87 protein-coding genes and 1 pseudogene (1 of these 88 only partly in view) are annotated in these 106,926 nt (G+C 58.1%); 74 read left to right on the top strand and 14 right to left on the bottom strand.

Annotation, left to right across the window (positions count from 1 at the left end; translation table 11 throughout):
* The first annotated feature begins 1,263 nt into the window (after positions 1-1,263).
* From WX88_RS27535 to WX88_RS11215, 8 genes and pseudogenes are all read left to right on the top strand, one after another.
* Entirely contained in the window at positions 1,264-1,497 is a 234-nt protein-coding gene (locus WX88_RS27535) for a DDE-type integrase/transposase/recombinase (RefSeq protein ID WP_082115979.1), read from the top strand.
* Between the two features lie 19 nt (positions 1,498-1,516).
* Positions 1,517-1,816: an integrase core domain-containing protein gene (locus WX88_RS27530; protein WP_052732587.1), complete on the top strand. Its 300-nt coding sequence runs from the start codon at positions 1,517-1,519 to the stop codon at positions 1,814-1,816.
* Positions 1,817-2,198: 382 nt separating this feature from the next.
* A pseudogene (locus tag WX88_RS27520) lies at positions 2,199-2,765 on the top strand (FkbM family methyltransferase); the annotation flags it as partial.
* Positions 2,766-2,864: 99 nt separating this feature from the next.
* Positions 2,865-3,395: a 3-hydroxyanthranilate 3,4-dioxygenase gene (locus WX88_RS11235; RefSeq protein WP_046244446.1), complete on the top strand. Its 531-nt coding sequence runs from the start codon at positions 2,865-2,867 to the stop codon at positions 3,393-3,395.
* Positions 3,396-3,437: 42 nt separating this feature from the next.
* Positions 3,438-4,496: an amidohydrolase family protein gene (locus tag WX88_RS11230; protein WP_197076750.1), complete on the top strand. Its 1,059-nt coding sequence runs from the start codon at positions 3,438-3,440 to the stop codon at positions 4,494-4,496.
* 45 nt (positions 4,497-4,541) lie between these two features.
* Entirely contained in the window at positions 4,542-5,810 is a 1,269-nt protein-coding gene (gene kynU / locus WX88_RS11225; RefSeq protein ID WP_046244445.1) for a kynureninase, read from the top strand.
* Between the two features lie 96 nt (positions 5,811-5,906).
* Complete coding sequence (locus WX88_RS11220) at positions 5,907-6,596, top strand: hypothetical protein (protein ID WP_046244444.1); 690 nt, start codon at positions 5,907-5,909, stop codon at positions 6,594-6,596.
* Between the two features lie 96 nt (positions 6,597-6,692).
* Complete coding sequence (locus WX88_RS11215) at positions 6,693-7,307, top strand: alpha-ketoglutarate-dependent dioxygenase AlkB family protein (RefSeq protein WP_046244443.1); 615 nt, start codon at positions 6,693-6,695, stop codon at positions 7,305-7,307.
* 56 nt (positions 7,308-7,363) lie between these two features.
* Here WX88_RS11215 and WX88_RS11210 read toward each other — a convergent pair whose 3' ends face one another.
* Positions 7,364-10,075, bottom strand: a complete 2,712-nt coding sequence (locus tag WX88_RS11210; RefSeq protein WP_197076749.1) for a TonB-dependent receptor — start codon at positions 10,073-10,075, stop codon at positions 7,364-7,366.
* A gap of 628 nt (positions 10,076-10,703) precedes the next feature.
* Here WX88_RS11210 and WX88_RS11205 point away from each other — a divergent pair.
* Positions 10,704-12,083: an FAD-dependent oxidoreductase gene (locus tag WX88_RS11205; RefSeq protein WP_046244441.1), complete on the top strand. Its 1,380-nt coding sequence runs from the start codon at positions 10,704-10,706 to the stop codon at positions 12,081-12,083.
* Positions 12,084-12,417: 334 nt separating this feature from the next.
* Positions 12,418-13,122: a LytR/AlgR family response regulator transcription factor gene (locus tag WX88_RS11200; RefSeq protein ID WP_046244440.1), complete on the top strand. Its 705-nt coding sequence runs from the start codon at positions 12,418-12,420 to the stop codon at positions 13,120-13,122.
* A gap of 25 nt (positions 13,123-13,147) precedes the next feature.
* Here the strand turns inward: WX88_RS11200 and WX88_RS11195 are convergent, their stop codons facing one another.
* Positions 13,148-13,747 (bottom strand): 3'-5' exonuclease family protein, encoded by a 600-nt coding sequence (locus WX88_RS11195; protein WP_046244439.1) that lies wholly within the window; start codon positions 13,745-13,747, stop codon positions 13,148-13,150.
* A 170-nt stretch (positions 13,748-13,917) separates the two neighbouring features.
* Between WX88_RS11195 and polA the strand changes: the two genes are divergently transcribed.
* Positions 13,918-16,812: a DNA polymerase I gene (gene polA, locus WX88_RS11190; protein ID WP_046244438.1), complete on the top strand. Its 2,895-nt coding sequence runs from the start codon at positions 13,918-13,920 to the stop codon at positions 16,810-16,812.
* Positions 16,813-16,897: 85 nt separating this feature from the next.
* Here polA and WX88_RS11185 read toward each other — a convergent pair whose 3' ends face one another.
* A complete protein-coding gene (locus tag WX88_RS11185) occupies positions 16,898-17,086 on the bottom strand; it encodes a hypothetical protein (RefSeq protein ID WP_046244437.1) in 189 nt (62 codons plus the stop codon).
* A 599-nt stretch (positions 17,087-17,685) separates the two neighbouring features.
* Between WX88_RS11185 and WX88_RS11180 the strand changes: the two genes are divergently transcribed.
* From WX88_RS11180 to WX88_RS27515, 4 genes are all read left to right on the top strand, one after another.
* Entirely contained in the window at positions 17,686-18,423 is a 738-nt protein-coding gene (locus WX88_RS11180; protein ID WP_046244436.1) for a hypothetical protein, read from the top strand.
* Between the two features lie 87 nt (positions 18,424-18,510).
* Entirely contained in the window at positions 18,511-19,164 is a 654-nt protein-coding gene (locus tag WX88_RS11175) for a hypothetical protein (protein WP_156176069.1), read from the top strand.
* Entirely contained in the window at positions 19,137-19,937 is an 801-nt protein-coding gene (locus WX88_RS11170; protein WP_046244434.1) for a sensor histidine kinase, read from the top strand. Before WX88_RS11175 ends, WX88_RS11170 begins: the two co-directional genes overlap by 28 nt.
* 3 nt (positions 19,938-19,940) lie before the next feature.
* Entirely contained in the window at positions 19,941-20,603 is a 663-nt protein-coding gene (locus WX88_RS27515) for a response regulator (RefSeq protein ID WP_072052991.1), read from the top strand.
* Here the strand turns inward: WX88_RS27515 and WX88_RS11160 are convergent.
* Positions 20,539-22,671 (bottom strand): sigma 54-interacting transcriptional regulator, encoded by a 2,133-nt coding sequence (locus WX88_RS11160; protein ID WP_046244433.1) that lies wholly within the window; start codon positions 22,669-22,671, stop codon positions 20,539-20,541. The genes WX88_RS27515 and WX88_RS11160 overlap by 65 nt on opposite strands.
* A 293-nt stretch (positions 22,672-22,964) precedes the next feature.
* On the opposite strand from WX88_RS11160, the gene WX88_RS11155 reads away from it, so the two are divergent.
* The 7 genes from WX88_RS11155 (at position 22,965) to WX88_RS11125 (ending at position 29,909) form a co-directional block, all read left to right on the top strand.
* On the top strand, positions 22,965-24,299 hold the full coding sequence (locus WX88_RS11155; RefSeq protein ID WP_197076748.1) for a TolC family protein: 1,335 nt from the start codon (positions 22,965-22,967) through the stop codon (positions 24,297-24,299).
* 136 nt (positions 24,300-24,435) lie between these two features.
* Positions 24,436-24,873, top strand: coding sequence for a universal stress protein (locus tag WX88_RS11150; RefSeq protein WP_046244431.1), 438 nt, complete (start codon positions 24,436-24,438; stop codon positions 24,871-24,873).
* A gap of 114 nt (positions 24,874-24,987) precedes the next feature.
* Entirely contained in the window at positions 24,988-26,103 is a 1,116-nt protein-coding gene (locus tag WX88_RS11145) for an HlyD family secretion protein (RefSeq protein ID WP_082115975.1), read from the top strand.
* Between the two features lie 133 nt (positions 26,104-26,236).
* Positions 26,237-27,805 carry a DHA2 family efflux MFS transporter permease subunit gene (locus tag WX88_RS11140; RefSeq protein WP_046244430.1) on the top strand — a complete coding sequence of 523 codons (1,569 nt, stop codon included), beginning with the start codon at positions 26,237-26,239 and terminating at the stop codon, positions 27,803-27,805.
* A gap of 333 nt (positions 27,806-28,138) precedes the next feature.
* On the top strand, positions 28,139-28,567 hold the full coding sequence (locus WX88_RS11135) for a hypothetical protein (RefSeq protein ID WP_231590676.1): 429 nt from the start codon (positions 28,139-28,141) through the stop codon (positions 28,565-28,567).
* A gap of 70 nt (positions 28,568-28,637) precedes the next feature.
* Entirely contained in the window at positions 28,638-29,018 is a 381-nt protein-coding gene (locus WX88_RS11130; protein WP_046244429.1) for a hypothetical protein, read from the top strand.
* A 183-nt stretch (positions 29,019-29,201) separates the two neighbouring features.
* Entirely contained in the window at positions 29,202-29,909 is a 708-nt protein-coding gene (locus tag WX88_RS11125; protein WP_046244428.1) for a carboxypeptidase-like regulatory domain-containing protein, read from the top strand.
* An 87-nt stretch (positions 29,910-29,996) separates the two neighbouring features.
* Here WX88_RS11125 and WX88_RS11120 read toward each other — a convergent pair whose 3' ends face one another.
* On the bottom strand, positions 29,997-31,022 hold the full coding sequence (locus WX88_RS11120; RefSeq protein ID WP_316932322.1) for a hypothetical protein: 1,026 nt from the start codon (positions 31,020-31,022) through the stop codon (positions 29,997-29,999).
* A gap of 464 nt (positions 31,023-31,486) precedes the next feature.
* On the opposite strand from WX88_RS11120, the gene WX88_RS11115 reads away from it, so the two are divergent.
* The 4 genes from WX88_RS11115 to WX88_RS11100 all read left to right on the top strand — a co-directional run bounded on the left by WX88_RS11115 (position 31,487) and on the right by WX88_RS11100 (position 37,947).
* Positions 31,487-32,044 (top strand): RNA polymerase sigma factor, encoded by a 558-nt coding sequence (locus WX88_RS11115; protein WP_046244427.1) that lies wholly within the window; start codon positions 31,487-31,489, stop codon positions 32,042-32,044.
* Positions 32,041-33,846 carry a hypothetical protein gene (locus WX88_RS11110; protein ID WP_156176068.1) on the top strand — a complete coding sequence of 602 codons (1,806 nt, stop codon included), beginning with the start codon at positions 32,041-32,043 and terminating at the stop codon, positions 33,844-33,846. Before WX88_RS11115 ends, WX88_RS11110 begins: the two co-directional genes overlap by 4 nt.
* A 126-nt stretch (positions 33,847-33,972) precedes the next feature.
* Entirely contained in the window at positions 33,973-36,855 is a 2,883-nt protein-coding gene (locus WX88_RS11105) for a T9SS type A sorting domain-containing protein (protein ID WP_046244425.1), read from the top strand.
* A 282-nt stretch (positions 36,856-37,137) separates the two neighbouring features.
* Positions 37,138-37,947 carry a porin family protein gene (locus WX88_RS11100; protein ID WP_052732583.1) on the top strand — a complete coding sequence of 270 codons (810 nt, stop codon included), beginning with the start codon at positions 37,138-37,140 and terminating at the stop codon, positions 37,945-37,947.
* A 153-nt stretch (positions 37,948-38,100) separates the two neighbouring features.
* Here the strand turns inward: WX88_RS11100 and WX88_RS11095 are convergent, their stop codons facing one another.
* Complete coding sequence (locus tag WX88_RS11095; protein WP_072052990.1) at positions 38,101-40,197, bottom strand: vWA domain-containing protein; 2,097 nt, start codon at positions 40,195-40,197, stop codon at positions 38,101-38,103.
* A gap of 372 nt (positions 40,198-40,569) precedes the next feature.
* Between WX88_RS11095 and tssD (WX88_RS11090) the strand changes: the two genes are divergently transcribed.
* The 6 genes from tssD (WX88_RS11090) to WX88_RS27510 all read left to right on the top strand — a co-directional run bounded on the left by tssD (WX88_RS11090) (position 40,570) and on the right by WX88_RS27510 (position 44,990).
* Positions 40,570-40,971: a type VI secretion system tube protein TssD gene (tssD, locus tag WX88_RS11090; RefSeq protein ID WP_046244424.1), complete on the top strand. Its 402-nt coding sequence runs from the start codon at positions 40,570-40,572 to the stop codon at positions 40,969-40,971.
* A gap of 23 nt (positions 40,972-40,994) precedes the next feature.
* Positions 40,995-41,426 (top strand): type VI secretion system tube protein TssD, encoded by a 432-nt coding sequence (gene tssD / locus WX88_RS11085; protein WP_046244423.1) that lies wholly within the window; start codon positions 40,995-40,997, stop codon positions 41,424-41,426.
* Between the two features lie 32 nt (positions 41,427-41,458).
* Complete coding sequence (locus WX88_RS11080) at positions 41,459-42,490, top strand: hypothetical protein (RefSeq protein ID WP_046244422.1); 1,032 nt, start codon at positions 41,459-41,461, stop codon at positions 42,488-42,490.
* The gene (locus WX88_RS11075; RefSeq protein ID WP_046244421.1) at positions 42,487-42,924 is read left to right on the top strand and encodes a hypothetical protein; all 438 of its coding nucleotides are present in this window, start codon (positions 42,487-42,489) and stop codon (positions 42,922-42,924) included. The genes WX88_RS11080 and WX88_RS11075 overlap by 4 nt, the downstream gene beginning before the upstream one ends.
* 187 nt (positions 42,925-43,111) lie before the next feature.
* Complete coding sequence (locus WX88_RS11070) at positions 43,112-43,801, top strand: RNA polymerase sigma factor (RefSeq protein ID WP_052732582.1); 690 nt, start codon at positions 43,112-43,114, stop codon at positions 43,799-43,801.
* Positions 43,788-44,990, top strand: coding sequence for an energy transducer TonB (locus tag WX88_RS27510; RefSeq protein WP_052732581.1), 1,203 nt, complete (start codon positions 43,788-43,790; stop codon positions 44,988-44,990). Before WX88_RS11070 ends, WX88_RS27510 begins: the two co-directional genes overlap by 14 nt.
* A gap of 45 nt (positions 44,991-45,035) precedes the next feature.
* On the opposite strand, the gene WX88_RS31985 is transcribed toward WX88_RS27510, so the two are convergent.
* The 4 genes from WX88_RS31985 to WX88_RS28735 form a co-directional block, all read right to left on the bottom strand.
* Complete coding sequence (locus WX88_RS31985; protein ID WP_316932324.1) at positions 45,036-45,371, bottom strand: alpha/beta hydrolase family protein; 336 nt, start codon at positions 45,369-45,371, stop codon at positions 45,036-45,038.
* Entirely contained in the window at positions 45,313-45,651 is a 339-nt protein-coding gene (locus tag WX88_RS31980; protein WP_316932323.1) for a serine aminopeptidase domain-containing protein, read from the bottom strand. Before WX88_RS31980 ends, WX88_RS31985 begins: the two co-directional genes overlap by 59 nt.
* A 72-nt stretch (positions 45,652-45,723) precedes the next feature.
* Positions 45,724-48,009, bottom strand: coding sequence for a M28 family metallopeptidase (locus tag WX88_RS11055; RefSeq protein ID WP_231590675.1), 2,286 nt, complete (start codon positions 48,007-48,009; stop codon positions 45,724-45,726).
* A gap of 191 nt (positions 48,010-48,200) precedes the next feature.
* Positions 48,201-48,581 carry a dodecin family protein gene (locus tag WX88_RS28735; protein WP_072052989.1) on the bottom strand — a complete coding sequence of 127 codons (381 nt, stop codon included), beginning with the start codon at positions 48,579-48,581 and terminating at the stop codon, positions 48,201-48,203.
* 190 nt (positions 48,582-48,771) lie between these two features.
* Between WX88_RS28735 and fumC the strand changes: the two genes are divergently transcribed.
* The 16 genes from fumC (at position 48,772) to WX88_RS10970 (ending at position 64,823) form a co-directional block, all read left to right on the top strand.
* Positions 48,772-50,172, top strand: coding sequence for a class II fumarate hydratase (gene fumC / locus WX88_RS11045; RefSeq protein WP_046244420.1), 1,401 nt, complete (start codon positions 48,772-48,774; stop codon positions 50,170-50,172).
* Between the two features lie 176 nt (positions 50,173-50,348).
* The gene (locus WX88_RS11040; RefSeq protein ID WP_046244419.1) at positions 50,349-50,999 is read left to right on the top strand and encodes a TetR/AcrR family transcriptional regulator; all 651 of its coding nucleotides are present in this window, start codon (positions 50,349-50,351) and stop codon (positions 50,997-50,999) included.
* Positions 50,996-51,811, top strand: coding sequence for an SDR family oxidoreductase (locus WX88_RS11035; RefSeq protein ID WP_046244418.1), 816 nt, complete (start codon positions 50,996-50,998; stop codon positions 51,809-51,811). Before WX88_RS11040 ends, WX88_RS11035 begins: the two co-directional genes overlap by 4 nt.
* A 113-nt stretch (positions 51,812-51,924) precedes the next feature.
* Positions 51,925-52,320 (top strand): DUF2147 domain-containing protein, encoded by a 396-nt coding sequence (locus WX88_RS11030; RefSeq protein WP_052732589.1) that lies wholly within the window; start codon positions 51,925-51,927, stop codon positions 52,318-52,320.
* A gap of 69 nt (positions 52,321-52,389) precedes the next feature.
* Positions 52,390-52,863, top strand: coding sequence for a DUF1569 domain-containing protein (locus WX88_RS11025; protein ID WP_046244416.1), 474 nt, complete (start codon positions 52,390-52,392; stop codon positions 52,861-52,863).
* A gap of 78 nt (positions 52,864-52,941) precedes the next feature.
* Positions 52,942-53,535, top strand: coding sequence for a GNAT family N-acetyltransferase (locus WX88_RS11020; protein ID WP_046244415.1), 594 nt, complete (start codon positions 52,942-52,944; stop codon positions 53,533-53,535).
* Entirely contained in the window at positions 53,528-53,941 is a 414-nt protein-coding gene (locus WX88_RS11015; protein ID WP_231590674.1) for a diacylglycerol kinase family protein, read from the top strand. The genes WX88_RS11020 and WX88_RS11015 overlap by 8 nt, the downstream gene beginning before the upstream one ends.
* Positions 53,942-54,142: 201 nt before the next feature.
* The gene (locus tag WX88_RS29435) at positions 54,143-54,601 is read left to right on the top strand and encodes a DUF6970 domain-containing protein (protein WP_052732578.1); all 459 of its coding nucleotides are present in this window, start codon (positions 54,143-54,145) and stop codon (positions 54,599-54,601) included.
* 95 nt (positions 54,602-54,696) lie between these two features.
* On the top strand, positions 54,697-55,194 hold the full coding sequence (locus WX88_RS11005) for a DinB family protein (protein ID WP_046244414.1): 498 nt from the start codon (positions 54,697-54,699) through the stop codon (positions 55,192-55,194).
* Positions 55,195-55,381: 187 nt separating this feature from the next.
* On the top strand, positions 55,382-56,059 hold the full coding sequence (locus WX88_RS11000) for a response regulator transcription factor (RefSeq protein WP_046244413.1): 678 nt from the start codon (positions 55,382-55,384) through the stop codon (positions 56,057-56,059).
* A 148-nt stretch (positions 56,060-56,207) separates the two neighbouring features.
* Positions 56,208-57,578 carry a sensor histidine kinase gene (locus tag WX88_RS10995; RefSeq protein WP_046244412.1) on the top strand — a complete coding sequence of 457 codons (1,371 nt, stop codon included), beginning with the start codon at positions 56,208-56,210 and terminating at the stop codon, positions 57,576-57,578.
* Positions 57,579-57,705: 127 nt separating this feature from the next.
* Entirely contained in the window at positions 57,706-58,221 is a 516-nt protein-coding gene (locus WX88_RS10990) for a gluconokinase (protein WP_046244411.1), read from the top strand.
* A gap of 206 nt (positions 58,222-58,427) precedes the next feature.
* The gene (locus tag WX88_RS10985) at positions 58,428-58,697 is read left to right on the top strand and encodes a hypothetical protein (RefSeq protein WP_046244410.1); all 270 of its coding nucleotides are present in this window, start codon (positions 58,428-58,430) and stop codon (positions 58,695-58,697) included.
* A gap of 35 nt (positions 58,698-58,732) precedes the next feature.
* Complete coding sequence (locus WX88_RS10980; RefSeq protein ID WP_046244474.1) at positions 58,733-59,890, top strand: efflux RND transporter periplasmic adaptor subunit; 1,158 nt, start codon at positions 58,733-58,735, stop codon at positions 59,888-59,890.
* 135 nt (positions 59,891-60,025) lie between these two features.
* Positions 60,026-63,187, top strand: a complete 3,162-nt coding sequence (locus WX88_RS10975; protein ID WP_046244409.1) for an efflux RND transporter permease subunit — start codon at positions 60,026-60,028, stop codon at positions 63,185-63,187.
* Positions 63,188-63,383: 196 nt separating this feature from the next.
* Complete coding sequence (locus tag WX88_RS10970) at positions 63,384-64,823, top strand: efflux transporter outer membrane subunit (protein ID WP_046244408.1); 1,440 nt, start codon at positions 63,384-63,386, stop codon at positions 64,821-64,823.
* 178 nt (positions 64,824-65,001) lie between these two features.
* Here WX88_RS10970 and WX88_RS10965 read toward each other — a convergent pair whose 3' ends face one another.
* Together WX88_RS10965 and WX88_RS10960 are read right to left on the bottom strand one after the other, a co-directional pair.
* Positions 65,002-65,841, bottom strand: coding sequence for a DUF4382 domain-containing protein (locus tag WX88_RS10965; protein ID WP_052732577.1), 840 nt, complete (start codon positions 65,839-65,841; stop codon positions 65,002-65,004).
* Positions 65,842-65,967: 126 nt separating this feature from the next.
* Positions 65,968-68,994, bottom strand: coding sequence for an AsmA family protein (locus WX88_RS10960; protein WP_046244407.1), 3,027 nt, complete (start codon positions 68,992-68,994; stop codon positions 65,968-65,970).
* Between the two features lie 669 nt (positions 68,995-69,663).
* On the opposite strand from WX88_RS10960, the gene WX88_RS10955 reads away from it, so the two are divergent.
* From WX88_RS10955 to WX88_RS10940, 4 genes are all read left to right on the top strand, one after another.
* A complete protein-coding gene (locus WX88_RS10955; RefSeq protein ID WP_046244406.1) occupies positions 69,664-70,206 on the top strand; it encodes a carboxypeptidase-like regulatory domain-containing protein in 543 nt (180 codons plus the stop codon).
* Between the two features lie 107 nt (positions 70,207-70,313).
* On the top strand, positions 70,314-70,739 hold the full coding sequence (locus WX88_RS30800; RefSeq protein ID WP_046244405.1) for an OmpA family protein: 426 nt from the start codon (positions 70,314-70,316) through the stop codon (positions 70,737-70,739).
* Between the two features lie 114 nt (positions 70,740-70,853).
* Positions 70,854-71,879 (top strand): PorP/SprF family type IX secretion system membrane protein, encoded by a 1,026-nt coding sequence (locus tag WX88_RS10945; RefSeq protein ID WP_197076747.1) that lies wholly within the window; start codon positions 70,854-70,856, stop codon positions 71,877-71,879.
* A 68-nt stretch (positions 71,880-71,947) separates the two neighbouring features.
* A complete protein-coding gene (locus WX88_RS10940) occupies positions 71,948-73,222 on the top strand; it encodes an SUMF1/EgtB/PvdO family nonheme iron enzyme (protein ID WP_046244404.1) in 1,275 nt (424 codons plus the stop codon).
* A gap of 168 nt (positions 73,223-73,390) precedes the next feature.
* Here WX88_RS10940 and WX88_RS10935 read toward each other — a convergent pair whose 3' ends face one another.
* Positions 73,391-74,092, bottom strand: coding sequence for a ComF family protein (locus WX88_RS10935; RefSeq protein WP_046244403.1), 702 nt, complete (start codon positions 74,090-74,092; stop codon positions 73,391-73,393).
* Between the two features lie 93 nt (positions 74,093-74,185).
* Between WX88_RS10935 and WX88_RS10930 the strand changes: the two genes are divergently transcribed.
* The 13 genes from WX88_RS10930 to WX88_RS10870 all read left to right on the top strand — a co-directional run bounded on the left by WX88_RS10930 (position 74,186) and on the right by WX88_RS10870 (position 88,692).
* Positions 74,186-74,566, top strand: a complete 381-nt coding sequence (locus WX88_RS10930; protein ID WP_046244402.1) for a carboxymuconolactone decarboxylase family protein — start codon at positions 74,186-74,188, stop codon at positions 74,564-74,566.
* Positions 74,563-74,946, top strand: coding sequence for a hypothetical protein (locus tag WX88_RS10925; RefSeq protein WP_046244401.1), 384 nt, complete (start codon positions 74,563-74,565; stop codon positions 74,944-74,946). Before WX88_RS10930 ends, WX88_RS10925 begins: the two co-directional genes overlap by 4 nt.
* A 197-nt stretch (positions 74,947-75,143) precedes the next feature.
* Positions 75,144-75,911, top strand: coding sequence for an exodeoxyribonuclease III (locus tag WX88_RS10920; protein WP_046244400.1), 768 nt, complete (start codon positions 75,144-75,146; stop codon positions 75,909-75,911).
* 117 nt (positions 75,912-76,028) lie between these two features.
* A complete protein-coding gene (locus WX88_RS10915; RefSeq protein ID WP_231590673.1) occupies positions 76,029-79,559 on the top strand; it encodes a DUF4175 family protein in 3,531 nt (1,176 codons plus the stop codon).
* A gap of 157 nt (positions 79,560-79,716) precedes the next feature.
* Positions 79,717-80,163, top strand: a complete 447-nt coding sequence (locus WX88_RS10910; RefSeq protein WP_046244399.1) for an ATP-binding protein — start codon at positions 79,717-79,719, stop codon at positions 80,161-80,163.
* Positions 80,164-80,169: 6 nt separating this feature from the next.
* Positions 80,170-80,667: an rRNA maturation RNase YbeY gene (gene ybeY / locus WX88_RS10905; RefSeq protein WP_082115972.1), complete on the top strand. Its 498-nt coding sequence runs from the start codon at positions 80,170-80,172 to the stop codon at positions 80,665-80,667.
* A gap of 117 nt (positions 80,668-80,784) precedes the next feature.
* Positions 80,785-81,510: an arginine-tRNA-protein transferase gene (locus tag WX88_RS10900; protein WP_231590672.1), complete on the top strand. Its 726-nt coding sequence runs from the start codon at positions 80,785-80,787 to the stop codon at positions 81,508-81,510.
* A 285-nt stretch (positions 81,511-81,795) separates the two neighbouring features.
* Positions 81,796-83,664 (top strand): tRNA uridine-5-carboxymethylaminomethyl(34) synthesis enzyme MnmG, encoded by a 1,869-nt coding sequence (gene mnmG / locus WX88_RS10895; protein WP_046244398.1) that lies wholly within the window; start codon positions 81,796-81,798, stop codon positions 83,662-83,664.
* A gap of 286 nt (positions 83,665-83,950) precedes the next feature.
* Complete coding sequence (locus WX88_RS10890; protein WP_046244397.1) at positions 83,951-84,856, top strand: class I SAM-dependent methyltransferase; 906 nt, start codon at positions 83,951-83,953, stop codon at positions 84,854-84,856.
* A gap of 95 nt (positions 84,857-84,951) precedes the next feature.
* Positions 84,952-85,143 (top strand): hypothetical protein, encoded by a 192-nt coding sequence (locus tag WX88_RS10885; protein ID WP_156176067.1) that lies wholly within the window; start codon positions 84,952-84,954, stop codon positions 85,141-85,143.
* Positions 85,127-86,761, top strand: coding sequence for an Ig-like domain-containing protein (locus WX88_RS10880; RefSeq protein WP_046244395.1), 1,635 nt, complete (start codon positions 85,127-85,129; stop codon positions 86,759-86,761). The genes WX88_RS10885 and WX88_RS10880 overlap by 17 nt, the downstream gene beginning before the upstream one ends.
* Before the next feature lie 808 nt (positions 86,762-87,569).
* The gene (locus tag WX88_RS10875; RefSeq protein WP_046244394.1) at positions 87,570-88,100 is read left to right on the top strand and encodes a DUF4385 domain-containing protein; all 531 of its coding nucleotides are present in this window, start codon (positions 87,570-87,572) and stop codon (positions 88,098-88,100) included.
* A gap of 106 nt (positions 88,101-88,206) precedes the next feature.
* Positions 88,207-88,692, top strand: a complete 486-nt coding sequence (locus WX88_RS10870) for a hypothetical protein (protein ID WP_046244393.1) — start codon at positions 88,207-88,209, stop codon at positions 88,690-88,692.
* 184 nt (positions 88,693-88,876) lie between these two features.
* On the opposite strand, the gene WX88_RS10865 is transcribed toward WX88_RS10870, so the two are convergent.
* Positions 88,877-90,280, bottom strand: coding sequence for an inorganic phosphate transporter (locus WX88_RS10865; RefSeq protein ID WP_046244392.1), 1,404 nt, complete (start codon positions 90,278-90,280; stop codon positions 88,877-88,879).
* 284 nt (positions 90,281-90,564) lie between these two features.
* On the opposite strand from WX88_RS10865, the gene WX88_RS10860 reads away from it, so the two are divergent.
* The 9 genes from WX88_RS10860 to WX88_RS10820 form a co-directional block, all read left to right on the top strand.
* On the top strand, positions 90,565-92,067 hold the full coding sequence (locus tag WX88_RS10860) for a glycine--tRNA ligase (protein WP_046244391.1): 1,503 nt from the start codon (positions 90,565-90,567) through the stop codon (positions 92,065-92,067).
* A 221-nt stretch (positions 92,068-92,288) separates the two neighbouring features.
* Positions 92,289-94,733, top strand: coding sequence for an efflux RND transporter permease subunit (locus WX88_RS10855; protein ID WP_046244390.1), 2,445 nt, complete (start codon positions 92,289-92,291; stop codon positions 94,731-94,733).
* 204 nt (positions 94,734-94,937) lie between these two features.
* The gene (locus WX88_RS10850) at positions 94,938-98,540 is read left to right on the top strand and encodes an isoleucine--tRNA ligase (RefSeq protein WP_046244389.1); all 3,603 of its coding nucleotides are present in this window, start codon (positions 94,938-94,940) and stop codon (positions 98,538-98,540) included.
* A 167-nt stretch (positions 98,541-98,707) separates the two neighbouring features.
* Entirely contained in the window at positions 98,708-99,370 is a 663-nt protein-coding gene (locus WX88_RS10845) for a lipoprotein signal peptidase (protein WP_046244388.1), read from the top strand.
* Positions 99,371-99,440: 70 nt separating this feature from the next.
* Positions 99,441-100,100 carry a lipoprotein signal peptidase gene (locus WX88_RS10840; RefSeq protein ID WP_046244387.1) on the top strand — a complete coding sequence of 220 codons (660 nt, stop codon included), beginning with the start codon at positions 99,441-99,443 and terminating at the stop codon, positions 100,098-100,100.
* Positions 100,101-100,280: 180 nt separating this feature from the next.
* Positions 100,281-100,655 carry a hypothetical protein gene (locus WX88_RS10835; RefSeq protein ID WP_046244386.1) on the top strand — a complete coding sequence of 125 codons (375 nt, stop codon included), beginning with the start codon at positions 100,281-100,283 and terminating at the stop codon, positions 100,653-100,655.
* A gap of 144 nt (positions 100,656-100,799) precedes the next feature.
* Positions 100,800-102,794 carry an ABC transporter ATP-binding protein gene (locus WX88_RS10830; RefSeq protein ID WP_072052994.1) on the top strand — a complete coding sequence of 665 codons (1,995 nt, stop codon included), beginning with the start codon at positions 100,800-100,802 and terminating at the stop codon, positions 102,792-102,794.
* A 218-nt stretch (positions 102,795-103,012) separates the two neighbouring features.
* Positions 103,013-105,502: a ribonuclease R gene (rnr, locus tag WX88_RS10825; protein WP_046244385.1), complete on the top strand. Its 2,490-nt coding sequence runs from the start codon at positions 103,013-103,015 to the stop codon at positions 105,500-105,502.
* A 550-nt stretch (positions 105,503-106,052) separates the two neighbouring features.
* Positions 106,053-106,926, top strand: partial view of a polyprenyl synthetase family protein gene (locus WX88_RS10820; RefSeq protein WP_046244384.1) — the 5' portion only. The gene runs 98 nt beyond the window's last position; 874 of the gene's 972 nt are visible here — the first part of the coding sequence; it begins with the start codon at positions 106,053-106,055; its stop codon lies off the right edge, out of view.

The raw sequence follows: 106,926 nt of genomic DNA, 5'->3' as shown, positions 1-106,926 counted from the left end.
TACCCAAGACCCGACCCACCTCACGCTGGGACGATACAAGCTAGGGCCGGGCAGCAATAGCCATTAGTATGATATTTCCGAAAGTGGGCTTGCTGACGCAAATTGTCTTAATCAACTGATGTTTGCATTATTGTATATACATCCAACTACACGGATACGATGAACTGCAGACGGCGTTTTTTCCGCTTTTCCCTTTCTGTGGCGTTGGATGAACGTTGCACCCGTGGCCATGGGGCTATATGGCCTTGTTCGCGGTGAGCTTTGCCGCGTTGGCCTAGCAGTTTCAATGGCCCTGACGCACACGAACGGCTAGGGTTGCTCAGCTTACCGCTGTTCATGTTTATGACCCTTTACTCTTTAGCAACGCTGTTTCCTTTGCTAACGAGACGGCGTTGCTAAAGGGCTGCGTCGGCAGTTTCTGTGGCTGTATTGTTTGGGCCTGCCACTGAGTTACGTGGGCCGGACGGCCGCGTTTGTGATGCTGCTGGCGGTGGCCGCGACGTTTCTGCTCGCCCATTCGCCCCGCCAACAGCATATTGGCACAGCGCTGGCCGCGACAGCGGCGGCCCTGTTGGGCATAGGTATCAAGCATGCTGGTGCATCATTCCTACACGGGGCAACACGGTATTCAAGGCCCAACGTTTCTGGGACAATAACCTGCAGTGGCCCATATTGCCCCTCTAGAACTGAGGTAGCACATTTCCCGCTCATTTTGAAGCACTCTCGTTTCTGATTCGCGGAGGCTGCACGGTGGGCCTAGCCTGGCGATATTCGCGTTGGCCTACCTATGCGGGGTGATGTTTATCAAGGTAGGGCTACCTGGGGGGTGTGCTGGTAAGCCTGAGCTTCTAACTATATTAATCCATATTCCTTGCTGCTGTTGGCAACGTTCATGAGTCAAGTTCGGCTTTCAAACCAGCGGTTGCTACTGCTATTTGGCTTGATGGAATTGACTTGGGTAACTCTGTTTGGAGCATACGGCTATATTCGCACTTTTCTCGGTTTTACCCTTGTAAGTTTTTACGCAATGCTATGGCTACTTAATGCCCATCAGTACCCACTAGTTCGTCGCTACGCGCTGTTGCCGAAACTGTTCTTTTACTTATGTTATGCTGCTGTTCTGTGTTCTTCGGCATGAGTGGGTTGTTAAATCCTTTTCTATACAGGGTGAGGTGGTCTAGGCAAGGTGGACAGAAGCAGGACGTATCTTTCTTCTGTTATGGCAACCAAAACCAGCGGGGCGTCGCCCGACAAACGGCGTAAATTACGACGACGGCCCCCACCGCCCCGAACCGCGTGTGGGTGGGCGACATTACCTGCCTGCCGCGCCAAGGCGGCGGCTGGTTGTATTTGGCCGTGTGGCTAGACCGCTGCTCGCGCAAAGTCGTCGGCTGGGACGTGCGCGACACGATGCCGGAGGACCTCGTGAGCGAAGCCCTGCGCCGCGCGTTGGCCGTGCGCCAGCCCCGGCGGGCCTCGTCGTGCACTCCGACTTAAGTGACGCCGCGGCGTCACCATGGGCAGCCAATACACGGCTACCCGCTTCAAGCAACTGCTTGCCCGCCACGGGGCCGTGGCGAGCATGAGCCGGCGCGGCAACTGCTACGACAACGCCCACGCTGAGTCCTTTTGGAGCCGTTTCAAAGCCGAACTACTCGACGGCGGCCGCTTCCCCGGCCTGGCCGAAGCCAAGCTCGAAATCAGCCACCACATGGCCTACTACAACGCCGAGCGACACCACTCGGCGCTCGGCTACCAATCGCCCAACCACTTCGAAACCCACTTTCAAACCACGTCCCAATTGTGTCTAGCTTAGCTAGATCACTTCAGGGTTCCCCTTCGTGTTTCTTTTACAGCGAGTTTGCTATCATACCGAGGCCATACTTCCTGTATTAATACGCGAAATTTTTGGAAACTCCTAACCAACAACTTGTGCCTAGATGAAGTGGCACTGTTGGACAGTTTATCAACCCAGTTTTGACTATTCTTACGAGAGCACATTTAGCTACGATGCCTACATTTGACTTCATGAAGGAACTACTAAAAAAAATAATCAAAAGCCTGCCCATTGCTTTTACTAGGAATCAACAATACGACCGGGACACTGAACAGGTGTTGCGCAGGGTACTTCATTCAAAGGCTAATTGCGTAGACGTGGGCTGCCACAAAGGCGAGGTGCTTGACGTAATGCTCCGCAAGGTCAGCATTATGGGTTTGAGCCTATACCTGCTTTATCTCAGAACCTTAAAAAGAAATTCACTAACCGCCCCAACTGTCACTTCTACGAATTGGGCTTGAGCAATGCCTCCGGTGAAACCTCGTTCAACTACGTGGTGAGCAACCCAGCATATAGCGGCTTTTTGAAACGCAAATATGACCGTGACAATGAAGAAGACACCTTAATAAAGGTACGTAAGGAGCGGCTAGATAAGGTGCTACCTGCCGATATTCATATCGACCTAATTAAAATTGACGTAGAAGGGGCCGAGTTACAGGTGTTACAAGGTGCCATGGGCATTATCGAAGCAAGTCGACCCATCATTGTGTTTGAGCATGGTTTGGGAGGCTCCGATTTCTACGGTACGCGCCCCGAGCATCTTTATGACCTGCTCACCCAGCCTAGTCTCAATATGCACATTTCAACCATGGCACACTGGCTAGCTGGTCGCTCGGCCTTCTCCCGCTACGAACTGGTGCAGCAATTTGAGCAGCGGCTGAATTACTACTTTATTGCTTACCCGGCTGAGCAAGGCTCTAAACGCTGAGTAATTATAATGCTGTTTGCTAAACAATAATCATTGTGCGTTCTGCTACGAGGGGTGCTACGATTTTTTCCTTCCATCTATGTTTTAATCACATAAGTCATGATAACCCGGCCTTTTAATGTTCAACAGTGGATTGACGAACACCGTCATTTGCTGAAACCCCCAGTGGGCAATCAGCAAGTTTTCAAGGATAACAAAGATTTTATCGTGATGGTGGTGGGTGGCCCTAATGCCCGTAAAGACTACCACGTGGACGCAGGCGAAGAGCTGTTTTGGCAAATTGAAGGCACCATGACCGTTAAAATCATTGAGGATGGACAGCCAGTAGATATTACCATTGGGCCTGGTGAGATATTTCTGCTGCCACCCCATGTGCCGCACTCGCCCCGCCGCCCCGCTGGCACTGTGGGAATTGTGCTCGAACGCTATCGCGAGGCTGGCGAACAGGACGGCTTTCAGTGGTATTGCGAGCACTGTGGCAATAAACTTCACGAGGAATTTGCTGAAATCACAGATATTGTAGCCCAGCTGCCGCCCATCATGAGCAAGTTCTGGGCCTCGGAGGAGTTGCGTACTTGCCAAAAATGCGGCACGGTAATGCTGCCACCCGCCCCGCCATCAGCAGCTTGAGTTCCGGTTGCCCTATTCCTCCCGCCCTCCTCCGTCCCACCCGTGCTGAGCATTGACATTCACACTCATATTCTGCCGGAGCGCTGGCCCGATCTGGCGGAACGCTACGGCTATGGCGGCTTTATCCGGCTGGAGCACCACAAGCCGTGTTGTGCTCGCATGATGCAGGATGATAAGTTCTTTCGGGAGGTGCAGGATAATTGCTGGGACCCCGCCGTCCGCCTGCGCGAGTACGACCAGTTTGGCGTGCAGGTGCAGGTGTTGAGCACTGTGCCCGTCATGTTCAGCTACTGGGCGCAGCCGCTTGACTGCCTCGATTTAAGCCAATTGCTGAACGACCACATTGCTGATGTGGTGCGCCGCTACCCTACCCGTTACGTCGGTCTGGGCACCCTACCCATGCAGGCGCCTAACTTAGCGGTTCGTGAGTTAGAGCGGTGCATGAAAATCGGTATGGCTGGGGTACAAATCGGTTCTCATATCAACGACTGGAATCTCGACCAGCCGGAGCTTTTCGAAGTTTTTGCTGCCGCAGAGGAATTGGGAGCCTGCGTGTTTGTGCACCCCTGGGACATGATGGCGCAGCAGAAAATGCCCAAATACTGGCTACCGTGGCTAGTAGGCATGCCCGCTGAAAGCACACTGGCACTCTGCTCACTGATATTTGGCGGCGTACTGGAACGGCTGCCCAATCTGCGCGTAGCAGTAGCCCACGGCGGCGGCTCATTTGCCAGTACCATCGGGCGCATCGAGCATGGCTGGCAAGTACGGCCCGACCTCTGCGCGGTAGACAACCCCCACAACCCGCGCACTTACCTGGGCCGGTTTTGGGTCGACTCGCTGGTGCACGACCCGCTGATGCTGGAATATCTGGTGAAAACGCTGGGGGCTGATAAAATCACGCTCGGCACAGATTACCCCTTCCCGTTGGGCGAGTTGGAGCCGGGTCTGCTTATCAAATCCATGCCTTTTTCAGATGAAATCAAAGCCCGGATGCTGGGGCAGAATGCGCTGGATTGGCTGGGGCTGAGCGCTAAGCGGTTTGGTCTTGGCCTGGGAACTGTCTTGCACACGTACGAAGGCGACAAAGCAGGGCTATAACCTTTTGTTAGCATCTGCGTGGGCTTTGCACCGACCTTTGCCTTTATGAGTGCCGTTTCTTCACCCGCTGCCTACCTCGACGCTACTGACCCGCTGGCTCCCTTCCGCCAGGAATTCCATATTCCGGCTGGCCCAGATGGTCGACCCTGCGTCTATTTCTGCGGCAATTCCCTGGGCCTGCAGCCCAAGGCCGCCCGCGCGGCTGTGGAGCAGGAGTTCGAAGCCTGGGAGCGGCTGGGCGTGGAAGGCCATTTCCACGGGACCTCGCCCTGGATGCACTATCACGAAACCCTGACGGAGGCTTCGGCCCGCCTGGTGGGGGCCCTGCCAGTTGAAGTGGTGGTGATGAATAGCCTGACTGTAAACCTGCATCTGCTACTGGTGTCGTTTTACCGCCCCACGGGCTCGCGCTACAAGATTCTCATGGAAGGCGGCGCCTTTCCCTCCGACCAATATGCTATCGAAAGCCAGGCGCGTCTGCATGATCTTGACCCGGCAGAAGTTATTGTGGAACTGGTGCCCCGCCCCGGCGAGCACACGCTGCGCACGGAAGACATTACAGCCAAAATTCAGGAGCTTGGCGACTCGTTGGCAACGATTCTCATCGGGGGCGTAAATTATTATACCGGACAGGCGTTTGACATGGCCACCATCACGCGGGCGGGCCATACGGTGGGCGCCTACGTCGGCTTCGACCTGGCTCACGCGGCTGGCAACCTGGAGATGCACTTGCACGATTGGGACGTGGACTTTGCCTGCTGGTGCTCTTATAAATACCTTAACTCGGGGCCTGGCGGTACTTCCGGCGTATTCGTGCACGAGCAGTTTGCTAATCGCCCCGACCTCGTGCGCCTGGCCGGCTGGTGGGGCCACGACCCTTCTGATAGGTTCCAGATGAAAAAGGGCTTCCGACCCATGGCCGGGGCCGCGGGCTGGCAGCTTTCGAACGCTCAGATTTTCCCGATGGCTATTCACCGCGCCAGCCTCGACATCGTGGACCGGGCCGGGGGCATGGCCGCACTCCGGCGTAAAAGCGAACGGCTCACGGAGCAGCTCGAAACCCTCATTCGGGAGTTGGCGTTGCCCAGCGCGCAACTGGAAATCATCACCCCGGCCGACCCCGCGCAGCGTGGCTGCCAACTCTCGGTGCTGGTACACCAGCGCGGACGGGAGCTATTTGATTTTCTGGCCAGCCAAGGTATCATCGCCGACTGGCGCGAGCCCAACGTCATTCGCCTAGCACCCGTGCCGCTCTATAATTCGTTTGAGGACGTACACCGGGTAGGCAAGGCGTTGGCTCGGTTCTTTAAATGAAAAGTCAAGAACGAGGAATGAAGCATTAGCAACAAGGTTCTTCCTCTTACTTCCTGTAATTCTTCATTTCTCGTTCTTCATTCCTCATTCAACTCTATGGAAGATTACGCCGCCAAGATGCTGCTCAAGTCCGACGCGGCCCTGCGCGAATACGTGACCGGCCATGTTCAATACCGGGAGGCGGCGGTGCTGGCCGCCCTCGATGAATTGCGCCGCCGCGGGCAGCCCGCGCCCGAAGAAGCGGCCCTACGCCCTGGTCTGGAGGAGGCCGCCAGGGCTCAGCGCGCCCAGGAAGAAGCCGCAGAAGCCGAGCGTCGGCGAGCCATTGCTACCGCTGACCTTACCGTGGATGAAGCCACAGGGCCAGCGCTTTATTCACCGGTCACCATCGTGCTTTTCTCCATCCCCTTCACCCTGCTGGCCGGTGGCACCCTGCTAGCGCTGAACCTATGGCGGCTCGACCGCAAGCGTGCACTGCTTGGGCTGATACTATTTGTGGGTGTGTACTTGCTTGTTGGTGTCTTGGCTTTGCAATGGGCGCTTCCGCGCTACGGGTTGAGTTCTTGGTACGGGCCGATGTTCAATTTCCCCGCTATTCTGGTCTATGTTTTGTGGTTCTGGCCGCGTTATGTCGGTACGGGCAATTATCGTAGTCGGAGTTGGCTGCTGCCTTTGCTGGTGTGTTTCGGCGTGGTGTTTGGCATTCAAAAGCTCAATGACTACCTGATTAAGAAGCAGCCCAAAGAAGTGCGCGAACAGTTGGAACGCATCATGCCGCGCAACTAGCCTCGCGCTAACTTCGGCACCCTACGTCCGGCAACTTCCGCCAAATCGAGTAGTGCTGAAGCTTGAATTGCCAACGGTTGCGCACCAGCATTTATTATGCCTCTTGCTCCACTCCCCCTGCCACAGGCTGACCTGCTTTTCGAACCTACGTTTCTCCCGGCTGCTGAAGCGGACGCTCTTCTCGCGCACCTCACTGCCGAGGTAGCGTGGGAGCAACGGTCCATCCGCCTATTTGGGCAGCAGGTACCACAGCCCCGTCTCACGGCGTGGTACGGCGATACGGCAGCGCGCTACACCTACTCCGGCCTCACCTGGGAGCCCCGTCCCTGGACGCCCACGCTACTCGCCTTACGTCAACGTGTAGAAGCGGCTACCGGCACTCCCTTCAATAGTGTGTTGCTGAACCGCTACCGCGACGGTCGTGACAGCATGGGCTGGCACTCGGATGATGAGCCGGAGTTGGGACCCGCCCCGGCCATTGCCTCCCTCAGCCTGGGCGCTACCCGCCGCTTTCGCCTGCGGCCCTACCGGGCACAATTCCGGGCAGGGCTTGCTGAAGCACCTTTCGGCCTCGACTTACCCAACGGCAGCTTGCTGCTCATGCGCGGCCCGACGCAGCAATACTGGCAGCACGCCCTGCCTAAAACTACTCGCCCCGTTGGGCCGCGGCTCAATCTGACTTTCCGGTGGGTAATGCCAACTGGCTTGTAAACAAAACGCCCCGGCCAGGAGTTGGCCGGGGCGTTTTGTTTACGGAAGTACGGAGTCTATTTGATATCGAACAGTAAACCGCCGTATACAATGCGGCCGAAGCTGGGGGCCCCATATACTTGAAAGTTGGTTGTATCAAATAGGTTAGTACCGCCAACTTGTACGGTCGTGTGCAGACTCTTGATGGTATAGCCCACCTGCGCATCCACAATCTGGGTAATGGGCAGGGTACCGGTGGCAAAAGTCGACTCGTAGAGAAAGCTGTCGACCCAACGGTAGTTAAGGTTATAGTTCAGGGCACGGTTTAGGGCTTGGCCGTCGAAGCCGAGGTTGAACTTGTGGCGGGGCGTATTGAAGAACGACTGGGTGCCTGCCTTAAAGTCCTCGGTAATAAGATCGTTGAAGCTATAGTTGCCGCTCAACGTGAGAGCTGGGGCAAACGCATAGGTCAGCGTCAGGCCGGCCCCCTGGCTTTGCACCCGCTGGTCCACATTGGCCGCGATTTGGATGCTGCGGGCAGAGGCGTTGCTAAGTTCTGCGGCGGTAGGACGGCTACCGTTCAAGTTACCGATAAAGTTCTGAGTAGCAATAAAGTTATTGTATGTATTATAGAAATAATCAACGTCAACGTACAGCTTTTTAGCCAATTGGGCACGGTAACCCGCTTCGTAGCTGTTCACCTCCTCCAGTTTAAGACTCGAAGCGCTGTACTCGTAGGTGGCCAGTTCGGCGGCCCGGCTGGGGGAGAGAATGGTATTGTCGGCCAATACTTTGCTACCTAAGGCAGGAGTATAGCCCTGGAAGCCCCCGCGCACGTTGCCCAGAAATACGGCCCGGCCCACATCGAGGCGAATGTACTGGTCGCTCTGCGTAGGCGACCGGAAGGCGCGGCTGAAGCTGGCGCGGAAGTTCTGCTGCTTGTCGGCACCCACCGAATACACCACCGAGGCACGAGGCGAAAACGCTGTGCCGAAGTTCTGAAACCGGTCGACGCGGCCGGCCGCCGCCAGCTTCAAATGGTCATTGAGCAATATTTTACTAGCCTGGGCATAGCCCCCATATTCGTAGTTCTTAATTCGTTCACCCTCGCGGGTATCTTCGAACAAGCTACCATCGGAACCCAGCAAAAACTGACGGTATGCCCCCCCAACAGTCAGATTAACGAAGCTATTATTAAACGTGTACTGGCCGCTGCCTTCATTGATGACGGAACGAAGCACTACCCGCGCCCCTTTGCCGGGGGTCAGGTCGTGCACAATCTGGTCGCGAGCTGCGGTAAATTCCGGAGTGCCGGGTCGCAACAGAGTGGGGGTAGCGGCGGCCAGGGCGGCAGCAGTAGCCGCCGTAACGCCTTCTCCTTCGTTGAGCTTACTTGCCAGTGTAGCCAGGTAGGTGTCCCTGTAGCGTTGAACATAGGTGGTAGTGGAGCCAGGAATTAGCTGGGTTTGGAGGAAGTTTCCCAGGAAGCCTAAGTTGTATGACCCATCGGCCCGAGGGTCACGCTCGCCTGAGAAGTCGCGCGTGGTGAAGGCGCGCAGAAACCAATTATTCCCTTCTACCTGCACCCGGCCCTGGTGCGCGCCACTGTTAATGAAGCGGTACCGGCTAGCATTCTGGTACGTTGTGTTGGCCTGTGTGTATCGATAATCCACTGTGGCCTTTACACTGCTAGAGAGCAACACCGACAAACTCGGTGCTACCTTATAGGAATGAGTTTTGTTATCGTTGGCTATCAGTTCTTTTTCCGAATAGCCGGGTAGAAAAATAGTTTTGTCGCGCAGCTCTGCCGGCGTAGTCACCGTCTGACTGGTAGATGGGACGGTGGTAGATGGGTCGGTGAATGTTTCGCTATTAAAGGTGTACACTCCCACGTCACCATAACGGCTCACGGCATCGTAGCCTAGGCTCGAGCCGGCCGGGTTGTTACCGGGCTCAATTAAAGCAGAAGTTGCCGCTTGGTTATCAGCAATAAAATCATTGGCTTGGATGGCCTCGCCCGAAATTTTAAAAGCTATCCGGTTCCCGATTTTAACTGCGTAGCGCAATTGGCCATCGAGCAGATTACGATTACCACCACGCAGGCGCACGGTCAGGCCGGGGTCCCGGAACGGGTCTTTGGAGTTAGTGAGCAGTACCCCATTGAAGGCGTTGGCTCCGTAAAGGGCCGAGGCCGGGCCGTGCACCACTTCCACGCTGGCCACATCGAGCACCGGCATCCCCAATAAGTTGCCGAAATTACTGCTCAGGCTGGGCAGTTGAGTATCCATGTAGTCGGCGAGCTGGATAACCCGCTCCGAGCGCGAAGAGTTAAAGCCTCGCGTGCTGAAGCTGGTAGTGAGCATACTGGAGCTGCTTACGTCGATGCCCTTGAATCGGCCCAGCCCGGTCACAATGTCGGGCGTACTGATTTGCTCTACCTGGCGCTGGTCGAGCTTCTCCACCGTTACCGGTACCTGACCGATGCTCTCCTCCACACGAGAGGCTGCCACTACTATCTGGTCGAGTACGGCACTGGGCCGCAGAATAATCGACAGGGCATTTTCGGGGCCATTTAGTGGCAACTCTTGAGTTTCGTACCCGATAAATGATACAGCCAGCACCAGTGCTCCCTTACCAAAATCCGCTTTTAGCTGAAACTGTCCTTCTTCGTTGGTGCTGCTGCCCGTGTAGGTTCCTCTAATAAATACAGTGGCTCCTGGCAGAGGGATACCAGCTTCGGTTTGCACCGTACCGCTGATGGATTGAATATCCTGTGCCCAACTGCTCAACGGCAACAATAGGCAAAGGAGAACGCGCAAATAAATTTTACTCATAGTGGCCAATCTTCAAAATTCGGCCGCAAAGCTACTCGTTCTCCACCTCAAAAATCAGCATTCACGTATTGTCTTAACATGAACCATTATTAGAGTTTAATTATATGAACAATAATTGGTTAGTATCTAATATCCGGATGGCCAAGCAGTTGCGGGTCCCCATCTTCGCCTACCACATAATCACCGATTTGCAATACTGTGGCCACCGGCGGCAACGGCGTGAATGAAGGCGTCAGGGTGCGCCGCCAAGCGGCTATGCTAGGAGCATGCTCACTCGCTGCGAAAGGCAGTGCCATCATTACGACCCGGCGAGCAGCCGTGCGACCACGTTGGCGTATATACCCTACTCGCTTATAACGAAATCGAAAATGAGTCATAGCTGAAGATGTTTTAGTTATAATTACTCAAAGGTGCCGCTACTAACGCTGAGCACCTAATTTTTCCGACTAAAACAAATAACTGCCCGCTGAACATCAATAATGACACGATGAACTATGTTAGCAGCCAGTTAAAAAGCGCTGTTGCTTCCGGAGCGCTAGAACAGTAGTAGTTTCGTTTCCTCTTTGCCTTGTTTTTCTCATTTATGGCCTCCGCTGTTTCACCCTCCCCCACCGCCGAGCCCCTTACCGTGATGGGCGCTGGGCTAGTTGGCTCTCTGCTCTCGCTTTATCTGGCCCGGCGTGGACACCCCGTCCAAGTGTTTGAGCGTCGGACCGATCCGCGTCGCGCGGGCTTCCAGGAAGGTCGCTCCATCAACCTAGCTTTATCTGACCGCGGCTGGCGTGCTCTGGAGGGCGTCGGCGCGGGCGACGACATCCGTCAGGTGGGCATTCCAATGACGGGCCGCATCATGCACGACGTGCACGGCAACCTCACCCGACAGCCCTACGGCCAGGATGGTCAGGCCATTTATTCTGTCAACCGCGGTCATCTCAACCGCCGGCTGCTCGACCTGGCCGAGGCTCAGCCCAACGTGCATTTTCATTTTGGTCAGCAATGCCTGGGCATCGACTTGAAACAGCAGCACTTGAACCTGTTCGACACGGCTACCCAGCAAGAACACACTGAGCCCTACACCCGTCTCTTTGGCACCGATGGTGCGTTTTCGGCTGTGCGCGGGGCCTTGCAGAAAACGGACCGCTACAACTACTCGCAAGATTATCTGGAGTACGGCTATAAGGAGCTAACTATTGCTGCCGGTCCCGAGGGAGAATGGCAACTAGAGAAAAACGCCCTCCATATCTGGCCGCGGGGACAATACTTGATGATTGCGCTACCCAATCTCGACGGCTCTTTCAACTGCACGCTGTTTTTTCCTTACGAAGGAGCTGAGAGCTTCGCCGCGCTGCAAACGCCGACCGACGTGACGGCCTTTTTCGACCGCGTCTTTCCCGATGCGCGGCCGCTGATGCCAGCCCTCACCGAGGAGTTTTTTGCCCACCCTACCGGCTCGCTGGTTACCATTCGCTGCTATCCCTGGAAATACGATGATGACGTGCTGCTGCTTGGCGATGCCTCGCACGCCATCGTTCCCTTCTATGGGCAAGGCATGAACGCCGGCTTCGAAGATTGCAGCGTGCTCAATGAACTGCTGGATAAGCACGGCGACACCGCCTGGCCCGCCATTTTCGCCGAATTTCAGGTCCAGCGCAAGCCCAATGCCGACGCTATGGCTGACTTAGCGCTCTACAACTTCACGGAAATGCGCGACCGGGTAGCCGACCCGCGATTCCTGCTGCAAAAGAAGATTGAGGCAAAAATCGCAGTTCAATACCCCGGCCGTTGGACGCCGCTTTATTCGCAGGTCACGTTTTCGCACACCCCCTACGCCGAAGCCTGGGCCGCCGGCCAACGTCAGGATGCCATTATGGCCCGCCTCATGCCACACATTCAAACCGAAGCTGATTTCGACCAGCCAGCCGTCCAGGCCCTGGTGCAGCAAGAAATGAATTTGCTGCTGTAACATCCGCAATCGCATGCAGCACGCTTCTTATCTTATACAACAGGATACCGGCAACCCTGAAGCATGGAATAGGGCCGCTTAAATGGTTATCCATCGCGTGAATCACCATTGAGTATCGTTCGAAAACATCCGCCGGAAAGCTAAGCTTACAATGAATGTACCCTTCTCACGATTTGAGCATTAGCTCTTGCAAAATTACGCACGGTTCCTTTTCAAAATTTCTATTTGCGGCTGGTTGTGGGGTTTTGCCCCCTAAGTGGTTACTTTACTATTGGCGAACGAATAATCTTTCTCGGCGGACGCTTTGCACACTATCACCTTTCCTGCTTTTCATATGCTAACCTGTGCTATTATTGACGACGACGAAATTAATCGTCTGACCCTCGAACATTATGTCGAGCTCACGCCCAATCTCAAGCTAAAATGCTCTTTGGCTGATGGTATTGCCGGCCTCACCTTCTTTCGTGAGGGAGGAAGGGTAGATATATTATTCCTCGATATTGAGATGCCTCACCTCAGTGGATTGGAATTATTACGGGTGCTTACTGATCCACCCGAAGTCATTATTACCACCGCCCGCCAGGACTTTGCCGTCGATGCGTTTGAGTTGCGCGTGACCGATTATTTGGTTAAGCCATTTGACTTTGCGCGCTTCACGCAAGCCGTGCAACGGGTGCAGCCGCGCCACAACAGCCCTCCATCAACGGCCGAAACCTCCACCAATGCGGACCTGTTTGTGAAGGTGAACAGCCGCATGGTCCGCATCAATTTCGACGAAGTGCTCTACGTCGAAGCCCTATCCGATTACGTCAACATCGTTACGCTGAAGCATAAGTACATCGTTTACACTACTCTTAAGGCGCTGGAAAACCGCCTAAGCCAATTTGCCCACTTTATTCGGGTGCACCGCAGCTATCTGCTCAATACGCAGCACATCGAGTCGATTGAGGACAACACGGCCAACCTGCGCGGTGGTCATTTTGTACCCATCGGCAAATCGTATCAGGACGGGTTCTACAAGAGCCTGCAACGCATCTAGCCGCGGGCAGTATGGGAGTTTACTACTAGCCATTCACTTGTTGGTACACCGGCAGCTCGTAGAATGGCCGTAATAGTCGCACGACGTCCAAGGCATCAGCCAGGGCTTCGTGCGCTACTTCGCGGTCGTCGAAACGGGCGCGGGCTTTGCAGATGCTCATAGTGGGCAGGCGCGAGTCTTTATGCCAGTTAAGGTAGAACGTGGCCGGGTCGAGCATGGCGGGCTCGGCGCGCACAAAGGTGCCCCAGCCGGGCAACTCTTTGAGAAAGCCGAGGTCGTAGGAGGCGATGTTTTTGCCGGCCATGGTTACGGTTACGCACTCCTTTTTGTCGGGCCGGAAGCCGTGGGCCAGCAGGAACTCGCGGAGTTGGGGCAGTAGCTCGTCTGGGCTGCACAGTTCGGGGTTGGGTATTTTCTGAGCCAGTTCGACAAGCAAGCGGGCATTCAGGGCCAGGGCACCAGCGGTACCGAGGTATTCGGAATGGCGCACTACGCGCCGGAAAGCGGGCAGTTCCGCGAGCGGCAGGGGACGGCGGCTGTCTTCGACAACGGCGGCTAACTCCAGCACTTGGTGGCGGCTAGGGTTGGGGCCAGAAGTTTCAAGGTCGAGAGAGACGTAGCGCATAAGCTGGTGTACGCAATTGTGGCAGAGTCGAAAAGGCTGTGCCGTATAAAAGTCGCCATCAATCCCGAAGTTATAGCGGGTGCGAGTTTCTATAACTTCGGGAAAAACTCGGCTCTTTTGGCTAAAGCCGGACAATCGACGTACCATTCGCTACCGTACTTTCGCCTACTATGACCGACACTGCTGCTCCCACCGCTCCCAAGAAGCTTTTCCTGCTCGACGCTTTTGCCCTGATTTACCGCTCACACTTCGCGTTTAGCAAAAACCCGCGCATCAATTCCAAGGGCATGAACACTGGGGCCGTGCTCGGCTTCACCAACACGCTGGTGGAAGTGCTGCAAAAGGAAAAACCTACGCACATTGGCGTGTGCTTCGATGGGCCGAAAAAGACTTTTCGTCACGAGCAATTTGCCGCCTATAAAGCTCAGCGCCAGGCCATGCCCGAGGATATTGGCATCGCCATTCCCTACATTAAGAAAATTATCCAGGGCTTCCACATTCCCATCCTCATGCTGGATGGCTTTGAGGCCGATGACGTGATTGGGACGCTGGCCCAGAAGGCAGAAAAGCAGGGCTTCGAGGTATTTATGATGACCCCCGACAAGGACTATTGCCAGCTGGTGACGAAGAATATCAAAATTTACCGCCCGGCTTTTATGGGCAACGCGGCGGAGATTCTGGACGTGGCCCACGTGCTGGCCCGTTTCGAGATTGAGCGGGTGGAGCAGGTGATTGATATCCTGGGCCTGCAAGGCGACGCTTCCGACAACATTCCTGGTATTCCGGGCATCGGTGAAAAGACGGCCAAGGCCCTGATCCAGAAATACGGCTCGGTGGAAAATCTGCTGGCCAACGTGGACGACCTCAAGGGCAAGCAGCAGGAAAACGTGCGCAACTTCGCCGAACAGGGCCTGCTGAGCAAGGAGCTGGCCACCATCCACGTGAACGTGCCGCTGGAGTTTGAGCCCGAAAAGCTGGTGCTTGACGCGCCGGATGAGGCCGCGCTGCGTGAGCTGTTTGACGAGTTGGAGTTCCGGCAATTGGCAGCTCGTATTCTGAGTGGCGGGGGGCCAGCCCGCACGCCAGCCAGCGTGGCCAAGCCCGGCACCACCGGCGCCCGGCGGCCCAAAGTCGCGGCCGCTGGTCAGGCGTCGCTCTTTGGTAATCCTGGCGAAGCGGCCGTGGCCATCGGAGCCGAGGAGGGCGAAACCGGCCAGTTTGGCGCCCCCAACGGGCCGCGCCGACGGCTGGAGGACGTGCCGTACCAATATCATTTGATTGACACGTCAGAGCTGCGCAAGTCGCTGTTGAGCTTTCTGTTGCAGCAAACGGAGGTCAGCTTCGACACCGAAACTACCGGGCTGGATATTATGACGGCGCGGCTGGTGGGCCTGAGCTTCTGCTGGCTGCCGGGCGAGGCCTACTACGTGCCCGTGCCAACAGAGGACCAGGCCGCCGTGCAGGCCATTGTGGACGAATTTTGTCCGTTTTTCGAGGCGGAGCACATCCTCAAAATCGGCCAGAACGTGAAGTATGACCTCACCATTCTGCGGCACTATGGCGTGGAGGTGAGTGGGCAGCTATTTGATACCATGCTGGCCCACTACCTCATCGAGCCCGACATGCGCCACAACATGGACGTGCTGGCCGAAACCTACCTGCACTATTCGCCGGTATCAATTCTGGACCTCATCGGCCCCAAGGGCAAGAAGCAGAAAACCATGGCCGACATCCCGCCCGCCGAGGTGAAGGACTACGCCTGCGAAGATGCCGACGTGACCCTGCAGCTCAAGCACGTGTTCGAGCCTATGCTGAAGGACCTGGGCCTGCTGGGCCTGCTTAACGATGTGGAAAACCCGCTGGTGCCGGTACTGTCCAGCATCGAGTACGAGGGCGTGAAGATTGACTCCAATGCCATGAACGAGTACTCGGCTGAGCTGCAAGGGTATATTCAGGAGCTGGAAGGGCAGATTTTTGCGGAGGCCGGCGGGCCGTTCAACATTGGCTCGCCCAAGCAGCTGGGCGAAGTGCTGTTTGATAAGCTCCAGCTCGGCGGCGGCAAAATCAAGAAGACCAAAACTGGCCAGTACGCCACCGGCGAGGAAATCCTGAGCGTGCTGGCCGCCGATAACCCCATCGCCAGCCTCATCCTGGAGCACCGCCAGCTCACCAAGCTGCGCAGCACGTACGTGGAGGCCCTGCCCCAGCTGGTGAGCGTGGTCGACGGCCGCGTGCACACCAACTTCAACCAAGCCGTGACGGCTACTGGCCGCCTCAGCAGCACCAATCCTAACCTCCAGAACATTCCCATTCGCACGGAAAAGGGCCGCGAAATCCGCAAAGCTTTTGTGCCGCGCGACGAGCAGCACGTGCTGCTCGCGGCGGATTACTCGCAGGTGGAGCTACGCATCATGGCCGACTTCTCGGGCGACGCTACCATGATTGAAGCCTTCCGCCAGGGGCTGGACATCCACGCCAGCACCGCCAGCAAGGTCTTTCGTGTACCCATCGACCAAGTTGACAGCGAGATGCGCCGCAAGGCCAAGACCGTCAACTTCGGTATCATCTACGGCATTTCGGCCTTCGGCTTGGCTCAGCGCATCGGCATCAGCCGCAAGGAAGCTACCGACATTATTGAGACCTATTTCCAGGAATTCCCATCAGTGAAGGCCTTTATGGACGATAGCATCAATCGTGCCCGGGAGTTGGAATACGCCGAAACGCTGCTCAAGCGCCGCCGCTACCTGCGCGACATCAACTCGCGCAACGCCACGCTGCGCGGCTACACCGAACGCAACGCCATCAACGCCCCTATCCAGGGCACGGCCGCCGACATCATCAAAATGGCCATGATTAATATCTATCATTGGCTGCGCGAGGAAAAACTTAAGACCCGCATGATTCTGCAGGTGCATGACGAACTGGTGTTCGACGCCGTGCAGGAGGAAGTGGAGCATATCACCCCCAAAATCAAGGAACTGATGACCACAGCGCTGCTGCTGCCCCATGGCGTGCCGCTGGAAGTGGAAGTAGGCACTGGGCAGAACTGGCTGCAGGCACACTAGGACGTGTAGAAAAGCTATTTTTTGCAAGAAATAATGAATCAAGACCATCATGCCGCGCCGCGCTCGGCATGATGGTCTTGATTCATTATTTTCTACCCTTGCTAGATGTAGAGTCCCACGAAACGGTGATGTTCTGGACAAATTCCGTGGTTTGAAACCACACCACGGGTCGGGCGTTTTTGGGCCCTTGCACCGCCTTGAAGGCGTACAGCGAGGAGCTGCCACTCGTGAGAAAATCGACGGTCGGCTTGCCATGTTGATGGTAAGTTGCCATGAGCTTGATTGTAAAGAGCTATTGAATTAAATGAGTTGCTGGAATAAGAGCTTGGCTGGGTGCCCCGCGCATCCCAGCGAAGCGCATGGTACGGAGAAGCTTTTGAGCTGGCATAAGCAGGGCAGTTGAACGGTGAAAAAACTGCCGATATCGCGCCAGCTGACGCGTGCGGTAGTGGCTGGGAAAAGATGTCCTCGGCGTACTGCGCCTAGTTCGGCAGCCGTAGCTGCTGAGTAGGTGGGGGCTTAGGCATGGCCTCACCGGGTAGCCCGGGTGGTGTAGTGCCAAGCGGCTCGCAACATGCCAGAGAATAGCAGTTGATTTATGAGCGACTTGACGATAGAGATTACCGATTCAACACCGTCTGTTTTCACCGTCAAGCCCCTGAATTTCAAATCATGTAGTACCGCCTGGCGGCCGCGTATAATCACCTGATTTTACAACCACGTAGTTTCACGTGGTAGGCCGCTGGGTAACGCGGCAGGGCACTTTTTTGCCCATTAGAGCCCGATTTTCAGCATGCCTGGGTGTGGAATGAGCTAGTACCATAGGAGAGGATTGCTATATTTAAGCCTCCATTCCTCATTTCAATTTTTACCGTGCAACCCATCATCACACCCCGCCTACTCAAACCGGAAGAATTTGACCTCTATACCTCCAATTGGCATGAGCTAGTGCACGGAGGCAATTCCGACGCACTACGCGACATCTTTACCCGGAGTAATGGCGTCCAGAACTATGTGTACCTGCCCAAAGAATTTGCTGCTTTGTGGGAGGACAAAAACACGGTTGCCATTCGACTGAAATTCGTGGTGGCGCCGGACGACGCACAGAGTGGTACATCCGCATTTAGCATTGCGCTCTTTGGCATTGATGAGTCCGACAAACCCATTTCGGATTATTATTACCTAGCTGGTGTGGCCGCTCTTCGCGCCGAGATAGAAGAGCTGCCAGAATTGTCCGTGGCCGTGGAGGAGGCCGTCATACCCTTTGATGAAGCAGTAAAATGGATAATACGCTGGAATGCGCTCACCGTTGAGGAGCTCACCCTGGAGCTATTCTATTCGGAGCAAGGGCCCTTACTAGGCTATACCTACCCGGTTGATGATTTCCAGGATGCCTTCTCGCCAGCCACGCAGCCCAACGCAGCGCTCTGGCTCAACTTCGTTTTGCATGAGCCCGATCCTGATGGCACTACCGAGGGGGGGGCGCCATTATTGTTCAGCACGGTGCTTACCCTGAACACCATACCCAGCGGGGACTCTCCCGGCATCATCATGCTGTCGCGCCAAGATCTTTACTACGATATTTCCAAGCCCTGCCCGCCGGCTTGCTAGACTTTTAGCCCCGGTGCTGGCCTAGCGAGCCGGCACCGGGTAGTTGAAATGGCCCGTAGCGTGCGCGGCAGGCTATTATGTATATCTATGCCTTATTCAGCTGAAGACCTTATTCTCGAAGTCTCCTTTATCCCGGTTATCGTCGCTAACATTGTGGGAGTGGTGCGTTTCAAGCATTTGGAAACCCCGCTACGCTACCTGGCGGGCTTAATTTTCTTCGCAACCCTCATTGAGTTATTATCACGGGCACTAGGCGCGCAGCAAAGGTCCAACCTATTTCTGATGCCGCTTGACACCCTGATGGAGTTCGGGTTGCTGGCCTGGATGTACCGGCAGGTGCTCAGGCCTTCGGCCGTGAGCCGTTGGCTGCCTACAGTGGTAGCCGTCTTTTCTTTGGCTTCGCTGCTTTCCTATGCCGAGCCCGCTAGCCTGGTTCGCTTCAACACCATGCAGCGCTTTGCCGAAAGCCTGTTAGTTATAGTTCTTGTGCTGTTGTATTTCTATAAGGTAATCCGTGAGCTGATTATTGTACATTTAGAGCGCGAACCAATGTTCTGGGTTTCGGTGGGCCTGCTGCTGTACTTTTCGGGCAATGTGTTCATCTTCATCTCCAGTAATTATGTCATCCGGCATTCGAAGGCATTAAGCTTAAAGTTGTGGGATATTCACGCGTTACTGTACATGTTGCTTTATAGTTTATATGCCTGGGCGCTGTGGATAAGTCCGTTGAGCAAGAAGTAGCGGGGCTGTTGTTCGGAGGCACCATCGTGATGTTGCTGCTGGCGCTGGCGCTGGTGGCTTTTTTTCTGATCTACCAGAAAAAGCTTATCAGCCAGCAATTGACCTTGCAAACCATCCAAAGCGCCTATCAGAAGGAGCTGTTTGTGGCCGCCATTCAGGCTGAGGAGCGGGAGCGGGAACGCATCGGCAACGACCTGCACGATGAAATAGGCTCTTCGCTTTCAGCGGCCAAGGCCCTCATGTCTCAACTGGGAGACTCGGCCACGGCCACAGACAAAGAAAAGGAGGCCGTGACGCTCATCAAGAATATCCTGAGCAACTCACTGCAGGACATTCGCAACATTTCCCAGAACCTGCACCCGGCCGTGCTAGCCCGGTTCGGCCTGACCGAGGCCCTACACAATCTGGGGTTTCTGTGCTCCGACTCTTTCGCCAACGGCATGGAGGTGCGGGTGGAGCTGGATGTAGTCCTGCCTCATGCGCACGAGCTGGCGCTGTACCGCATTGTGCAAGAGCTAGTCAACAACGCCTTGAAACACGCCCACGCCTCGCAGGTCAACGTCCTGCTGATGCAATTGCCCAACCGCCTGGTCCTGACGGTTACGGACGACGGCTGCGGCTTCGACTATGCCCACGTTCAGCAAAGCAACAAAGTAGGCCTGGGCCTGAAAAGCCTGGCGGCCCGGGTGAGTTTACTCGATGCCTCATTGCACCTGGAGTCGGTTCCGGGCCAGGGTACTGGTGTGCGTGTGGAAGTACCGCTTCCAACCTAAATTTTGTATCAGGCCTGCTCTGCCCCCATCCACATTGCTATCCTTGATGACTGGCTGTTTCGTCAAGGGATAGCCTACATTCTGCAAAGCCTGCCTACGCTGTATCGGTGGTGCAGGCCGCCGCTTTCGGAGTTGCGCTTAGCCTGCCAGATGCCCGATGTGCTGCTGCTGGACTTGCAAATGCCCGACGTTGATGGCATAGAGACCACCAAGCGCCTGGTGCAAGAGTACCCCAACCTGACAATCACCGTGCTATTCATGCACTCGACCAACGACTTTATTGCTCACATGCTCCGGCTGGGTGTGCGCAGCTATCTGCCTAAAAACGTGAGTCAGAATCAGCTAAGCAGTGCCTTTTCGACCGTTCTGACCAAAGGCTACTATTTCACTGGCAGTATTTCTAAGGCCATGATGCGCGGGCTGTATACCACTATGCGGCAGCAGCCGTCGTTTCAGGCGCCGCTCATTGTGCTCACTCCCCGCGAAACGGAGGTGCTGGGGCTGCCAAAGGCTACTCCGCTCAGGAAATCGCGCATCAGCTTTTCATCAGCCCCCACAAGGGGTCAAGGTAGGCAAGGCACAACGACTTTACAGCACATTGCTACGCCTCGGCGCTCACTGTACGCCGGATGCCCAGCTTCTTCATGCGGGCTTCCAGCGTTTTAGGGTTGATGTCGAGCAATAGGGCTGCTCCCTGCGTGCCGCTTACTCGCCCACCCGTGCGATGCAGCGCGGCCAGAATATGGTCGCGCTCTTGCTCCCGTAAGGTTTTGAGGGGGGCGGGCCCTGGCAATATCGTGGCCGCCTCCCCCGCAGCCAGTGGCGCAGCGGCAAAGCCCGCGAATTCCAGAAATGGCCCCTGACTCACGATAATAGCCTGTTCCAGCACGTGCTCCAGCTCGCGAATATTGCCGGGCCAGGAGTACTCCCGCAGCGCCGCCAGGTCTGCGGGGCGCACTTGGCGCACAGACTTGCCGAGGCGCTTGCTCAGGCGCTGCACAAAATGGCGCAACAGGGGCTCAATATCTTCGCGGCGCTCGCGCAGAGGCGCCAACTGAATGGGGAAGACGTTGAGACGATAGTACAAATCGGCGCGAAAGCGGCCGGCGGCCACCTCGTCAGCCAGCACGCGGTTAGTGGCGGCGATGACGCGGGCATCGGAGCGCAGCACGCGGGTGCCGCCCAGACGCTCAAATTCCTTTTCCTGGAGCACGCGCAGCAGCTTGGCTTGCAGGTCGAGGGGCAGCTCGCCAATTTCATCGAGGAAAATACTACCGCCGTTGGCCAGCTCAAACTTGCCGATGCGCCGCTCTACCGCACCCGTGAAGGCGCCTTTCTCGTGACCAAACAGTTCACTTTCGATAAGCTGGGCAGGCAGGGCGGCGCAGTTGAGCTTGATGAGCGCGCGGGCACGCCGGGGCGAAGCGTTGTGCAACTCGCGAGCCACTAGTTCCTTACCAGTGCCGGTTTCGCCCGACACCAGCACCGTCGTGTCGGTGGGCGCCACTTGCCGGATGCGCAGCTGGGTTTGCTGCAAAGCCGCGCTAGTGCCGATGAACGCGCCGGAATCGGAACCAAAGCGCGCGGAGGTATTGATTTCATCCACCAGATACGTCCGCTCCTGCTCTACCTGGGCCTTGAGCTCCTCAATCTGCTCGAAAGCAAACAGGTTTTCCAGCGCCAAAGCCACCTGGGGCACCAACCCCACTACCGTCTCCAGGTCCTCGTTCCGAAACGCTTCGGGCCGGGCGGCGGAGAGTGTAAGCACGGCCGCACCATCGGACCGCTGCCAAATAGGCGCCACCAGCAGGGCGCGGGTGTGGTACTGCTCGTACACGTAGCGGAGGCGTGGATAGCGCACGGCCAAGGCCTTAAATTCGGGCCCGGAGTAAATGGCCGCGTGCTGTAGCAAGTCCATGCTTTGCTGGTAAATACCTTCTTTACCGTCTAAAATTTCGTCGTGGTAACGGTCTGGGTCAAGGGCTTCGAGTCGGGCCCCCGGCCCGGTTCGTGAAAATTCAGCAAAGGCCTGAAACGCCTTTTCCTGCCCTGCCCGCTGCACCCGAATGCCGAAATACTCGAATGACACCACCCGGCTCAGTTCTTCGGCTACTGCCCGGAACAGGGGCTCACGCTGCTTGATGCTAAGCAAGGCGTTATTAATGTTGAGTTGCAGGGTGCGCTCCTGCTCACGGCGAGCCACCTCCTCAAAGGCCAGGGTATTGGCTACGGCCACGGCGATGAGTGAGCCAAGTTTCTCCAATAGCTTTTCATCGTCCGCAGTCAGGTTGGGCACACGGCGGGTACCGAGGGTGAGGAACCCCATCAGGTGGCCGCTGGTACGTAGCGGCACAGCCGTAAGCTGCGTAATGTGCAGTTCCTGCATCCGCCGGAATGCCTCGTACTCCGGGTAATCTTCCATGTAGTCACGCAGCGCAATTTGGCGTACGCGCGGGTTTGCTACCATCAGCTCGACGGGCGAGCCGGCAATTGGCGTAAAGTGGTCCGTCTTTGCCGGCAGGGTACAAGGTGCCACTTCATCGGCCCCATAATAATCGCGCAAAAACAAGCGCTTATTCTTCAGCTCAGCATCGAATACATTGATGCCAATGAGGTCAAATGGGAAAATGAGTCGCAGCTTGGTAGTCACCACCTTGAACAGCGAGTCCTTATCGCGGATGGTCGCGATGGCTTCGTTAATATGCAGCAGTAGGGTTTCGTCTTGATCGGGCATAGTCTTGAAGCTCTCTTCGATTACATACGAGTGGTAACTGAGAAACCCATCTCCTAGAAGCCATAGGACAGCATCGCTACGATTTCCCTGAAATATCAGGAGCTTATTTTAAGAAATTCCTGCTATTTAAGGAATACCAGTTGAAAGCCAGAAAGTTCAGCCAATACCTATTAGCTATTTAAAACCGGCTCTGCGTATTGAAAATAAGCTTGTTGACATCATCGACAATCCTATCTGCAGGCCTTGGCATGGCATTCGGTAAAGGGACGGCGACACACACCCCCGCACATTCTATGTTTTCTCGTTTTTCATCACCAGCTGCTTTTGCTTTTGCACTAGCTGTGCTGGGCGTCGGTACTGTTCAGGCTCAGAATGGGCCGGGCGTCGATGTGCAGTCCGATTCGCTGACGCTAGATGCCACCGTTCGCTCCGTACTCGATGCTAATCCTGGCATCATCTCACTCGAAGAGTTGGCCAATGCTGCCACCGGCCGCTTGGCCCAGACACGCACCGGGTTCCTGCCCCAAGTAACAGGTACAGCCACTTACACACGTGTCGACCCGGTTGTGAAAATACCGTTAGGCGGGGAGGCTTTTCAGATAGCCCCCAATAACAACTACGACGCTCACATCACGGCGCAGTACTTATTGCTCGATTTTGGCCGGAGCGCGGCTACGGTGAGCGTAGCCGAATCGCAGGTGCAAACCGCCCGCGACAACGTGAACATAACCCGACGCAACTTGGCTTTCGATGCCGCGCAGGTTTACTATAACATTCTGTTCATGCGCGAAAGTATTAAGGTACAGGATGCTCAGATTGCCTCGCTGGTCGCGCACCGCAACGAAATGGAAAAGCGCGTGCAGGGTGGCGTCAGCACCCGGTTCGACGTGACGACCACCGACGTGCGCATTACCCAGGCCCAGAATACTAAAATCGACCTCGAAAACCAGCTTCGCAACCAGCAATCGCAGCTGGCGCACCTGCTGCATAGGTCCAACCAGGTTGATGTTCCAGTGAAAGGCCGGCTCACTTTTGAGCCCCGCCCGGTAGACGTAGCCGCCGAAACGGCTAAAGGCCTGGAAAACCGCCCGGAAATCAAGCTGGCCCGCGATACCGAAAATACCGCTACCCTCCAGCAACGGCTCGTAGAGCGTAGCAACCTTCCCAATCTGGGCATCGGTGGGCAAGTAGGCACCAAAAACGGTTACCTGCCCAACCTAAACCAAATGAGGTTTAACACGGTGGGTGTGGTGCAGCTGTCGGTGCCGATTTATGACGGCAACAAGAACAAGAACCAGCGCGTGGAAGCCCTCGCCAATGCCCGCAGTGCGGTGGCCCGCACCCAGGACACCCAGGAGCAGGTCCGCGCCGATGTGCGCCAGGCGGCCAACAACATCGCCTCGAACCAGGCTCGCTACGCCAATGCGGAGCGGCAAATTGCTCAGGCCACCGACGCTCTCACCCGCGCACAGGGTCGCTACCGCTACGGCGTGGGCCAGAACCTGGATGTACTCGACGCTGAAACGCAGCTGGCCCAGGCCCGTCTAGCCCGCGCCCAAGCCATGTACAACTACACGCTCGGCCAATATCAACTCAAGCGCGCCACGGGCGAGCAAATTTGGCAATAGCTGCCTGCGGTGTGAAATGGTAAACTTGATGCTCGCCTTGCGCTAGTGGCGCATTAGGCTTAGTGAAAATATAAAATCGTCTTTCACCATCGCCTCATTTCACCACCTCACACTTCATCATTTCACCACTCACCAAATGTCCATCATCCTTTGTCCGCTCGATTTCTCGGCCGCGTCGGCGGGGCTGGTGGCGTACGCGGCGGCCCTGGCGGTGGCTACCGGAGCTGAGCTACGGCTGCTGCACGTGTGCGAACCGCAAGAACTGCCAGCCGACGAGTTACCCAACACCCCCGCTCCAGCCGAGCGGGTGCCCTGCGCCGAGCGGTTGGCCACGTTGCGGACAATTGCCGAGCAAGCCGGCGTAGCCCATGTGCATACCGGAATTGTGCAAGGCGAGGCGGCGCCCGAAATAGTGGCCGAAGCCAGCCGCCAGCAGGCCGACTTAATTGTTATCGGCGCGCATGGCCGTACGGGCCTCACCCGCTTCCTGATGGGCACAACCGCTGAAATCGTGCTGCGTACCGCCCGTTGCGCCACCCTTCTGGTGCGCGCGCCTCTTAATAGTGAGGAATGAAGAAAGAGGCTTAAATAATTGTCCTCCAAAGGCAACTACTCTCTCCTTCGCTCTTGTTTTCCTCTATTCTGCTTACTTCTTCACTCTTAATTCCTCATTCTTAATTCAATTAAGATGGCCCAGACCGAAACTTCTCCCACCGTACAGAACGCCCCCGCTCCCTACCCCAATGCGGCTTCGAACGAGGCCGATACTCCCGCGGAGGAGCCCAAGAAGCGCAATCCGCTCGTATTAATTATTATGGTAGTGATACTGCTGGCCGCCGGCTATTATGGCTGGACGCGCTATCAGTTTGCCCAAGCTCACGAAAGCACCGACGACGCCCAGGTGGAGGGCGATGTGTACCCCGTACTGCCCCGCGTGGGTGGGCCCGTCCTCTCGGTGAAAGTAGATGACAACCAGCCCGTGAAAAAAGGCGACGTGCTCGTCATCATCGACCCCGCCGACTATCAGCAGCGCGTGAATGCCGCCGAAGCCGCGCTAGCCGCTGCTTCGGCTCAGGTAGTGGCCGCCCGCACCGGTGTGGCCACTGCTCAGGCCAACGTGCGCACTGCCCAAACCACCATCGGCGTGAGCCAAGCCAACCAGGAACGCCTTCAGAAAGACCTCAAGCGCAGCACTTTTCTGCGTCAGCAGGACATCATTCCGCAGAGCGAGTACGACGCCGTGCAAGCCAACCTGAAGGCCACCGCAGCCCAGCGCGCCACCGCCACCGACCAAGTGAGCGTGGCTCGCCAGCAAGTGGCCGCCGCCCAACAGCAAGTGGCCGTGGCCCAGGCCGTGGTAAAGCAACGCCAAGCCGACCTCGACAATGCCCGCCTACAACTGAGCTACACCACTATCACGGCACCTGAAGCGGGTATTGTAAGCAAGAAAAACGTGCAGCCAGGCCAGGTAGTAAGCCCCGGCCAACAGCTATTTGGCATTGTGGGCAGCGCTCGTACCTGGGTAGTAGCCAACTTCAAAGAAACCCAGATGGAAAATATGAAGGTGGGCCAGCCCGTAAAAATCGAGGTTGATGCCTATCCTCACGAAGATTTCCAGGGCCGTATCGAGTCGCTGTCGGCCGCTACCGGCGCCCGTTTCGCCCTCCTACCACCCGACAACGCTAGTGGCAACTTCGTGAAAGTGACCCAGCGCATTCCCGTAAAAATCGTGCTCGATAAAATTGACCCGGAGCACCCCCTGCGCGCCGGCATGAGCGTGAACACCACGGTGACAGTGAAGTAAGAGTTGTTTTCGTCTGCCATCGTGAGCATCACGAAGGACCTGCGCCACTTGAGTTTGCTGCAAACCATTCTGGCGTGACAGGGTACTCCGCGGTACTCACGATGACAGAAAAATCCAGAACAATTGCTAAAATATGGAAACCGGATTTACCAAGTGGATTATCGTCATTACGGTGGTCTTGTGCGTCTTGCTGGAGCTCATTGACACCAGCATCGTGAACGTGGCTCTGACCCAGATGATGGGTAATCTTTCGGCCACGCAGCAGGAAGTAAGCTGGGTAGTGGCAGCCTATGGCATCGCCAACGTTATCGTCATTCCAATGACGGGCTTTCTGGGGGAGCAGTTTGGGCGCCGCAACTATTTCTTCTTTTCGGTAGTGCTCTTCACCCTTGCCTCCATGGCCTGCGGGCAGAGCACCAATCTGTGGGAGCTAGTGGCTTTCCGCTTCATCCAGGGCATTGGGGGCGGGGCTCTGATGGCCACGTCGCAGGCTATTCTGATTGATACCTTTCCACCTAAGCAACTCCCGCTGGGGCAGGCCCTCTTCGGCATGGGCGTGATTATCGGGCCCACCATCGGCCCTACGCTGGGCGGCTACATTGTGGACAATTACGACTGGCCCTGGATTTTCTACGTGAACGTGCCAGTAGGCATTCTGGCGGCCTTGTTCACGATGCTGTTCATCCGTGACCCCGAGCGCATCAAAAATGCTGTTCCGCGGCCTTTACGGGAGATTGATTGGACTGGCATCGCGCTGTTGATTATTGGAGTTGGCTCGCTGCAGTTTGTACTGGAACAAGGCGAGAGCAACGACTGGTTTGAAGACAATACCATTATCCTCTTCACCATACTGTCGACGGCAGGCATCATCGGCTTCATCTGGCGCGAGCTCACGGCCGACAAGCCCATTGTGGATTTACGGGTGCTGGGCAAGAGCCGCAACCTGGCAGTGGGCGCCTTCCTGTCGTTCGTGCTCGGGTTCGGGCTATTCGCCTCGGTGTTTGTGTTCCCGATATTCACTCAGCGCATTTTGGGCTTCACCGCTGCCCAAACGGGCTTTTTGCTGCTACCGGGGGCGTTGGCTTCGGGCTTCATGATGCCCCTCATTGGGCGCGCCCTGCAAGCGGGCATTCCGCAGAAATTCATGATTCCTGTGGGCTTCACCATCTTCTTTATCTTCACTTTCTGGATGTCGGCGCGCATTTCGCCCACGGCCGGCGAAGACGATTTTTTCTGGCCGCTGATGGTGCGAGGTATCGGACTAGGGCTGATTTTCCTCCCTATCACCACCATGAGTTTGGCTGGCCTGCAAGGCAAAGATGCCGGCCAAGCCGCCGGTATCACCGGTATGATTCGCCAACTTGGCGGCTCGTTCGGCGTTGCCATCGTAGGCACCTACCTCGAGCGCAGCATCGCTTCCAACCGCGTGGCCCTGCTACCCAATATCTCGCTCTACAACCCCGAAACGGTGCAGCGCATCCAGGCTTTCACCCAGAATTTCCTGGCCAAAGGCTTTCCGCTCGAACAAGCTCAGCGGCAAGCCTACGCGGCTCTCGAAGGTGTGCTAATGAAGCAAACCTCACTAATTACCTACTCGCAGATATTTACGGCGCTGGGCTTTTTCTTTATCGCCTGCCTACCGCTAATTCTGTTGGTAAAGCGCGTGAAAGTAACCGGAAAAGTTAGCATGGACGCCCACTAGCCCTCTTGGTTTATTACTATTTATTAAAACAACAAAAGCCGGCTCTGTTGAGCCGGCTTTTGTTGTTTTAATGCATCAGCCCGCCATTTAAAACAGATGAAGTAAGCTCAACTTTAAGCAATTTCTCAGGGATTTATGCCCAAAATCACGCAAAAAATCGCGTTTTTTTAGCGACGGAATACCGCGCTTCATCCGAGCTAAATCACGGTTCATCTAAAATACCCCAATCTTGTTTAACGTTACACTACCAAAACCTAAACATGAAAGTACCTTTATTACGTACAAGGGCCAAACACTTCTGGCTCCACCCCAGAAACGTTGCTTCAACCCCTGATGAATATTCCGATTCTTAACCGCCTGCAAGCCCTCGCTAAGACGAGTACACTTGCGGCTTCCGGCCCGCTGCACATTCAGGCAGCAGCGACGGTAGAGGCGGTGCGTGCTGCCCTGCCCGAACTACTGGCAGTCGCGGTTATTGACATTGAGAGCGGCAAGGCGCTGGCAGTTCATAGCAACTCTTCGACGTTGGCTCCGGCCAAAGCAGCCCCCTACAATGCTGAAGTAGTGCGCCAAAAGCGCCGGGCGCTCGACGCACTCTCGCTACCCAACGAGAAAATCGAAGACATCCTTATCACCCTGCGCGAGCAGTTGCATCTGCTCCGCGTCAGCCAGGACAACGAGCGGCTTTTGTATTTGGCGGTAAGCAGCTACGATACCAACTTAGCCATTGCCCGCGACGTGCTGCGGACGCACTGCGAATAGCTTTATTCCACTAACTAAAAATATTCTACTCAACACCTCTTCACTCCTTTTCTTCCTCATCACTTTACGAATGCCTTACTCTACAAACAACCCGGCTGGTCAAGCTATCCAAAACATCATCAATGATTTACCCCAGCTGCTGGCTGTGGCTATTGTGGATACGCAGTCGGGCATGGCGATGGCCTCACACTCCAATTCGCTCACCCTCAATCCCGAAACGGCGGCGGCTTATAATACGGAAGTAGTAAGGCAGAAACAGAAAGCAATGACTGCCTTAAAGCTTACGGACGAAGTCATTGATGACATTCTGATTACGCTTACCAACCAGATTCACCTGATCAATCTGGTAGATGGCGGCAAGAAGTTCATCTACCTCGCGGTGAACTCCCGCGACACGAACCTGGCCATTGCCCGCGAGGTGCTACGTCAGCAGGCTGACATCCTAAAATAGCCTCTCAACCACCATCCCTGCCTGAGCCAAAGATTGCTCTTTGCTCAGGCAGTACTTCACAACAGCCTTTCAGGCATTAAGTAAGCGCCTTTCCACCCCTTGTATTGAACTGGCTAGTCTAACAATACTCAGCCTATTTTACTGGATTGTCATTTTTTATTCCCTTACACTTTAGGTAAAACTATGAAACTCACTGCTTCTCCCTTTAACCCAACCACTGGCGAATTACTCCCTGTGTATCGCGATGCTTACCTCCGTGGTGACTTATCACGCGAAAACACCGCAGCCGTTGATGCTTACCTAAAGGCTCACCGGCCTCTTTCCGATGATACGCTCCGCCGCTTCCACGACATGAAGCTGGAGGGTGAGAACGTGCGGCCCGTGGGCTGGGTGCAGCGCCAAATGGAACTGATTCGCACCGAACCTCAGCGTTTTCGGCGGCGCGCTGCGGCCCTGGTTACGGGTGCGGTGCTCGTTGCTGGCGCTTCTATGGCAAGCGGCAACAAGCCCCTGAACAACCTGAACCTGCCCATCAGTACGCCCACTATAGTTGACTTACTAGCCGCCGGTGACTTGGCTGACGCAGCCGAAGCCAGCAACGCCAGCATGCGCACGACAACGGTGCAGGGCCGCATTCTTGACGAGAATGGCCGGCCGCTGGTGGGTGCCACGGTACTCGACAAGGTTTCGGGTCGCGGTGTGGGCACCGATGCCAATGGCAACTATACCCTGCGCGTACCAGCTGCTCAAGCCAGCAAGCTGCAATTCGGCTATGGTGGCTATGCCGACGAAGAAATTCAAGTCAAAGGCGGTTCTGTTCAGAACATGACGCTGGTGCCCCGCAAGCATCTCGAGGGAACGACTAAGCATCATCGGTGGCTCCTCTTCTAGTCGATACGCAGTAGTCATCAAGACAGAAAAGGCCCGCAACACATATTGCGGGCCTTTTCTGTCTTGATGACTACTGCGTATTCCTGATTATTGATACTGAATGTACAGCGGCTTGGGATTGAGTTGGGTCAGGACTTCAGTGGGCGTCATTAGGTGCGAGCCTTTGGGCTTGATGTCGTACTCATAGAACAGCTTGAAGCCAGTGTACTGCACGGGCTGTGTCTGGATGTAGTCATGGTACGAATCCTTTTTCAAGGTAGGGCTGCCCCAGCCGTCCATGTGCATCACAATTTGCACGCGCGGGTCCAGCTTGATGTTTTTGTAATTGGAAATCATGCCCTGCGTAAAGCGGTGCACGGTAAGAACTTTGGGAGGCAGATGGTTTTCGCTCACGATGCGAGCCAGGAAGTTCACGGCGTAATTCACGTCTTTGGCGTCATAAGTGCCGATTTTCTTACCGGGGCGCACGCCTTTGGTTTCCATGGCAAATTCGGGGTCGATGCCCATGTGCACGATGGGGTCTTTGAGGTAGGGCTCCAGCTTGGGCAGCTCGGCGCGGAGGTTGCTCAGGCCCACCTGCACGTCGAGGAAGATGATGCAGTTGTGCTCCTTGGCCCAACCGATAACCTCCTCAATGGTGGCTTTAGAATTCATCAGTCGGTATTTGCCGTCTTTGCCGGCGGCACCCTGGGCCGTGATGGTCACGTTGTGCAGAGCTGGCTGAACGGGCAGAGACGGATCGGCGGCCCTCCATTCGGCCAGTACTTTCTCAAACTTGCGGAACATCTGGTCTTTGGGCTCACGGCCCAGAATGCCCATGCCCTTCGAGCGGATATTGCCATAAAACGCCACGATGCGGTGACCTGGGAGAATGGCGCCGGGCAGCTGGCCACTCTTCTTCACAATAGAATCGGCGCGGAGCGAGTCGCGCCGCATGGCTAAGGCTTTCAGCTTAATGGTGTCGATGGGAGCAGGCTTGGCGGCAATACTGTCGGCGGCGGTGCCGGTCTTGTCGCCCTCGCTGGGGCTGTTTTTACAAGCGGGTAGACTGGCGGCGAGCAAGCCCAAAGCGGCAGCTACAACAGCGTGACGCGGCAGAAAAGATATCAACACTGAATGAAAAAGTATTAGAAGGCCATTATGACCCGCAAGTTAGTCCTTTTCGAGCGGTTGCCGCAGCCCTTAACTCAGATATTCCTTGGGTAGGCTCGGCGCTTTCCGGGCGGTTTCTTCAGTAGTTAGGGCTATAGGAAGGAAGGGTAGGGGGCCAGGATAGGGATGGACCGTTTCGGCCAGCCTCTCATCTCATCGAATAAGGGACCACAGCAGCCGCATCATCAGCTTTTCCGATACCGTAAGTTCGGGCCTTTCGATAAGGTAAGTAATAATAATGCAAACGGGCAATCTTTTACAACGCCTCTCTTTAGTTTAACTTTGACTTTATTTTCAAAATATTTATCATTGATATTCAAGCCATAGCAAGCTTTAAAGAAAAATAATCTTCGTTTTGAGCAGCCTTTTCATGCCGACGCCTGTCTGGCCCGCACCTGCCCGCCGCGCGGGCTTACTTTGCTTTCATGGCAGCTCCGCCCGCTGATTTACCCGACCTGCTTTTACGCTGTGGTCGCCGCGAACCAGCGGCCCAACGCCTCCTTTACGCACGTTATGCCGGGCGCATGCTGGGCGTGGCCCGGCGCTACGCGAGCTCGGTGGCCGAGGCCGAGGATATTCTGCAAGATGCTTTCGTGAAGGTATTCACACGGCTCACAGAATTCCGGGCCGAGGGCTCGTTTGAGGGCTGGCTGCGGCGTATTGTAGTTACCACGGCTATCAATCACTGGCAAAGCGGGCAGCACCGCCGTCAACAGCTCCTGCTCGATGACGTGCCGGAGCCTTTTGCTACGGAGGCCAATGCCATCGACCGCCTGGGGGTGGCCGAGGTGCTGGCCCTCATTGAGCAACTGCCCGATGGCTGCCGGATGGTGCTCAACCTCTACGCCGTGGACGGCTACACCCACGGCGAAATAGCGGAGCTGCTGGGCATTCAGGAGAGTACCTCCAAGGCCCAGCTCAGCAAGGCCCGCAAACAACTTCACCTACTGCACCAGCGGCAGACCAGCTACCTGAATCTATGATGGAAGAACCGGAAGAAAACCGCCTCGACCACTCTTTGCGTGACAAGTTTGAAGGTTTTGAACTCAAGCCGGCCGCGCACGTCTGGACTAATATTGAACAACGGGTGACCCCACCGCCCGTGTTGCGTACGGGCCGACGGCCGGCGTCAGCGCCGCTGCCGCTGCCTTTGCTGTTTGGGCTAGTGGCCTTGCTGGCGGGCCTGGCCGGCTGGCTGCTGCCGCACAGCACCAGCAACAACGCGAAGCAGACCATTTCGGTGGTACCTGCGACAACCTTGCCCGAGCAGAAGCAGGCCGTAACAACTGGTGTTGAATCAGAAATGGCTACGGCCGTACGCGCAGCAGGAGAAAGCAAAAGCACTGATGCACCACAAGCAGTTAATCCGATAGCGCAAAACCAACTGGCTAGTCCAGCGGCACCGATTAAGCGTCTCAAACACGAAGCAGTTGACAATCCAAGGAGTCGTGCAATGGGGCTGACTTCTTCCAATACCAAGCGAAAACGCACACAGGCAACGGGCGCGCAATTGCCACTTGTTGCCTCCTCATCCGACACCGGCAAAACGCTAACTCGCACTTTGGCTGAAGAAACGAGTCTTGTAAAAAACGGCGGTAATGCGGCCGTTGCCTCGGTAGCCGTGACGACCGAACCGACGGCGGCAACTATCCCGGCTACGCTGCGCACGTTGGTAGCGCTGGAACACCAGACGCTGGAGCAACTGCCCAGTATTGCTACCCTGGCTCCGGGTACCCCGCCCACCGGCAGCCGCGCCGCGCTGCTCGCCAGCCTGCGCGCCGAGCGGAGCGAGCTGCTACGCCTGCAACGCCGCACCGACAGCACTCTGCTGGCTTTGGGCGACTTGCCAGGTGCCCCGCTGGTGGCCACCGCCACCGCGCCCCCCGCTGACACGGCCCTCCCGCGCCCCGTTCCTCACCGCTGGAGCCTGCTGCTAATCGCTACTCCCGAGCAAAATACGCTCAACTTACAAGGCCCTGAGAACAACCCACTCACGGCCCTGCGCCGCAACCACGAAACGGGCCGCGCCGGGATTAACGCCGCCATTATGGCTGAATACCAATTCGCACCACGCGTGAGTGTGGCAGGGGGCCTCGGCTATAGTTCGTATGGGGCCGACCTGCGCATCACCAACAAAAACACGGAAGTGCTTGTGAAATATGACAGCACCACCGTGCGCACGACCAACGTGTATACCTCCACGAACCAAACGCACTCCATCCGCATCGTTCAGGTGCCGCAGCTCTCGCCAATATTCAACGGCAGCGGCCAGGTTATTCGGTACGACACGGTGTATGTGCCGCGCCAGGACACGGTATTCACGACCACTGTGCAGAACGATACTGTGCACACCACCCGCAAGACGCTCACCCCTCTCATCAGCAAAAAAGAAACTCTCACTACCAAGACTTTGCAGCCCACCTACCGCTTCTTTACGGTGCCGGTGATGATGCGCTACCGCCTCACGATGGGGCCGGGCCGGTGGTGGGCCGACGTGGCGGCGGGTGCCCAGTTCCAGTTTTTCCTTGGGGGCACCCAGGTGGTGACTGACGACGGCGAGAATTTCCGCACCGAAACCATTAAGGCAGGCGACGGACCCTTCCGAGCGCTGAACCTGGCGCTATCGGGGTCATTGGCGCTGAATTATGCCCTCACCAACCGGCTGAGTGTGAGCGTAGCACCGAGTATGCGCTGGCAGGCCTTGTCTGTGTATAAAACCGAAACCGGGCTTATTCAGCAGCCAACGGCCACGGGCCTGCAGTTGGGGATGCGATTCAAGCTGTAAAAATAATTGACTGTCCAGCAGCCTTTCTGACGATGGTCTGGTCTGGTTTTTTAGAAACGACAACCCCTTCGTTCGGGCTACGGCGAAGGGGTTTCACTTTACTCCACCTTACTTAGTTAGATGATAATGAAACTGCTACGCACTCTATTATTACTGCTCGGGCTGTTACTGGTTGGGCACCTGCGAGGGATGAGCCAGGTGTTTGAGTGGGCCCAGCTAGCGCACAACCTAGGCAATAACGGCAGCGTCGGTTTGGGCGCGACCACCGATCCGGCCGGTCATACCTATGCCGTTTTCAGCTTCGTAGACAGTGCCCGCGTAGGTAGACGGATAGTGCGGCACCCCGGCAATGTCCGCAGCGGGTATCAAATCGTGAGATACGATTCGACGGGAGCCGTTGTCTGGATAAGGCCACTACGGGGGGTGCAGGTGCCACTAGGTACATCCAACGGCCTTAAAGCGGACCCTGTGAACGGCGGCTTTTTTATTACGGGTAGTCTTTCCGCCAACGCCACTTGGGGTGGCGTGCCGATAACCGGTGCGGCTAGTATTCCGGCCGGCAGTAGCGCGGGCTTCTACGGTAAATGCGACCGCAACGGCAATCTGCTCTGGATACGTCCTCTGCCGACCAGCAACATAAATTTTAGTGCCAATTTAACGGTGGACCAGCTTGGCAACTGCTACCTGGCTGGCGCTACATCATCTCCAAATCAAGGTGTCGGCAACACGACCATTGGGGGCATGGCAATCGATTCGACCGAAATGTTTTTGGTGGGCAATAACGCGGCGGGCTCCGGCGAATGGGTACGACGGCTTCGTGGCACCCCCTTGCCACGAGCCCTTACGCGTCCGGGCTATCGTTCGCCTTCGGGTATTGGTAGCCTGAAGGTGGGGCCGCGGGCCGATGGCGGCTGCCTGCTGTTTGGCACTTTCAATCAAGACCTCTACTTCGGCAGCCCTGGCAATCCGCCGGTGCTCCCCAGCCGCCAACCGCTCAATACCTTCGACGACTTTATTGCAACTGTAAGCCCCGCCGGGACCCTGACATGGATTCGGCCCGGCCAACTCGGCGGTACGCCCAACGGGCCGGTACCCAGTGTGAACGCCGCGGCGGCCGATCAGGCCGGCAATTACTACGTGGCGGGTAGAAGCACCAAGGGAATCAGCGTGGCGAAGTACTCCACGACTGGCTCGCTGCTTTGGGCGACTAACCAATCGGCGCTAAGCACGCCTGATTCCTTAGGCGGGGCAACTATGCTGGTAGTAGATGCCAACAATGAAGTAACCGTAGTGGCGGTTCCCAACTCGTCGCTAAGCTCGCAAGTTGTCACTATCGGCAATTTTGAGCTGCGCAAGTATGAGGAGAGCCTTATTCACTTTAATGTGGCGGGAGTACCGCAATGGGTAACGGGTAGTCGCAACGCCGGCGACCCTAATCCCCAGCGGACGTCTTCGTACAACGAAGCAGTAGCCCTGGGCCTTGATGTGCGGGGCAATGTTTACTTCGTGACGGCCCCCGGTTCTTTTTCGCCCAATCCGGCGGCGGGCAACAACGGCTTCACGCCCCCCACTTTCCTATTAGGAGACTTCACGCAGGTCGGGGCCGGCATCAGCGTGGCCCGCATTGGCACGAAGCACAACACCATACGCGGGCAGATATACCTCGATGCTAATGGCAACGGCGTGCGTGACGCGAACGAAGGCGCGTTCCCGCACAACGTGGTTTTGCAAGCCGTTCAGCCCACTACCACTCGCTTGGGCACGTTTGATACGCAGGGGTTTTTCAATGTGTACGTCGGGGCCGGCTCCTACTCATTGGCGGTACCGGTACCGCCGTTGCACTACGCCGTTACCCAGCCTACTACGGGGCCTTACACAGGTAACTTCGTGGGCTTCGGCCGCGTAGATGCGGCCCGCCACTTCGGCTTTCAGCCCATTGCCAACCAGGCCGACGTGCGCGTTACCCTCACGCCTTATGGGGCGGCGCGGCCTGGTTTCGTCACCCGCTACCGCGCCACGGTCGAAAACGTGGGTACCACCACGGCCAGCGGCACGGCCACGGCCACGCTCGATAGCCGGGCCCTCTACGTGAGCAGCACCCCCAACGGCAGCCAAACCGGCCAAACCGTGACGTGGAGCTATGCGAACCTGGCCCCATTTGGCCGCCGCGAGTTCGATGTGCTGTTCAGCCTCCCCGTGAATATACCCTTGGGTACCCAGCTCACCTCTACGGCCACCGCGTCGCTGGCAGGCGACATGGTGCCCGCCGATAACTCGACTACTGCCATTCAGACCGTGACTGGCTCCTTCGACCCCAACGACCTTACCGTCAACTACCAGCGGCTTACTCCGGCCCAGGTGGCCGCAGGCCTGCCGCTGGACTACACTATTCGTTTCCAGAACATGGGCACCGACACGGCTTTCACCGTGGTGGTCACCGATATGCTGGATTTCCGCAAGCTCAACTTGGCCAGCCTGCAGCTGGTGGCTCAGTCGCACAACTGCATCTGGAGCCTGAGCGGCACGGGCCTGCTCACGGTGCGCTTCCTCAACATCAAGCTGCCCTACCGCAACCAGGACGTTATTCGCTCGCAGGGCTTCGTGCGGTTCCGCGTGCAGCCTCGTACGACCCTGACCATCGGCGAAACCATTCCCAACAGCGCCAGTATTGTATTTGACTACAACGACCCCATCGTGACCAATACGGTCACGACCGCCGTGCTGCTGCCCACGGCCGCCCTGGCCCGCCACGATGCTCCCGCCTGGGAAGTCTATCCCAACCCTGCCACCGAGGCCATTACGATAACAGCCAACTTGCCCACCGGCGGCCCCGTGCGCCTCGAGCTGCTCGATGTGCTGGGCCGCCCTATCCGCAAGCAAACCCTAACCGTCCCGGCCGGAATCCTACGCCAGACCCTCGACTTGCGCAGTCTGGCGGCGGGCGTCTACATGCTGCGCATTACGCCAGCTACGGGCCCAGCCAGTAGCCGCCAGGTGGTGCGCGAATAGCATCAAATTCTAATTCATGGCTGGAAAAAGCCGGGTTGCCTTGTGGGCGGTCCGGCTTTTTCTTATTTTTTGGATGGGAGTAGTTGGTCTATTTAGGGCAGCGTTTAATCAGCAAAATCCCCGTGTTGGTCGGATTAAGCGGCGGAGCGGAGTAGGGCGGTGAGCCGGGCGGCGTGAATTTGGCACGGTTTTGCAATGCATCCTGTCATCGGCCCACTCGCCGGGCACCTCGCCCGGTACGGACGGAGCCAGCTTCTTTCACCCACCTCCATTCTTTCGGTTATGAAAATTTCACGCCTTTCGGGCGGCCTGGCCGCGGCTTGCCTATTGATTTCTGCAGTTGCTGGTTCGGCCTCGGCCCAGGCCCGGCGCGATTCTTACGGCACTTCCAAAGCCAACTCGCTGCCCCGCGCCACCGCTCCGGTCTACCGGGCCCCGGTGAACCGGCAGCCGGTATATTCAGCCCCCGCCAGCAGCAATTCCAGTGTTCGGTTTGGCTTTCGAGCTGGTTTGAACGTGGCCGACTTGCAGGGTGATGCCGTGAAAAGCTTTACGCAATTGGCCGGTTATGCTCCGGACGGGGCCATTACCCGCAACATGCGCCCCGGCTTCTACGCTGGCTTGTATGCCACGCTGCCCATCGGCCCCAGCTTCGCCATCGAGCCCGGCGTTTCCTACTCCGAAAAAGGCACCGTACTAAAAGGTACCGTCCCCGTGCCCGCCCTCGATTTTCTCAACACGCAGGTGACTGGTACGGCCCGCCTCGCTTACATCGACGTGCCGGTGCTGGCCAAGGTCTTCATCACCCCAGGCTTTTATATCTATGCTGGTCCGCAGGCCTCGTTCCTGGTCAGCGGCAAGGCCCGGGTTGAAGCGGGTGCGCTGGGTTTCACCGCCTACAAGCAGGATTTCGACGTCTCGAATCAGCTGCGCAAAGTTGACTTTGCCGCTGTGGGGGGCCTGGGTTACCAGTTCGACAACGGCCTGGGCCTGAGCGCCGGCTACGACTACGGCCTGACGTCCATCGACTCTGGCAACCGCTTCGACGCCCAGAACCGGGTTCTCAAAGTTGGCCTGAACTACTCCTTCTAACCGCGCTAGGGCTGATTAACGGCCATTCTATTTCCCTATCCGTTTCCACGTATTGTTCGGGTAAGCATTCGAAATAGGTTATTAAAAAGGCCCCACCGCTGCAACGGTGGGGCCTTTCTGGTTAATAGCGCAAACGCGGTAGTTCGCGCTACTTTACCGTTTGCCCACGGCGCCGCTGCCGCTCAGGCCCTCGGCGAGGCGCACGAGGCGAACCAGCTCGGCGCGGTAGCCGTCGGCGTCGGTGCCGCGGGCACCATTGGCCAGCTGCTCGGTGGCGACCCAGGTGGCGGTGCCGCGCTGCTCGCTTTGGCGCAGCAGCATGCCGAACTGGGCCACGGCAGCGGCAAAGCGGAAGTCGGGCGAGGCCTTCTCGATGCTGGCCGGGGCCCCCACCAGCGGCTGGGCGAGGAGCTTGCTGGTGTTGCCCTGCGGCTCTTTGTAGCGCAGCTTCACGGTCAGCACGTCGTTGGTGATGAACTGCTGCATGGTGGCCGTGGTGGTTTTGGCCGGTTGGTATTTGAGGTCGTCAATCAGGGGCTGGCTGCTGCCCACGGGCACTATTTCGTAGAGGGCCGTGACGGTGTGGCCCGCGCCCAGCTCGCCGGCGTCTTTGCGGTCGTTGTTGAAATCCTCGGCTTCAAGCAGGCGGTTTTCGTAGCCTACGAGGCGGTAGTTGGCCACGCGGGCGGGGTTGAATTCAATTTGCAGCTTCACGTCCTTGGCCACCGTGAAGAGCGTGCCGCCGAACTGCGCCACCAGCACCCGGCCGGCTTCGTCGAGGTTGTCGAGGTAGGCATAGTTGCCGTTGCCTTTATCAGCCAGGGTTTCCATGCGAGCATCGCGCAGGTTGCCGCGTCCGCAGCCCAGCACGGTAAGAAAGATGCCGCTTTCGCGCTGGTCCACGATGAGCTGCTCCATGGCCTGGTCGCTGCTTTCGCCCACGTTGAAATCGCCATCAGTGGCCAGGATAACGCGGTTGTTACCATCCTTACGGAAGCTTTGCTTGGCCGTGGAATAGGCCAGGCGCAGGCCCGCACCGCCGGCCGTGGAGCCGCCCGCCTGGAGGCGCTCAATAGCATCGAGGATGACCTGGGGCTGGTCGCCGGGGGTGGGCGGCAGCACCAGGCCGGCCGAGCCGGCGTAGGCCACCAGCGCCACGTGGTCCTGGGGCCGCAGCTGCTTCACCAGCAGCTTCAGGCCGGCCTGCACCAGGGGCAGGCGGTCGGGGCCTTCCATCGAGCCGGATACATCGACCAGAAAAACCAGGTTGGCGGGCGGCAGCTTGGCCGTTTCTACCTTCTTGGCTTGAATGCCGATGCGGGCGAGCTGGTGCGCCGGGTTCCAGGGGCACACGGCCAGCTCGGTGCTGATGCGCACCGGGGCGGGCGAAGTGGCGGGCGGCGCGGCGTACTCGTAGCGGAAGTAGTTGAGCATTTCTTCCACCCGCACGGCATCGCGCGGGGGCAGCTGGCCCTCGTTCAGGAAGCGGCGGACGTTGGTGTACGAAGCATTATCCACATCCAGGGAAAAGGTGCTGAGCGGCGCGTTTTTCACCACGGAAAAGGCGTTTTCCTTCACTTTGGCGTAAGTATCACTGGCGCCGGCTTCCTCGCGGCCGGGCAGCACAGGCATGGGGGCCGATGGATAAGCGCTGCCTGCGAGGGACTCATAATCGGCGACAACCATGTCTCGCGCTGGGGCTGCCCGCTTTGCTTTGGCAACCGAATGGGCTATGCCGCCCCGGATGGCCACCCGGGAGGCGCTGCCGGGGGATGCCGCCCCCTGTATCTGGACGCCCGTAGCCTGGCCCTGCAACACCGATGAGATGGAACCGGCCACTTCTTGTTTGTGCTGCACAGCGTTACCGGTCACCACTACTTCATTCAGCTGCCGGTGGGCCGCTTGCAGCGCCACGTCAAGGGTGTGGAGCTTGCCCACGGCCCGCACCGCCGGTAGGTAGCCAATGGTGTTGAACAGCAGCACGGCCTTCGCCGCAGCGGGCACCATGAGCGAGTAGCGGCCCTGAGCATCGGTACTAGTGCCCAGGTTGGTGCCCTTGATTATCACGCTCACGCCGGGCAGCGGCTGCCTGGTGCCCTGGTCGCGGACCAGGCCGGATACCACCCAATCTTTGGCGGTATTCACCAACGGTGGATTACCGACGAGGCCGGGGCGGGGAGTCGATTGGGCAGCGGCAGGCAACGCTCCCAGCAGCACAGTGAGAAGCGGCAACAGCAACGGGTTCTTCATGGCAACGACGGATTAGGTGAGGAATAACCTGCTGATGCCACCCCGTATTCAATTGCACACGCAGCTCCTAAAAATTACCGGAAGGCCGTCGATGGGCGCCAGAACAGTTTGCCATCTCCTCTCCCTTCTCACAGTGGCCCCACGCCGGCTCGCACTCTTCCCGTTCATCAGTCTTATTGGGCCCGATGGGTTGGCCATGCAGGTAGGGAAAATTTATTCATCAGCAATAATTCCCTACCAAGTTGGTAGGGAATTATTGCTGATGAATAAATTTTCCCTACCTGGCTTTCGGAGGAGCGGCGGCCTGTCGCGGGTCTGCTCCGCGATAACAGTCAGTATATTTGATGCTATAAACTAAATAAGTCTATCCTTATGGCATTTACTGCTAAGCTACATCTGGACGTAGAGTCTGTTTCCTGGCCCGTGCTGGACTACCACTGGGCCGTCGTGCAAGCAATCACCGAGCAAAGCCGCCCGGAAAACAGCATCTTCGCCGGCCAGCTGCACCTCGTGCTCGACCACCTGCACCACCCCCTGCTCGACGCCTGGATGAGCGACGCCACCAAGCGGCGCAACGGCCGCCTGGAGGTGACCAGCACCGATGGCCGCCGCTTGCGCACCGTGGCGTTCTGGGATGCTTACTGCGTGAGCGAGGGCTTGTATTTCAACTCGACGGGGGTGGGCCGCGCCACCACGATGTCGGTGCTCATCTCGGCCAATCGCCTGCTGATTGATGAGGAAGTCGAAATCACCAATCATTGGCCCCACCTCTAACCGCTTTTTCTCTTCCAGCTACGATGGCTTCCTTCCACGCTACCCTCCTGCTCGGCCCCCCGGCCCTGCTCGCCGACCCTACCCACCCCCGCTACCTGGTGGACGTGTGCACCCAGCACATGCACCAGGATGTGGACCCGCAGGGCCGCCCCACCACCCGCCCCTACGCCGGCGAGTTTCAGCTCATCCTGCCCCCGCCCCCCGATGCCCGGCTCGTGGCCTGGGCCAAAGACCCCCAGCAGGCCCTGACGTGCAGCCTCGTCTTCCGCGATGTCGACGGCATCCGGCCCTCGCTGGTGCTGCACCTGGAACAGGCCTACTGCGTGAGCTACGCCGAGCATTTCCAGACCGATGACAGCGGCCACGTCGCCTTCTTCGTGCAGCTCAGCATCACGGCCGCCCGCATCAACAAGCACGGCACCGAGTTTCTCTCTACCTGGGGCCAGGGCCAGTAAGGCCGCTCCCTTCTTCCCCCTCCTTCTTTCCCATGCAACCTACCCGATTCGGCGGCCCGCCCCAGCGCCCGGCCCGCCCCGGCCAGCGCCCCCGTCCCACCTTCCGGCCCGACGCCCCCACTGCCCCCCGGCCCAGCCAGGCCCCGGCGCTGCACCAGCAGCAGCTGGCCCGGCAACTGGCCCGCACGGTGGCCAACGGCCAGCGCTACCTCGCCCAGCTCGGTGCCGACCATGCTGCCGACCTGCTGGCCCGGCAAAACGGACGCTACCACCTGCCCCGGGGCCTACAGCGCTACCTGACTGAGCTGCGCCACCCGCTCTCCCCCGCCCGGCTGGGGCTGCACTCACGGCCCAGCACCTTCGTGGGCCCGGCGGCCACGGCACTGGCCAAGCTTGAGGCGCACGTGCAGGCGACCAACTCAGGCGAAATTGGCCGCATGATGCGCCTGGACCCCATCGTGCGCTCCACGGCCGGCGCGGTGGCCGTGGTCGGGGCCGTGACCGGCACGGCAGCGGCAAGCACGGCCATCGTTACGGAAGAAGCAGCCGCCTACGCAAGCTGGCGCTGGATTGGCTGGCGGGCGGCGGGCCTTCGGTTTGGCGCTAACGCCGTTGGGCAAGGCGTAGGGAATTACGCAGCACATGGAGACGCCTTAGATGCTATTGACCGCATCAACTGGTTTTCATCCATATTGTCTGCCAGTGGAGCACCGTTATTAACTACTTCTCTTGGTTCAGCCGCCTTCAAACTCGACTTTGGGCAAGGGTACCGCTCCGTGCTGAATGGGAAAGTGAGTGGCGCGGCCTTTGCAACTGATGCGGTGTTGAACTATGGTTTCAACCAAGCTACCCGGCTCTCTGGCTTTGACGACTGGCACCGCGGGGCTACTGCAAACAGCTACGTAGCTGGATTGCGCTATCAAGTCCAACTACGTCTCCGCCCGCCTTTGGCCAAAGGTATCGATGCCGCCTTTCCAGAAATACTGGAAACAGGCAACAGAGCGGCGTCAAGTGCTGTGCGTAAGGCCGGGGCGGAAGAAGTTAAACAGCACCTACCGCAATGAGTAAGCCCCGCCCCGAGATGACGCCTGCTGAGGCACAAGTGGACCGGCTAAAAACCGTGGCGGCTATTGTCGTCATTGTTGCATCAGTTGGGGTCATTGTGAATGGTTTCAGCCGCCGTAGTCATAGGCAAGCCGAATTGGCCGCCTCCTCACGTTATACTATTGGCGAGATAGTAAAGAAAACCTACGTCATTGGTCCCAGCTCACACAGCGCGACCCGGTTCGCATATACGGTAGGGGATTCAACTTATGTGAAGCCCGGGCCGGACGAAGTGCCTGATGGTCGGACCCGCTTTCTGGTCAAGTTCTCTACCCGACACCCCGAATACTACCAGTTCTACGAGCGGGTGCCCATCCCCTATACCATCACCGAAGCTCCCCCCGAGGGCTGGCCAGAACCGCCCTTCTCGGTTGCTCCCGAAGACATGGAATGAGCGGTATGCCTATGACCTTACCCAATCGCAACGCTGCGCCTTCAGAAATACCAGAAGCCAGTAACTAGGCCGCGGCGAGCGCCGGGTGCAAGGTGTAATCCGCGCCCGTTAGTCGCCAGAACGTTTCGGGGGCCTTGTGGCAAACTGGGCCTCCTTACTCGCCGCTGCTCGCTATCTTCCCAGCCGAATGTTCTTTCGCCGCTCCCCGTCGCCCACCGCTGCTGCCCCGCTCTCCGACCAGGAGCTGCTGGCTCGCTACCGCCTGCGCGGCGACGTGGCCGACCTCGGCCTGCTCTACGACCGGTATCTGCCCGAGGCCTTTGCTGTGTGCCGCCGCTACCTTGCTCCGCCCGACGAAGACGCCCAGGATGCCGTGATGCAGCTATTTGAGCACTTGGTTCGCGTGCTGCGCACCCATGCCCCCGACAACTTCCCAGCCTGGCTGCACACGACGGCCCGCAACCATTGCCTGATGCAGCTGCGGGCCCGCAAGCGCGCCGGCCCCAGCGCCGGGCCGCTCATCCTCAGCTTTCCTGATGCCGCTGATGTGGAAAGTGCCGGCGCCCGGCATCTGCTGAACGAAGAGGCCACTGCCGAGGATGCCGAAGACACCGAGGCCCGCCTGCAAAGCATGGAAGCGGCGCTGGCTCAGCTTCCCCCGGCCCAGCGCCGCTGCCTCGAATTATTTTACCTTGAAAAGAAGTGCTACCGCGACATCGCCACCGAAACCGGCTTGGAACTGAACCTGGTGCGAAGCCACTTACAAAACGGCAAGCGCATGCTGCGCCGCCAGTTGGAGCCGCCTGGTCCTGCCCCGGCTGCCATCTCCAAGTCTTCGCCTCCCGCTTCGAATAACCCACTCCATGTCGCCCGCTGACTCGCCTTTTGCCCAGCTGCCCGCCCCCGGCCCGCACCCGGCCACGGCAGAGTTGCGCGCGTACGCGGCCGGCACCCTCACGCCCGCCGATGAGCACCGCATCGAAGCCCACACCCTCGACTGTGCGCGCTGCGCCGATTTGGTAGAAGGCTTTTCGATGACCGACGCGGCGACGACCAATCAGGCCATCACCGAGCTGCGCACCCGCCTGCAAGCCCGGGTAGGAACGGCGGAGCCGGAGCCGACTGCCAGCCCCTGGGCGTGGCCCCGTATCGCGGCTGCGGCGGCCCTGCTGGGCGTAGTAGCCGGCGGCATCTGGGGCTGGGAGCAGTATACGGTGCCGCCCGCTGCCCCAACTGTTGCGACGGCCACACGCCCCCCAAGCCCCCCACCAGCCGCGTCAGCACCGCCGACGTCCCGCCCGGAACCAGTGGCCACGCCACCCAGCCCGCCAGTTGCCGCCGCACCCACCACGGCGGATGCCGGCTCCTATGCAATGGTGCCGCCAGCCCCACCACGTAGTCACGCCGCCGGAGGTTCGCCCAGCCGCCGGCCCATCGTCGTCCCCGACCGCGAGGTGGTAACGATGGAGTCAGCTGCCGCTGCTAATGAAGTAGAATTACCCTCTATGGCTACCGAGTCGAAGAGTGCGGAAGCTATGGGTGAGCCGGCCGCAAGCCCCGCCAGCGCGAGCATCGCCCAGGCGGAACCGCCCTCACAAGACGCGGCCGGGAGAGCCAAAAAGGACGCCGTTGCCGATACCGCTGCGTCAAGTCGGGCCGGCTTGGTGGCCGGCCGATTCGCGGCAAACACGAAAGCCAAGTCGGCCGCCAACGCCGACCACCTTGCTTTCGTACTCGGCGCCCGCGTGGCCAATACGCCCATGCCGGCCGCGCCCTCTATTGCCCCCGCGCCGGTGGGCGGCTCGGTTGCCTTGCGCGAGTATGTGCGCCGCGAAGCCACCGAGTTTGAACCCGAAATCAATAACCTCCGCCTGAGCGGCAACGTGCGCGTCAAGTTTGTGGTGGGGGCCGATGGCAAGTTGAGCGACCTGAAAGTGAGCCGGGGCCTGCGCGCCGACTACGACGCCGAGGCCCTGCGCATTGTGTGCGATGGCCCGGCCTGGCAGCCCGGTATTGCGGGCGGCAAGCGCGCTCCGCTGCCGATGGAGATAACGGTGCCGTTTTAGAACGGTTTGGCAAGCCGACTGCCGCAGTACCGGACTTGGTTCGCGCTACAGTGCGGCACCTGGTTTGAAGGAATTATCAGCCACAGCCTTCAGGAATTTTATCAACCCTGTGAAGTAGGTTTCTTGGTCGTCATAAAAGCTCATGTGGCTGCCTTGAGGGCAAATCAGGACGCTGCCGTTCTTCACCTTGGTCGCCACCATGCGCATGTGCCCGGGGTCCATGGTGTCGTATTTGCCCCCGATGAATAGGACGGGAACGGTGAGCTTGAGCAGGTCTGGGGTGCGGTCCCAGTTCTTGAGTTTGCCACTAATACCGAACTCACTAGGCCCCTGCATGGTGACGTAGAGCGACTGGCTCATTTTGGCGAACGAGCGATTCACGGGCTCGGGCCACTTGTCGAAGGGCAGACGGAGGACGTGCTCGGTATAAAAGTTGGATGAGCAGTCCCATGTAGCGCGGGTTTTTGAAGTCTTTTTTGGCCTCGATTCGGCGTAGTTCGGCCAGCACTTCGGGTTTCATTTGTTTGGCCAGCACGTTCCGGGCATAGCGACTGTAGGCGGGGCAGCTCATCATCATGTTGGAAATGATAAGGCCTTTGAGGTTTCGCTGATACTTAAAGGCGTATTCGGCAGCCAGGATGCCGCCCCAGGAATGGCCCATGAGCAGCACGGCAGCCAAGCGTGGCAATCGCAGTCATTGGAAGAAAAAGGTGACTTGAAACTCCTGGATAAATTATTGCGCCGGGCCGGGACCAGCCACCGCCGTCGCCCGATTTATTTGCCCGGAAAAGCGCTCAATAGCCGCGGCCGTACGCTTAATCTGCTCTTCGGCCTCGGCCCATTTCCGCTCTTCCACCGCTTCGCGGATGCCGGGCAGGGTTTTCACGCCGTAGCCGGTGTAGAAGCCGGGCGCGTACAGCTGATGCCGGTACCAGGGGCGACGGGGGAGGCCCTCAGTACTCAGCAGCTGCTGCTCGGCCCGGTAGAGCAACTGGTCCAGTTCCTTTTTACGGTCGGCGGTGAGGGCAGGGTTGGCTTTGCGGGCCTGGGCGTAGGCCTGGGCACTTTGCTCTAGCTTGAGCAGGGCATTGTCGAGCGGCGCGAAATTCAGGTAGGGCACGGCGGCCGGGGCTCTGGGCGGGAGCAGGGTTTCGGTAGGGTCGGCCACAGCCTCGTAGCGCTTCTCGACCAGGAGCCTAGCTTGCTTCTCGGTTTCGGCGCGCATGGTTTCGGTCAGCTGCTTCACTTCGGTGCCGTACTTGGCCACGGTGTTGGAGAAGTTCTGAAACTCGAAGGGCAGCACGTCGGCATTGACTAGCCGCAGCGCGCAGCGGCCCATGGTTTGGGCCAGCGCCACGCCGTAGGCAAAATTGGGGTCCTTGAAGCGGGTGTAGTGGTCGAAGGAGTCATAGATGGAATGATACTCGCCACCGTCGCCCTCACCGCCGAAGGCCACGTTCATCGACGGAATGCCCAAGTGCTGGATGTAGGGCGAATAGTCGGAGCCGGCGCCCAGGGCGGCAATGCGCAAGTCGGCGCGGTCGCGGGCATCTTTCTGCGCATCGGCGTTGCCATTCACCAGGTCAAGGGCCCGGCGCCGGTCGTTGAGGGAAATGTTCTTCTCCGGGTCGGTCACGTCGCGCCCCACTTGGTTGAAGAACTTTTCCAGCGTGTGCGAGCCCGCCGCGTAAAGGAAGCCCCGCTCGCTGTTGTCGGTGTTCAGGTAGGCTACCACGTTTTTCTGGAGCTGTGCAGCATTGGTTTCGGCCCATTCCGTCGAGCCCAGCAGGCCGGGCTCCTCGCCGTCCCAGGCGCAAAACATGAGCGTGCGCTTGGGTCGCCAGCCGGTTTTATACAGCTCGCTCGCGGCGCGGGCCTCTTCCAGCAGGGCCACCAAGCCGCTGAGCGGGTCGTTGGCGCCGTTTACCCAGGCGTCGTGGTGGTTGCCGCGCAGCACCCACTCGTCCGGGTACTGGCTGCCCTTGAGCGTAGCGATGACGTTGTAGACCGGCTCGGTTTTCCAGTTGAAGGCCAGCTGCAAGTGCACTTTGGCCGGCCCCGGCCCCAGGTGGTAGGGGATGGGCAGGCCACCGCGCCAGGCCTCGGGCGCCATGGGCCCGGCCAGGGCGGTGAGCAGGGGCAGGGCATCGCCATAGGAAATGGGCAGCACGGGAATTTGCGTCAGCGTCGGCGCCTTTTTGTAGTCGAGGCGCTTGGCGTTTTTCGTGGAGCCGTAGCCGGGCGTGAGCGGGTCGCCGGGGTAGGTCGGCATGTCGAGTACAGAGCCGCGCTGGGCGCCGGTTTCGGGCTTGAAGGCGCCTTTGGGGTACACGTCGCCCTGCCCGTAGCCGTCGTCCTTGGGGTCGGAGTAGATCAGGCAGCCCAGCGCGCCTTTTTCGGCCGCCACTTTGGGCTTGATGCCACGCCAAGAGCCGCCGTATTTGGCAATGACAATTTTGCCCTTCACGTCGATTCCCCGACGCTCCAGCTCCTCGTAGTCTTTGGGCACGCCGTAGTTCACAAAGACCAGCTCGGCCGTCACGTCGCCGTCTTTCGAGAAGCAGTTGTAGGTCGGCAACTGCTCGCTGGTTTGGCCCGAGGTCGCGTCTTCGGCCACTGGTTTTTCGGTCAGGCCCGCCGTGTAGGGGGTGGGTGCTACCATTTCCAATACCCGCAGTTTGGGCGTCGGAAACAGCACGTACGAGACATCAATGCGCGTATCGTAGCCCCAGGACTTAAACAGGCTGGCCATGAACTCTGCGTTGTCCTTGTCGTAGGGCGAGCCCACGTGGTGTGGGTGGGCGGCCAGCCGCTTCATCCACTGGCGCAGGTTGTCGGCTTTGAGCTGGGCATCGAACTGCGCTTCGAGCTGGTATTCAGTAGCAGCCGCGCCAGCGTCGAAGCCAAGCAGCGGTTTGACTTCCGCGGGGGTATTTTGGGCGACGGCCGCATAGCCAGTCAGGAGTGCGGCCGCCAGCAGGAGGCCAGAGTATTTGAGCATCATAATTTCTTGCAGCATGAGGTGGCGGAAGCATAGCTCCTCCCGCCCGTTGAGTCCGCACAAGGTAGCGCCCATCAGCTACTTCCGGACATAAATTTTCATTCAATCTTGTGGTGGTTCTTCCAGCAAGCCGCAACCGCAGAAGCGCCGCGCCGCTCGTGGGTGGAGCAGCGCGGCGCCGGGCCATAAACCAGAAGAACGGGAAGCCGCTAGCCGCTGTAGCCGCCTCCGCTTTCGGGCTCGGTGGCGCTGCCGCCGGGCTCCACTTCGCGCGGCAGGTCGGGCTCGGTGTGCAGGTTGAGGTGGCTGTAGTCGGGGGCGCCGTTGCCGCCCGAAACGGGAGCTTCGTCGAAAGTGCGCTCGATGTCCGTCATATCAAACTCCTCCACCGGCGTGTCGAAGCTGACCTTGGCCGTGATGCGATACTCCACAATGCGGTTGTCGCGCACCTTGCAGCTCTGGTCCTTGATGTAGATGGAGGAAATATTGGGCACTGAAGAACTCAGCCTCTCCACGGCGCGCTGCAGGGCATCTTCGAAGCTTTTTTCCGACGAGGCCAGGATTTCAATAACTTGTTTGATAGACGACATTTGACGGGGTTGATTATGGAGATACAGCAGCTTGTACTGGGCGGCGGTTGCCGTGGTTATGTACGCGGGAAGTCATTCGGTGGCTAATTCGGTTACGATAAAAGCCGCCGTTCGGCGGTGCCTTACTTTTGCGCACCGTTCCGGCCTCAACCCGCCCATCGACCCATCCACCAATCAGTACATTAATTAAATGGATTTCCGCACCGAAAAGGACACCATGGGCACCGTGCAGGTGCCTGCTACCGCGTACTGGGGCGCTCAAACACAGCGTTCCATCGAGAACTTCCCCATTGCCCAGGACATCAACAAGATGCCCAAGGAAATCATCGCGGCCTTCGCCTACCTGAAAAAAGCCGCCGCCCTCACCAACCGCGACGCCGGCGTGCTGCCGGCCGAAAAAGCCGAGCTGATTGGCCAGGTGTGCGACGAAATCCTGGCTGGCAAGCTCGCCGACTCCTTCCCACTGGTAGTGTGGCAAACCGGCTCGGGCACCCAGAGCAACATGAATGTGAATGAGGTGATTGCCTACCGCGGCCACGTGCTGCAAGGCGGCCAGCTCAGCGACGAGAAAAAGGCCCTGGCTCCCAACGACGACGTGAATAAGAGCCAGAGCAGCAACGACACCTTTCCGACGGCCATGCACATCGCGGCCTACAAAATCCTGGTAGAAACTACCATTCCCGGCATCGAGCGGCTGCGCGACACCCTGAAAAAGAAGTCGGAAGAATTTAAGAACATCGTGAAAATCGGCCGTACCCACTTCATGGATGCCACGCCGCTCACGCTGGGCCAGGAGTTTTCGGGCTATGTGTCGCAGCTCGACCACGGCCTGCGCGCCATCAACAATACGCTGGCCCACCTGAGCGAGCTGGCCCTCGGCGGCACAGCCGTGGGCACGGGCATCAACACGCCGCCCAACTACTCGGAAAACGTGGCCCGGTACATTGCCGAGCTTACCGGCCTGCCCTTCATCACGGCCGAAAACAAGTTTGAAGCCCTCGCCGCCCACGACGCCATCGTGGAAGCCCACGGCGCCCTGAAAACGGTAGCCGTGAGCCTGATGAAAATCGCCAACGACATCCGCATGCTCAGCTCGGGCCCACGCGCCGGTATCGGCGAAATCCACATTCCCGACAATGAGCCCGGCTCCAGCATCATGCCCGGCAAGGTGAACCCCACCCAGGCCGAAGCCATGACCATGGTGGCGGCCCAGGTAATGGGCAACGACGTGGCCATCACCGTGGGCGGCTCGCTGGGTCACTTCGAGCTAAACGTGTTCAAGCCGGTCATGATTTACAACTTCCTGCACTCGGCCCGTCTCATCGGCGACGTCTGCCAGTCGTTCACCGACAAGTGCGCCGTCGGCATCGAACCCCTCAAAGCCAACATCCAGAAGCACGTCGACAGCAGCCTGATGCTGGTCACGGCTCTCAATCCGCATATCGGTTACTACAAAGCCGCCGAAATTGCCCAAACCGCTCACAAAAACGGCTCCACGCTCAAAGAAACAGCCCTCCAACTCGGCTACCTAACCGAAGCTGAGTTTGACGAGTGGCTGAAGCCGGAAGAGATGGTAGGTGACATTAAGTAAACTTGTTTGCCTGACAATCAAAAGTTTTAGGATAAAATCCTTTTCACAAACTAGTCATTTCTAGGTACCTATCAAGCCCCGGCTCACTGTCGGGGCTTTTTTTATTCGGTTCCAATTTTCAAACATTCTGTTTATAAGTTTGAAAATTTTATTTACCTTTGTCCCATCAATCCCGAATGATGGCTAAACGTATCGACCGGCGCACTGCTATTCTCACGGCTTCGGCCGCGTGCTTTGCCCGTTATGGCTACGCCAAAACCACCTTGGACGACATTGGCCGTGCGGCCCAGCTCAATAAAGCCTCGCTGTATTACTACTTCACTGGCAAGGACGAGCTGTTTATCGCCGTGGTGCTGCACGAGAGCAACACCTTCATGGTGTCGCTGGTCGAGCGGGTACGCCACCTGGCTACCCCGGCCGAACAAGTGCGCTACTACATCATCGAGCGCCTCCACTATTACCGCCTGGTGCTCCACCAGCACCAGATTCCCTTGGCAGTACTCCAGGCCTTGGAGCCACGCTTCGACCAGCTTTACGCTGACGTGCTGGAGCGGGAGGTGGCCTTCCTGGCCGAGCTACTCACGCCGCTATTCCCGGCGGCCCCCGCTAGCACGCTGCCCGAGCCCCGGCAGCTGGCCCGGCTACTCCTCAGCACCGCCGATGCCCTCAAACACGAAGCCGTGCGGCAGCGCACTGTCCGGCAGACGCTTGCCCTGCCGAATTTCAGCGCCACTGAGGCCGATACGCTGCTCCTGACCAACCTGATTCTGGCCAGCATCGCAGCACCCCACCTGCACCATTTACCAACTTATTCACCTCCCCGATGAAAACTGTTCTCATTACCGGTGCCAGTTCTGGCATTGGCAAGGCCGCGGCCCGCCTATTTGCCCAGCGGGGCTGGCAGGTGGCCGCCACCATGCGTAACCTCGCCAAGGAAACGGAGCTGAAACAGCTGCCGAACGTGCGGCTATACGCGCTGGACGTCACCAACCCTACTTCCATCAGCCAGGCCGTGGCTGACGTGCTGCGCGATTTCGGCGGGCTGGATGCGCTGGTCAACAATGCCGGCTACGGCGTCGATGGCGTGTTTGAAGCCATGAGTGACGAGGTCATTGAGCGCCAGTTCAACACCAACGTGCTGGGGCTGATGCGCTGCACTCGGGCCGTGATACCGCTCTTCCGCCAGCAGGGCCGCGGCACCATCATTCAGATTGCCTCAATGGGTGGGCGCATCACGTTTCCGCTCTACAGCATCTACCACGCCACGAAATGGGCCGTGGAAGGCTTCTCCGAAAGCCTGCAGTACGAGCTGGAGCCGCACGGCATCCGGGTGAAGATTGTGGAGCCGGGCGCCATTAAAACTGACTTCTACGACCGGTCCCGCGAGTTCATCATGCGCGACGACCTGCGCCCGGCCTACGGCGCCTTCGTCCAGAAAGTCGAAAAAGTGAGCCAGGATGCCGGAGCCAAAGCCGTGGGTCCCGAAGTCGTGGCCGATACCATTCTCCGGGCTGCCACCGACGACTCGACCAAACTGCGCTACCCCGTGGCCTACCCGGCCACCATGCTGCTGCCCCTGCGCCGCCTCACCTCCGACGGCGTATTTCGCAAAGTGGTAAAGTCCAGCTATGGATTGTAGATCAATGCATTAAACCAATCACTCACAGCGCTTTCCAAGCCCCTTTTTTCACATACACTCTAACTCCACACCTCCTTTTAAAAGTGAAAACGCAAGTAACCAAACCCCTTTTATTGCTGGCAATCCTTCTTTTTGCTTCGGCGCAAGCTTTCGCGCAGTCGGCTGATGCTATTGTTGGCAAATGGCTTTCAGAAAAGAAGGACGCGAAAATTGACATTTACAAAGCCGACAACGGTAAGTATTACGGCAAGCTTTTTTGGGGCGCCCGCATGTACGAGGCCAACGGACAAACCAGCCGGCTGGCTAAAAATGGCAAGCCGTTCAAAGACATGGTCATTCTTAAGGACTTTACCTTTGCAGATGGCGTGTGGGAAGATGGTACCATTTATGACCCGGAGGAAGGCAAAACCTATTCGTGCCGCATGAAGCTAGACGGGAATCGCCTCAACATTCGGGGCTACGTGGGCGTGTCGCTGTTTGGCCGGGAAACCGTTTGGCAAAAGATTTAACGGTGTGCTTGCCCCAGCGCCGGCTTGGGCGGCCGGCGCCAGCAACGTCGAAAAAGAACAGCATTACGCATGTCTACTACAGCAACCATCCTGGCCGACGGGATATACCGGACCGTCGTTGACCGAATCGGGCGCATCGACGAGCGCAGCCAGCGCGTATGGGGCCGCATGAGCGCTGACCAGATGCTCTGCCACTGCACCGACCAGATTCGCCTGGCGCTGGCGCAAAAGCCAGCTACGGAAACCGCTTCCTGGTTCAACCGGAACATTGCCATTCATATTGCGCTGGCCCTGCCGCGCATTCCCCTGCGCAACCTGGCCACCCCTACCGACATGCGCCAGGGCAATCGGGGCCTGGGCACGAAGCCCGTGAACCTGGCGCACGATAAACGCCTGCTGCTGGCCGCGCTGGCCGACTTCCGGCAGCACCCCGCCGACCAGCCCCTGAGCCCGCACCCCGGTTACGGCCCCCTGAACCGCACCCAGTACGGCCGCTTCATCTACCTGCACCTCGACCACCACTTGCGGCAATTTGGAGCGTAAAAGGTGCCCACCGAAAACCGGTGGGCACCTTTTCTTTTTTACCAGCATCTTTGCGGGCTAACTACTGATTTGTTCCGCATGGATTTCTCCACGCCCGTCGTTCTCGAAAACAGCCGCGTCCGCCTGCGCCCGCTGGATGTCACTGACTTTGAAGCCCTCAAGGCCGTCGCCTTCGAGCCCGCGCTGTGGCAATTCACCCTCACCCGCGCCGACGATGCGGTGAGCCTTGCCGCCTACCTCCGCCAGGCTCTCGAAGCCCGCGGGCAAGGCCTGCGCTACCCGTTTGCCATCATCGACCGGCCAACCGGCCAGGTGGCCGGCAGCACCAGCTACTACCAAGTGAACGAGGCCGAGCAGCGCCTCAGCATCGGTTATACCTGGGTGGGGAGTGCGTTTCAGCGCACCGGCCTCAACCGGGCAGCTAAGCACTTGCTGCTCAGCCACGCATTCGGTCAGCTGGGCTGCGAGCGGGTAGAACTGGAGACGGACGCACGCAACCACAAGTCGCGCACGGCCATGGCTCGCATGGGAGCCACCGAGGAAGGCACCTTGCGCAGCCACCGCCTCACCCAGGGCGGCATCCGCCGCGACACGGTCATTTTCAGCATTATCAAGCCCGAATGGTCGGAGCTGCGCCAGTCGGTTTTTCAGGATTACGAAGTCCGTGGCTGAGCCCGTGCCACCAGCTCCCGAAGAGCTGCAGCCGGCCAGCGGGCTGTGGCAGCGGCGCGTGGCCAGCTTCGGCCACGCCGTGCGCGGGGTCTGGGCAGCATTGCGCTCGGAAGTGCATCTGCGCTTCCACGCGGCGGCCACGGTTGTGGTTATCGGGCTGGGGTTTTACTACCGCATCACCCGCCTGGAATGGGCGCTGGTGGCCCTGGCCGTGGCAGGAGTATGGACGGCCGAGCTGGTGAACACCGCCATTGAGGCGCTCACGGACCTGGCCTCACCGACCTATCATCCGCTGGCGGGCAAGGCCAAGGATGTGGCTGCTGGCGCCGTGCTGCTGGCGGCCCTGGGCGCGCTGGTAGTGGGCGCGCTGGTTTTTGGGCCGCACTTCATTTCATCTACCAATTGACATCTATCATTCAATAGGAAACTGATAACCAGACTGCTAATCACAGAGCAACTAGCCACTGAACAGAACGGCTACAAGAAACTCGGCTACCAAGGAAATCAATGAAAGAGAGGCGAAAACCAACTCAGCGACTAAGCCCGGCGTAAGCAAAGCCGAAGCATGGCGCCGCCTGCTTGTTAACTGCTAACTATTAATTGTTAAATGACCAAGCTGATTCTCGCCGCTTTTGTATTGCTCAGCACGGCCTGCGCCCACCAGCAGGTCAGCGTGACCACTCCCACCACGCCGCCCGAAAACGGACAGGTGAGCGGGGCCGCCACGCCGGCCCCCACCAGCGCCAACACCGTGGACCCCGTGCCCGCCCGCGTAGCCGACTCTGACACCACGGCCCGCCCGCCGTGGCTGAAAGCCCGCATTGCGGCCATCCTGGCCGAGCGCAAGGGCAACCCCATTGCCCGTATCTACCGCTATGACTACGGTGGGCAGACGGTTTATTTTGAAACGTTGCCGTGCTGTGACCAATTTTCCAATCTGTTCGATACCAAAGGGCGGCTGCTTTGCCATCCCGATGGCGGCCTTACCGGCAAGGGCGACGGCCGCTGCCCGGACTTCGACAAAAACAAAACCAATGAGAAACTGGTCTGGCAAGACCCAAGATAAGACTTATAAGTTATGAATGATGAAGTGCCCCGTTGGCAAGTCGTGGTCGGAACTCGTTACTCATACCTCACAATACACCACTGATAATTAACAAGATGATTGACACCATTGCCAAGCTCGGCGCTTTCAACGTCTGGGCCAATGAAACCCTGCTGCGCCGTCTCGATTCGTCGGTGGCGGCCGGCAAAGAAGCTCCTCAACCAGCCCTGCGCATTTTCAGCCACGTTATCAACGCCCAGGCCATCTGGATTGCCCGCCTCAGCGGCACCCAAAGCCCCCTGAAGGTGTGGCAGGAGCATGACCTGGCCGGCCTGCACCACTGGCACGAGCAAACCTCCCAGCGCCTGGCCGACCTCTGCGCCCGGGCGCAGCACGACGAGGCGGAGCTAACCCGCCGCATCCAGTACACCAACTCGCAGGGCGACGCCTTCGACTCGCAGGTGAGCGACATCCTGACCCACGCCGTGATGCACGCCAGCTACCACCGTGGCCAAGTAGCTATCAAAATGCGCGAAGGCGGCCTGGAGCCCGTCAACTCCGACTTCATCACCTACTGCCGCGAGCAAAGCGGGCAGGTGCAGCCACAGCTGTAAGGTTGGCCAGCACACCGTAGAGACGCGCCTCCTCGCGTCTCTTGTTCGGCGCATTCAACGCTTATCGTTCAATGCCGAGACGCGGGGGGGCGCGTCTCTACACCTGCAGGCAGCCCGGCGAGTAGCTTTGGGCTGCCTGTTCTGGTTTTAGGCATTGCCGTATAGCCAGGAGAAATGTAGTACGCTTATGAAAATTCTACTGGTCGAAGATGAGCCGCCGCTCGCCTCATTCATAAAAAAAGGATTTGAGCACGAAGGCTACGACGTGACCGTGGCCTACGACGGCCGCACGGGCTGGTCGCTCTACGAGCAACAACCCCACGACCTCGTTATTCTGGACATCAACCTGCCTTACATCAACGGCGTGGAACTGTGCCAACGCATTCGGACCAATAGCCGGCTCGTGCCCATCTTATTGCTCACCGCCCTCGATAGCCTCGACGACAAAGAGGCTGGCTTCGCCGCCGGAGCCGACGATTACCTGGTAAAACCCTTCGAATTCCGCGAGTTGCTGATGCGGACCCGCGCCCTTACCCACCGCTACGCCGCTGCCACCGGCCAGCGCCGGGAGCTGCGCATGGCCGACCTCGTACTCGACCTCGACGCTAAAACCGTGACCCGCGCCGGCCGGCGCATCGACCTAACCACCCGCGAATACTCATTGCTGGAGCACCTGTTGCGCAACCAAGGCCGGGTAGTGTCCCGCGTGGATATTGCCGAGCGGGTTTGGGACCTGGATTTCGACACCACGACGAATGTGATTGACGTGTACGTGAGCTACTTGCGCAAGAAGCTGGACCGGGATTTTTCGCCTAAACTCATTCATACAGTCGTGGGCATGGGGTATGTGATGCGGGAAGGGTAATATTTGGTGCTTGGTTAGCCCGTCATGCTGAGCCTGTCGAAGCATCTCTACCGCTTCATTGCAACGGCATTGATTACTGCTGCACGCGAGATGCCTCCGCTCCGCTCGGCATGACGGGCTAACCAAGCACCGAACACCAAGCGCCAATATGCTGATTCGCAATAAGCTGATGCTCCGCTTTACGCTGCTGGTGCTGGCTATCCAGGTCAGCTTTTCGGCGTTTATCTATTATTTCAATGCCAGCACACGGGCGCAACGCTTCTCGCACCGGTTGGAAACCAGCGCCGCCCTGGCCTCGCGGCTGCTGGTGCGCACCGGCAAGCTCGAAACCGGACAGCTCGGCAGCCTGCGCCGGGGCGACCTCCTGACCCTGCCGGATGAGCAAATCAGCATTTACGGGCCCGATGGGACCCTACGCTTCAGCAGTGCCGATGATATTGACCAGGAACCCAACCGGACGCACTTGGCTGCTTTGCAAGCGAGCAGATTCGTGACCTTCACGGGTACGGGAGGGCGTGAGGCCTTGGGCATGGTGTACGTGCACGAGGGCGAACCGTACCATATTTTCGTATCGGCGGAGGACGTGTCCGGCTGGGTCCGGCTGCACCAGCTGGGTTTATTGCTGCTGGTGGGCAATGTGGGCGCGCTGGCTCTCACCATTTTGGCCGGCTGGTATTTTGCGGGCTCGGCGCTGAAGCCGATGGCGCGCATCAGCCGGCAGGCGGGGCGCATTTCGGCCACCAACCTGGGCCGGCGGCTTTCGGAAGGCAACGGGCGCGATGAACTGGCTCAGCTGGCTCACGTTTTCAACAACATGCTCACCGGACTGGAGCAAGCCTTTGAGGCGCAGAAAAGCTTTCTGGCCCACGCCTCACACGAGCTGCGCACGCCGCTGACCACCCTCACCGGCACCCTGGAAACGGCCTTAACCTACGATACTTCCCTAGCCGAAGCCCGCCAGAGCATGACGCAGGCGCTGGAAGCTTCGCGCCACCTAAATGCGCTTACCAGCAGCCTGCTGTCGTTGGCCAAAGTGGATGGCAGCTTACCGGAGTTTGAGCCCGTGCGCCTCGATGAGTGCCTGAATCAGGCGCTGAGCTTTGCCCGCGCCAAGTTTGTGGGCCGGGACTTCCGCCTCGCGTTTGGGGAGTTGCCGGAGGAGGCCGAAACCGACGTTTTTATGGTGGCTGGCAATGCCGAACTGCTCACCACCTCTCTACTGAATTTACTGGATAATGCCGGGAAGTACTCAGCGGGCCCGGTGCAAGCGGAGCTAGGGTACGAAGGCCCCACCACCCTGCGCGTGCGCGTGCTGGATGCCGGCCCCGGCCTCAGCCCCGAGGAGCTGAGTCGCATCTACGAGCCGCTGTATCGGGCGGCGGGCGCAGTGGGGCGTCCGGGTTACGGGCTGGGGCTGCCGCTCACCCAGCGCATCGTGCAGCGCCACGGCGGCCGGCTGGAACTGGCCTCGGCAGTGGGCCAAGGCACTACGGCCACGGTGTGGCTGCCAGCTGCATAAGCACGGGCTTTTGCATGACCGTTAAACTCAACATTTCGTTAAGCCTTAGCCACTGACAGTGCCGGCTGGTTAACATTTTTAGCGAAGCATTGTCTTCAGGGCAGCATTTTCTAAAAAACAAGCAGGTATGGGTTTCATTGTCATGGGGGTTTCGGGCGGCGGCAAAACGACGGTTGGTGAGAAGCTCGCCAGAAAGCTCAACCTGCCCTTTTATGATGCCGACAACTTTCATTCCAAGGCCAATATTGACAAAATGGCCCACGGCATACCCCTGACGGACGCCGACCGGCACGATTGGCTGGCAACCTTGGCTACCAAGCTACGCGAATGGGAGCAAGCCGGCGGGGCCGTGCTGGCCTGCTCGGCGCTGAAAGAAAAGTACCGCGACACGCTGCAAAGCCAGTCGCAGAGGCCTTTGCACTGGGTTTTCCTCGACGGCTCCAAGGAGCTGTTGCTCGAACGCCTGGGCGCCCGCAAAGGTCACTACATGCACTCCGACATGCTCGATTCGCAGTTGGCGGCGCTGGAGAAACCGACCTACGCGTTGCAGCTTTCCATTGAAAATACGCCGGATGAATTGGTGGACCAGGTTGTGGTGGCTTTGGAGCAAGACCCGGCGGTGGGAACCAAGCCGACAGTGTAGAGACGCAACCCTTCGCGTCTCGGCGTTGAACGATTACCATTGCATGACGCCTCCTATGCGGCGCGGGCGCCGAGACGCGAAGGGTCGCGTCTCTACAGCGGCCAGTACCTTCTCAGCGCCGTTTTCATGTATTCTAATACGATTCTCATACCGTTTTAATGTCGCCGGAGGTCCTTTGCGGGCAGTTGCCACTACCGCAAACGACAATGCCTAACAAACACCGGCCCCTTAATTTCCTGGTTCTGCTTTTGGCAGGGGCCCTGGCGTTATCCTTGGTTATCAATGGTTTCCTGTTATATAACCAGCCCGCACTAGCCGCCGACTATGAAGACCTTCAGGAAGCCGAAGCCGACCTCCGTCTGACGCAACGGCTACTGGCCCGCTGCCAGGCTTTGCACCAGCAGCAAGACAGCCTGCTGGCTCTCCATGCCGAACCGCCATCTGCTGTGCCCACGACTACCGCCACGGCCCACTAGCGGGCTGTGGCTTTTGCTTGCTCATTTTCATCCTCATGCCCCCCTTTTTGCGCCACTCCTTCTTTCACTCTTTTGCGCTGACCGCCGCGGCCGGTTTGCTGGCGGCTGGCATCAGCGGCTGTTCGGCTAAGGCCGAAAAAGATACCGCCGAAGCCCCACCCGAAGTGCCGGTGGTCACGCTGAAAACCTCCAGCCAGTCCTTGCACCGCGACTACGTGGCCGACGTGCAGGCCGTGCGCAACGTGGAAGTGCGGGCCCAGGTGGCAGGCTTCCTCGAACACATCTACGTGGACGAGGGCAAGCCTGTGAAGAAAGGCCAACCGCTGTTTCGGCTGAATGCCAACGCCTACCGCAACAAGCTGAGCCAGGCCCAGGCTGCTGTGGCCAGTGCCCAGGCCCAGGCCGCTGCCGTGCGCGTGGAGAGCGAGCGAGTGCGTCTGCTGGTCGATAAAAACGTCATCGCCAAATCGGAGCTGAAGCTCATGGCCAGCAAGATTCGGGAGGCCGATGCCCGCGTGGCCGATGCCCGCGCCGGCGAAGCAGCCGCTCGCCTCAGCTTGAGCTACACGCTGGTGCGCGCCCCTTTTGATGGGGTAATTAACCGCATTCCCCTCAAGGTGGGGAGCGTGGTGGAAGAAGGCACGCTGCTCACCACCGTCTCGGACTTGAGTTCGGTGTTCGCCTACTTCGACGTGGCCGAGGGCAGCTACATGAACTACACCAAGGCCCGGCGCGAGCACCCGGAGCGGCACTCCGATTCAGTGCGCCTCACGCTGGCTAATGGCGAGTTATATCCGCTGGTAGGCCACATCGAAACGGCTGAAAGCGAGTTTAACCCCAACACCGGCTCCATTTCCCTACGGGCTCGCTTCCCCAACCCCGACCGCCTGCTCAAGCACGGCGCTTCGGGCAAGGTGCGCCTGACCGACCAGTTACCTTCGGCCCTGCTGCTACCACAAAAAGCGGTGTTCGAGATTCAGGATAAAAACTTTGTGTACGTGGTGGACCAGGCGGGCGTGACGCACACCCGCAGCTTTAATCCTTACACGCGGCTCGGCGATTTCTACGTGGTGAAAGAGGGCTTGAAACCCGGCGAGCGGGTGGTATACGAAGGCGCCCCAGAGCTACACGACCAGCAAAAAATAAACCCCAAAACCGTGCTGCTGGATACGGCAGCCGTGGCGGCACAGTAACACCCGTAGCGTGGATGCTGCGAGTCCGCACCCGCAAGAAAGTCCTACAGAGCACTCTATATCAACCTTTAGCTAAATTAAGGCATCCCCTTCCATTCGCTTAACCGCGGACTCGCAGAGTCCACGCTACTGCTCATGTTCGACATCTTTATCCGCCGGCCGATTCTCTCGCTGGTGATTTCCGTCCTCCTGGTGCTGCTGGGGACCCTGGCGCTGTTCACGCTGCCCATCACACAGTTTCCCGACATCGTGCCGCCGTCCGTGACCGTAACGGCCAAGTACACCGGGGCCAACGCCGAGGTGTGCGCTAAGGCCGTGGCCACGCCGCTGGAACGCGCCATCAACGGCGTGCCGGGTATGACCTACATGAACTCGGTAAGCTCCAACAACGGCGTGACGCTCATCACGATATTCTTCGAGGTGGGTACCGACCCGGACCTGGCCGCCGTGGGCGTGCAAAACCGCGTGACGACGGTGATTGACGAGCTGCCGGAGGAGGTTATCAAGGCTGGGGTGACGACGGAGAAGGAGGTGAATTCCATGCTGCTGTACCTCAACATCACGAGCGATGACAAGTCGGCGGGCGAACAGTTCATTTACAACTTCGCTGACATCAACGTGTTGCAGGAGCTCAAGCGCATCAATGGCGTGGGCTTTGCCGAAATCATGGGCTCGCGGGAGTACTCGATGCGGGTGTGGCTGAAGCCCGACCGGATGGCGGCTTACGATGTGGGCACCGACGAAATCGTGGAGGCCATTCGGGCCCAGAACGTGGAGGCGGCGCCTGGCAAATCGGGTGAAAGCTCGGGCGGCAAGGCCCAGCAACTGCAGTACGTGCTGCGCTATACGGGCAAGTTTTTCGAGCCCGAGCAGTATCGTAACATCGTCATCCGCTCGAACCCCGACGGCTCGGTGCTGCGCCTGAAGGCGGTGGCCGACGTCGAATTTGGCACGCTCACCTATGGCATGTCGTCGAAGAACGACGGGCAGCCCTCGGCGGCCATCATGCTAAAGCAGCGGCCCGGCTCTAACGCCAGTGAGGTGATTGCCAACGTGAAAACTCGCATGGCCGAGCTGCAAAAAACCAGCTTCCCGCCCGGCATGAAGTATAGCATCGCCTACGATGTGTCGCGGTTTCTGGACGCCAGTATTCACGAGGTGCTGCGTACGCTGGTGGAAGCTTTCGTGCTGGTATTCATCATCGTGTACCTGTTTTTGCAGGACTGGCGCTCAACGCTGATTCCGGCGCTGGCGGTGCCGGTGGCCCTCATCGGCACGCTGGCTTTCATGCAAATGCTGGGCTTTTCCATCAACCTACTCACCCTCTTCGCGTTGGTGCTGGCCATTGGCATCGTAGTCGATAACGCCATTGTGGTGGTAGAAGCCGTGCACGCCAAGATGGAGGAGAAGCACATGGACGCCCGCAGCGCCACTTATGAAGCCATGCACGAAATCAGCAGCTCGCTGATTGCCATTACCTTGGTAATGTCGGCGGTGTTTATTCCGGTGTCGTTTATGGATGGGCCGGTGGGCGTGTTCTACCGACAGTTTTCGCTCACGCTGGCCATTGCCATCGTCATTTCGGGCGTGAATGCCGTGACGCTGACGCCGGCTCTGTGCGCCCTCATGCTCAAGCAGCACGAGGGCGAGCGCACGGGCTTGCTGGGCCGGTTTTTCAAGGGCTTCAACAACAAGTATGAGAAGCTGGCCGGCGGCTACCAGGGCCTGCTGACCGGCATTGCCGGCCGCCGGGTGGTGACGCTGGCGGGCCTGCTGCTGTTCTTCGGGGCTACCTGGGGCATCAGCCGGATTCTGCCGTCTGGCTTCATTCCAACCGAGGACCAAGGCATGGTGTACATCAACGTGACCACGCCCGCCGGGGCCACCGTGGAGCGCACCGAAGCCGTGCTGGCCCAGGTGCAGCGCATTGCGCAGAAGCTCAAGCCGGTAGAATCGGTTTCGACCCTGGCAGGCTATAGCCTCGTGAACGAGGTGGCGGGCTCAAGCTATGGCATGGGCATGATTAACCTCAAAGCCTGGGACGAGCGGGAGCAGTCGGTAGCCGAGTTCATTAAGGAGCTGGAAGATAAGACCAAGGGCATTGCCGATGCCGAAATTCAGTTTCTGCCGCCGCCCACGGTGCCGGGCTTCGGCAACAGCAGCGGCTTTGAGTTCCGCTTGCTGGACAAGTCGGGCAGCGGCGACTTGCAGAAGACGGCTCAGGTATCGAAAACCTTTCTGGCAGCGCTGCAAAAGGAGCCGGCCATCAACGGCGCTTTCACCGGCTTCGACCCCAACTTTCCGCAGTACCTCATCCACGTCGACCAGGATATGGCCGCCAAAAAAGGCGTGACCGTGGACCGCGCCATGAGCACCCTGCAAACGCTGCTGGGCAGCTACTATGCCTCCAACTTCATCCGCTTCGGCCAGATGTATAAGGTGATGGTGCAAGCCAGCCCCGAATACCGCAGCCGCCCCGACGACCTGCTGGCCCTGCACGTGAAAAACAACCGCGGCGAGATGGTACCCTTCTCCACCTTCGTGAAGCTGGAGCGCGTGTTCGGCCCCGACCAGCTCACGCGCTACAACATGTACACCTCGGCTATGATTAATGGCGACGCCGCCGCCGGCCACAGCTCCGGCGACGCCATCGCGGCCATCGAGAAAGTAGCGTCCAAGGCGCTGCCGCGCGGTTTCGCCTACGAGTGGAGCGGCATGACCCGCGAGCAAATCCTGAGCGGCGACCAGGCCCTCTACGTCTTCGGCATCGTGCTCATTTTCGTGTACCTGCTGCTGGCCGCCCAATACGAGAGCCTGCTGCTGCCGCTGCCGGTGCTGCTGAGCTTGCCCACTGGCGTGTTCGGGGCTTTCGTCAGTCTCAAGCTGTTGGGTTTGGAAAACAACATCTACGCCCAAGTGGCGCTGGTGATGCTCATCGGCCTGCTGGGCAAAAACGCCATCCTCGTCATCGAGTTTGCCGAGCAGCGCCGCCGCGCCGGGGCCACCGTGCTGGAAGCTGCCGTGCAAGGGGCCGTGTCCCGCCTCCGCCCCATTCTGATGACCTCCTTCGCCTTCATTGCGGGCCTGATTCCGCTGGTAATCGCCAGCGGCGCGGGCGCCCTGGGCAACCGCTCCATCGGCACGGCGGCGGCGGGCGGCATGCTCATCGGCACCATTTTCGGCATGGTACTGATTCCGGGCCTGTACGTGCTGTTCGCCAGCTTCGAGAAACCGAAGAACCTGGAGGCCGATGCGGCAGTCGTGGAGCCAGAAAAGGCGGAACTGGTGGCGCATTGACGGCCCCACGTCAACCTCACCCCCTGACCCCCTCTCCAAAAAAGAGGGGGCACCGGACGAAGAAATAGTAGCCTCTTCCGCAGAATAGCGGCACTTGGCAAAATCAACAACAGTAAAAATGCTCCGTCAGCCACCAAACCGGTGCCCCTCTTTTTTGGAGAGGGGGTCAGGGGGTGAGGTTGACGCCAGAACGACCATGCGCTTCCTAACCGCCGCTCTTATCCTAACCCTCGCCGCCGGCTGCCGCGTAGCTGCGCCCGACGGCCCCGCTGCCAGTCCAGCCACTCCCAAAGCCTTCAACCCGACCACCACTGCCACCGATACTCTCAGTGTGGGCGCGACGCCGTGGCGGCAGTTTTTCCAGGATCCGGCGCTGGCAGGCCTCATCGATACGGCCCTGCGCCAGAACCTGGATTTGCGGGTGGCCATGCAACGGGTGGAAGTATTTCAGGCGCAGTACCTAGCCCGGCGCGGCGCGCTGTTCCCCACCGTTTCGGCCACGGGTACTGGCGCGCTCGACCGCTACGGCCGCTACACCATGACCGGCGTGGGCAACTACGACACCAACCTGTCGCAGAATATCAACAACGACCAGCGGGTGCCCACCAGCCTCACGCCCGACCTGTTCGTGGGCCTGCGCAGCTCCTGGGAAATCGACGTCTGGGGCAAACTGCGCAGCCGCCGCAAGGCGGCATACCTGCGCGTGCTGGGCTCGGAGCAGGGCCGCAACCTGGTGGTGACCAATCTAGTGGCCGACGTGGCCCGCGCCTATTACGAACTCCTTACGCTGGATAACCAACTAGTTATTTTGCAACGCAACGCCCGCTTCCAGCAAGAGGGCCTGCGCCTCATCAAGGTGCAGAAGGAGGCTGGCCGCGTCACCCAACTGGCCGTGCAGCAGTTCGCCGCTCAGGCCCTGCGCACCGAGAGCTTGGCCTACGAAACCCGCCAGCGCATCATCGAAACCGAAACCCAACTCAACCAGCTGCTGGGGCGCTACTCCCAGCCCATCCGGCGCGGGCCAGCGCTGCCCAAGCAGTCGGGCCTGCCCACCAAGCTCTCGGCCGGCCTGCCTGCCACCGCCCTGCTCCGCCGCCCCGACGTGCGTCAGGCTGAGCTGGAGCTGCAAGCCACTCGTGCCGACGTGGATGCCGCCCGCGCCGCCTTCCTGCCCAGCCTCACTCTCACGCCCTACGTGGGCCTCAACGCCTTCCGGGCCAACCTGCTGCTCGACCCCGGCTCGGTGGTGTATGGTGCCGTGGCGGGCCTCACTGGCCCCATCCTCAACCGCGCCCAGTACCGGGCCGATTTCCGCGAGGCTGTAGCCAGGAACTACGAAGGCTACTACCGCTACCAGCAAGCACTGCAAACCGGCTTCCGCGAAGTGGTGGTGGGCCTGCAGGGCCTCGAAAACTTCCAGTCCGTAGTCAATCTGCGCGCCCGGGAAGTGGAGCAGCTCACTAGTGCCGTCGCCACCTCCAACGACCTATTCGTGGCCGGCTACGCATCGTATCTGGAAGTCATTACCGCTCAGCGTAGCGTGCTCGAAGCCGAACTGAGCCTCGCGGAGGCGCGCCAGGCCCTACTGCTGCAAAGCGTGAACCTGTACCGGGCCCTGGGTGGCGGCTGGCAGTAGAAAAGCTTTTTCGCACATCATGCCAGGCGGAGCCAACGCGTCTCGCTTCGTTGAGCAATTAAATTAGTGCTGCATGCAAGAAGCTTCGGCCGCGCTCAGCATAGCGCCTTGATAAATAAGCCAAAAGCCCCAACCGTTGCAGATCGGGGCTTTTTACTATCACCTTAAATGCGGGAGCTTAATTCAGCGAGGTCGTGCCAAGGTCGGTCACTTGGTCATTCACTATAACTACGCCCGTACGAACCACATTGCGGTAAGCCGGCTGGCCAACTGGCGCTGTAGTACTCGGGAAAAATTGCACCTGATACGTGCCGGCAGGCAGGCCCCCCAACTGGAAAGCTCCCGACGCATCAGCTGAAGTGCTTACCGTATCCGGGCCGAGTACGCTGGACCGAATAGCCAGAATCTGGGGACGGGCCGCGACTGGATTCACTGTGCCACGCAGGCCGCCGCGCAAGTCCTGGGCCACCACCCGAATCACAGGCTTGAGCAGGTACCGTTCCTTTTTATCATTGCCGGGTTTCCAGTTGCCGCGCTCTACGATGGACTTAGCCACATCGAAGTCGAGCAGCAGCTGGAACGTTTCGCGGGCTCGCACGGTGGCTTTGTCGAGCTTGAGCTTTATGCCCGAAGTTTGGCCGCTGGGGGTTTTGAGGTCGTAGCGCTGGCCGTCGCGGCCCCCCACATAGCTGTTGGGGCCGAGGATGAGACGAATTTCTTTGAGGTCGCCAGGAGCGAAATCTTCGCTGACCAGCAGGGCCGAGCGTCCATTCACGTAGTCGAGCACATTGATGGCCTGAGGACTGAAGCCCAGTGTTTTCCAGCCATCCGGGGCGCCCTCGTTCTTCAGGTGCACTTCCACCTGGCGCACGTCCAGCACCACCTGACTAAAATCGCCGGGCGCGTCTATCAAGCGTACTTCCAGCTTGGCCGAATCGGTATTTTCTTTGTCTTTAGAGCAGCCCGCAAGCCCTAAAAGAGCGATGCAAGCGAGAGGTAATAGTCGAGTAATTTTCATGTGAACGCTGAATTGGTGGATAAGATTGATTGAATAAGTAAGTCGTGAAACAGCCCGGCCTACTGTCGAGTTGCCGGGCCGCACACCAATAATACTGCCAGAGTTAATAGAGTGCTATAGTTGAGCTTATTTTTTAGTCGTGTCGACTGGCTCAACTGGCTTGGGCTTTGGTTTAGGCTTGCCAAAGAGGCTGTTGAGGCCTTTGGCTACTTGCTCTTTCGCCTTGTTTTCGGCATCGATGCGGGCCTGCTTCTTGTCCTTTTCGGCCTGAGCAGCTGCCTCGGCCGACGAGAGGCCGGCGCGCCGGATGCTGTCTTCCTTCGAGATGGTGCGCGGTTTCACGCCAAGCAAGTCCAGCGCTTTCGTCTTGGCCACGTTCGTCACCATGGCTTTACCTTGGTCTTTCACGCTGCCGCTGGTCAGCTTCACGCTGGGGCTGCTCACGGTGCCGCCAATGTTCAAGCCCAGCGTCACCCGGTCGGTGCCAGCAATGTCCTTCACGCCCGTTAGTTGGGTGAGCTTGCTGTTGAATTCGCTGCCCAGCTTGCCGGTGGGCACGTTCAGGGCCGTGACGTAGGCCAGCGCCCCGGCCAGACTGTTTGAGCCGCCAAGGGTCATTTTTACGTCGCCCACGGTCAGGTCGAATGGCTGCACTACCAAGTTGCCATTCACAATGTTGGCATTGATTTTCTTATCCACTACGAGGATAGTTTTTAGCTCGGGCAGCGTGGTCAGGCTGGCAATTTTAGTCATCACCTCCGACTGATTAATTGCGGCTCGCACCACGTTGAACACGCCCTTGCCACTCAGGGTGGCTAAGTTGGGCAGCATATCCGGGCCCATTTCGCCGCTCACGTTGAAGGTAGTCCCGAACACGCCCTCTACCTGGCTCGCCATCGGCACCAGCGTCTTAACGGTGTTGAACGCCGAAAAAGCCTGTTGAAAATTCAGGTTCTTGATGTTCAGCCCAAAGTCAAACTTAGGATGCGCCAGGTCCTTGCTGCTGTAGCTGCCGGTGGTGCCAAAGCTGCCGCCCAGCGTGTTGAAGGTCATATTTTTGAGCGTGGCCGTTTGGTCACGCACCGTCACGATGCCTTTGGCATTCGTGAGCTTCAGGTTGTCATAAGTTACATTATCGACGTGGCTATTCAGTGCCAAATCAAAGTATTTCGGAATCTGCAGCACGCCATTGGCCTTGGCCGGCGCCTTGCCGCTAGTTGCCGTTGGCTTGGCCGACACCTCGTCCACCATCCATTCATTCACGTTGAAGTTGCGCGAGTTCACTGTCATGCTGCCCTTCAACGACTGGCCCGGCGTGAAGAGGTAGCCCAGGTAGTTGCTCACCGTGCCCGAGGCCGCGAAGTCGGAACTGCCCGCCGTGCCATTCAGGCTCTGCACCACAATCTGGTTGTTGTTGAAGGTGGCCGTAGCGTTGCTGATTTTCACCCCTTGCGGTAAGTCCTTGCTCTTGTAGGTTACGTTGGTGGCTTTCACAGTACCGCTGGCCACCACGTTTTGGTAGCGGCCAGCTTCTACGTCAGCCATATTGCCTTTGGCGGCAATATCGCCGCCCACGCGCCCGGTCACAGTCATGCCCTGCAAGGGGAAAATCTTGGTGATTTTCGTCAAATCCACGGTGCCACGCACGTTGGTGTCAAACACAGGCTTGTCGATGTTGTGGGCCGTGAGGCGACCTTCCAACGGCTCGCCCTCCAGCACCATCCGGAATTGCGGCAGGTTGATTTGTGTGTCGTTTACCTGGCCGGTCGTGTTCACCAACGTACCGTTCAAATTAATATTCTCGATCGGCGCCGGAAATTGGGCCGATTTCACGTAGCCATTAGTCAGTCGCAGGGCGGCATTCACCACCGGCATCTGCGTCTTCGAATAGATGCCCTTGGCCGTGCCGTCCACAAATAATTGCCCGCGCATGGCGAGGTCTTTCACCGGATACACTTTCAGTGCCTCCGCCAGGTTCACATTGGCTTTCACACGGCCATCCACCTTCATCGGCTCCAGCCCCTCAATTGCAATATTGCCGTCCACGGGGTTCGGCCCCAGGTCCAGATGAAACTGCGGGACGTTCACTTTCACGTTGTTGGTATTGCCCGAAGGATTATCCACCTGCATTTTCAGGTTGATGTTTTTAGCCGCTTGGGGCAGTTCGGGGTAGTGAAACTGGCCATTGGTCACCACTAGGTTCACACCGTAGCCTGGCATGTGCTGAGCATCCTGCGTGCCCTTGTAATAGCCGTCGAACGCTACCTTGCCGCTGGTTTCAATGTTCTTGAACTTCTCGGTAAAAACGCCCGGCACCAGACTCAGCAAAGTCTTAAAGTCCGTTTCCAGCGCTTTGAAAGTGATGTCGTAGGTAATGTCACTGGCATTGGGCAGCCCGATGGCTCCGGCGAAGCTGAGCGGAAAGTCGTTGAGCTTAATCTTGTTGTCCCGGAACGTGTAAAGGTTTTTGTTCAGGTCCATATTTATCGTCACGTCGGCATCGAGTTGCTTATCGGTCACGTAGGCCACGCCGCCGTACGTCATGTCGAGGTCGGCTGCCGTGGTTTTCGAGGTCATGTCAAACACATTGCTTGCGAAGTCGCCGCTGCCGCTGTGGTCCACGCCGCGGGCCTGCATTGCGAAAGGCAGCGTCAGGTCCTCGTAGCGCAGGTGCGCATCGGTCATTTTCCAGCCCTTAACGGCCAGACTCACCTGCGTTGTGTCCTGGCCCTTAGCCGCGGCGGCCGAGTCCGAAATCATCACGTCCCAGTTAGCCAAGCCGCTTTTTAGCCGACGCAAGCTCAAGTCGGGCTGCTCCAGTTCTACATTGTTAATCTTAATTGCCTGGCCTTTAATTACAGTCATGATATCCAGGCCCACACGCAGACTGGGTAGGTAAGCCAACGTATCGCGGCTGAATGAGTCGAGGCCAATCACGCGCAGGTCGCGAATGTTCAGCGTTAAATCGGGGAAGGAGTGTAGTACACTCACGTCAATATTGGCCGGGTCATATTGCACCTTGGCCCGCACACGCTGAGCTATCTGCTTATCAGCCAATGCGCGCAGCTTGTCTTTAAATAGAAAAGGTGCCGCCACGACCGCCAGCAACACTACCACCACCAAGACCAAAAAGCCCAACAGAATCTTTCGCATAATTAAGTATTATCAATGAATGAACCTCAACAAAGGTAAAACCACGACAGTGCCCCAATTATTGGACCCAGCGCCGGTAAAACCATATTAAAATAAGCCGCATTTTACTATCTCAACGGCGCTCAGCCAGCGCCGCGTTGACTCCGGAGTAATAGTACGAAACCCCCACTAGTTCCGACTCAGTCATTATACCTAGAGCAGTTCTCAGGCTAGTATAATGACCATTAGGCTCCCGTTTGCTTGCTTTTCAGACTTCAAGCAAACTGGGCCGCGCGCATCAGTCGAATAATTGCTGAATTTCTGTCTCACAGACACATACATTTATAGTTGTGGCTAGGTTTCACATTCAATCTCAAATCTGAATTCCCGCTTGTCATCCAAACTACTTCCAAAAACAGAGTTGTCGCGTTAGAGGAATTATAATTAATTAACAAATTATCATACGAGTTGATTTATTTCATATTTGCTGTCATTTATTGACTTATATACCTAACAACAGCCTAGTTGCCACTACGGGAAGGCTTCTATTCAAAGGCTCTTCTCACTATCCATCAATTCGTTTCTTAACTGCTTAGTAGATAGTTGGCGGCACTCCATTGCCGCCAACTATTACTTTTTTCCGCTTATGAAACAGTTCTTCTCTCTATTTTCAGTACTTGGCTACTTGCTATGCTGGCTGCTTCCCCGAGCAAAGCACAAGTGACCAGTATGAGCCTGATGGGTAGTGTGCAAACTGATGAGCAAAAACCATTGCAAGGAGCAGCTATCACGGTTATTCATATGCCTTCCGGCGTGCGCCACGTGGCAGCTTCTGATGTTGTAGGTCGTTTCCTCGCTCGCAACCTAATGGTGGGCGGCCCCTACTTGATACGGGTAGGTCAGGGGGGCTATCAGCCCCAAACGGTGGAAAACATCTTCTTGGAAACCGGCAAGACGGCTAATTTCACGGTCATACTTAGTAAATTGGACGATGGCAAAGACCGGAACAACCGGTCCGATGCTCAAGCTAGTGAACCCAACGGCAGTACCCTGACTTTGGCTAAAGAAGCAGTAGTAGGTGGCCCGGTATTGATAACGACAACACCCCGTCAGCTATCAGCTACAGCCGGAGCCGGAGAGCGACGGCTTCTGCCGCGCCGCAAAAAGCTCCCGTCGCTTCCACCTACAACGGGTACAACCGCTACCCCACTCGCCGGCCCACTACACGGGTAAAGGACGCCATTGTACCCGGGCACTACGACACTCAAAGCGGCAACTACATCTACGACACCGGCCAGCCCACGACCCTAAAACTAGCCGGTGGCAGCGTCATCTCCGGCGTGGGCGTCAACTCTACCGAAAGCAACCTTTACCGTTTCATCACCGACCCGAATGTGCAGGTCAATACCGTAAACCTTACCAACGGCTTGTATAATTTCGACCGGGTATTCTTCAATGCCGGTAAGGCTACCCTCACCAACGAATCTATCAGTCAACTGCACAATGTTGCTGCCATTCTGCACGCTTACCCCAATGCCCGCATCAAGTTCGGGGGCTACACCGACAGCACCGGTACCTACAAAGTGAACAAGCTACTCAGCGATGCCCGCGCCCGAACTGCCTGGGCCAGTCTGGTCGAAATGGGCATCAGCCCCAGCCGTATCGACGCACGTGGCTACGGCCCGCGCTACTCCATTGCACCGAATACCACCGAAGAAGGCCGGGCCATGAACTGCCGCCTCAGCGTGAAAGTGTTGCAGATGTGAGGAACTGTTTATCCTAACCTCCGTGTATGAGGCCGTACATTCGCGTTGCCGAATCGCACTAAAGTGTGTTTTGACGGCGTTATGTCGGCCATTATGCCAGTGCTTTATCCTTCTTTGCGCTTTAAAATTCGGTACGGCCTGGCGGCTTGCCTGCTGTTTAGCACCGTTTCCAAGGGGCGAGCGCAGGATGTTTTTTTTTCGCAGCCGTTTGCCACGCGCCTCCATACTAATCCCGCCTTCACCGGATTAGTCGATGATTACAGTGTCACGCTAAGCTACCGCAACCAGTTTCCGACCTTAGCGGGCTCCTTTGTCAGCACCCAGGCCGCTGCCGATTTTCGGCTGAAATCGCCCGGCCAGCACCATGCCTTGGGCCTGCTCGTCAACCAAGACCGCACTGGGGCCCTGGGCTACACCCGCTTCGAGGTGGGGGGCCTTTATGCCTACCACACGCGCCTTACTCAGCAACTAGCTCTTAGCGGCGGCATGCGCGCCAGCTATGGCCGCCAGCGCATCGGATATGATAATTTCGTGTTTGGCGACCAGATTATGGAGGATGGCAATGTCGTAGGCCCCTCGGCTGAATCCTTGGATTTTCCGCCCGTTAATTATCTGAGTTTGGGTACTGGAGCCGTGCTCTACACTGAGCAAGCGTGGCTAAGCCTAGCCGGCCAACACCTCAACCAGCCCAATCTGGGCTTTCAGAAACAAAGCCAGCTACCGATTTTACTAAGTATCTCGGGAGGCTATAAGTTCTTTGCAATCAAGCCTTCCACTGGCTTGGCTACTCGGGAAGTAAGCTACATACCCGTGGCAGCCTACACTCGGCAGGGCGGCTCCCAACGTATCGAGACCGGCCTTTACCTCAACGCTTCTCCTGTGACGCTCGGGGCAGTGTATCGCAATATTTCTTTGTCGGGCAACGTTAGCCGCCAGGAGGTGGTGGCTCTCCTTGCTGGCGTACAGGCTGGCGGGCTACGTCTCGGCTATAGTTATGATATCGGTCTCAGTCGGTTGAGTGCTGAGTTGGGGGGTGCCCACGAGGTAACACTAGCTCTGCGGGCGTTTGACCGACTAGAAAATGCTCATCGTCGCCTAAAAAGGCGCCTTTACCCGACGGCCCCTTGTCCAGCGTTCTAATTTTTTGTACTATTGTGTCCTAATTGCCCTTGCTAACTTCTCAGCCCCATACTCATTTTAACTTTGTTATGAAATTAACTAATTATCTATGCTTGGCCGTGGTGGGCCTTGTGGCCATAAATGGCTGCAGCAATAAGCAGCCCACCGCCACCAAGCCCGGTAAATATTCCTCTACTACAGGTATTGAGTACAACACCGAGAAGGGAATGAGTGTGGCTAACTTCAAGAAAATTCCTGAAGGCCCAGGCCTGGTATTTATCGAAGGTGGCCGCACTGTGCTAGGCACGCAGGAAGAAGATGTAACCGTATCGCACGACAACATCGAGCGGACCGTTACGATTGCTTCCTTTTACATGGACGAAGCGGAAGTGGCCAACATCCACTGGCTTGAATACCTACACTTTATTCGCACTGACTCGGCAGAAGAATTTTATAAGTCGGCCTTGCCCGATACTACCGTGTGGGCCCGCGACTTGTCGTTCAACGACCCCTACGTGACCTATTATCTGCGCTATCCCGGTTTCCGCTACTTCCCCGTGGTGGGCGTGAGCTGGCTACAGGCCGACGATTATTGCACTTGGCGCACTGCGAAAGTGAACGAACACCTCGCTTCAGAAAGCGGCGGCGGCAAGTCGGGCGGTGGATTATTTGGCAAGAAGAAGAAAAAAGCTGCCGATGGTGCTGATGCTGGCGCCGAAGGTACTATTGGAGCTGCTGGTGCTTTGGGCAACGGTAAAAGCAGCACTTCTATCGAAAACGGCAACACGCTGCCCAACTACCGCCTCCCTACCGAGGCCGAGTGGGAATACGCGGCCCAGGCCCTCGTGGGAACCCAAGAAGTGGGCAACGAGAACCAGGAAGAAAAGCGTATTTATCCTTGGGATGGCAAATCGACCCGCAATGCCTACGGCCGCAAAATGGGCCAGTTCCTAGCTAACTTCAAGCGGGGCCGTGGTGACTACGCCGGTATTGCTGGTAGCCTGAACGACGGCGCTATGATTACGGAGTACATCTACTCGTATCCGCCCAACGATTACGGCCTCTACAACATGGCCGGCAACGTGAACGAATGGGTACAGGACGTGTACCGTCCGCTCTCGTTCCAAGACGTGGAAGACCTGAACCCCTTCCGCCGCAATGGTGTGGGTGACCCCGCCGACAAATACGACAAAAAAGGCTATCAGTCCCTCATTGACGACCACGTGCGAGTATATAAAGGCGGCTCGTGGCGCGACGTAGCCTACTGGCTGTCGCCTGGCACCCGCCGCTTCATGGCGGAAGATTCGGCCACGGCAACCATCGGTTTCCGCTGCGCGATGATTAATGCTGGATCGAATAAATAAAGCGGCGGATTACCGGATTGTAGCAGCCAGGAACGGATTTTTATGATTCCGAATATCTAGGACAACAAAAGAGGCCACTCATTGAGTGGCCTCTTTTGTTATTAACTATTTGCAAGGCTCAACCATAAGAAATCCGTCCCTGGCTGCTACAATCCGGTAAATCCGCGGTTAACGGTCGGCGCAGGCAATGGTGGCGATGCTGACTTCCGCAGCCCCGGCGGCTAGTAGCACGGCGCCGCAGGCTTCGAGAGTAGCGCCGGTGGTTAGCACATCGTCAACCACAAGGATGCGGCGACCGATAATTGCAACTGGGTTTTCGACTTCGAACACCGTGGCTACGTTTTCCCAGCGCTGGGCCCGGTTCTTTTTGGTTTGAGTTTTGGTGTTGGTTATTCGGCGGAGGGCGGTGGCGGTGGTGGGCACCTTCAGACCATCGGCTAGGCCGGTGGCGAAGGCGGCGGCTTGGTTGTAGCCGCGCTTGACCAGCTTGCGCGGGTGTAGCGGCACGGGCACGATGAGGTCGAAGGCGGCGGCGAGACCAGCGGCGTGTAGCTCGGCCCCATAGAGCTGGCCGAGGGCGGTACCGACGTCGCGTTGGCCCTGGTACTTGAGCTCGTGCAGTAAGTTCTGCACCCGACCGTGGCGCACGAAGCGGAGGTAGCTCAACACGTGGCGCACCGGCAGCTTTCCCCAAAAGCGGCGGCCCAGCGGGTTTTGGTCGGTGGGCAGCAGATGGTAATCGGTGTAGGGCAGTTCGGCCCGGCAGCCGGTGCAGAGGTGGTTTTCTCCAGATACCAGTGGCTCGCGGCAAGCTAGACACAGGCGCGGGAATATCAGGCCCACAAAATCATTCCATAGAGACCGAAGCATGGCAGAAGGCAGGGGCGAGGTTTTGGGAAGTAATTTTGAAGAAGCAATGTAGCTACCATTGCTTGTTGTTCTGCTTTCTTCTCTTTGTAAAAGATGTCTCAAGTAACCGAATTCAACGAGTACCGCCAGCGGATGAATGAAACCATCCTGGCAGCTGATAATAAGGTCATCAAGCGGTTTTTCAACCTCGATACCAACACCTACGCTCCCGGCGCCATTGACGTAAAAACCAAAGAAATGCTGGGCCTGGCCTGCTCCATGGTGCTGCGCTGCGACGACTGCATCAAGTACCATCTCGGTAAGTGCTTCGAGGAGAAGCTGACCGACGAGGAGATTTACGAGGTATTTGCCATTGCCAATATCATCGGGGGCAGCATCGTGATTCCGCACTTTCGCCGTGCGGTAGAGTATTGGGAAATCCTGAAAACGGAGGCCGTAGCGCCCGCGCCACCCCACGCCGAACACGCGGTATGAGTGACGAGCCAACCCTTACTGAGCACCCCGAATCGGAAGCCGACTTCGAGGCGCGCTGGGAAACACTGATGGAGGAAATGCAGGCCCGCTTCGGCAAGCGGCCGGATTTGAATGCGCTGCTGCTGCTCATTGGCGTGCAGGAGCTGAACCAGGGCGTGACTACATTCACCAAAGAGCAAAAGCAGGACCTGATGCATATTGCCACCTGCCGGCTCTTCAGCCTGAGCGGGCACTACGAACTGGAGCGGGTGGACGAGGACGGCTGGCCGCACTACAAGCTGTTGCGTCCCGTACCCTTCGCCAACTTGAAGGAACAGGAGCGGATGCTGAAGTGGCACGTGCTGGAATATTTCGCGCTCGACCCAGGAGATAGTCTGTGAATGGACCGCCGTGCTGAGCGCCAAGTCATGCAGAGCGGAGCCGAAGCATCTCGCTTGCCACCACTAATCTTTTTCTGATGAATGGTTTGCTCTTGCACTCAAGATGCTTCACTCTGCATGACGTTTTTTTACGCATGACATCCAGTTAGGATGTAACCAGAGCGCAGCTTTCCGCAACCTGCACTAGAATCAATAACATGAAAATCATCTCTTATAACGTCAATGGCTTGCGCTCAGCTTTGAGCAAGGGGCTGCTGGATTGGGTAGCCGAGACGGCGCCCGACGTGCTGTGTCTACAGGAAATCAAGGCCAGCCGCGAGGCAATGGACGTTTCGGGTTTTGAAGCCTTGGGCTACCATGCCTACCTGCACCCAGCCCAAAAACCTGGCTATAGCGGCGTGGCCACGTTCACCAAAATAGAGCCTGCCGTCGTAGTATACGGCTGTGGCCAAACCTGCTACGACGATGAAGGCCGCGTGCTGCGGCTCGATTTCGATAACGTATCGGTGCTGAATACCTACATGCCCTCCGGCACGAGTGGACCGGAGCGGCAGAGCTTCAAAGTGGAGTGGCTGCACTTTTTTCGGGAATACGTGACTGGGCTGCGGGCCGCGAAGGTGCCGCCGCTGCTCATTGGCGGCGATTTTAACTGCTGCCAAACGGCCATTGACCTGCATAACCCCAAGGCCAACCAGAACAGCCCCGGCTACACGCCCGAAGAGCGGCAGTGGTTTTCTGATTTTCTGGCTGATGGTTTCGTGGATACCTTTCGGCACCACCACGGCGATGCGCCGGGGCACTATTCCTGGTGGAGCTACCGGGCGGGCTCCCGCCAGCGCAACGTGGGCTGGCGCCTTGACCACTGGCTGGCAGAGGCCGCGCTGCAACCGCGCCTGGCCGGCGCGGGTCTGTTGCCCGACGCGGTGCATTCTGACCACTGCCCGGCCTGGGTAGAGGTGCGGTAGTGTGGACTCGGCGAGGCTGCGCTTAAGTTCTCTATGTGCGGACTTGCAGCGTCCGTGCTACATCTTCCGAACCATGCAGCTCGTCTTGATGTATCTTTCCTGAATAAGACCTCATTTATGGCGATGCTGATGGAGCGCGGCGCTTCGGCGGCCGAGTATCCCGCCCTGGCGCGGGTACGAACGGAGCTGGAAGCCTTCAAGCGCAAATTTTACCTCAACCTACTCGTGCGCGGCCTGCTGGTGGCCGGCGGGCTGCTGCTCACCTTTTTCGTGGTGTTCAACGTGCTCGAATACTTCCTCTACCTACCCACGGTGGTGCGGGCGGGGCTGCTATTCGGATTTTTGGGGCTGGTGGCATACAGCTTTATGCGCTGGATCTGGCAGCCGCTGGCAGCCCTCACCAACCTGCGTCGGCTACTGAGCGACGAGCAAGCCGCCCGTAGGGTGGGGGAGTTGTTTCCCGAGGTGCAGGACCGCCTCTTGAATGCCCTCCAGCTACAGGGACAGGCTCGCGATAATGCCCTGATTGCCGCTAGCCTAGAGCAGCGGGCCGCGCAACTGGGCCAGTTTTCCTTTGCCGAGGGCATTAACATCAAGCAACAGAGCCGGCCGCTGTGGAAATACGCCGCAGTACCGGTGGCTGTACTGCTGGCGCTGCTGGCATTCTACCCCAGCTTTCTGGTGCAGGGCACTGAGCGCATCTGGCACTATCGGCGGGCGTATTCGCCGCCGGCTCCGTTTCAGTTCATCGTTAAGAACACTAAGCTGACGGCGTTTCGGGGCGAAGATTTTACCCTGGATGTGGGCGTGGCGGGCGCGGCCCTGCCCGCTGATGTAAGTATCGTTCTTAACGAGGGCGAGCGGCGGCTGAGCAAGGTGGCGGGCCACGGTGACCAATTCCGCTACACGTTTGAGCAGCCGCAGGGCGATGTTACTTTCCAATTAAAGGGTGCCGGGTTCAACTCGCCCGAATACCAGTTGACGGTGTTGGAAAGGCCTAATTTGCGTGATTTTAAAGTCAACATCACCTACCCGGCTTATACCGGCAAGGCGGCCGAAACCATTGAAAACGGCGGCAACCTGACCGTGCCCGAAGGCAGCACGGTGCGCTGGGAATTTGCCACCGCAGCCACCGATGAGCTGGCCTTAGTGTTTCAGAACCCTGATGAAACCTTGGCGGCCAGCGGCAGTGAGGGCAACTTTGTGGCCACGCGGCAGGTGTTGCGCTCGCAACCCTACTTGCTGCGCCTGAAAAACCCAGCCAGCCTAAACCGTGACCCCATTTCCTACCAGCTCACGGCCGTCCCGGATTTGCCCCCGACCCTCACCCTGGAGGCGTTTTCAGATACGGTGACGCGGCGTTTCCTGGCGCTCGGGGGCACTGTGCGCGACGACTATGGCCTGACGCGGCTGGAGCTGCACTATGCCCTGCGCCGCGACGGTCAAGGCCCGAACGCTACGCCGAGCGTGCAGCGCTCGACCCCGCTGGCACTGCCCCGCGAAAGCTCCGGCACCTATGCCTATACTTGGAACTTGAATTCGCTAAATATGCGGCCCGGCGACCGGCTCGAATACTACGTGGAGGCTTGGGACAACGATGGGGTGCACGGCGCAAAATCCACGCGCACCCGACCGGCCGAGTTTCGCCTGCCCGGCCGCCGCGAGATGCGCCAAGAGCTGAATGCCCAGGCGCAATCGGTGGCTAGCCAAATGAGCCAGGCTGCCAAGCAAAGTGAGAAGCTGGAGCGTGAGCTGGCCAAAACCCAGGAAAAGCTCAAAACCAAGCGCGACCTGAGCTTTCAGGACCGCAAGCAACTGGAAGACATGCTCGACCAGAAGCAGCAGATGAACCAGCAGATGGAGCAGATGCAGAAGATGTTCGAGCAGTTGCAGCAGAAACAGGACCAGCTCAGCCCCAAAAGCGAGGAACTGGCCAAGAAGGCGGAAGAGCTGAAGAAGCTAATGGCCGACCTGCTCGACCCCGAAACCAAGAAGCTCTACGATAAGCTGCAAAAGCTGCTCGAACAGCAGAAACAGCCCGACGCTGAGATGCAGAAGCTGCTCCAGCAACTGGAAAACAAGGAAGACACCTTGCAGAAAGAGCTGGACCGGGCGCTGGAAATGTTCAAGCAAATGCAGCTGGAGCAGAAAGCGGAGGAAACCGCCAATAAGCTCGACGAGCTGGCCAAGCAAGAAGAAAAGCTGGCCGAAAAAACGGCTCAGAACGATAAAGAAAACCCTGACAACAAAGCTTCGAACCAGGAACAAAAGGCCAAGCAGGAGCAACTCAAGCAGGAGCAGGCCGAGAAGCAGCAGGAGTTTGAGGACTTGAAAAAGGAGCTGCAGGAACTAAAGCAAATGGACAAGGAGCTGGGTGACCAGAACGGCGTGGACGAGCAGAAGCCCGAGCAGGAGCAGACCGGCCAGGATATGCAGGAAAGCCAGCAGCAGCTCGGCAAAAATCAGAACTCCAAAGCCGCCGCCAAGCAGAAAAGTGCCGCTGCCCGCATGAAGCAGATGGCTAAGAAAATGCGTGACCAGATGAGCGAGGAGGAAAGCGACCAGGCCCAGCAGAACATCGATGACCTACGCGACATCCTCGAAAACCTGCTCACACTGAGCTTCGACCAGGAAAGCCTGATGAAGGACTTCCGCAAGGTGGACCAGAGTGACCCTCGCTTCGTGCAGCTGGGCCAGACCCAGCGCAAGCTGCGCGACGACGCCAAGATTATCCAGGATTCGCTGTACGCGCTGGCTAAGAAAGAACCAAAAATTCAGAGCTTCGTGACCCGCGAAGTAGGCGAGATGAACGGCCGCATGGACGAGTCGCTCACCCACATTCAGCAGCGCGACCTGGGCCGAGCTACCGCCACCGAGCAGCAGGCCATGACCAGTATGAATAACTTGGCCCTGATGCTGCAAAGCTCCCTCGACCAGATGCAGCAGGAAGCCCAGTCCGGCAAAGGCCAGCCGCAGGACGGCCAAGGCAAACCCGGTAAGAAAAAGGGCAAAGGCAAAGGGCAGGGCCAGGGCAGTAAGCCCGGCCCCGGCAGCATGGGCAAAATGCAGAAACAACTCAACGAGCAGATTCAACAGCTTTCGAAAAGCGGTAAAACCGGCCGGGCCATGTCGGAGGAGCTGGCCAAGCTGGCCGGGCAGCAACAGATGCTACGCCAGGCCATGCAGCAGCTCGACAAATTGCAGCAAGGCCAAGGCAAGCCCGGTGGCCCCCAGGGCCAGGGTAAAGATGGCAAAACAGGCAGCCAGGAAGGTAAAGAGGGCAGTCCAAATGGCAAGGATGGCAAAGGGGAAGGCGAACAGGGCGGTGGCGGCACCGGCGACGTTAAGAAGCTGATGGAGCAAACCGAAACTGACCTCGTAAACAAACGCCTGACCGAGGAAACCATCATGCGCCAACAGCAAATTCTGACTCGCCTGCTTGAAGTAGAGAAATCGGCCCGCGAGCGCGACCAGGATACCAAGCGCGAAGCGCAGGCTGCGCAGGCCAAGCCCCCGGTTTTTCCGCCCGCATTCGACAAATACCGAACAAACAAGGAACGCCAGACAGAATTACTACGTAGTACTCCTCCAAACCTCACTCCGTATTATCAGCGCGAAGTAGGTGAGTATTTCCAAAAAATTAAGTAACGGTAGGTCCCTTTCAGCCGTTGGTAGTTTCGTTAATCAATTAGTCCTCTGCCAAAATCAAGCTTCGGCTGGTGGCGTAAATTCTTGTGGCGCTTTGGCGTTAAAAGACTATTTTTGCCGCCCGAACTCGCTGCCGCCCTTCCTATCAAACCGCCTTATGAAGCAGGTAAAAATCCAGATTCCGTCGCTCGTCGAAAACATCCGCGTGGTGGAAAGTTTTATCGATAACTCCAAGGATACCTTTCAGATTGAGGACGATATCTACGGCAACATCATGGTTGCCGTGACCGAAGCCGTCAATAACGCCATTCGTCACGGCAATAAATTCGACAAGGACAAGAACGTCTACTTGTCGCTGTACGTAGAACCCCAGCAACTCAAATTCGAAATCGAAGACGAGGGTGCAGGATTTAATTACGACAACCTCGATGACCCCACGGCCCCCGAAAATCTGGAAAATCCAGGTGGCCGGGGCATCTTCCTCATCCGTCATCTGGCCGATGAGGTGGAGTTTAGCAAAGAAGGCCGCCGCGTGCAGCTCACGTTTCAGCTCACCCAGGCGCCTGCCGACGAAAACCCTACTGCCGACCAAATCGCAGCCTAACGTAGCATGATTAGTCACCCGCCGGTGGGTCCGCCCCACCACGATAATTTCCCCCCCGGCGAATTACACCACGAGGCCCCCGGCATCGAATTCATGGTGGAAGACGTGCCCGAATTTGAGCTGGCTGATGCCGAAAGCCTTTTGGAGTGGATTGAGCGCATCGCAGCCGTGCACGAGCACCGCATCGTGCAGCTGACCTATATCTTCTGCTCCGATAATTATCTGCACCAGCTCAACGTCGAATACCTCGACCACGACACCCTCACTGACGTTATCACGTTCGATAATTCAGATGATGCTGATATTCTCGAAGGTGATATTTTCATCAGCGTGGAGCGGGTACGCGAAAATGCCCAGGACCTGGGCGTGAGCTTTCGCGACGAGTTGCACCGCGTTATGATTCACGGCGTGCTACATCTGCTTGGCTACCACGATAAGGATCTGTTGAGCCAGACGGCCATGCGCGCCAAGGAAGACCATTACTTGTCGCTGCGCACTTTCTAGGGACGTTTCTACGTTTATTTACGAAACCAACTAACTGACGCCCGCTTTTAGCGGGCGTCGGCATGTGCAAACCCAGTTGGCGGCGATAGCCGCGCCATTGTTGTTCGTTCCCGCTTTATGGCCGCCTCTCCTTCTGCTCTACCCGTCATTCGGGGCGAAGCCTTGGATTTTTACCTGGCCCGGGGATACTACCGCATGCAGCAGGACTTGTTCACCTGTCAGTTTGTACCCTTCGATGGCCGCATCTATACCACCCACTGGCTACGCTTGGTGCTGGCCCGCGTGCAATGGGGCCCCGAACAGCGGCGGCTTCTGCGCCGCAACGCCCGGTTTGCAGTCATAATACAGCCGTTTCACCTCACTTCTGAACACGAAGAACTGTACGCCCGCTACCGGAGCACCATCACCTTCGACGCCGCACCTACCGTAGAGGACGTGCTGTTGGGTGGCGCGGTGCACAACGTGTTTAATACCTATATCATCGAACTGCGCGATGGCAACCGCTTGGTGGCCGCCGGTATTTTCGACCGTGGCGACCGCAGCCTGGCGGGAATCCTGAACTTCTACGACCCCAACTATCGACAGTACAGCTTGGGCAAGTACCTGCTGTTGCTGAAAGCCGACTACGGCCAGCGCCTGCAACTCGACTATTACTACCCCGGCTACTTGGTGCATAGCTACCCCAAATTCGATTACAAGCTATTTCTCGGTCCCGTTGCTACTGAAGTATTCGATAGCGTCGGCGGCCAATGGCAGCCCTTTTCCTGGGAGGCAGTTATGGAACAATCGGTGGAGCTGCTAGCTAACTGGCTCCCCGAAGACCTGCGCGAAATGGCTGCCTAGAATCGTAGGAAAGGACAAAGTGAGCATACTTGCCAGCATTCGAGCACAGCGCAACGTGAAGAGGAACCATTAAAATCCTGCTCAATACTAATTTTCAAATCCGCAACTCGTTTCACGTGAAACTGCTTGCGGATTTTTGATTTCGTAATTTTGAAGGCGCAATACCAAGCGAGCTTTTTCGCGCAAGGTTTCGCAAAGTTGAAATCAAGTTTCGTAAAGCTTGGTTACAGCTTTTATCGCCTTTGCGAGACTTAACTTTTAAACTTCGCGAGACTTCGCGCTACTATGTTTCAGCAAGAAGAATACGATGTCATTGTAGTGGGTGCGGGCCATGCCGGCTGCGAGGCCGCCGCCGCCGCCGCCAACCTGGGTTCGAAGGTGCTGCTGGTAACGATGAACATGAACACCATCGCCCAGATGTCGTGCAACCCCGCCATGGGCGGTGTGGCCAAGGGCCAGATTGTGCGCGAAATCGACGCGCTGGGCGGCCAGTCGGGCATCATCACCGACCAAACCATGATTCAGTTTCGGATGCTGAACCGCTCGAAAGGCCCCGCCATGTGGAGCCCGCGCGCCCAAAGCGACCGGATGCGCTTTGCCGAAGCCTGGCGCATGACCCTGGAAGGCATCACAAACGTGGACTTTTGGCAGGAAGCCGTGACCGGCCTAGTGGTGGAAAACGACACGGTGGTGGGCGTGAAGACCCAACTCGGTATCGAGTTTCGCGGCAAGTCGGTTGTGCTCACCAACGGCACTTTTCTGAACGGCCTTATTCACATTGGCGAGAAAAATTTTGGCGGGGGCCGGGCGGCCGAGAAAGGCAGCCGCGGCATCACCGAGCAGCTGGTGGAGCTGGGCTTTGAAGCCGGGCGCATGAAAACCGGCACGCCGCCTCGCGTGGACGGCCGCAGCCTCAGCTACTCCAAAATGGAGGAGCAGGGCGGCGACGCTGAGCCCAGCAAGTTCTCTTATCTCGACACACCGCGCCTTGCCCGGCAGCGGCCTTGCTACATCACCTACACCAACGAGCGGGTGCACGACATTCTGCGCGAAGGCTTCGAGAAGTCGCCCATGTTCCAGGGCCGCATCAAAGGCCTGGGACCGCGCTACTGCCCGAGCGTAGAAGACAAAATCAACCGCTTCGCGGATAAGGACCGGCACCAGATTTTCGTGGAGCCCGAAGGTTGGAGCACGGTGGAATGCTACATCAACGGCTTCTCAAGCAGCCTGCCCGAAGACGTGCAGTACCGTGCCCTGCGCGAAATCGTGGGTTTCGAAAATGCCAAGATGTTCCGGCCGGGCTACGCCATCGAGTACGACTTTTTCCCGCCTACCCAACTCAGCCTGACGCTGGAGACCAAGCGCGTGCAGAACCTGTATTTCGCAGGCCAAATCAACGGCACCACGGGCTACGAGGAGGCCGCCTGCCAGGGTCTGATGGCCGGCATCAACGCCCACAACAAAGTACACGGCAAGGCTCCCTTCATTCTGAAAAGAAGCGAAGCTTACATCGGCGTGCTTATTGACGACTTGGTGAACAAGGGCACAGACGAGCCCTACCGCATGTTCACGAGCCGCGCCGAGCACCGCATCTTGCTCCGGCAGGATAATGCCGATTTGCGCCTCACGCCTCTCGGCCACGAGCTGGGCCTGGCGTCGGATGAGCGGCTGGCCCGCGTGCGGATGAAGGAAACCCAAGCCGCCGAGGTTACGGAGTTGCTCCAGAAATTTGCCATTGAAACTGCCGAAATCAACCCGCTACTGGTGGAGCTGGGCTCCGCGGAAATCCACGAAAAGACCCGCGCCGTGAACCTGCTGCGCCGGCCCAATGTGGAGCTGGCCGACCTGCGCCGTGCACTACCAACGCTGGATGCCACCCTGGCTACGTTTGATGCGGAGGCGTTGGAGCAAGCCATCATTAACATCAAATACGAAACCTACCTGGCCAAGGAGCATCAGCAGGCCGCCCGGCAGCAGGAGCTTGAGAACTTCGTGATTCAGGGCCGGCTCGACTACCGGGCCATGCCCGCGCTCAGCCACGAGGCCCGCGAAAAACTGCTCAGAATTCAGCCCGAAACCATTGGGCAGGCTTCGCGCATCAGTGGCATCTCGCCGGCCGATGTATCGGTACTGATGGTGTACTTGGGTCGGTAGGAGGCGCTGGCCAAATCATGCTGACCATTAGGCTGGCTTCGGGCGATTTGCACTGGCACTTTTACTAAAGAACGAGCCTATTTGCAGGAGCAGTTGCGGCACTATTTGGCGTAACTGCTCCCTTCCATTTTTACCCACTTCTTTTGTTGGCTGGCATTTCCTTGGTGTTTTCGATGAGCGTTGGCTCGACTATAGATGAGCCCAGAGCAGCACTTGGGTATGATTAAATGAGTACTCAACTAAAATCTACGAACTTTGCTAGCCTTTAGCTAACCTTGTCTGCCCTGTGTCCTACGAACGATTAGAAAGCTGCCCCGTGTGCGGCAAGCCCGAGTTTCGCAATAAACTGGTGGTGGAGGACAAAACGGTGAGCCACGAAAGCTTCGCCATAGTGCAATGTGCGGGCTGCAGCTTCCAGTTCACCAATCCCCGTCCGAGCGCGGCGGACATTGGACGCTACTACGAGTCCGACGACTACGTGTCGCACAACAGCGGCGCGGCCGGCCTCGTGAACCAAGCCTATAGGGTGGCGCGGTTTTTCACCATGCGCCGCAAGGTGGGCTTGTTGGACAAGTTTGCGCCCCGCCGCGGCAAGCTGCTGGATTACGGCTGCGGCACGGGTCATTTCCTGGCGGCGGCTAAGTCGGCAAGCTGGCAGGTGTCGGGCCTGGAGCCCAACATCCGGGCCCGGGAAGAGGCCAGCCAGCGCCTCGGTCAGCCCATCACGGAAGAGAATTTGACGGCCTTTGAGCCCGGCATGTTCGATGCCATTACCCTGTGGCATGTGCTCGAACACGTACACACCCTCAACGAAACCCTGGCTCGCCTCACGGCCCTGCTCAAGCCCGACGGCGTTATTTTAATTGCCGTGCCCAACGTCGAAAGCCTCGATGCCCAACACTACCGCGAGCTGTGGGCCGCCTACGATGTACCGCGCCACCTCTATCACTTCGCCCCCAAAACCATGGCTCAACTGCTCAAAAAGCATAAACTGACGTTGCGCGAAACCTTACCTATGCCCCTCGATGCTTACTACGTGAGCATGCTCAGCGAGAAGCACAAGGCTGAGCGCGCTGGTGGTCTGTTCACGGTTTTGAAAGCGGGCTATAAATCTAACTTGTACGCCGAGCAGCACGAAGGACAATATTCCAGCTTGTTGTATGTAGCCGGGCGGCGCACCCCAGCAGCCTGATGCGGCGGGCGGTACGTTTTGGGCTGCTTTTGGCGTTGGCCGCTGGCTGGAGGCCGGGGGCCAACGCCCAAACACCGGCGCCACCCCCAACGCCCATGGTAGCACCAATGCCGGATTCGGCCAAAATCACACCGCCCACCTTCGTGGCCGATACCGCCCGGCACGTCACCGTCGTTACTGCCGAGCCGAGCGAGGCCGTGACGCGTCCGTTGGCGTTGCGCATCGGCGCGGCCATTGTTGTACTTACTCTCACCACACTGTTGTTGTATAATGTTCGTTCGCGTTGAACTGCTGGCTTTGCTGGCGCTGGTTGCCTTGCTTGAAAGCTGCGCTGCCGTGGCCCCGCCCCTCGGCGGCCCGCGCGACCGGACGCCTCCGCGCCGCATCAGCAGCTCGCCCGATAGCGCCGCCCGCAACGTGAAGCAGCAGCTTGTGCGCATGGTGTTTTCGGAACCGGTCGTCACCAAAGACCTGAGCAAAAACCTGCTCATAACGCCCCAGCTGCCCGACGACAATCCTTATAAACTGCGCGAAGACCGGAACTCCGTCACGCTGCTGTTCGATAAGCCCCTCGACCCTAACACTACCTATAGCTTCAATTTTCGGGAAGGCATCGTGGACATTACCGAGGCCCTGCCAGCCAAGAATGCCTATCTCACCTTCAGTACCGGGGCCGTACTCGATTCGGGCAAAGTGAGCGGCACCGTCACCGATGTGCTCACTGCCAAACCCGTGGACGGGGCCAGCGTGGGCCTCTACCGCGAAGCCGATACTGCCGGCGTGCGCCGGGGCCGGCCGTACTATACCGTCCTCACTGACAAGGAAGGCAAGTTCAATCTGAATTTCCTGAAAGCCGGGTCGTACAAGCTCTACGCCGTGACCGACAAGAACAACAACGGCCGCTACGATGATGGCGAGAAAATAGCCTATCTGCCTCAGCCCATCACCGTGGCCGGCAGTACCAGCACGCCCACCGCTCTAGTGCTTACTCAGCCCGACCGGCGGCCACCCTTGCTCACCACCCGCACGCCCAGCCCCACGCAGCTGCGCCTTAGTTTCAACGAAGGCTTGCGCACGGCGGCGCTGGCACCACTCGGGACCAAGCCAACTCCCGCTGCGACTACCGAGGCCTTACTACTAGCCGAACGTGGCCGCTCGGTCGTCATCTTCAAAACACCGGAAGTGGGAGATGGGCGCTACCTGCTCACCACGGCAGATAGCACCGGCAATGTGGCCCACGATACGCTCCAGGTTAAGTTTCCGGTGCCACCCGCCACGGCCAAGAAGGTAGCTATTACGCCCCTGTATTCGGTAGAAGGCAGCCCGCGCACTGTGTACCGAGAGGGTTTGGTAAAGTTTAGTTTTGCGGTGCCGGTACGAATTGCTGCCGGCCAGCCCTTCGGCACACTGGTCGAAGACTCAACCAAGCGCCGCCCCCTGCGCCTGCCGGCTGATGGCACTCTCAATCCCGAACGGACACTGCTCACCGTACGCTTCGACACCAAAGCCAAGACCCGGCTGGACGTGGTGCTCGACAGCGCCGCCATTACCGCCATCACGGGCCAGTCGTTGCGCCTCAAGCCGCTACGCCTCGGTATAAGTGAGCAGGACGTTTCTACCAGCCTCTCGGGCACCATCACCACCCAGGAAAAGAACTTTGAACTGCAATTGCTCGACGATAAGCTGCAAGTAGTATCGAGCCTGGCCTCACCCAAAGGTAAATACCTATTCTCGGATATTTCCCCCGGCGTCTACCGTCTCCGGGTGCTGATTGACAGCGACGGCGACGGCCACTGGCGTGGCGGCGACCCCAACCTGCTGCTCCCACCCGAGCCCGTATACTTTGACTCCAAGCCCCAGCAAGTGCGAGCCGGCTTTGATATTGTGGCAGCCCTTAAGTTTTAAATTTTTTAGCGGGCATCGGGTATCGCTCTTTCTGTAAACTCAGAAGGTGCCAGATAAAGGGACGAATCCTTACACAGGTAATTCGTCCCTTTATCTGGCACCTTTTTTATGGCTCGCCTGCCTCACGCTCGATGTAGGTTTTGCTCCTAGAGTACCTACCGGCTTTCGCTCGAGACCGGACTTATATCCTTCCCTCTCATTTCACTCGTCGTTGCTTCGGAAAAATCGGCCAAAATCGGCTGGTTTGTCCACATTGGTGGATAACTAGAGGCTATTTCCAGTTACTGAGGGCCCTTTTTGGCCTTAATCCCCCGGTTTTCCACGTACTTTTCCACAATGGTTTGGTGATGGGGAGAATTTCGGGGATAACCTGGGGGAAACATGCGGCCCACGCGGGGATAAGTGGGGCAGAAGTTTTTTTGGCTGTTTGGCTGCCTGCACAGGGCAAATTAGCAGGGGATAACCGTGGATAACTTTTCCTCGCCAAAGAGCCTTTTCACATCCCTGCTTTTCGGGGGAAAAGAAAAATGTGGAAACCCGGTGGATATGTTGAGAATCAATTTAACTACCTTGTTTTCAGAACTATATTATCCACAATGGCAGTGGATAGCGAGTGGATAAGGCTCACATTACCCCCACGTTTTCCACGCTGAGGATAACCCATCTAGCTTATCCACTTATCAACTGACCTAATGAGTGGAAACAAGAAAGGTTTTTTAGAAAAAAATTTAATAAAAAGTTAAGGCTGGGGAAAACCTATGGGAAAGCCGTTTCAAATTCTGAAACTCGGCTGCTGATTTTCTCTGGAATGCGTAGAAGCGTTTCCACTGCCCAGTTCCTGAAAATGCCGTTTGACTACACCCTCGATTTCCACACGGTTGATTTTCGCCAGCACCCCGAGTTGTATCGCGTCGGCCGGGGCGAGCAGGGCGTACTACTAGTGCAGCCCTACAAGGGCGAAATTCTGCCGTACTGGCGCTTCAAAGACGCGGCGGCAGCTACCGAGTCGTCGGAGGCGATTTATGGGTTATTTGAGGCTTATTTGAAAGCCAATGATTTTATCGGCGCCGACATGGCCCGAAAATTTATCCAGATGGGGTACACCCGGGCCCGACGCTACGCCAACCATCGCGGCGGTAAGAAATACGCAGGCCCCGTTCCCGACGATAAAAAAGGCCAAAGTGGGGCCCACGGTCGTGCTGAGCTTCCGCGCACCGACCACCCTGATGTGGATAAAGTGGAAGCCGCCGCCATTTTCAAGCGCAAGTGGGACGAAGCCAAAGCCAACCCCGAATACCTGCGCCAGAAAGAAGCCTTCATTAAAAAATACGGGAAATGATTTGGTACTTGGGCGGCGTGACGCGAAAGTATTCTGAACCCAGGCACCAAGCACCAACAACCAAGCACCAACCCTACCTTTGCCACCTCCCTTTCATCTCAATCCCATGAGCATCCCCCAACCCTCCAGCATCGAGGAAAACGAAATCATTCTGGGCACCGGCATGGGCCCGCTACGCTTCGGCGCTACCATGGACGAGGTGCGCACTCTGGTCGGCGAGCCGGAGGAAATTGAGGAGTCTGATGACGACGACGACTTCGAGCACCAAGCCTGGAACTACCACGAGGAGGACTACCTGTTGTCGCTCTACTTCGACCGCGAAGACGACTTCCGCCTGAGCTGCATCGAAACCGACAACCCCAACATGCGCCTCTTCGGTGAGGCCATATACGGCCTGAGTGTGGACCAGGTAAAGGCCCTCATGCAGCGCCACCACCAGCCCACGCCTGAGCTTGAAACCATGGAGGAAGGAGCCATACGGCTTTCATACGAGAAGTCAATGATTGACTTATATTTTGAAGAAGGCGAATTGCAATTCGTCAACTTCGGTGTTTTCATCAACGATGAGATGGAAGTGCAGTGGCCCCAATAAAGCGGGTTTATCCACATTTGTAGGCGGTTTTGCTGTGGATAAGTGGATAAGTCGGCAAAAACAGCACGTTTATCGCCCACTTCTTCCGTTTTACCGAATATCGGCCTCACGACTTGCTTTGTATCAATAAAAAAGGCTGCCCCACGATTGGGGCAGCCTTTTTTGTTTTATGTTGTGGAGCTTACTAGCCCAGCACCGCCCGAAATAATAGGAACAACAGGCCCGACAGCACCATGGTTACGGGCAGCGTGAGCACCCAGGCCAGAGCAATGTTGCGTACCATCTGGGGATTAATGTTCTTCACGCCACGGCTGGCCACCATGCTGCCCGCGATGGACGAGGTGAGCACGTGCGTGGTAGAAGCCGGTAGGCCAAAGCCCGTATTAGCACCAATCATGGCGGCTGCCACCAGCTCCGATGAGGCACCCTGTGCGTAGCTCAAGTGCTCCTTACCGATGCGCTCACCAATGGTTTTTACGATGCGCTCCCAGCCTATCATCGTGCCCACGGCCAGCGAGAGGCTCACCATGAGTAGCACCCACCAGGGGGCGTAGTCGGTGAAGGTCTTCATTTCCCTAATGGCCAGGTCATAGCTATTGCGGTCTTGGGAACTGAGGCTGACGTTGGGAGAAGACAGCAGCTTTTTGGCACGGTTGGCTAGTAGCAGCACGTCGCGCCGGATTTCGAAGCGCGTTTGCTGGGGCAGTTCCTTGACGTTGGTTTTACCGGCAAAAATACGGTCGAGGTCGGCGGTTTCGGCCTGGATTTCGGCCAACGTTTTTTGGTCGTTGGGGCTGAGTTCAGCGCGATTCACGCGGCTAATCACATACTCCACTTTACTCAGCGACGCACGCAGGTCGAGGGGATTTTTGGTTTCGTCGAGGGCAAAGCGGAAGGGCACGATGCCAATCAGAATCAGCATAATTAAGCCCACGCCCTTTTGGCCATCGTTGGAGCCGTGGAAAAAGCTCACCAGTGTACAGGTCGTAATGAGGGTGAGGCGAATCCAGAGGGGCGGTGGCTTGTGCTTATGCGGCTCCTTAAAAATAGCTTTGCTGCGCACGAAGCGTTTAAATAGGAACATCATGCCAATAGTAAGCGCAAAGCCCAGCAGCGGGCCCACCAACAGGGCAATGCCTGTTTCGCTGGCTTTGGACCAGTTCACGGCTGCGCTGCGCGACTCAGGCAGCAGCGAAAACGCGATGCCGACGCCCAGAATGGAGCCAATCAGGGCGTGGGAACTTGAAGCCGGAATGCCGTAGTACCAAGTGCCGACGTTCCAGATAATGGCGGCCAGGATAAGCGCGCCCACCATCGCAATGCCGTGGTACACGTTGGCATCAACTAGACTTTCGACCGGCAGCAGATACACGATGCCCATGGCCACGCCGATGCCGCCAGCAAACACGCCAATGAAATTCCAGAAGGCCGACCAAACCACCGCAACCCAGGGCCGCAGCGCATTGGTATAAATAACTGTGGCTACGGCATTGGCCGTGTCGTGGAAGCCATTGACGAACTCGAACGCGCAGGCTGCCAGCAGGCATACTATCAGAAGCACTAGCACGTGAGGTTCTAAACCGAACATAAACAGGAAATTGTTGGGTATTTAAGTTGAATTACCAGTCAAAGGTAGGTAGACCATCGGGCCCCGATATGTTACCGAATTATGACCGGTTATTTTAACCGATTGACGGATAGGAATAGATGCACTAAATGAGGTCTGATTTAGACAGACTATTGCTGGTAAAGTGCCAGCGCACAGTGGGAGAATTACTCCAGTTGTTAAGCTGTTGTTTTATAATATGTTATGATTTTAAATAGTCTTTTTATTTGCAAATCTGTTAAAATCTGCGGTTTATCTTTGCCGGCATGAATCCAGCACTCGAAACTACCCAGCTCAAGGATATTGTAGCCCACGCCAAGGAATACGGCTTCGTGTTCCAGTCATCGGAAATCTATGACGGCCTGGCCGCCGTGTATGACTACGGCCCCAATGGCGTAGAACTGAAAAATAACCTCAAGCGGCTCTGGTGGGAGACCATGACCCAGCTGCACGGCAACGTGGTGGGCATCGACGCCGCCATTTTCATGGACCCCCGCACCTGGGAGGCCAGTGGCCACGTGGCGGGCTTCAACGACCCCATGATTGACAACCTCGACAGCAAGAAGCGCTACCGCGCCGACGTGCTGCTGGAGGAGAAGGCTGCCGAATATGAGAAAGCCGGCGACCCTGTCCGTGGGGCGGCTCTCACCGCTGAGATGGGCCGCCTGCTCACTGAAAATGACTTGGCCGGCGTGCGTCAGCTCATCATCGACGAGAACATCCTGTGCCCCGTATCGGGCACCGGCAAGTGGACCGAGGTGCGCCAGTTCAACCTGATGTTCTCGACCCAGGGCTCGGCCGTGGAGGGCGATGCGCCACCGGTGTACTTGCGCCCCGAAACGGCCCAGGGCATCTTCGTAAACTTCTTGAACGTGCAGAAATCGGCTCGCATGAAGATTCCCTTCGGCATTGCGCAAATCGGCAAGGCCTTCCGGAATGAGATTGTGGCCCGGCAATTCATCTTTCGCATGCGGGAGTTTGAGCAGATGGAGATGCAGTTCTTCGTGCGCCCCGGCACCGAAGGCGAGTGGTATGAGACGTGGAAGGCCGCCCGCCGCCGCTTCCACGAGGCCATTGGCCTGCCGGCTGAAAAGCTGCGCTTTCACGACCACGATAAGCTGGCCCATTATGCTAAGGCCGCCGTCGACATCGAGTTTGAGTTCCCCTTCGGCTTCAAGGAAATCGAGGGCATTCACTCCCGGTCCGACTTCGACCTGACCCAGCACCAGAACCTGAGCCGCAAAAAGCAGCAGTACTTCGACAACGACGTAGACCCCGCCACAGGCAAGCCCTACGGCAACTACGTGCCCTACGTAGTGGAAACCTCAGTGGGCGCCGACCGCCTGTTTCTGGCCACGCTTTGCAATGCCTTTGCCGAGGAAATCATCACGGAAGGGGAGGGCGAGGACCAGCAAACCAAAACCCGCACGTTTCTGAAGCTGCATCCGGCCATTGCCCCGGTCAAAGCCGCCATTTTCCCGCTAGTGCGCAAGGATGGCATGCCCGAAAAGGCCCAGGAAATTTTTGATGACCTGAAGTACGATTTCCGCCTCGTGCTGGAAGAGCGCGACGCCATCGGCAAGCGCTACACCCGCCAGGACCTCATTGGCACGCCCTTCTGCATCGTGGTGGATGGCCAGACCCTCGAAGACAACACCGTGACCGTGCGTCACCGCGATTCCCGCGAGCAAATCCGGCTGCCCATTTCGGAGCTGCGCGCCTACATTGGCGAGGCCGTGAGCTTCCGTCGGATATTTGAGAAGCTATAAGCTGTCCTATACAGTTGCGTGCGTAGCGCGCGATAGGACGTAGGGCGAGGGCAGTCTTCAGGTTGCCGTGGCGGAAACCGACTCCGCTACGGCAGCCCGAAGACTGCCCTCGTCTTCGTGGCGCGCAGGCTTACGGTAACGCCGTTGCCGTAAGCCTGCGGCCAGCGGACCGTTCTGTTGGCCGCCGGGCGCTTACGTAACTTTACCTTTTTACAGGATTTATGTGGGAACAGCTCGCCTTATTTATTATCCGGTTTCGCCTCTCGCTGGTTGCGGTACTGGCCGTCATCACCGTGTTCATGGCCTGGAAGGCCAAGGACGTGGAGATGACCTACGACTTCGCCCAGGTCGTAAGCGAGAAAGACCCAGATATGATTTACTTCAAACAGTTCAAGCAACGGTTTGGGGAAGATGGTAACGTGCTGGTTATCGGCCTGCAAGACAGCTCCGTTTATAAGCTGGGCAACTTCAATGAATTCCGCATCCTCACCGATACCCTTGCCAAAGTACAGGGCGTGAATGGCGTGCTGAGCGTAAGCAAGCTGCTCAATATCACCAAGGATACGGCCACGAATAGCTTCAAAACCGCCCCCATTTTCAGAACGCCACCGCGCAGCCAAAAAGAGCTCGACAGCCTGATGCGGGTGGTGAACAACGTCGAGTTCTACAAGGGCCAACTCATCAGTCCCACCACGGGGGCCACACTGCTAGCCCTGACCATGGACCCAAAGTACCTGAATTCATCGAAGCGGCAGGCGGTGATGAACAATATTCTGGGCTTTGCCGGGCAGTTTGAGCAGAAAACGGGCATCCGCCTGCACTACGCCGGCCTGCCCTACGTGCGCTCCACCATGACAAGCAAAGTGGCCGGCGAAATGAAGTTCTTCACCATCCTGGCCATGGTGGTGACTGGGGTAACGCTGCTGGTGTTCTTCCGGACGTGGTCGGCGGTGGTGTTTCCGCTCATTGTGGTGGGCGTCACCGTTATCTGGTGCGTTGGCTCGATTGTGCTGTTGGGCTTTAAAATCAACCTGCTCACGGGCCTGATTCCGAGCATCATCATTGTTATCGGCATCCCGAACTGCACCTACCTGCTTTCGCGCTACCACTACGATTACCGCAAATCGGGCAACCAGATGCTGGCCATGACGCGGGTAATCCGCAAAATCGGCCTCGTGACGCTGATGAACAACACGACCACGGCCGTGGGCTTTATCGTGTTTGCCTTCACCGACATCGCCATTCTCTACCAGTTTGGCTTGGTGGCTACCATCAACATTTTCGCGGCCTTCGTTATCAGCTTCATTTTGATTCCGGCCGTGTTTACCTACTTGCCGCCGCCCACGCCCAAACAGCTGGAGCACCTCGATGCCGCGCCGCTCACCAAGTTGCTGGAGTTTTTCGACCACCTTGTGCTCGACCGCCGGCCCACCGTCTACATCGCGGCCCTGGTGATGGTAGCTGGCGCCGCCATCGGCATTTCGCGTATCGATGCCGTGTCGTACATGGTGGATGACTTGCCCAAGAAAAGCTCCGTCAACGCCGATTTGGCCTTTTTCGAAAGCCATTTCAACGGCGTGATGCCGCTGGAATTTGAAGTCGACACCCACAAGAAAAAGGGCCTATTGAAGCTCAAAAATCTGGAGAAAATCGACCAGTTCGAGAAGTTCCTGCGGACGCAGCCGGAACTGTCACCACCCGTCAGCCTGGTTACCTTCCTCAAAGCCAGCACTCAGGCCTTCTACAACGGCGACCCCAAGTTTTTCCGCCTGCCTGATAATTCGGAAAAGAACTTCATCCTCAGTGCTCTGGCTAATTCCAGAGATAATGCTACCGGCGCCGGCATGAACGGCAAGCTCCTCCGCTCCTTCGCCGATAGCACCGGCCAGAAAGCCCGCATCAGCTTAAAAATCGCGGATATCGGCTCCCAGAACCTGGACACGCTGATGAACACGAAAATCATCCCGGAGATGAATCGCATTTTCAAAGGGACGGGGATGGATATCCGGCCCACGGGCACGACCATCATCTTCACCAAGGGCAACGAATATGTCATTCACACCCTGCGCGACAGCCTGTTTATGGCTTTCGGGCTGGTGGGTTTGGTGGTGCTCATTCTCTTCCGCTCGTTCAAAACGGTGCTTTTCGCCCTCATTCCCAATGCCGTGACGCTGATTCTCACGGCTGGCATTATGGGGTATTTCAACATCGCACTCAAGCCCAGTACAGCTTTGATTTTCGTGATTGCATTGGGAATTGATGGGGATAACTCCATCCATTTGCTGGCGAAATTCCGCCAGGAAATGGCCCTGAACGGCGGCCGCGTGCGCGAAGCCGTATCGGTAACGCTGAGCGAGGCCGGAACCAGCATGATTTACACGAGCATTGTATTGTTCGTAGGTTTTAGCATCTTCGCCTTCAGCGAATTCGGTGGGACGAAGGCCTTGGGATTGTTAATGGCGGCTTCGTTGTTGATAACGAACTTCTCCAATCTGATTCTGTTGCCTTCGCTCCTCGTGACGTTTGAGCACGGCAAGAGCAGCGATATCGACAACAACGCCCTCATCCGACACTACGACGAGTCATATCATGAAGAGGACGACGACCAGGAGTTGAACTTGGCCCGAATGAAGAAAGAAAGCGACGTTGGTAGTTATGAGATTTAAGATCCTCAGATTGCCTGTAGAAAAATAAAGACCGTCATGCTGAGCGCAGCCGAAGCATCTCTCCCGCGCCATCTGTCATGCTGAGACTGTGAAGCATCTTATCACCGCAGAACGACTCGTTCAATCTTGATAAGATGCTTCGCAGGCTCAGCATGACAGGCGTGGGCGTGGCAGGCGACTAAAAAGAATAGACAGACTCACTACATGAAATACCCCGAATACAAGCAGCCGCTCAATTACGGCCAGGTGGGCGAGGACATCCTCGCCTGGTGGAAGGAGCACGGCATCTTTGAAAAGAGCGTGAGCAGTCGCGAAGGCCAGCCCACGTTCGTGTTTTACGAAGGCCCGCCTTCGGCCAATGGCGCCCCCGGCATCCATCACGTGATGGCGCGCACGGTGAAAGACATTTTCTGCCGCTACCAGACGTTGCTGGGCAAGCAAGTGCCCCGCAAAGGCGGCTGGGACACCCACGGCCTGCCCATCGAGCTGCAGGTGGAGAAGGAACTGGGCATCACGAAGGAGGACATCGGCAAGAAAATCACGGTTGAGGAGTACAATCAGCGCTGCCGCGAAACCGTCATGCGTTTCAAGGCGCAGTGGGACGACCTGACCGAGAAAATGGGCTATTGGGTCGACCTCGATGACCCCTATGTGACCTTCGAGCCGGAGTACATCGAAAGCTGCTGGGCGCTGCTCAAGAAGCTTTACGACAAGGGCTTGCTGTATAAGGGCTACACCATTCAGCCGTATTCGCCAGCGGCCGGCACCGGCCTCAGCTCGCACGAGTTGAACCAGCCCGGCACCTACCGCGACGTGAAGGACACGACCATTGTGGCCGAGTTTGAGGTGAAGCGCGACGAGAAATCGGAGAAGCTGTTTGTCTTGGCAGACGGTCTGCCCGTGTTCATCACGGCCTGGACCACCACGCCCTGGACCCTACCCGCCAATACCGGCCTGGCCGTGGGCAAGAATATTCGCTACGCGGTGGTGCGCACCTTCAACCCCTACACCTACGAGCCGCAGGTGCTGGTGCTAGCCAAGGATTTGGTGAGACGCTACTTTTTATATCTTGATATCGAAGGGACTGGTAATGAAATAGGCGTTGGGTCAGGTCACTTAATGATAGGTGCAGAAACCAGTAAGCATGAAGTGAATGGCAGTGTAGTAGAAACTCTTAATCAAGAGTTTAGAAAAGCGTTGGTTGGAAAAGACGGTAAGGTTCTACACTGGTCAGTGGTTGGTGAATTCACTGGCGCCGAACTGGTGGGCATCAGCTACGAGCGGTTGTTCGGCAGCGAAGACGGTTTCCCGACATTTGAAGGGGAGGAGCGCGCTTTCCGCGTCATCCCCGGCGACTTCGTGACCACGGAGGACGGCACCGGCATCGTGCACATCTCGCCCACATTTGGCGCCGATGACTTCCGGGTTGCCCAGCAGAACGACATCCCCGCGCTCATGGTGATGGATGACCAGGGCAAGCTGAGCCCCATCGTGGACCGCACCGGCCGCTACGTAGCCCAAATGGGTGAATTTGGCAGCCGTTGGGTGAAAAACTACGACGGCCACGACGACACCGCCGCCGACTACCGCACCCTCGACGTGGACATCAGCGTGCGCCTGAAGGAACGCAGCCGGGCCTTCAAAGTGGAGAAGTACGAGCACACCTACCCGCACTGCTGGCGCACCGACAAGCCCGTGCTCTACTACCCGCTCGACTCTTGGTTTATCAAGACCACGGCGGTGAAGGACCGGCTCATCGAGCTCAACAAAACCATCAACTGGAAGCCCGAAAGCACCGGCAGTGGCCGCTTCGGCAACTGGCTGGAAAACCTGGTGGACTGGAACCTGAGCCGCTCGCGCTACTGGGGCACGCCGCTGCCCATTTGGCGCACGCAGGACGGCACCGAGGAGCTGTGCATCGGCAGCATCGAGCAGCTGAAAACGGAGATTGACAAGGCCGTAGCGGCCGAAGTCATGACCCACAACCCCTACGCCAACGGCGAAAAAGTGGACCTGCACCGGCCCTACGTCGACGACATTTTCCTCGTTTCGCCCAGCGGCCTTCCCATGTACCGCGAGACGGACCTCATCGACGTGTGGTTCGACAGCGGCGCCATGCCCTACGCGCAGTGGCATTACCCCATCGAAAACGGCGAGAAATTCCAGAAGAATTTCCCCGCCGATTTCATTGCCGAAGGCGTGGACCAAACCCGCGGCTGGTTCTTCACGCTGCACGCCCTGGCGGTGATGCTGGAAGACTCCGTGGCCTTCAAAAACGTGATGGCCAACGGTCTAGTGCTCGCCAAGGACGGCCAGAAGATGAGCAAGCGCCTCGGCAACGCCGTGGACCCGTTTGCCACCATCAAGCAGTTCGGCCCCGATGCCACCCGCTGGTACCTCATCGCCAATGCGCCACCGTGGGACAACCTCAAGTTTGACCCCGCCGGCGTGACGGAGGTGCAGCGCCGCTTCTTCGGCACGCTGTTCAATACGTACTCGTTCTATGCGCTTTACGCGAACCTGGACGAGTTTCAGACCCGCGAATTCGACCGCATTTCGCAGTCGGATTTGAGCGAGTTGGACCGCTGGATTCTGAGCAAGCTGCAGTCGCTGATTGTGGAAGTGCGTGGCCATCTCGACGGCTACGACCCCACGAAGGCCGCCCGCGCCATCCAGGATTTCGTGACCGACCAGCTCTCAAACTGGTACGTGCGCCTCTCGCGCCGCCGTTTCTGGAAGGGCGAACTGACCGCCGACAAGCGCGCCGCCTACGAAACCCTGCAGGAATGCCTGGTGGTGGTGGCGCAGCTGATGTCGCCCATCGCGCCGTTTTTCGGCGAGTGGCTGTATAAGAACATGACGGCGCAGGCGTCAACCTCACCCCCTGACCCCCTCTCCAAAAAAGAGGGGGCACCGGACATGCCCCAAAACCTGAACTTTACGGCTGGCTCCCCTCTCCTGGGGAGAGGGGCCGGGGGTGAGGTTGCCGGGACCGCGCCAGTCGCCTCCGTACACCTCACGCTGTTGGTGGAAGCCGACACGGCGCGCATCGACGCCAAGCTGGAGGAACGCATGGAGCTGGCCCAGCGCATCAGCTCGCTGGCCCACTCGCTGCGCAAAAAGTCGGTGCTGAAGGTGCGCCAGCCCCTGCAGCGCATCTTAGTGCCGGTGCTGAACGACTCGACCAAGGAGCAAGTCGGATTCGTGGAAGACCTGATTTGTGCCGAAATCAACGTGAAGCACATCGAATTCCTCGACGATGAAAGCGGCGTACTGGTGAAGTCGGTGAAGCCCAACTTCAAGCGTCTCGGCCAGCAATACGGTCCGCGCCTGAAGGCCGTGGGTGCCCGCATTCAGCAGATGACCGCAGCTGAAATCTCGAAGCTGGAGAAGGAGGGAAGCCTAGCCGTAGAGGTCGATGGCCAGCCCATCACCCTGGCCCCCGACGATGTGGAAATCCGCACCGACGACCTGCCCGGCTGGCTCGTGGCCACCGACGGTCCCCTGACCGTGGCCCTCGACGTGACCCTGACCGACGAACTGCGCCAGGAAGGCCTCGCCCGCGAGCTAGTGAACCGCCTGCAGAACCTGCGCAAAGACTCGGGCCTGGAAGTACAGGACAAAATTCGCGTCACTTTGGCAGACCAGCAGCCGGAGCTCACGGCCGCCGTGGCCGCGTTCGGTGACTACATCCGCTCCGAAACGCAGGCCCTCGCCCTGACGTTTGCGGCCGACGTGAAGGGCGGTTCCGTGCTCGAATTTGATGACTACTCCGTGCCCGTGCATTTGGAGGTTGCAACTGCTTGATGTTGAACGACTCGCCGGGGCCTCAAAACCCCGGCGAGTCATCGGCCGCACAAACACTCAATAAGCTCGTCTTTATCGGCTCAAAAGTCCAGACAGTCAGTTATAAAAAGTACAAAAAGACGGTAATAAAACAAGCCGTCGCTCTCGCCAATTTTGGCACCGTCTGAATGCACCCAACCCTCACTACTCGCCAGCAAAACGCGGCCAAATTCTTTCTGCTGGCCCTCTTCATTATCGCCATCGACCAGCTCTCGAAGTGGGCCGTGCACACCTACATGCAGCCCGGCATGGCGGGGGAAATTCCGGTGTTTGGCAATTGGTTCAAGCTCCATTACACGTTGAACCCGGGCATGGCTTTCGGTGCCGAGCTGCCCGCGCCCTACGGCAAACTGGTGCTCACCGCCTTCCGCTTGGTAGCTGTCTTTGGCCTGAGCTACTACATTATTCGCCTCTGCCGCCAGCGGGCCTCCGGCGGCTATATCGCCTGCATGGCCCTGATTCTAGGCGGTGCCGTCGGCAACCTGATAGACTCGATTTTCTACGGTATCATCTACAACAACGCGCCCTTTGCCAGCCCTACGCGCTGGTTCTACGGCCAAGTAATTGACATGCTCTACGTGGACATCTACGAAGGCTTCCTGCCCCAAAACTGGCCGCTGCTAGGAGGGAAGTACGTCTCGCTCTGGCCCATCTTCAACATTGCTGACTCCTCCATTTTCGTAGGCGTCGCCTTGATTCTGCTCAATCAGAGCCGTTTTTTCAAGCAGGAAGAGCCGGCCCCTGCTTCTACCAGCTCTACCTCAGAGGCCGAAACGCCCGCCGTTCTTTAGCTTTCACTCGTGACCAGAAATTCCAGCTTTTTTTTACGCCTGCTTACTTTGCCCGTAGGCAACCCCTAAAATGCAGCCAACCCTCACCACTCGCCAGCAATCCGCCGCTAGATACTTCCTGCTGGCGCTGTTCATTATCGCCATCGACCAGCTCTCGAAGTGGGCCGTGCACACCTACATGCAACCCGGCATGGCGGGCGAAATCCCGGTGTTCGGCAACTGGTTCAAGCTCCATTACACGCTGAACCCCGGCATGGCTTTCGGCGCTGAGCTGCCCGCGCCCTACGGCAAACTAATCCTCATAGCCGTGCGTCTGGCTGCTGTCGCTGCGTTGAGCTATTACATTGTTCGCCTCTGCCAGCAGCGGGCGACTGGTGGCTACATTGCTTGCATGGCCTTGATTCTAGGCGGTGCCTTGGGTAACGTTATCGACTCGGTGTTCTACGGTGTCATCTACAACAATGCGCCGTTTGGCTCACCCACGCGTTGGTTTTATGGTCAGGTGATTGACATGATATACGTCCCCATCTACCAAGGAATCATCCCTCAGTCCTGGCCGGTTATTGGCGGCGAATACACTTATGGGTTTCCTATTTTCAACGTAGCTGATTCTTCAATCTCTATTGCTGTTGCCCTGATTTTGCTCAACCAGAGCCGTTTTTTCAAGCAAGAAGAGAAAAATGCCGCCTTACCCACGGAGCGCGCCCCACTTAGTAGCTCCGGACTCTGAGAACCTGGGGTAGCTCTGGTCTTTCTGCTTTTACTAGAACGTCATACTAAGCTTGCCGAAGCATCTCTACCACTTGAAAATGCGCCTGCACTTATGCCCAAGTGGAGAAATTTAAACGGGATTCCACACAACATCACTCAAAGCTTCTTCGAAACGGAGAGATACTATAGCTGTGGCTATATGGGTGACTGGTTGTTGCATGCAGCCAGAAAGCTGAACCTGACAAACGCTTCTCTCAATGTATTAGAAGCCACTTTTGAACCTGCTGAATTGAATCTTTATCCGCTTGTTTTCCATGCCAAAAGCCTGAAAACAATTATTGACAAAGAGCTTATAGCGAATGGGTTTAAAACAGACTTTATAATAGAAGCACGTATTAACTTCCAATTTATTAATCCAAAAATTTATTGGGTCGGCATCTACTGTTTTCCCTACCTGATTGACAAAACCGGTAGACGCTACGAGCCTGGTCGTATAATCGCCGAAGGTCTCGAACCGTATTTCGACCACTTTGATGAAAGGAATATTCATCCAATGGGGAAGAATCTTGAGTAGCGGGCTGGAGTATTTGCTCAAAGCCGTTCAGTAGAGATGCTTCGGCTGCGCTCAGCATGACGTTCTAGTGTAATGACGTTCTTGCGTACCCAAACTGCTCACAACTGCTCACAACTGCTTAAAAATTACCCCACAATTCCCTCCGTGCCCAACCCCCTCCTCACCGTTTCCAACCTCACTATTGACTTCTCCAGCCACCGCGGCGACGTGCGGGCCGTGGACAACGTGTCGTTTGAGCTGAACCGGGGCGAGACGCTGGCCATTGTGGGGGAGTCGGGCTCGGGTAAATCCGTGACGTCGCTGGCCCTGCTTGGGCTGATTCCGATGCCGCCCGGCCGCATTGCCAGCGGCAGCACCGTTTTTCTCTCTGAAAAACTCGGCACCACCGACCTGCTGAAACTCTCCGAAACCGACCTGCGCCAAGTGCGCGGCAACGACATCGGCATGATTTTCCAGGAGCCGATGACCTCGCTCAACCCCGTGTACACCTGCGGCAGCCAAGTGGTGGAGGCCCTGCTGCTGCACACCGACTGCACGCCCAAGGCCGCCAAGGAGCGCACCATCGAGCTTTTCACCGAAGCTCAGCTGCCGCGCCCCGAAGCCATCTTCAACAGCTATCCACACGAGATTTCGGGCGGCCAGAAGCAGCGCGTGATGATTGCCATGGCCATGGCCTGCCGCCCGGCCCTGCTCATCGCCGACGAGCCCACCACGGCCCTCGACGTGACGGTGCAGGCCCGCATGTTGCGCCTGATTGACGACCTGCGCCGACAACACAACACCGCCGTGCTCTTCATCACCCACGACCTCGGCGTGGTGGCCGAAATCGCCGACCGCATCCTGGTCATGTACCGGGGTAAGGTTGTGGAACAGGGTAGGGTACTGGATATTTTTTCAAATCCGCAACATCCGTACACAAAAGGGCTGTTGGCGTGCCGTCCGCGCCTCTCGGTGGGCAAAAAACGCCTGCCCGTGGTGGCTGATTTCATGCGGGAAGACGCCAGCGGGCAGCTCCTGGCCCAACCCGAACCGGTTGTTTCGCTTTCAGATGAGGCACTTGCGGAATCATCGACCGAAGTAGAGGAGCAGCATTTACGGGATAAAATTGAAACCGCCAAAACGTTCCCCGTGGAACATGGGGATGTTCCACGGGTGGAAGCGGGTTCGGCGCAGGCGTTAACCTCACCCCCTGACCCCCTCTCCAAAAAAGAGGGGGCACCGGACATGCCGCTGGCGAGTTCGGCAATAGAATCGTCCTCACGAGCCGGTGCCCCCTCTTTTTTGGAGAGGGGGTCAGGGGGTGAGGTTGCGGCCGCGCCGCTCCTGGAAGTCCAGAACCTCCAGGTCTACTTCCCGCTCCGCAAGGGCTTCTTCCGCCGCGCCACCGATTATGTGCGGGCCGTGGACGATGTCAGCTTCACGCTGTATCCCGGCGAGACCATCGGGCTGGTGGGGGAGTCCGGCTGTGGCAAGACTACCCTCGGCCGGGCGCTGCTCCGCCTCACGGAACCAACGGCGGGCAGCATCCTGTTTGAAGGAACTGATTTGGCCCGGCTCTCGGCTGGTGAGTTGCGCCGCCGTCGGCGCGATTTGCAGCTGGTTTTCCAGGACCCCTACGCCGCCCTCAACCCGATGCTGACGGTGGGCGAGGCCATTTGGGAACCGATGCGGGTGCACAACGTGGGCGGCACCCGCCAACAGCAAAAGGCGAAAGTGCTGGAGCTGCTGCGCACCGTGGGCCTGCGCGACGAGCATTTCCAGCGCTACCCGCACGAGTTCAGCGGCGGGCAGCGGCAGCGCATCTGCATTGCCCGGGCGCTGGCCTTGCAGCCCAAATTGATTGTCTGCGACGAATCGGTTTCGGCCCTCGACGTCTCGGTGCAGGCGCAGGTGCTGAACCTGCTCAACGACCTCAAACGTGAGTTCGGCATCACCTATCTGTTCATCACGCACGACCTGTCCGTAGCCCGGTTTATGAGCGACCGGCTGTTGGTCATGCACCAGGGCCGCATCGTGGAAAGCGGCCCGGCGGCAGCCATCTATGCGGCGCCGCAGCACGAATACACCCAAGGCCTGCTGGCTGCCATCCCCAAGGATAGCCTGGCCGACATCCAGGCTGCCGTGGCCAGTAGGGCGTAGCCTTCGCTACGCCGCGTTGAACGACTGAACGCGAACCTGACTGACTCGCCGCATCGTATTTTCTATAGTTTAGCTTTCGGCGCGGGCCGAGGCAGCAAAGGCTGCGTTCTACATAACTTCCCGGCTAGCCTCCCGTTTTATTTACCGCGCCGCCGGCGCATTCATTTTTTCGCTCTCGCCGCCTGCGACCAATCAACTTTTCGGCGGCCCCTTTTTACATGAATACCCCCGAGAAACCCCAGGCTCCCCGCGCCAAGCGTGAAAAGCCCGAACCTGCGCCCATCACTCAGGAACAGGTGCTGCGCGCATTCACCGACAACCCCACCAAAGTCCTTGCTTACCGCCAGCTCTCGCGCCGCCTTGGCGTCACGACCAAGGGGCAGCGCGAGGAAATCTTCGCGCACATCAAAGCGCTGCGGAAGAAGGGCCTGATTTTGCTGCTTCAGAACGACGAATACCGCTTGGCTGATAGCGAAGCCGTGGCTACCGCGCTGATGCCGTCCAGTGCCCGCAAATCGGCTAAGAAGGCCGACCTCCCGGTGGAGCCCCCGCGCAACCTTTCCGTGCAGGCGCAGTTCGGCCAGGACCCCATCGTGCACCGTCGGCGCTCGGCCGGTTTCGACTACGTGGACGGCGACGACCGGCCCGAGCGGGCACCGTCGAACACGGTTATCGGAACCGTCGATTTGGCCACGCCCAACTTTGCCTTTGTCGTGCCCGAGGGGACGGGCAATGCCGACGACATCCGCGTCTTCACCGACCAGCTCAAGTTTGCTTTGCAGGGCGACATCGTGCGGGTGCGGCTGCGCAGCTCCCGCGACGGCCGCCCCGTGGGCGACGTGGTGGAAGTGCTCAAGCGCGTGCGCCCCGAGATTGTGGGCCGCCTGCAAGTGCAGGGTACGCTCGGCTTCGTGCAGCCCGACAACCGCAAGGTGTACTTCGATGTGTTCGTGCCGCCGCATCTGTTGCACGACGCCCGCACCGGCGACAAGGTGCTGGTCCGCATCAACGAGTTTCCGGAGGACAGCAGCCGCCAGCCGGTGGGCGAGGTGGTTCGCAACTTCGGCGCGGCCGGCGGGCACGAGGCCGAGATCAACGCCATCATGGCGGAGTTCGGCCTGCCCTTCGAATTCCCGCAGGAAGTCGAGGAGGAGTCGGAGGCCATCAGCGAGGTTATCGCGGAGGATGAAATTGCCCGCCGCCGCGATTTCCGCGACATCACCACCTTCACCATCGACCCGGCCGACGCCAAGGACTTCGACGATGCCCTGAGCATTCGGAAGCTGGAGAACGGCCACTGGGAAGTGGGGGTGCACATCGCCGACGTGACCCACTACGTGCGCCCCGGCACCGAGCTAGAGCGCGAGGGCAAGCACCGCGCCACGTCGGTGTACCTCGTCGACCGCGTGATTCCGATGCTGCCCGAGCGCCTGAGCAACGGCCTCTGCTCGCTGCGCCCGCACGAGGACAAGCTGACTTTCTCGGCCGTGTTTGAGCTGGATGAAAAAGGCAAGCTCTACGAGTCGTGGTTCGGCAAAACCATTATTCACTCCGACCGCCGCTTCTCTTACGAGGAGGCCCAAGAGCGCATCGAAAGCAAGGAGGGGGACTACGCTGAGGAGATAAATGTGCTCAACGACATGGCGCATAAAATCTGCGCCCAGCGCTTCAAGCAAGGTGCCATCACCTTCGAAACGCAGGAGGTGAAGTTCCGGCTCGATGAGCACGGCAAGCCCCTCGGCGTGTACGTGAAGGAGCGCAAGGACGCGCACAAGATGATTGAGGAGTTCATGCTGCTGGCCAACCGCAAGGTGGCCGAGTTCGTGTTCAACCTCAAAAAGACCAAGCCGCGCTTCACCATGGTGTATCGTACCCACGATGCGCCCGAGCCCGAACGCCTCCAGACTTTCGCCCTCTTCGCCCAGAAGTTCGGCTACAAGCTGAAGCTCGAAAACCCGAAAAAGATCAGCACCGAGCTCAACAACCTTAGCTCTGAAGTGGTGGGCAAGCCCGAGCAAAACGTGCTGCAAGGTTTGGCCATTCGGACGATGGCCAAGGCCATTTACACCACCGAGCCCCTCGGTCACTTCGGCCTGGCCTTCGCCCACTATTCGCACTTCACCTCGCCCATCCGCCGCTACCCCGACATGATGGCTCACCGCCTCTTGGAGCACTATCTGGAAGGCGGCAAAAACGTGCCGGCCGAGCCCGTGGAAGAAGAGTGCAAGCACTCCTCGGCCCGCGAAAAACTCGCCGCCAATGCCGAGCGCGCCAGCATCAAATTCAAGCAAGTCGAGTTCATGCTCGACGAAGTGGGCAACACCTTCAAGGGCGTGGTGTCGGGCCTTACCGAGCGGGGCATGTACGTCGAGATTGAGGAGAACAAGTGCGAAGGCATGGTCCGTCTCTCCGACATTCCCGGCGACGAATTTGAGCTTGACAAGGACAACTACCGCATCGTGGGCCGCCGGACCAAGCGCATCATCCAGTTCGGCGACGAGATGGATGTCGTCGTGAAATCGGCCAACCTCCTCGACCGCACCATCGACTTTGAGCTAGTTGACAACCGCCCCGACTTCGTGAAAAAGCGCGAGGCCGAGGAGCGCCGCACCCGTGGCGGTGGCGCCCCCCGCGGCTACCGCGACTACGACAAGGGCGGCAAAAGCGGCGGCATGGCGAAGGGTGCCCACAAGGGTAAAAGGCGGTAACCTCACCGGTAGAACCTCACCCCCGGCCCCTCTCCGAAAGAGAGGGGAGCCTGACGATTTTAAAGTCCCGACTCTGGGTAGAGTCGGGACTTTTTTGTTGATGCAATACCAAGCTCATCCGTCAGAAGCTTCTCGGCTCCCCTCTCTTTTGGAGAGGGGCTGGGGGTGAGGTTCCGCCAGTCGCGCCGCTGGGGCAGCACCCCCCCGCTTCCTTACCGAGGCCTCCCACTTCCTACCTCACCCGGCGCGGCTTTCACCTGAGCTACCCCACTTCCGAGCCGGCCCGTCGGAGCTAAAAGCCGGTCGCGGCTCCCTTCGAGCCGGGTACGGTCGGCTTGGAAGTGGGGTAGCTCAGGTGAAAGCCGCGCCGGGTCGGCTCCAAAGCGGGCCGGGTCGGCTACTAGCCGGGCGCGGTCGGTTCTGAAGGGAGGGGGGGTACTTCCGAAGTACCCCCCTCCCCGTTAGAAGTACCCCGGTGGCCCGGCGGCGCCCGGAGAAGCGGTCCAGATTTTCCCGCCTTGAACAGGCATTTCCTACGACCTTTGCCTTGATGCAAACCCCCGACTTCCCCGCTCAAATCACCGCCGCCCTTGCGCAGCTCAGCTACGGCGAGCAACCCGATACATTGTATGCCCCCATCCGCTACATCATGGGATTGGGCGGCAAGCGCATCCGGCCGCTGCTCACGCTGCTCGGCGCCCACCTCTTCACCGACGAGCTCAGCGGCATCATCAAGCCCGCGCTGGCCACCGAAGTCTTCCACAACTTCACCCTGCTCCACGACGACCTGATGGACCAGGCCCCCCTGCGCCGCGGCCAGGCCACGGTGCACGAAAAGTGGAACCCGAACGTGGCCATCCTCAGCGGCGACGTGATGCTGGTGCGGGCCTACGAGCTGTTTCTGGAAGTGAAGCCGGCGCTGCTGCCCACCATCCTGCGGCGCTTCAGCCAGACGGCCGCCGAGGTCTGCGAGGGCCAGCAGTGGGACATGAATTTCGAGACCGAGCCCCAGGTCAGCATCGCCCAATACCTGGACATGATTCGCCTGAAAACGGCCGTTCTCCTCGGCTTCTGCCTGGAGCTGGGCGCCCGCCTCGCCGGGGCTTCGGAGGAAGACGCCGACCACCTCCGCCAGTTCGGCACCGATATCGGCCTAGCTTTCCAGCTGCGCGACGACCTGCTCGACGTGTACGGCGACGCCGCCACCTTTGGCAAGCGGGTGGGGGGCGACATCGTATCCGACAAGAAAACCTTCCTCCTGCTCACCGCCCAGGCCCAGGCCAGCCCCGGCCAGCAAGCCATCCTGCGCCAGCTCATCGCCCAGCCCGTCATCGATGCCGACGCCAAGGTGAACGCCGTGCGCGCCATCTACGACGAGCTCGAAATCCGCCCCCAGACCGAGGCCCTCATCAACACCTATTTCC

The organism is Hymenobacter terrenus, from assembly GCF_000972495.1.
Classification (GTDB): domain Bacteria; phylum Bacteroidota; class Bacteroidia; order Cytophagales; family Hymenobacteraceae; genus Hymenobacter; species Hymenobacter terrenus.
This window is presented reverse-complemented; position numbering and strand designations above follow the sequence as displayed.

What these genes read in the sequence shown, in the direction of transcription:
- WX88_RS27530 (WP_052732587.1), top strand. Translation starts at nt 1,517, where the DNA reads ATGGGCAGCCAATACACGGCTACCCGCTTCAAGCAACTGCTTGCCCGC.
- WX88_RS11235 (WP_046244446.1), top strand. Translation starts at nt 2,865, where the DNA reads ATGATAACCCGGCCTTTTAATGTTCAACAGTGGATTGACGAACACCGT.
- kynU (WP_046244445.1), top strand. Translation starts at nt 4,542, where the DNA reads ATGAGTGCCGTTTCTTCACCCGCTGCCTACCTCGACGCTACTGACCCG.
- WX88_RS11220 (WP_046244444.1), top strand. Translation starts at nt 5,907, where the DNA reads ATGGAAGATTACGCCGCCAAGATGCTGCTCAAGTCCGACGCGGCCCTG.
- WX88_RS11215 (WP_046244443.1), top strand. Translation starts at nt 6,693, where the DNA reads ATGCCTCTTGCTCCACTCCCCCTGCCACAGGCTGACCTGCTTTTCGAA.
- WX88_RS11205 (WP_046244441.1), top strand. Translation starts at nt 10,704, where the DNA reads ATGGCCTCCGCTGTTTCACCCTCCCCCACCGCCGAGCCCCTTACCGTG.
- WX88_RS11200 (WP_046244440.1), top strand. Translation starts at nt 12,418, where the DNA reads ATGCTAACCTGTGCTATTATTGACGACGACGAAATTAATCGTCTGACC.
- WX88_RS11195 (WP_046244439.1), bottom strand. Translation starts at nt 13,747, where the DNA reads ATGCGCTACGTCTCTCTCGACCTTGAAACTTCTGGCCCCAACCCTAGC.
- polA (WP_046244438.1), top strand. Translation starts at nt 13,918, where the DNA reads ATGACCGACACTGCTGCTCCCACCGCTCCCAAGAAGCTTTTCCTGCTC.
- WX88_RS11185 (WP_046244437.1), bottom strand. Translation starts at nt 17,086, where the DNA reads ATGGCAACTTACCATCAACATGGCAAGCCGACCGTCGATTTTCTCACG.
- WX88_RS11175 (WP_156176069.1), top strand. Translation starts at nt 18,511, where the DNA reads ATGCCTTATTCAGCTGAAGACCTTATTCTCGAAGTCTCCTTTATCCCG.
- WX88_RS11160 (WP_046244433.1), bottom strand. Translation starts at nt 22,671, where the DNA reads ATGCCCGATCAAGACGAAACCCTACTGCTGCATATTAACGAAGCCATC.
- WX88_RS11155 (WP_197076748.1), top strand. Translation starts at nt 22,965, where the DNA reads ATGTTTTCTCGTTTTTCATCACCAGCTGCTTTTGCTTTTGCACTAGCT.
- WX88_RS11150 (WP_046244431.1), top strand. Translation starts at nt 24,436, where the DNA reads ATGTCCATCATCCTTTGTCCGCTCGATTTCTCGGCCGCGTCGGCGGGG.
- WX88_RS11145 (WP_082115975.1), top strand. Translation starts at nt 24,988, where the DNA reads ATGGCCCAGACCGAAACTTCTCCCACCGTACAGAACGCCCCCGCTCCC.
- WX88_RS11140 (WP_046244430.1), top strand. Translation starts at nt 26,237, where the DNA reads ATGGAAACCGGATTTACCAAGTGGATTATCGTCATTACGGTGGTCTTG.
- WX88_RS11135 (WP_231590676.1), top strand. Translation starts at nt 28,139, where the DNA reads ATGAATATTCCGATTCTTAACCGCCTGCAAGCCCTCGCTAAGACGAGT.
- WX88_RS11130 (WP_046244429.1), top strand. Translation starts at nt 28,638, where the DNA reads ATGCCTTACTCTACAAACAACCCGGCTGGTCAAGCTATCCAAAACATC.
- WX88_RS11125 (WP_046244428.1), top strand. Translation starts at nt 29,202, where the DNA reads ATGAAACTCACTGCTTCTCCCTTTAACCCAACCACTGGCGAATTACTC.
- WX88_RS11115 (WP_046244427.1), top strand. Translation starts at nt 31,487, where the DNA reads ATGGCAGCTCCGCCCGCTGATTTACCCGACCTGCTTTTACGCTGTGGT.
- WX88_RS11110 (WP_156176068.1), top strand. Translation starts at nt 32,041, where the DNA reads ATGATGGAAGAACCGGAAGAAAACCGCCTCGACCACTCTTTGCGTGAC.
- WX88_RS11105 (WP_046244425.1), top strand. Translation starts at nt 33,973, where the DNA reads ATGAAACTGCTACGCACTCTATTATTACTGCTCGGGCTGTTACTGGTT.
- WX88_RS11100 (WP_052732583.1), top strand. Translation starts at nt 37,138, where the DNA reads ATGAAAATTTCACGCCTTTCGGGCGGCCTGGCCGCGGCTTGCCTATTG.
- WX88_RS11095 (WP_072052990.1), bottom strand. Translation starts at nt 40,197, where the DNA reads ATGAAGAACCCGTTGCTGTTGCCGCTTCTCACTGTGCTGCTGGGAGCG.
- tssD (WP_046244424.1), top strand. Translation starts at nt 40,570, where the DNA reads ATGGCATTTACTGCTAAGCTACATCTGGACGTAGAGTCTGTTTCCTGG.
- tssD (WP_046244423.1), top strand. Translation starts at nt 40,995, where the DNA reads ATGGCTTCCTTCCACGCTACCCTCCTGCTCGGCCCCCCGGCCCTGCTC.
- WX88_RS11080 (WP_046244422.1), top strand. Translation starts at nt 41,459, where the DNA reads ATGCAACCTACCCGATTCGGCGGCCCGCCCCAGCGCCCGGCCCGCCCC.
- WX88_RS11075 (WP_046244421.1), top strand. Translation starts at nt 42,487, where the DNA reads ATGAGTAAGCCCCGCCCCGAGATGACGCCTGCTGAGGCACAAGTGGAC.
- WX88_RS11070 (WP_052732582.1), top strand. Translation starts at nt 43,112, where the DNA reads ATGTTCTTTCGCCGCTCCCCGTCGCCCACCGCTGCTGCCCCGCTCTCC.
- WX88_RS27510 (WP_052732581.1), top strand. Translation starts at nt 43,788, where the DNA reads ATGTCGCCCGCTGACTCGCCTTTTGCCCAGCTGCCCGCCCCCGGCCCG.
- WX88_RS31980 (WP_316932323.1), bottom strand. Translation starts at nt 45,651, where the DNA reads ATGGGCCATTCCTGGGGCGGCATCCTGGCTGCCGAATACGCCTTTAAG.
- WX88_RS11055 (WP_231590675.1), bottom strand. Translation starts at nt 48,009, where the DNA reads ATGCTGCAAGAAATTATGATGCTCAAATACTCTGGCCTCCTGCTGGCG.
- WX88_RS28735 (WP_072052989.1), bottom strand. Translation starts at nt 48,581, where the DNA reads ATGTCGTCTATCAAACAAGTTATTGAAATCCTGGCCTCGTCGGAAAAA.
- fumC (WP_046244420.1), top strand. Translation starts at nt 48,772, where the DNA reads ATGGATTTCCGCACCGAAAAGGACACCATGGGCACCGTGCAGGTGCCT.
- WX88_RS11040 (WP_046244419.1), top strand. Translation starts at nt 50,349, where the DNA reads ATGATGGCTAAACGTATCGACCGGCGCACTGCTATTCTCACGGCTTCG.
- WX88_RS11035 (WP_046244418.1), top strand. Translation starts at nt 50,996, where the DNA reads ATGAAAACTGTTCTCATTACCGGTGCCAGTTCTGGCATTGGCAAGGCC.
- WX88_RS11025 (WP_046244416.1), top strand. Translation starts at nt 52,390, where the DNA reads ATGTCTACTACAGCAACCATCCTGGCCGACGGGATATACCGGACCGTC.
- WX88_RS11020 (WP_046244415.1), top strand. Translation starts at nt 52,942, where the DNA reads ATGGATTTCTCCACGCCCGTCGTTCTCGAAAACAGCCGCGTCCGCCTG.
- WX88_RS29435 (WP_052732578.1), top strand. Translation starts at nt 54,143, where the DNA reads ATGACCAAGCTGATTCTCGCCGCTTTTGTATTGCTCAGCACGGCCTGC.
- WX88_RS11005 (WP_046244414.1), top strand. Translation starts at nt 54,697, where the DNA reads ATGATTGACACCATTGCCAAGCTCGGCGCTTTCAACGTCTGGGCCAAT.
- WX88_RS11000 (WP_046244413.1), top strand. Translation starts at nt 55,382, where the DNA reads ATGAAAATTCTACTGGTCGAAGATGAGCCGCCGCTCGCCTCATTCATA.
- WX88_RS10995 (WP_046244412.1), top strand. Translation starts at nt 56,208, where the DNA reads ATGCTGATTCGCAATAAGCTGATGCTCCGCTTTACGCTGCTGGTGCTG.
- WX88_RS10990 (WP_046244411.1), top strand. Translation starts at nt 57,706, where the DNA reads ATGGGTTTCATTGTCATGGGGGTTTCGGGCGGCGGCAAAACGACGGTT.
- WX88_RS10985 (WP_046244410.1), top strand. Translation starts at nt 58,428, where the DNA reads ATGCCTAACAAACACCGGCCCCTTAATTTCCTGGTTCTGCTTTTGGCA.
- WX88_RS10980 (WP_046244474.1), top strand. Translation starts at nt 58,733, where the DNA reads ATGCCCCCCTTTTTGCGCCACTCCTTCTTTCACTCTTTTGCGCTGACC.
- WX88_RS10975 (WP_046244409.1), top strand. Translation starts at nt 60,026, where the DNA reads ATGTTCGACATCTTTATCCGCCGGCCGATTCTCTCGCTGGTGATTTCC.
- WX88_RS10970 (WP_046244408.1), top strand. Translation starts at nt 63,384, where the DNA reads ATGCGCTTCCTAACCGCCGCTCTTATCCTAACCCTCGCCGCCGGCTGC.
- WX88_RS10965 (WP_052732577.1), bottom strand. Translation starts at nt 65,841, where the DNA reads ATGAAAATTACTCGACTATTACCTCTCGCTTGCATCGCTCTTTTAGGG.
- WX88_RS10960 (WP_046244407.1), bottom strand. Translation starts at nt 68,994, where the DNA reads ATGCGAAAGATTCTGTTGGGCTTTTTGGTCTTGGTGGTGGTAGTGTTG.
- WX88_RS10955 (WP_046244406.1), top strand. Translation starts at nt 69,664, where the DNA reads ATGCTGGCTGCTTCCCCGAGCAAAGCACAAGTGACCAGTATGAGCCTG.
- WX88_RS10940 (WP_046244404.1), top strand. Translation starts at nt 71,948, where the DNA reads ATGAAATTAACTAATTATCTATGCTTGGCCGTGGTGGGCCTTGTGGCC.
- WX88_RS10935 (WP_046244403.1), bottom strand. Translation starts at nt 74,092, where the DNA reads ATGCTTCGGTCTCTATGGAATGATTTTGTGGGCCTGATATTCCCGCGC.
- WX88_RS10930 (WP_046244402.1), top strand. Translation starts at nt 74,186, where the DNA reads ATGTCTCAAGTAACCGAATTCAACGAGTACCGCCAGCGGATGAATGAA.
- WX88_RS10925 (WP_046244401.1), top strand. Translation starts at nt 74,563, where the DNA reads ATGAGTGACGAGCCAACCCTTACTGAGCACCCCGAATCGGAAGCCGAC.
- WX88_RS10920 (WP_046244400.1), top strand. Translation starts at nt 75,144, where the DNA reads ATGAAAATCATCTCTTATAACGTCAATGGCTTGCGCTCAGCTTTGAGC.
- WX88_RS10915 (WP_231590673.1), top strand. Translation starts at nt 76,029, where the DNA reads ATGGCGATGCTGATGGAGCGCGGCGCTTCGGCGGCCGAGTATCCCGCC.
- WX88_RS10910 (WP_046244399.1), top strand. Translation starts at nt 79,717, where the DNA reads ATGAAGCAGGTAAAAATCCAGATTCCGTCGCTCGTCGAAAACATCCGC.
- ybeY (WP_082115972.1), top strand. Translation starts at nt 80,170, where the DNA reads ATGATTAGTCACCCGCCGGTGGGTCCGCCCCACCACGATAATTTCCCC.
- WX88_RS10900 (WP_231590672.1), top strand. Translation starts at nt 80,785, where the DNA reads ATGGCCGCCTCTCCTTCTGCTCTACCCGTCATTCGGGGCGAAGCCTTG.
- mnmG (WP_046244398.1), top strand. Translation starts at nt 81,796, where the DNA reads ATGTTTCAGCAAGAAGAATACGATGTCATTGTAGTGGGTGCGGGCCAT.
- WX88_RS10885 (WP_156176067.1), top strand. Translation starts at nt 84,952, where the DNA reads ATGGTAGCACCAATGCCGGATTCGGCCAAAATCACACCGCCCACCTTC.
- WX88_RS10880 (WP_046244395.1), top strand. Translation starts at nt 85,127, where the DNA reads ATGTTCGTTCGCGTTGAACTGCTGGCTTTGCTGGCGCTGGTTGCCTTG.
- WX88_RS10875 (WP_046244394.1), top strand. Translation starts at nt 87,570, where the DNA reads ATGCGTAGAAGCGTTTCCACTGCCCAGTTCCTGAAAATGCCGTTTGAC.
- WX88_RS10870 (WP_046244393.1), top strand. Translation starts at nt 88,207, where the DNA reads ATGAGCATCCCCCAACCCTCCAGCATCGAGGAAAACGAAATCATTCTG.
- WX88_RS10865 (WP_046244392.1), bottom strand. Translation starts at nt 90,280, where the DNA reads ATGTTCGGTTTAGAACCTCACGTGCTAGTGCTTCTGATAGTATGCCTG.
- WX88_RS10860 (WP_046244391.1), top strand. Translation starts at nt 90,565, where the DNA reads ATGAATCCAGCACTCGAAACTACCCAGCTCAAGGATATTGTAGCCCAC.
- WX88_RS10855 (WP_046244390.1), top strand. Translation starts at nt 92,289, where the DNA reads ATGTGGGAACAGCTCGCCTTATTTATTATCCGGTTTCGCCTCTCGCTG.
- WX88_RS10850 (WP_046244389.1), top strand. Translation starts at nt 94,938, where the DNA reads ATGAAATACCCCGAATACAAGCAGCCGCTCAATTACGGCCAGGTGGGC.
- WX88_RS10845 (WP_046244388.1), top strand. Translation starts at nt 98,708, where the DNA reads ATGCACCCAACCCTCACTACTCGCCAGCAAAACGCGGCCAAATTCTTT.
- WX88_RS10840 (WP_046244387.1), top strand. Translation starts at nt 99,441, where the DNA reads ATGCAGCCAACCCTCACCACTCGCCAGCAATCCGCCGCTAGATACTTC.
- WX88_RS10835 (WP_046244386.1), top strand. Translation starts at nt 100,281, where the DNA reads ATGGGTGACTGGTTGTTGCATGCAGCCAGAAAGCTGAACCTGACAAAC.
- rnr (WP_046244385.1), top strand. Translation starts at nt 103,013, where the DNA reads ATGAATACCCCCGAGAAACCCCAGGCTCCCCGCGCCAAGCGTGAAAAG.